Consider the following 115,343-nt stretch of genomic DNA (forward strand, 5'->3'; position numbering starts at 1 on the left):
TCTTGCCCGAACCGCTGACACCGGTCACCACGGTCATTACATTCAGCGGGAAGCGTGCCTCCACACCTTTCAGGTTGTTTTCGCGGGCCCCCTTTATTTCTATATAGTTGTTCCACGGGCGACGGTGTTCCGGCAGTGGGATTGTCTCTTCCCCCAGCAGATAGCGCACGGTATAACTGTCACTGTTTTTCTGAAGGTCTTTCATGTCTCCCTGATAGACCACCTCTCCTCCCAAGCGGCCTGCCCGGGGACCGATGTCGATGATATAGTCGGCAGCACGGATAATCTCTTCATCGTGTTCCACTACCACTACCGTATTGCCCAACTGTTGCAGCTGGCGGAGCACGTGTATCAGTTTGTCCGTATCGCGGCTATGCAGGCCGATACTCGGTTCGTCAAGAATATACAGGCTGCCCACCAGACTACTTCCCAGCGAGGTGGCTAGGTTGATTCGCTGGCTTTCACCGCCGGAGAGCGAGTTGCTGAGGCGGTTCAGCGTGAGGTATCCCAAACCGACATCCAATAGGAACTGGATGCGGCTGTTGATTTCTGTCAGGATGCGGCGGGCTATGTCGGCGTCATGTGGGTCTAGCTGCAGGTTGTCGAAGAAGAGCTTCAACTCAGTGATGGGCAAATCTACCAGTTCGGAGATGTTGCGTCCTCCCACGCGTACGTAGTTTGCTTCGGGTTTCAGGCGGGTGCCGTGACATTTGGGGCAGAGCGTCTTTCCGCGGTAGCGTGCCAGCATCACACGGTATTGTATCTTGTACTGGTTTTCCTGCACCATCTTGAAGAAGGCGTTGATGCCCTCAAAGTAGGGTGTCCCTTCCCACAGCATCCGGCGTTGCTCGTCGGTCAGTTCATAATAGGGAGTGAAGATGGGGAAGTCGGCTTTCTCGGCTCCGTGTATCACCATATCCCTCCATTCGCCCATCTTTTCGCCCCGCCAGCATACTACAGCGCCGTCATAGACGGACAAGGAGCGGTCGGGTATCACGAGATGCTCGTCGATGCCGATGACTTTCCCGAATCCCTCGCATACGGGGCATGCGCCGATGGGAGAGTTGAAGGAGAACATCTGGTCGTTCGGTTCTTCGAAGGTGATGCCGTCTGCTTCGAACTTGGTGCTGAAACGATAGAGGCAGGTACTCCCGTCAGGCTGGTAGAAACGCAGTAGGCAGGCACCGTCTCCTTCGTACATGGCTGTTTCGGCCGAGTCGGTGAGGCGGCTGACGGAATCCTTTTCTGAAAAGGCTGTCATACGGTCAATCAACAGAAAAACTGTGTCTCCGGCTTTCGGCTTGTATTCGTCGATGCGCATCATTTCACCATTCACTTCCAGACGGGTGAAACCTTGCTTCATGTCTATCTCCAGTTGTTGTTGCAGCGTGCGGTCTTCGCGCAGCAATATCGGGGCGAGTACGGTATATCTGGTTCCTTCCGGATATTCCAGCATGCACTTCACGATGTCTTCCGCCGAGTGCTTCTTCACTTCCAGTCCGCTGACCGGGCTGAAGGTTTTCCCTACGCGTGCGTAGAGCAACCGCAGATATTCGTATATTTCGGTGGAGGTGCCAACGGTGGACCGCGGATTGCGGCTGCTTACTTTCTGCTCAATGGCAATGGCAGGTGGAATCCCTTTGATGAAATCGCATTCAGGCTTGCTCATACGTCCCAGAAACTGGCGGGCATAACTGCTCAAGCTCTCCACGTAGCGGCGTTGCCCTTCGGCATATAATGTATCGAAAGCAAGTGAGGATTTTCCGGAACCGGACAGTCCGGTGATGACTACGAGTTTGTTACGGGGAATCTCTACGTCAATGTTCTTGAGGTTATTGACACGGGCCCCTTTTATGATAATCGATGTATTTTCTGCCATATCTGTAGGTTGGTTCGGTGGTTTACAGAATGCAAAGATAATGTTTGCTATCCGAATTGTAACAATCAGGCAAGGCAAAAGTGGATTTATTGGGGAGGAAAGATACCCTTGGTTAAGATTTGTTATACTTTCCGCTTTTTACCGGTATACTTAGGACAAAAGAATTAATTTCGCTTTTTTAATAAAAGCTATTGACCGGAATATGAGAATAAAATCCATTTTATGCCTATGTCTTTTGTCACTGATGGTGGCAGGAGGGGCATTTGCGCAAGTGCAGACCGGGTCTGCCTATCCTAAACGTGAATTTCGTGCAGCATGGATACAGTCAGTAAACGGACAGTTCCGTGGAATGCCGACCGAAAAGCTAAAGCAGAATCTGATCGGGCAGTTGAATTCCTTGCAGAAGGCAGGAATCAACGCCATAATTTTCCAGGTACGTCCCGAAGCGGATGCTCTGTATGCTTCCAGACTGGAACCGTGGAGTCGTTTCCTTACCGGAGTGCAGGGTAAAGCGCCCGAACCTTATTGGGACCCTATGCAGTTTATGATTGATGAATGCCATAAACGTGGCATGGAGTTTCATGCATGGATTAATCCGTATCGCACGAAGACGACCTTGAAGAGTGAGTTGGCTCCCAATCATGTGTACAATATCCATCCGGAATGGTTTGTCACTTATGGCGACCAGTTGTATTTTGACCCGGCACTGCCTGAGAGCCGCCGACACATCTGCATGGTGGTGAGCGACATTGTTTCCCGTTATGATGTGGATGCTATCCATATGGACGATTACTTTTATCCTTATCCCATTAAGGGAAAGGATTTCCCCGACGATGCAAGTTTTGCACGTTTTGGTGGAGGATTCAGCAATAAAGGAGACTGGCGCCGGAGCAACGTGAATGTGCTGATTAAAAAACTGCATGAAACTATCCGTGAAATCAAGCCGTGGGTGAAGTTCGGGATTTCTCCGTTTGGTATTTACCGGAACGAAAGCAGTGACCCGCTTGGCAGTAAGACCAAAGGCCTGCAAAACTACGATGACCTTTATGCAGATGTACTGCTATGGGCCCGTGAAGGTTGGATAGACTATAATATTCCGCAGATTTATTGGCATATAGGACATCCGGTTGCCGACTATGAGACACTGGTGAAGTGGTGGGCTAGGAATACGGAAAACCGTCCCTTGTTTATCGGTCAGTCCGTAATGAATACAGTGCAGAATGCTGACCCCAAGAACCCCTCAATAAATCAGCTTCCCCGCAAGATGGCCTTGCAGCGAGCTTATCAAACCATCGGTGGCAGTTGCCAGTGGCCCGCCAGTGCAGTGATTGAGAATGCGGGCAAGTATCGCGATGCTTTGATTGCCGAATATCATAAATATCCGGCATTGCCTCCCGTTTTCGATTTTATGGATAACGAAGCTCCAGGAAAGGTGCGTAAGATGAAACCGATATGGACGGAAGACGGATATATTCTTTTTTGGACAGCACCCAAGTATAAAGAGGAGATGAATCGTGCTGTCCAGTATGTAGTTTATCGTTTTGATGCCAAAGAGAAAGTGAATATAGACGATCCTTCCCATATTGTAGCCATCACGCGTGATAATTTCTATAAACTTCCTTATGAAGACGGAAAGACAAAGTACCGCTATGTGGTGACAGCCTTGGACCGTCTGCATAATGAATCGAAATCCGTTGGAAAGAAGATTAAACTTTAAAAAGAAAATTAAGGATTAGGGATTAACGTCTAATCCTTAATCCCTAATCCCTAATCCTTAATTTCCCTCCTTAATAAAGTATCAACCCTGCTATTCCACAGGCTACAATCATTCCTATCGGGTTCAGTTTATATTTTTTGGTGCCTACAAATGCCACGAGGAAAATGAGGCAGCTGATGACGAAGGAATATGTGTCTTCTTTGGGAGAACTGAAGTTTTCCGAATTCATCAATACCAGCGCGGCTGAGGCCAGCAGACCGACCACTGCCGGGCGGAGCCCGCTGAATACCGCTTCCACGGAAGGATGTTTCTGGTATTTCAGAAAGAATTTGCTGATGGTCAGCATCAGTAGGAAAGAGGGGAGCACTACGGCAAAAGTGGCGGTAATAGATCCCCATACACTACCGGTGACAGTAAAACCTACATAGGTTGCCGAATTGATACCTATCGGACCGGGTGTCATTTGGCTGATTGCCACGATATCAGTAAACTCTTGAGGGGAAAGCCAGCCATAACGGGTGACTACTTCGCCTTGTATCATAGACAGCATGGCATATCCGCCGCCAAAGCCGAAAAGGCCGATTTTAAAGAATGTATAGAATAGCTGTAAGAAAATCATGGTTAGTGATTAATGGTTAGTGATTAATGATTAGTGTTATTGCACCTTTCATTTTTTAATTCTTTCATTTTTAATTCTTCGATGTTTCCGACGTCCGAAGGCATATCCCCCTGCACCTGCTGCAATGATAATCCAGATGGGGGAGAAGTCCAGCAGCCAGATGAGCAGTGCTGAAACCACCGGTATCCATATATTGTATCGGTTTATCCGGGCCGATTTGGCCATGCTGAATGTAGGGGCGGCAATCAATGCAACCACTGCCGGGCGGATGCCTTTGAATATACGTTCCACAATGGTGTTGTTCTTGAAGTTGTGAAAGAACAACGCTATGGCGAGGATGATGAGAAACGAAGGAAGTATGGTTCCCAATGCAGTGATTATGCTCCCTCGTATTCCCCGTAGCCGGTACCCTATAAAAATGGATATATTGACGGCAAGAATGCCCGGAGCGGACTGTGATATAGCAAGCAGGTCAATGAAATCTTCTTTGGCTATCCAGTTTCGTTTGGTTACGATTTCGTTTTCTATCAGTGGTACCATGGCATAACCGCCGCCGATGGTAAAGGCTCCTATCTTAAAGAATATGGAGAATGCTTCAAGATATATATTCATATTCAAAATGTTGTAATTTACTTTATTTCTTTATCATCTTTCCCTTCTTTCCCTCTCTTGGCATATTGGCTTGGGCTCATATCGAAATGTTTCTTGAATACTTCACGGAAATATTTCGCATCACTGAAACCGGTCAGCTCTGAAATCTCGGTGATGGTATGCTTTTGTTCTTTCAGAAGTTGGGCGGCATGTTTCAGTCGAATCAGCCGGATGTAGTCAGCCGGAGCTTGGTCGGTCAGTGCCTTTATCTTGTTGTAGAAGCTGGTTCTACTCATATTCAGCAGGTTGCAGAGCACGTCGACGTTGAAGCTTGGGTTGTCCATATTGTCTTCGACACTCTTTTTGACGGTTGCAATGAATTTCCAGTCCAAGTCGTTGGAGCAGTTGATGCAATCCGTATTGTTTTTCTCGTCGTTCAGGTCCAGGCTGGCATATTTGTGGCGCAACAGTGTCCGGTTAGTCAGTAAGTTGGCAATGTTTGCCCGCAATATACCGATATTGAAGGGTTTCACAATATATTCATCTGCTCCGCTTTGCAGTCCCTCGATGATATTCTTGTCGGTATTCAGTGCTGTGAGCAGGATGATGGGGATATGTGATGTCTCGATGTCGTTCTTCAGGATATGGCACAACTCGTCTCCTCTCATTTCCGGCATCATGATGTCTGAAATGACTAGGTTAGGCATATACTCCTTGACAATGATCAGTGCCTCTTTTCCATTGGAGCATACTTGTATGTTGTACTGTTCAGACAATGTTCTGCGCAGATATTCCCTTAATTCGTCATTGTCCTCTACAATAAGAATTTTCTGGTGGCTACTGTTGTTTTGCGACTGTTGCTGCGTCTTGTCGTAGATGCCGCTGGAAGCAGGGGACGGTGTGGCGGAGGCATTGATGGGCACTCCGGAAGCCGAATAAACAATCCGTTCGTTTTGGGGTTGAGGGCGTTGGATTGCCTTGCGGAAATGCTTGTTCCCTTTGGGGAACGTGATTTTGATGCAAGAGCCTTTTCCTTCCATACTGCTGAAGTTGAGCTTTCCTTTATGTAAGCGTACAAGTTTCCCAACCAAGAGTAGTCCGATGCCGCTGCCGGTAACTTTGGAATTGATAGCATTGCTGCCGCGGAAATGCATCTTGAACAGCTTTTTTTGTTCCGAGGCCGGAATTCCGATACCGGTATCTTTCACCTCAATACTCCAGGTATCTTCCGTCTCGGAAGTAAAGACATGTACATTGCCGCCGTCCGGTGTATATTTCAATGCGTTGGATATGATATTCTTCAAAATGGAATCCATCTTGTCCTTGTCCAACCATACGTTCAGATAACGGAAACTGCTTTCGTAGGTCAGGTTGATGTGTTTTATGTTTGCGTATGGACGGAATGCATCGATTGTCTCCTCCATATATGTGCTCAGTTCGTATTCGGATACGTATAGACTTCCGGAATAGGTGTCTGCTCGTTCGAAATTAATAAGATTGGTGGTCAGGCGCAACAAGGCATTTACGTTTCGCAGAGCTGTGTTGATGTTGCTCTGTCCGCTGGAAGTCAGTTGTTCGCGTTCGGTGATTTCTTCCAAGGGTGCTTTGATGAGCGTCAGTGGAGTACGTATATCATGTGCCGTGTTGACGAAAAAGCGTATTTTCTCGTCGGATTCTTTCCGCTGTTTTCTCAAGGCTATGATTCGCAGGGCGATGCTTGCAATGGATATGATAATCACTGCATAGAGTATTAATGCCCAAAAACTGAGCCAGATGGGTTGTTCGATAATGATGTTCATACTACGTTCCTCCAGGACAATACGGCGGTCTTCGTTGGAGATGGCACGTACGCGGAGGGTATAGTTACCCGGACTCAGATTGGTAAAACGAATGACATTTTCCTGTCCCGGGCGGCTCCAGCCCTCATAGAATCCTTCCAGCTTCCAAGAGTACAGAATCAGGGAAGGGTAGTCATAGTTTATATCGGAAACTTGCAATGAGAAGATGTTCTGGTTGTACTTCAAACGCAAGGTTTCTGTCTCGTCTATATCCTGAATAAGTGGGGAACCTTCATCTTTGGGATAAACGGTCTGATAGAAAACCCGCAGGTCGCTGAATACCATTTTGAATTTATAGTCACGTGGCAGGACCATGTCCTTATCGAACTCTATGGCTCCGTCCGTACTGCCGAAAATGAAATTGCCGTTTCCTCTTAAGGTGCCTGAAGCTGCATTGAAATGATCTGACTTCAGTCCTTGTTCTTTGGTCCAGTTATGGAATGTCTCTTCGGCAGGATAGAAGGTGGACAGACCGTGTTCTGTACTCAGAAAGATATTTCCTTTTCCATCAGACAATAGTGTATAGATATTATTGGAAATCAAGGCACAGTTGTCTCTATGATAGTGTCTGAATGTATTTTTGGCCGTATCATATACCAGTAAACCGGCATTGTTGGTACCGATGTACAACATTCCGTCAGAGGTCTGGCATAGAGAGTAGATATAGTATGATTCTACTGGCATTCGGATATAGGTGTACTTGCCGGTTGCTTTTTCTAATAAGTATAGGCCGGTTGCAGTGCCTATCCACATATGTGTGGAGTCTTTTTCTATAATGGCGGTAATGCCGTTCAGACCGGGGAAATGCCGTATGCTTTTGCTGGAATAGTCTATTTCCTTCAAGTTATAATACCCTCCGGACCAGATGTTTCCTGAAGAGTCTTTCATGATAGAACGGATATACTTGTCCGGCCGGATATTGAGGTTGCTGAATAAGGATGGAGTGAAGAAATCTACGGACTGTTGCTTCTTGTTTATCTGATAGATGCCTGAACTGTAACCTCCGGCCCAGATGATACCAGGCTCAACCTCGCATAGTGAGATAAAGGTGTGGTTTTTACTGTGGCTTGCAGGATCGAAGGTACTGAGAAAAGAATGCCATTGGTTTGTTTTACTATTATAAAGGCTGATGCCGTTGTTGGTGGCAAACCATAAATCTCCGTCATGATCTTCGATGATGGCATTTACTTGGTCATTGATGAGTGACTGTTTATTACCGATAGAGTGTTTTATCCATTGGTAATCGGCATATCGGTTGTCGCGTACGGTGATACCGATGGGATAATTGGCTATCCAGATGCGTTGTTCGCTGTCAATGTAGATGTCGTTGATGGTATTCCCGTTCATAGAGTTGTGCCGGTTGTAGTCGGCAACAATGTATGGTACGGACTCATAAGTAGCAGCGTTCATTTTGTAGATGCCGGCTCCGTCTGTTGCAATGAGAATTTCATTGTCAGTGTAGGAACGGATGCAGTTGATGCTGACATCCATCAGGCCGGACGGTATATGCATGACTTTATGTTTGTTCAAGTCATAGACAAATATTCCTCGTTGAAAAGTACCGATAAAAACCTTACGGGACGGTTTGTGATAGTATAATTCGTTGATTTGTACCTTTAAGGTATCCAATTGGTCGCAGGGACTCAAGGTGAGTACATTGTTTTCCAATTCGGCATAATGTATGCCGATGTCGGTTCCGATAAAGAAATGAGTTGAGTCAATCTGTACGATGTCCGTGATTCGTTCTTTTATTTCATTTTGAATGAAGGTCACTTTTTGAGTATTACTGTCGTACAGATATAGGGCATCTTCATTGCAAAGCCATATTACGCTGTTGGCATCCACAAAACCATAGCTGATGGGAGTAGGACGTCCTTTTACTTCATTTTCGGGTAGCTTGTATACTAAGACAAAACGGTCGTGTCTTGTGTCGTAGCGGAACACACGTCCTTTTTTGCCTATTTCCCATATGGTTCCTTTAGGATCCACATAGAGCCAGTTCAGATTCATCATGGAATTTACTTCTTCATCTCCGTCCATCAGTTTGTAAGACTTGAAATCTTTTCCGCTATATCGGTCGATGCCGTCGTGGGTGAGAAACCACATGTAACCTTTGGGGCCCTTTTGAATGGCATATACCCGTCTGTTGCTCAAACCGTCTTCCACATCGATGTACTTGTATGTTTGCGCAATGCCTATAATTGGCAATAATAGTAGTATGTAGAAAAAGAAGTACTTTTTCATAATTGTCGAACGGTTTTTGAATGTTGTACTGAGGGAGAGTTGAAAATAAACACAAAAGTAGTGCTTTTGTTCGAGAAAAGCAAAAGGAAGGCAAAGAATGGAAAAAATGAACAAGCGCGGATTTATTTGTCAACCCGCGCTTGTCACATTTCTATTAAGAAGGAAGTTCTGTTTATTTTTTATTGGCTTCCACCCACTTGCGTGCATTGACAAACGCTTCTATCCAAGGAGTGATTTGGTCGCTGTTTACGCGGTCTGCGGGGTAGCAACCATTTTGCCAGGGGAAGATAGCACGTTCCAAGTGGGGCATCATGGCCAGATGGCGTCCGTCGGCACTTGCCAATCCGGCTATGGAATAATCCGAACCGTTGGGGTTGGCAGGGTATTCGTCGTATGAGTATTTCAGCACAACGTTGTATTTGTCCTCATCGTACGGCAAAGAGAATTTGCCTTCGCCGTGGGCCACCCAGATACCCAGTTTACTGCCGCTCAAAGACCCGAGCATTACACTGCGGTTAGTGGGAACGGTAACACCGAGGTATCTGGATTCGAATTTGTGGGAATCGTTGTGCAACATCTTGCCTTTCTTTTCAAGCTCGGGATTGATAAGGTTGAGTTCCATCATAAGCTGGCAACCGTTGCAGACGCCTAGCGAAAGCGTATCCTTGCGTGCATAGTACTTATCGAGCGCTTCTTTGGCTTTCGGATTGAAAAGGAAGGCACCGGCCCAACCCTTAGCAGAACCAAGCACGTCGGAATTGGAGAAACCACCGCAGTAAACAATCATGTTTACATCTTCCAGCGTCTCGCGGCCGCTGATAAGGTCGGTCATTGTAACATCTTTCACATCGAAGCCTGCCAAATAGAGCGAGTAGGCCATTTCGCGTTCGCCGTTAGTCCCTTTTTCACGGATGATGGCAGCGCGTATACCGGAAGGTGTGCGGCGGTCCGGGGTAATGCCGTATTGTGAGAACTTGCCTTTGAAGTCCGGCATGAAGGCGAATTCCACCGGTTGCATCTTGTAGTTCTCGAAACGCTTCTTGGCACAGCCGTTCATGGACTGTTTACGATCAAGGAGATAAGAAGTGGAGTACCATACATCACGCATATAGTCGATGCCGAACTGATAAGTAGCATCGCCTTTTGATACAAGAATATGGCGTTCGTCTGTCGGTTTACCGAGTTTCACATAACCTACGCCTGCATCTTCCAGGATTTGCTTTACTGTTTCCTTATGCTTGTCACTCACCTGAATAACGATACCCGGATTCTCTGCAAACAGAATCTTGATAAGGTCTTGCTCCTTGATTTTATCCAGGTTGATTTCCATACCGCCCTCCACATTGGCAAAGCACATTTCAAGCAGTGTAGTGATAAGGCCACCGGCAGAAATATCATGTCCGGCAAGAATCAGTCCCTTGTTGACCAGCTCCTGCACGGCAAGGAAAGCATCGCGGAAGTATTCGGCATCCTGCACGCAGGGAACTTCGTCACCCACTTTGCCCAGGGTTTGGGCGAAGGCGGAACCACCGAGTTTCAGGTTGTCGAAACTGAAGTCTATATGATAAATGGTAGTTTTTTCATTGTTGACCAGCACTGGAGAAACGACCTTCTTGACATCGGAAACTTCTCCACCGGCAGAAACAATTACCGTGCCCGGAGAAATGACTTTGCTGCCGTCGGGGTATTTCTGTGTCATGGAAAGAGAGTCTTTACCAGTCGGTACATTGATTTGCAGGGAACAGCAGAAGTCGCTCAATGCCTTTACTGCCGTGTACAGACGGGCATCTTCACCTTCTTGCGAACGGCAAGGCCACATCCAGTTGGCAGAAAGGGAAACGCTGTCCAGGCCTTCGGCAAGCGGTGCCCAAACCAAGTTGGTCAAGGCTTCGCTGACGGAAAGAACGGAGCCGGCTGCCGGGTCGGCAAGTGCCGCCTGGGGAGCATGGCCCAGAGAGGTTGCGATACCCTTTTCGCCGCGATAGTCCAAAGCTACCACACCACAATCGCTCAGAGGCAACTGCAATTCACCCTGGCACTGCTGGCGAGCAATCTTGCCTGTTACAGAACGGTCTACCTTGTTTGTCAACCAGTCTTTACAAGCCACAGCTTCCAGTTGGAGCACATTGGTGAGGTATTCATGTAGTTGGGAAAGTTCGTATTGGGGCATTTTGTAATGACGTTCCACGGTCTTGTCCACCATATAGGTCTTGGGGGAAGAGCCGAACATCTGTTCTACGGCGAGGTCGAACGGACGTACACCGTCAGCTTGCTGGAAGGCAAAGCGATGGTCACCGGTGGTTTCACCTACTACGTACATCGGAGCGCGTTCGCGTTCGGCTACCTTGCGTACATGTTCGATGGCCTCTTCCTGAATCAGCAAGCCCATGCGTTCCTGGCTTTCGTTGGCTATGATTTCCTTGGCAGACAGCGTGGTGTCACCGATGGGTAACTTGCTCATGTCAATCAGGCCGCCGCATTCCTCTACCAATTCAGACAGACAGTTAACATGTCCGGCAGAGCCGTGGTCGTGGATGGAGACAACCGGATTGGTCTCTTCCTCACAAAGTGCGCGTACCACGTTGTAGGCACGTTTTTGCATTTCGGCGTTGGCGCGTTGCACGGCATTCAGCTCGATGCCACTGCTGTAGCGTCCGGTATCTACGGAAGATACGGAGCCGCCGCCCAGACCGATGCGGTAATTGTCTCCACCGATAACAACCACTTTGTTTCCGGCTTCCGGTGTACCTTTCAAACAGTCGCGTTGGGTACCGTAGCCTACGCCTCCAGCAAGCATAATCACTTTGTCGTAACCATAGACTTCATCATTTTCCTTATGTTCGAAAGTGAGCACGGAACCGCAGATTAGCGGTTGACCGAATTTGTTTCCGAAATCACTGGCACCATTGGAGGCCTTGATCAGTATTTGTTCGGGAGTCTGATACAGCCATTTGCGTACCGGCAGAATCTCTTCCCAAGGACGTCCTTCTTCCGTACGGGGGTAGGAGGTCATATAGACGGCTGTTCCGGCAATCGGCCAAGAGCCCTTACCGCCGCCCATACGGTCGCGGATTTCACCGCCCGTACCGGTAGATGCACCGTTGAACGGTTCTACGGTAGTGGGAAAGTTATGTGTTTCCGCTTTCAGGGAGATGACACTCTTGATGTCTTTTACTTGGAAATAGTCGGGCTTGGAGTGGTCTGCCGGAGCAAACTGTTCGATAACCGGACCTTCGGCAAAGGCCACATTGTCTTTGTAGGCAGAGATAATCTTATTGGGATTCTCTTGTGTGGTCTTCTTTATCATTTGGAAGAGTGAAGATTCCTGTTCTACTCCATCGATGATGAATGTCCCGCCGAAGATTTTGTGACGGCAGTGCTCGGAGTTGATTTGCGCAAAACCGAATACTTCGGAGTCCGTCAGAGGGCGCCCAAGATCTTTTTCTACCTTCTTGAGGTAGTCCATTTCCTCTTTGGAAAGTGCCAGCCCTTCCTTCTCATTGTATTCCTCCAGGTCTTCGATGTGTACAATCGGTTCCGGTTGCCGGTTGGTTGTAAATACATTCTGGTCCAGCCCCTTGTACATACGTTGCAGCATCGGGTCATGGTCTGCATTCTCATCTTTTACGGGGAAATACTCCTCGATGCGGATAATGCCGTCCAGTCCCATGTTCTGGGTGATTTCTACGGCGTTTGTACTCCACGGAGTAATCATCTCGCGGCGCGGGCCGACGAAATGTCCTTTCAGGTTGTCTTCACTTTCGGGGGTGGCTTCTCCAAAAAGCCAGCAGAGTTTGTCGCTGTCTGCCTGGGGGAGTTCATGATTACATTCTACGGCAATCACACTCTTGGATGGTGTTCTGAAAAAAAGAATCATAGTTATATTTACGATTTTACGATTTACGATTTTACGATTGAAGTTACTTCTTTGAATATCTTCATCTTTTCTTCTTGGGGACAAAGATACGCAAAATCGGTGGGGAGGAGAAAAAAAGGAAAACAAAAAACGCATGCAATTTTACTTGTATGCGTTTTTTATTCTGTTTTATAAAGCCGGATGTATATTATTGTATGACGATTTCATCCGTAAATAAGAATTGTTTCTTCCCTTGTATGGCGTGGAAGCGTACATACCGTGCTTCAGTAGGGGTGCCGGTCCATCCGAAATCTCTGAAAATCACGTCTTTTCCGGCATCCTCCTCGCTGCAAGTATCACTGCCCAGCAGGGAGAATTCTTTGCCGTCCACTGATGCCCACACTTCTACTTTGGCTGGAAGAAAAACCTGCGGGGTACGGATTTGCATGAAGTTGGCCATGACCCGGTGTATAGCGGTCACTTCGCCCAAGTCGATGGTGGCATCCAAATCATTGGGGCAGAATCCCTGCCAACGCCCGTCCATGTAGCTTTTACCGCCGCGAAGTCCGTCGAGGAGACCGGTGTCACCGCCGCCTTTGTATACTTCTTTATGCTGATAGTATCCGCCGCCCGGTGCATAGGTTATCTTTTTGCCTATGCCTTTGTGATAGTCGGTGCGCAGGTGAAGGCTTTTTCCGATAGGCTTTTCTCCATCGAAAAGACGTGCGGTCAGCAATATGGAGTCTTTTACGGCAAACGGTTTCTTGTATAACTTGGAAGACGCAGTCGGTTCGGAACCGTCCGTTGTGTAGCGGATGTCAATCGGATGTTTTTCGGAGGTGAGGGACAGCATGATTCTTTTCTTGGCATAGTCAACGGTCTGGCTGGTCTGCACTAGTTCCGACAAGGTGAACGGGTTGTAGCCTATTGCTTTGATATGGCGTATTTCGTTGTTGATACGTCTCTTGAAACTTTCTGAATGCTTGTTCTTCATGGGAGTCCATCCTACTTCTGCCAGAGCGATGATGCGCGGGTATATCATATATTCGGCATGTTCGTAAGTGGGTAGATATTCGGCCCATACATTGCCTTGCACGCCTAATATGTATTTGCAGATATCACTTTCCAATGAGTCGGGAGCCGGGTCGTAGGAGTAGGTCTGTCCGATGGGGACGCAGGCGCCGAACGCCAGCGGCTGTGTCTCGGGGTCATCCTGGTAGTGGTCCAGATAACAGTGGCTCTCCGGTGTCATGATGGCGTAATGCCCCATGCGGGCGGCGGCAATGCCACCTTCCGTACCCCGCCACGACATGACGGTTGCGTTGGGGGCCAGGCCTCCGTCCAGTATCTCATCCCAGCCGATGATTTCACGCCCTTTGTCGTTGAGGTACTTCTCTATGCGGGCTATCATATAGCTTTGCAGCTCACTTTCATCTTTGAGCCCTTCTTCCTTCATGCGCTTCTGGCATTTGGGACATGCTTTCCAGTGGCGTCTGCTGGCTTCATCGCCTCCAATATGGATATAACGGGAAGGGAACAGCCGTATCACTTCATCCAGCACATCTTCGAAGAACTTGAAGGTCTCTTCGTTGCCGATACAGACTTCACCGGATGTATAAGGCTCGCCGGTACAGGACAGCTGTGGATAGGCTGCCAGTACTTCTCCTGAGTGTCCCGGCATTTCTATTTCGGGGATGACGGTAACATGCCTCAAGCGGGCGTATTCTAAAACTTCGCGTACATCTGCTTCTGTATAGTAGCCTCCATAGCCTCCTTCTTCATCCTTTTCGCAGAAGCGGTGGTTATATTTCCCCCAATCCTGCAGATTGGCGGCTTTTCTCCAGGCTGCGAATTCTGTCAGGCGGGGATAGCCCGGAATCTCCAGCCGCCATCCGGCACCGTCGGTCAGATGCCAATGCAGGCGGTTAATTTTGTAGGTGGCTACCAGGTCTATTTGTTTCTTGACATAGTCCGTGTTAAAGAAGTGCCTTGAAACATCCAGGTGCAGCCCACGGTAGGGGAATCTGGGTTCGTCCTTGATGGTCGTGACTGGCAGTTCCTTCCCGTTACGGGCAAGTTGTGCCAGGGTTTGCAGTCCATAGAAGGCACCTGCTGCGGAGGAGGCCTGAATATTTACACCTTGTTTGCTGACTGTCAGGTTGTAGCCTTCGGCGGCGATTGGATTGTCCGTCTCGTCCGTTATTTCTATCGTTACAAAAGGATTCTTGTCGACAAGCTTCATGGGGATGGCAAAGTCCGGCAGATAGGCCAGCAGGTCATTCATGTCGGATTTCGCCAAATTGGTCGAGAAGGTTACCGTAGATGGCAGTTCGACTGTTTTTGACGTAGTTTGGGCATACTGCGGATATGGAATCACACCGAGTTCCTTGGGAGCTTCGCATGCCGTCAGTAGTAAGACGGTCATGGAAACGAGTGCTAGAGTTTTTTTTATTCGTTTCATTAGGGGGTATTGTTAAGTTCGGAGGTAAATATACGGAATAATATGTAAAATGGATAATCTTTACTTCTTAAAATCCTTTTCCGTCGAAAAAACGTTAACACTATTCGTTCGTCTCATAAAAAAGTCCGATATTTGCAGCCATGATTCAGATAGAGACCATATTTGACATATTGTGGAAGGGGTTCATTATCGGCGTCATTGTGTCCGCGCCATTGGGTCCTGTAGGAGTATTGTGTATTCAGCGTACTTTGAATAAAGGACGGTGGTATGGTTTCGTAACGGGGATAGGAGCTTCGCTGAGCGATATTGCATATGCCTTGCTGACGGGCTACGGGATGAGTTTCGTTTTTGATTATGTCAACAAGAACATCTTTTACCTGCAGCTTTTCGGAAGCATTCTTCTGTTGGCATTTGGCATTTATACGTTCCGCAGCAATCCGGTACAGTCCATCCGGCCGGTATCCACCAATAAGGGTTCCTATTTCCATAACTTCATAACGGCGTTTGCCGTCACACTTTCCAATCCACTGATTATTTTCCTTTTTGTAGGCCTTTTCGCCCGCTTCGCTTTTGTAAGTGAGGGCGTGCTGGTGTTTGAGGCTGTCACCGGATACTTGGCCATCGCATTGGGTGCTTTGGCTTGGTGGTTTGGCATAACCTTTTTTGTCAATAAGGTCCGTACACAATTCAACCTGCGAGGTATCTGGATACTGAACCGTATTATCGGGAGCATTGTCATTGTGGTGTCTGTGATGGGACTGGTGTTTACGCTGATGGGTGAATCGCTGTATTAATGGATAATCGATAGTGGATAAATTGATAATGAAGTCATAAATCTAAGGTTATAAATCATACATTTTATCGTGAAGATTGCGCAACAACTGAAAGAGAAGAATATAGCCGAATACCTTATATATATGTGGCAGGTGGAGGACTTGCTCCGTGCCAACGGCTGTGACATAGACCGGATACGCCAGAACATCATCTTGCGCTATCCGGAGGAGGAACGGCCTGCGCTGGAAGAATGGTATGGAAACCTGGCAGATATGATGCGTGCGGAAGGCGTAACGGAAAAAGGGCATCTGCAAATCAACCGTAATGTCATTCTGAATCTGACGGAACTGCATGGCGAATTGCTGGCTTCTACGAAATATCCGTTCTATAATGCGGCTTATTTCAAGGCACTGCCTTTTATCGTGGAACTGCGTCAGAAGAACGGCCGGAAAGAGGAGTCTGAGGTAGACACTTGTTTCGAGGCGCTTTATGGAGTGTTGCTGTTACGCTTGCAGAAGAAGGAAATCAGTCAGGGCACGGCAAAGGCTATGGAGGCCATCAGTGGTTTCATCTCGTTGCTTGCCAACTATTATGACAAGGAGAAGCGGGGAGAACTGGAGTTGATGGATAATTGATAGTGGATGATTGATAATTATGAAGGAAAATATTGTTCATCGTAACATTCTATATATAAGTGTAACTTTATTAAATGAATATTCTGATAACCGGTGCCAACGGTCAACTTGGCAATGAAATGCGAGTGTTGTCGAAAGAAAACGGACAACATGCTTATTTTTTCACTGATGTGCAGGAATTGGACATTTGCGACGAACAAGCTGTGCACAGGTTTGTGAAGGGTAACCGGATAGATGTGATTGTGAATTGCGCTGCTTATACGGCGGTGGACAAGGCGGAGGACAATCAGGAACTTTGCGACAAGCTGAACCATGTCGCTCCTGGCTATCTGGCTGCCGCTGCCGAAGCTTGCGGTGCTGCCTTGATACAAGTGTCCACCGATTATGTTTTCGACGGAACCGGACACACTCCTTATACGGAAGAGGCGGCCACTTGCCCCAATTCGGTATATGGCTCTACTAAACTGGCAGGTGAGCAGGCGGTGATGAAGCATTGCAGCCGTGCCATGATTATCCGTACAGCATGGCTCTATTCCATTTACGGGAATAATTTTGTGAAGACGATGCTTCGTCTGGGGCGTGAGCGAGAGACGCTGGGGGTTGTCTTCGACCAGATAGGTACGCCGACATATGCCAATGATTTGGCACGTGTCATTTTTGCGGCTGTCAACCGGGGGATTGTTCCCGGTATCTATCATTTCAGCAACGAGGGTGTGTGCTCGTGGTATGATTTCACTTTGGCTATCCATCGCCTGGCCGGCATAAAGACCTGCAAAGTAAATCCACTACATACGGACGAATTCCCTGCCAAGGCGCCGCGTCCGCATTATTCCGTACTGGACAAGACAAAGATAAAGAAGACATTCGGCATCGATATACCCCATTGGGAGGAGAGCCTTGCCGTTTGCATGAAGAATTTGGAAGAGTGATTATTACTGACTAATTGATATATGGCCAATAACAACGAAATAGAAAGACGGAGAACGTTTGCGATTATCGCGCATCCGGATGCCGGTAAGACGTCATTGACCGAGAAGCTGTTGCTTTTTGGTGGACAAATCCAGGTGGCGGGTGCCGTAAAGAGCAATAAGATAAAGAAGACAGCAACGTCGGACTGGATGGATATTGAAAAACAGCGTGGTATTTCCGTCACCACTTCTGTAATGGAGTTTGACTACCATGACTACAAGGTCAACATCCTCGATACTCCGGGTCACCAGGATTTTGCCGAAGATACCTACCGCACGCTGACGGCTGTGGACAGCGTTATTATCGTGGTGGACGGTGCGAAAGGTGTGGAAACGCAGACACGCAAGCTGATGGAGGTCTGCCGTATGCGTAATACGCCGGTGATTATCTTCATCAACAAGATGGACCGTGAAGCCAAAGACCCGTTCGACCTGCTGGACGAGCTGGAGGAGGAACTGCACATCCACGTGCGCCCTTTGACGTGGCCTATCGAGAGCGGTGTCCGTTTCAAGGGTGTCTACAACATCTACGAGCATAATCTTAACCTCTACCAGCCCAGTAAGCAGGTGGTGACAGAGAAGGTGGAAGTGGATATCCATACCGAGGAGCTGGACAACCGGATTGGTGCCCAGCTGGCCGACAAGCTGCGCGGAGAATTGGAACTGATAGACGGTGTTTACCCCGAATTTGATAAGGAGGAATATTTGAAAGGGGAGCTTGCTCCCGTATTCTTCGGTTCGGCACTGAATAATTTCGGTGTGCAGGAACTGCTGGATTGCTTTGTGGAGATTGCTCCCAGTCCCCGTCCCGTGAAGGCGGAAGAACGTGAGGTGGAGCCGGAAGAGCCTAAATTTACCGGATTCATCTTCAAGATAACCGCCAACATCGACCCGAATCACCGTTCATGTATCGCTTTCTGCAAAATCTGCTCCGGGAAGTTTGTACGCAATGCCCCGTACTTGCACGTACGTCATGGCAAGACGATGCGTTTCTCGTCACCTACGCAGTTCATGGCGCAGCGCAAGACGACTGTCGATGAGGCTTGGGCGGGAGATATTATCGGTCTGCCGGATAATGGTACGTTCAAGATTGGCGATACGCTGACCGAAGGCGAGGTGCTCCACTTCAAGGGACTTCCAAGTTTCTCGCCGGAGATGTTCAAGTACATTGAGAATGCCGACCCGATGAAGCAGAAACAGCTTGCCAAGGGTATCGACCAGTTGATGGACGAAGGTGTGGCTCAGTTGTTCGTCAACCAGTTTAACGGGCGTAAGATTATCGGTACGGTGGGGCAGTTGCAGTTCGAGGTCATCCAGTATCGTCTGGAGAACGAATACAGTGCGAAGTGCCGTTGGGAGCCGCTCAGTCTGTATAAGGCCTGCTGGATTGAGAGCGATGATGCGGCGGAGCTGGAAGCCTTCAAGAAGCGCAAATACCAGTACATGGCCAAAGACCGCGAGGGTAGGGATGTGTTCCTGGCCGACAGCGGATATGTGTTGCAGATGGCGCAGATGGACTTCAAGCATATCAAGTTCCACTTTACGAGTGAGTTCTAAGCTATATGATTTTGCTGACTCACGGCTGTAAATGATGCAGGTTGAAGAAAAAGAGGAGGTACAAAGTAATAAAAAACTTTGTACCTCTTTATTTATTGTGGGAAGAAAGTGTTACCTTTGTTTCTATTAATATGCATTGATTATGAAGACACTTGAAGTAAGCTCGTTCCTTACCGACTTTACACCTTACTTATTATAAACACAAAATTTCAAGATGAAACATACCTTCCTTTTTCTCCTGCTGACCTTCCTTTTAGGGCTGACAGCCTGCTCGAAACCTGCCGGTAGAACTTTGATGAACTACGAACAGGCCCTTTCTCATGCTGACTCGTTGGTGCAATGCGGTGCTGTCGACAGTGCCCGGGCCGTCCGCCTGATTTCCGGTTTGCACCGTGAATACAGTCAGATAAAGGAGCTTTCCGATGGCAGGCATGTGCGGCTGAAGCCGGTCAGTGGTTACGAACGTTTTTTCTGGGGAGTGTTTTCTGTGATTATGTTCAGCATTTCCGGTGCTATGCTGTTCAGCCTTGTCCGGTTCAAGAAAGAGCGCCACCACCGCAACTACCTTATCACCTTGAGCGAAAACGAACAGCGCTTGCGCAACAATGAACGCGAGCGCGAGGAACTGGAAGAATGCCTGAAGGAGATGTTGCTGACCGACGAAGAGCGCGAAGAAGTGCATAGCTCGCTGACGAACCTCATGGAACATGGCAGCCGTCTGGATAAGGAAAACGAGTCACTCCGCGCCCGTCTCAAGGAGTATGAAGACAACCCCGTGCCCCGCGAACTGGAACTGTTGAGGAAAGAGGGCGAGCGTGTCCGGATGCTCGACGGGCAGGTGCAGGCGCTTGCTTCTGCCGTGATAGACGCAGACGAAGTGGTGAAGCAGTTGCGCATCCAGCCCAAATTCCTTGCGGACAGCCAGTGGAACTACTTGCAGAAGCTTACTGACAGAGTATACAAGGGCGCTTCCAAACGCCTTGTCATGCGCTTTCCCCAGCTTACGCCTGCCGACAGCCAGCTTTGCATGCTTATCCGCCTGCACTTCAGCAATGCACAGATTGCCACGCTCATTGCCGTGTCTCCCGCTTCCGTGTCCCAGCAGAAGTTTCGCCTGAAGAAACGGATGATGCAGGCAGATGGTGGACTGTTTGCTGATGGAGAGACGCTGGATACAGTAGTGTGCCATGTCTGAAATTTCGGATTGCAAGACAACAGTGACAAGGGTATGAAACTATTAGGTGGCATTAAGATAAATTAGGCCCGTAATTTCTTTACGGAAATCCTTTTCCGTATCTTCAAGTGGAATTTGTCAAGTCCGGCTAATTATGAGTTCATAAAAACGCTATCAAAGACGGTATCATAAAAAATGGTATTGTATATGGACCGAACGGATCGGGTAAAACAAACTTCAGTTTGGCCTTATTCGATATTGAGAACCATTTGTCGCCCAAATGGAAGAAGATAGATTATTATGTGAATTTTATTTATGCTGGAAAGAAAGAGGGAGTAGTCGGGTTCGAATATACATTTAGGTTTGAGAACGGGACAGTTGTCTATGCCTATTCTAAAAATGCCGGTGGTATATTAGTGTCCGAATCGCTTCGGGTGGACGATAATTTGGTTTTTGAACGGAAGAATGGTTCTTTTTGCATAAACAAGCAACAGTTTCCTATGGAAGAAACCATAGAGAATAACCTCGGAAGTAATGCAAATAACGGGTCGATAGTCAATTTCTTATAGACTTCCTACCCGTTGGGCAAAGAACACTGCTTGATTCCGATATTTTTATATGATTATTTTAGGAATATAGCCAATTTGTGTTGATTTATTAGGACAAAAAGTCGGTGATTTCCCTTGTTCTCAATCTGTTTTGCTACTAATATAACCTCGGTCTTATACTGAACCCTATTCAGTCGTATACTGAATGCCATTCAGTCTTATATTGAATCCTATTTAATCGTATACTGAATTACCCCCACTTCAGAAGGTGTTCTGGGAGGGGATGGACTGTGACGGTTTGATGGCTTGAAACGGATGCTTTTGGGATTTGAAATGTTGTTACAAAATGAAATAAGAAACTGATTGGTGACTTAAAAAATATTGTTATTCCTTGTTATTTCAATAGTTCGCTTTCTATTGGACTGCTAAAGTGTTGAATTGATTACGGATGAGAGCATAGAATCAAATTGCTCCATAATTAAAAATATCCCTCCAAAAGAAGTGAGTTTACCGGATTTTATGCTTATTTTTGTCATGCTTGTTGAGGATTTCTTGTGCTTTTTTTGCAGCACTAATTTAAGTGAATCTTCTGACATGGCAAAGTACTGGGCAATATTTTATTGCTCAGTATTTTAAATAATTGTTTTGTAAAGTGCCGCGGAACTAAGGTCTGATAGAACGAGGATGAAACATTCCAAATTAATAAACAATATAAACGAACGTGTAGTGGATGACATCAAAGGACGGTTATCCAAAGGTACTTTTGTGTCTATTGCTGCGGCTTCATTCTCCATCTATGCCTACGAAGCATTGAAAGAAGAATTGGAGCAAGTGGAACAATTGCGTTTCATTTTCACGTCTCCTACTTTCATCAAGGACAAATCAAAGAAAGAGAAACTTAAAACATTAGAAAACAATTAAGAAACAAGATATATGACTGACATATTAAAACATTTGGATTTGAACTCCGCAGACGGAACGCAACTCAATCTTGATGCGCTCTATCAGATAGCACCTTCGGCATTTACCGAAGTACGTGATGACAAGACTGGTGAAATCTCCCGAAAGGTAAACTTCGAGGTGCTTCGCCGGTTGCTTGGCGACTATGTCACAGACGGCGATGGCGAGATGTATCAGTTTACATGGGTAGGTAAGAATGCCGCTCGTGCGGAGGCTGCCAAACCAACCGATAAGACATTACGCCCGGTGGTGGAAGATTCCGTGGATTGGGACAATACGAAGAATATCTATATCGAAGGTGATAACCTGGAAGTGCTCAAACTCTTGCAACGCTCATATATGGGTAAGGTGAAGATGATTTATATCGACCCACCCTATAATACTGGCAATGACTTTGTGTATCATGACGACTTTGCTCTCACTGCTGCCGAAGAGGATTTCAAAGCCGGCAATGTGGACGAGTTGGGCTATCGCTTCAGGAAGAATTCCGATACGAATGGTAAGTTTCATTCGGATTGGTGCAGTATGATTTATAGTCGTCTGCTGGTGGCTCGTTCTCTGCTCACGGAGGATGGAGTTATCTTTATTTCGATAGGTGATGATGAGAATGCAAATCTCATCAAAATATGTGATGAAGTCTTTGGCGAGCATAATTTCATTGCTGATATTTGCCATAAGCATAGAGCCTCTGTTTCTAATGATAGAATAATATCTGAAAATCACAATCACATTGCGTTTTATGCCAAAGAAATAAATGAGGTGTTTGCTCAACAAAAGAATATAGGAGAAGACCCAGTATTAGACGGATTTGATCGAGAAGACGATAAGGGAAAATATAAATTGGCACCTGTAGATGGTCCTGGTGGAGCAAAGAAAGGTAATCCTTTTTACGAATTTATGGGTGTTGAAGGATATTGGAGATATTCAAAAGAGACCATGCAGAAACTGTATGATAATGGACTGCTTATTGTCACAGAGAACAATCTCCAGAAGAAGTATTACGAAGAACAGGCTCGACAATCAAGAAAAAAAGTTACGACTTGGTGGGATACAGATTTCTTAACTTCTTCCGCAACTTCATATCTTCAGAAATTAATGGGCTGCAAAGCATTCGACAATCCCAAAAGTATAAATCTCTTGATAAGGATGCTCAAGATGATGACTCATTTTGATAAAGATGCACTTATTCTCGATTTCTTCTCAGGCTCTGCCACCACTGCCCATGCTGTAATGCAACTCAACGCCGAAGACGGAGGTAACAGAAAATATATCTGCGTTCAGCTTCCCGAAAAAACACCAGAAGATAGCGAAGCACGTAAGGCAGGCTACGCCACTATCCCTGAGATAGCCAAAGAACGCATCCGTCGTTCCGGTGCAAAAATAAAAGCAGATTCCTCGCTTACTACCCAAAACCTCGACACTGGTTTCCGTGTCTACCGCCTTGACGAAAGCAACTACGAGAAAGTATCACTTTCACCCAAGGAATACAAGCAAGACCAGCTTGACCTCTTTGCCTATAATATCAAGCGCGATCGTACTGACCTTGACCTACTCTATGGTTCGATGTTGGCATGGGGTGTTCGCTTGGATTTGCCCTTGCAGACAGAAACCATGGACGGTTGTACCATCTACACTGTCAACGAAGGTGAACTTGTGGCTTGCTTTTCCGAGGGCATTACCGATAAGGTAGTAACTGCGATGGCCGACAAGAGTCCCTTGCGTGTACTTTTCCGTGATGCCTGCTTCAAGGAAGATGCTCAGAAAATCAATATTTATGAGCAGTTCAAGCAATCCTTGGATTGGTCGGATAATGATGCGTTTAATAATATCAGAGTAATTTGACGTGTCCATGGAAGAGAACAACAAAATACTAATCTATACAGACAATGGCGGTCTGACAAAGATAGATGTGAAACTTGAGGAAGATCCTTTATGGCTTACTCAAACGCAGATGTGCGAGCTGTATCATACGAGTAAATCAAATGTAAGTGAGCATATTAAGCACATTTTCGAAGAAGGCGAACTACAAGAGGACTCAGTTGTTCGGAAATGCCGAACAACTGCCACAGATGGTAAGTCATACATGACAACCTTCTATAATCTTGATATGATTATCGCTTTACTTGATTTCGCAGAAAGCCAAGCCGAGAAAGAGCAACCCATGACCATGAACGATTGGGCAAACTATCTGGATCGCATACTCACCTCAACTGGAGAACAACTCCTACTGGATGGAGGCCTAGTATCCCATCAAGAAGCGATGGATCATGCCGCTACTGAGTATCGTAAATATAAACAGCGCACACTCAGCGATGTGGAGCAAGATTATTTGAACGCTATCAAGGCGATTAGTGACAAAAGTAAGAAAGGAGGCAAAAAGTGAAAATAAGATATAAACATCAACGCTTTCAAGCGGAAGCCGCCAAATGCGTGAGCGATGTGTTTCAGGGGCAACCCAAACACGATGGCAGCCGCACCTTCTTGAACAAGTTTGGTGCGCTCAACTTCGACGGTTTCGGCAATTTTCCCCTTGTACTTGACAATGAAAGCATTTGCGAGAATGTGCGTGGCATACAGATGGCAGAAGGATTGAATCCCGTGGAGCATCTGGAGGGAGACGGACGTACCTTTACCATCGAGATGGAAACAGGTACGGGTAAGACCTATACCTACATCAAGACCATGTATGAGCTGAACGCCCGCTATGGCTGGTCGAAATTTGTGATTGTAGTGCCAAGTATTGCCATCCGCGAAGGCGTGTTCAAGAGTTTTGAGAGTATGGCAGAGCACTTTGCTGGAGAATATGGTAAGCGCATGCAATACTTCATCTACAACTCGAAGCAGCTCGCTAAGATTGATGCCTTTGCTTCGGATAACGGCATTCATGCAATGATTATCAATACGCAGGCTTTCAATGCTTCGCTTAACGAGGATAAAAACAAGGAAGGTCGCGCAGGTGATTCCGCAGCCCGTATCATCTTCTCACGTCGTGATGAGTTCGGTTCGCGAAAGCCTATTGACATCTTGGCAAAAACGAATCCCATCCTAATTATTGACGAGCCGCAAAGCGTGTTGGGTACGGACAAAGGCAATGCCACACGAAAAGGTATCAAACTGTTTAACCCGCTCTTTACCTTACTTTATAGTGCCACGCACCGTGAAATATTCAACCAAGTATATCGCCTCGATGCCATCGACGCTTACAACAAGAAGCTGGTGAAAAAAATAGAGGTACGCAGTGTGCATCAAGTGGGTTCTACAGCTACCAATAGCTATGTCTATCTGGATGAAATCGTCATTAGCAAAGGCAATCCACAAGCTCGATTGGGCTTCGATGTCAAGACTGCCAATGGCACACGCCAGACCATTCGCTTGGTCGGCGAAGGGTTCGATCTTAAAGAGCAAAGCGGTGGTTTGCAGGAGTATGCCAATAACTTTAAAGTGGAATGTATAGACGGATTGACCAATACCGTGCATTTCCTCAACGGACTGACGCTTCATCCCGGTGAGGTGGTGGGCAGCGTGAATGAGGATATTCTCCGTCGCCACCAGATACGTGAAACCATCAAGACTCATTTGGAACGTGAACGCCAACTTTTTGCTCGCGGCATCAAGGTGCTTTCGCTCTTCTTTATCGATCATGTGGATAGTTACCGCATCTACGGTAAGGACACGGCAGAGAAGGGGAAATTTGCACGGATGTTTGAAGAGGAATACCAACGTGCCTTGCAAGAGCTTATGTCTACCTTTAAGGATACCGCCTACACTCGCTTCCTTTCCAATCCGAAGAATGCGCCCGAAAACATTCACGATGGTTACTTTTCTATTGATAAAAAAGGGAAGAACGTGGAATCGAAGAATAAGGAAGGCGAAAACGAAGAACGTGGTTTCGACCTTATCATGAAGGATAAGGAACGCTTACTTAGCCAAAGTTGCCCCATTCGCTTCATCTTCTCTCACTCGGCCTTGAAGGAAGGTTGGGACAATCCTAATGTGTTCCAGATTTGTACGTTGAAAGATACCTCCAACGAAATCAAGAAACGTCAGGAGGTGGGTCGTGGTATGCGCCTATGCGTCAACGATAAGGGCGAACGTCAAGATGCCGACGTATTGGGTGACCATGTGTTCGACACCAATATCCTGACCGTTATTGCCAGCGAGAGCTATGACGACTTTGCCAAGAAGCTGCAAACCGATATGGCAGAAGCCTGTGCCAGCCGTCCGGTAGTGGTGACAGCCACACTGTTTGCCGACCAACTGGCACAGACACAAGATGGACACAGCATAAAGATTACGACCGAACAGGCCGTGGAAATCCACGAAGAACTGATAGTCCAAGGTTACATCAAGAAGGGCAAGCTCACGCAAAAGTACTTTGACGAAAAGAAAGCCGATTCGCTCCAGTTTGGTGAGGTGGAAAATCTACATTCGTTTATCATCAAACAGTTGGATAAAGTGTTCAATCCCGATGCCTTCAAACCAGCCAATGGACGTAATAAAACGGAGGCTCACTTAGTGAAAGACAACTTCAACAAAAAAGAGTGGCAAGAGTTGTGGCGGCGCATCAATACACGTACTTACTATAACGTGAGTTTTGAAACGTCAAAACTCATCAAGAGTGCCATTGATGCACTCGACAAGCACCTGAATGTGACAGAAATCCGTATTGTAGTGGAGAGTGGCGGTATGGAAAGCATCCGTGACCGCGAAGAATTGGAAGCCGGAGCAGCCATGAGTGCCGCTACAGTGAAAACCATTCGGGTAACGGAAGTTATTGGAGCAGAAGTAACTTACGACTTGGTAGGTGAACTCGTGCAATCCACCGGTCTAACTCGCCGCACCATTGTAGAAATGCTGAAAGGCGTTAATCATGCGACTTTCCATCAGTTCAAGCTGAATCCAGAAGAGTTCATCATCAAAGCCGGTCGCATCATCAACGATTGTAAGGCTATCTCGCTCATCCAACACATCCAGTATGAGAAATGTGCTGGAACTTTTGGTACTGGCATCTTTGAGGAAGCTACGCTGCGTGGTACACTTGGCAAGAATGCTATCGAAAGTACCAAGTCGCTTTACGATCTTGTAGTGGTAGATAGTGAAGGTATCGAAAAGAGTTTTGCCGAGTCGCTGGAAGCTGAGGATGATGTGGTGGTATATAGCAAACTGCCCGGTGGATTCTACATCAACACTCCGATGGGCAAATATAATTCCGACTGGGCTGTAGCTTTTCGAGAAGATTCCGTGAAGCACGTCTATTTCGTGGCAGAAACCAAAGGCAACGACATCGAAGTATCACAACTTCGCCGTGCCGAGGATGCCAAGATAGAGTGCGCCCGTCGCCACTTTGCAGCTATCAGCACTGGCGATGTGGCGTATAGTGTGGTGAAAACCTACCAGGATTTGTATAATGCAGTAACAAAGTAAAATCAGCCAAACACGTAGAGAGGCACATTCTCTCTATGTGTGCATTCTTTCTTTTCACTGGCATAAACTCTAAATGATGTCATATTGCAAAGAATAGCTTATAGTAACTATCTTGTAGAGACCGGAAGATATAGGTGCCTTCATTATCAGAAGTTTGCGTGTATAGCTTGTAGAGATTATCACCTTATTCTTCTTATTTCAGCTTTATTTCCCCCTTCTTCTTGTAGAGATGTTATTTTTGTAATTGTTTGTATTTGAGTGATTTATGAAAATTGGTTGTAGATGCCATTTTCTTGTTTTCCCTTGTTTCCCGCCCTAACTTTGCAACATCGAATTTGAGAAAAGCAGACGGCTGAATCGTTGAGGCCTCACGATGAAAACTTCTGCTTCTCGGGTGAGACAAGAGAAACCGGATATACATTATTAATTAATCATTTAAAACATTACGATTATGGCATTTTTTAAAAGAGTTCAGAAAAAAGTAAACGATTTGTGGTATCCTCAATCAGTAACCTGGGGCAAGGCGGTTACTACCCGTGAAGTGGCAGACGAGCTGTCTGTTCTTTCTACCGTGACCCGTGGTGACACGTATGCGGTGATGGAGAACTTGGGGCGTGTATTGAGCAATTTCATGGGGCAGGGACGTACTGTGAAGATAAACGGTGTCGGCACCTTCTACTATACTGCCACCTCTACTAAAAGAGGAGTGTCGACGGCTGCGGAGGTAAGCGCTTCGCTGATTAACGGAGTACGTGTCCGTTTTTTGCCCGAAGTGGAGCGTAATAGTGGCCGTCAGGTGATTACCCGCAGCATGGTGAATACGAAGATTGTTTGGGAAGAGTGGGGCAAGCTTCCTTCTTCTGACAGTGGCAATCAAGGTGGCAGCAACCAGGGCGGCAACGACGGCGATCAGGGAGAGAACCCGCTGGGCTGATTTTTCCCATCCCGCCAATTGCCTCTTTTCTTGACATAAATGGGGTATTATACACTTCCCGTACCACCTCTCCGGTAGTGCGGGAAGTGACGTTTTAGCATCTTTTATTATTTTTTACCACCTTTCTTTAACGGATAATCGCTAATTTCGAACGATTTTTTTTAAATCCTACGGAATAACTAATAATTTATAATATGGAAAACTTGAACATAGCACTTCTGCTAATGGTGGTAGGTATGGCAACAGTCTTTGCTATCCTGCTGATTGTTATCTACTTAGGAAAATGTCTCATTGCACTTGTGAACAAATATGCACCCGAAGAAGTGGTACCGGCCAAAGCTGCAGCAAATGGTCCTGCACCTGTCCCCGGTAATATTCTGGCAGCTATCAGTGCAGCCGTAACAGTAGTGACACAAGGTAAGGGTAAAGTTGCTAAGGTAGAAAAAATCTGAAATAATAATCTTATATAAAAACACACCGAATAATTTAGTATGAAAAAGGAAATTAAGTTCAGCTTGGTATTCAGGGACATGTGGCAGAGTGCCGGAAAATATGTACCCCGTGTTGACCAGCTGGTGAAAGTAGCTCCCGCTATCATTGAGATGGGTTGTTTTGCGCGCGTGGAAACCAATGGCGGAGGTTTTGAACAAGTAAATCTGCTGTTTGGGGAGAATCCGAATAAAGCCGTGCGCGAATGGACGAAGCCGTTCCACGAAGCCGGTATCCAGACTCACATGTTGGACCGTGCCTTGAATGGCCTCCGCATGAGTCCCGTGCCCGCCGATGTACGCAAGCTGTTCTATAAGGTGAAGAAAGCGCAAGGTACGGACATCACGCGTACTTTTTGCGGTCTGAACGATACTCGCAATATCATTCCTTCCATTGGTTATGCACACGATGCCGGAATGATTTCCCAATGTTCGCTCTGCATCACCCATTCACCTATCCATACCGTAGAATACTACACGAACATGGCTTTGAAGCTTATCAAGGCTGGTGCCGATGAAATTTGCATCAAGGATATGGCAGGCATCGGACGTCCGGTTTCCCTGGGTAAGATTGTGGCCAATATCAAGGCGGCACATCCCGATATTCCTATCCAGTACCATAGTCATGCGGGGCCCGGCTTCAATATGGCAAGCATTCTTGAAGTGTGCGAGGCAGGTTGCGACTATATTGATGTAGGTATGGAACCGCTTTCATGGGGTACAGGACATGCAGACCTGCTCAGCGTGCAGGCTATGCTGAAAGATGCAGGCTTCCAGGTGCCCGAAATCAACATGGAGGCATATATGAAGATACGTGCCCTCATCCAGGAATTTATGGATGATTTCCTTGGCTTGTACATCAGCCCGCGTAACCGTTTGATGAACTCCCTGCTGATTGGTCCTGGACTTCCGGGCGGCATGATGGGCAGTTTGATGGCAGACCTGGAGTCCAATTTGGAATCCATTAACAAATATAAGGCAAAACGCAACCTGCCCTTCATGAAGCAGGATGAATTGCTCATCAAGTTGTTCAACGAAGTGGCATACGTCTGGCCGCGTGTAGGTTATCCGCCATTGGTGACTCCGTTTAGCCAGTATGTCAAGAATCTCTCCATGATGAACGTCATTGCTATGGAGAAGGGCAAGGAACGTTGGGGCATGATTGCCGATGATATTTGGGATATGCTGCTGGGCAAAGCCGGTAAGTTGCCGGGTGAATTGGCTCCTGAGCTTATTGAGAAAGCAGAGCGCGAAGGACGTAAATTCTTCACCGGCAATCCGCAAGACAACTATCCCGATGCTTTGGACAAGTACCGCAAGCTGATGAAGGAAAACAAATGGGAATTGGGCGAGGACGACGAAGAGCTTTTCGAATACGCCATGCACCCGGCTCAATACGAGGCTTACAAGAGTGGCAAGGCCAAGCAGGACTTCCTGGAGGATGTGGAGAAACGCCGTGCTGAACGTGACAAATCTCCGCTGGACGATGCCAAACCCAAGACGCTCACCGTGCAGGTGGACGGTCAGGCCTACCGCGTAACGGTGGCTTATGGTGACATTGACCTGCCCGCTTCGGCTACCGAGAAGGTGACTGCTCCTCCCGTAGGCGAAGGTCAGGATATTCCGGCTCCGCTCGAAGGCAAGTTCTTCTTGACGAAGAATGCACAAGAAACCCCGTTGAAAGTGGGTGACAAGGTGAAGAGTGGCGATCTTCTCTGCTATATCGAAGCTATGAAGACATACAATGCCATCCGTGCAGACTTTGATGGAACGGTTGTTGCCATCTGTGTCAATCCGGGTGACTCTGTTTCTGAAGATGATGTATTAATGAAGATAGGATAATGGAAGATATATTTGCAAAACTCTATGATATGACGGCCTTCAGCAATATCATTGCTGATCCGTCGTTCCTCGTGATGTATGCCATCGCTTTTATCCTGCTTTATTTGGGCATCAAGAAGCACTATGAACCATTGTTGCTGGTACCCATCGCTTTCGGTGTACTCATCGCCAACTTTCCTGGCGGCGAGATGGGTGTGATTCAGGCGGATGAAAACGGAATGGTCATGGTAGGCGGGGTGATGAAGAATATCTGGGAGATGCCGTTGCACGAAATAGCGCACGACCTTGGACTGATGAACTTCATCTATTATATGCTGATTAAGACCGGATTCCTGCCACCTGTCATCTTTATGGGGGTGGGTGCGCTGACGGACTTCGGTCCGATGCTCCGTAACTTGCGTCTCTCCATATTCGGTGCGGCTGCGCAGTTAGGTATTTTCACCGTACTGCTTTGTGCTGTGATGATAGGGTTCACTCCGCAGGAAGCGGGTGCGTTGGGCATTATCGGTGGTGCCGATGGCCCTACGGCTATCTTTACTACCATCAAGCTGGCTCCCCATCTGTTGGGACCGATTGCTATTGCTGCTTATTCTTATATGGCGCTGGTACCGGTCATCATTCCGATGGTGGTGAAGTTGTTCTGTACCAAGAAGGAATTGATGATTAACATGAAGGAGCAGGAGAAGCTGTATCCTTCGAAAATCGAGATTAAGAATCTGCGTGTATTGAAGATTATCTTCCCGATTGCAGTGACTACGATTGTTGCTTTATTTGTGCCTACGGCAGTACCTTTGATTGGTATGTTGATGTTCGGTAATTTGATTAAGGAAATCGGTTCTGATACAAGCCGCTTGTTCGACGCTGCTGCTAATAGTATCATGAATGCAGCTACCATCTTTTTAGGATTGAGCGTTGGCGCCACGATGACTAGTGAGGCATTCCTGAATTGGACAACCATCGGTATTGTGATTGGCGGTTTCCTGGCATTTGCATTGTCCATTACGGGAGGTATTTTCTTTGTGAAGCTGTTCAACCTATTCAGCAAGAAGAAGATCAATCCACTGATTGGTGCTACCGGCCTGAGTGCCGTGCCCATGGCAAGCCGCGTCTGCAATGAGATTGCAACGAAATATGACCCGAAAAACCATGTGCTGAATTACTGTATGTCCAGTAATATCTCCGGTGTAATCGGGTCGGCTGTTGCGGCTGGTGTATTGATTTCATTCTTGGGATAAACCTGGTCAGTAGGGGAAAGATAAAGAAACTCCGGCATGGCTTTACAAAGCCATGCCGGAGTTTCTTTATCTTTTTCGTTGAGGGGCATTTCATTCGCTGACCACTTTCCAATATTCAGCTACCGCCATCTTTTCCGCGAGATACGCATCAATCAGGTTGGTGTGTGCTTGTGTCCATGAGAGTTGTGCGGACAGTACATCTACCATGCTGGCTTTTCCTTCATTATAAGAGAAGGTGACAAGGTCTAGATTCTCTTCGGCAAGTGTCATATTCTCCCGGGCCGTCTTGACTTGCTGTTCAGTTTCCGTTAGCTTTGTGGTGGCTGCGGAGAGCTCTTCCAGAATATTGTCCGTTACATAGCTTTGTTGCAGCTTCTGTATGCCGATATAGGCTTTCTGTTGGCGGTTTGTCTTGAAGCGGGCTCCCCAACGGAAGATGGGGATGCTGACGTTGACCCCTGCGACGGGAGTATGAGGTACATTCTGCCCCATATAGGCGATTCCCGTATCCCAACCGGTAGCGAGAAACATGCTGGCTTGTGGATTGTAGCGGCTGAGGGCGGCATGCCGTTGCGCTTCACTGCGGGCGATGTTCACGGAGGTACTGGCATATTCTGCCCGGCGGGGCAGCACATCATCCAGGCCCAAAGGGATGATGGGGGCAGTCGGTATATCTATTTCGGCTATGCTGTCTATGGGAGCGTCCGGTTCCGAGCCCATAAGGATATTCAGTTTTTGCAGGGCAAGGGTATGGTTTTGGCGTGCCTTGATGTACTGTAATTCGGCCTCCTTACGCCGGGTGGAAATCATCAGCAAGTCTGTGCGGCTGATGGCGCCGTCATCGAAGCGGTCTTGGATGATGTCGTACTGCTGTTGTACAATATCCTGAAAGGTAGCCGCGGCTTTCAGACCGGCACGGGCGGCAGAGGCATTCCAATAGACGGCGTCACTTTGATAGTGTATCTGGTCGAGGGTCAGTTCTGTGGTTAGTTGCTCCAGTGCCTCTTCGGTTTGCGCCACTTTCTTTTGGGCTATTAGGGAACCTCCGGTATAAAGCGGCTGCGTCAAGGTGGCAAGTGCCTGATAGGTATAAGGGCGGTAGTCTCCTTTCGGACTGTTCCATTGGTCCAGATGATTGAGATTGGCGGTACCCTCGGCGATGATGTCAATCTGGGGCAGGAAACCGGTGGAGGCAATCTTGCGTGCCTCGGTACTGGCGAATGTTTTCAGATGCTGTTGTTTCAGAATCTGGCTGTATGCTTCTACCTTGTCGCGGTATTCTTCGCGGCTCAGATATGCTTGTTGTGCCCCGGCATTCAGTCCGGAGCACAGTAATGATAGAATAAGTATCTTTGTTTTCATCATTCAATTGGTAAACTGTAAATTGTTGAATGTTCTCTCACTTGATTTTATGAATGGCGCAATAAGCCACCGGCAGCACGAATAATGTCAATGCCGAGGCTACCAGCAAACCACCCATAATGGTTGCCGCCATGCCGCCGAACATGGCGTCGAACAATAACGGCAACATTCCCAGGATAGTGGTACCCGATGCCATAGCCACCGGGACAATACGGGTGGTCGTTGCACTGATAACGGCTTCACGCGGTGCTTTCCCGGCAGCGGTTTCCGTATCAATCTGGTCCACCAGCACGATGGCATTCTTGATATTCATTCCAATCAGCCCCAGCAAGCCGAGGATGGAGAAAAAGTCGAATGATTTTCCCAATACCACCAGTCCCAGTACAATACCTATAAAGATAAGCGGCAGCATCAGCAGGATAACAATCGGTTTCCGGTAGCTGCGGAACAGAAACAGCAAGGTGACGAACATAAGGAAGAATGTCAGCGGCAGGTTAGCTGCCAGTGCGGCATTGCTTTCTGCCTGGCTTTCCTGCTCTCCGAAGTATTTCATGGTGTAACCTTCGGGCACTTCAATCTCCTTCTGCACTTGCTTCCATATACGGTTGAAGGCGGCAATGGCATTCACACCGCGGCGTGGGTCGGCCTGCGCCATCATCACCATCTGCCGGTTGTAGTCTTTCACATTGGAGAACTTGTACTGGAAGTCGAACCGGCTGACGACTTGTTCCAGAGTGGTTGTTTCGCGTGCAGTGCCGAATACGGGGAGTGTACGCAAGTCGTTAATACGGAAAGAGTCGATGGTTTTATCCTTCAACAGAATGGGGAGTACTTGGTCTCCTTCCCTGTATTCTCCAAGTGTCATGCCGTTCGTACCGATCTGGATACTCTGTGCCATGCTTTGACGGGAGATACCCAACGGTTGTGCACGTTCCTGACTGTAAATGGGATGCCATACCGGTATCTTATTGCCCCAGGAGTTGCGCACGTTGATAAGTTCGTCGTTACGGTGCATGATGTCCAGAATCTTGTTGGTCAGCATGACCAGCGTATCCGTGTTATTGCCGATGAACCCGATTTCAATGGCGGCATCTACGGCAGGGGAGAGCTTGAACAACATGGTACGGGTGATGGCATTGGGATAGTTGGCCTTCATGTAGGCATCAAGGTTCTTTTCCTGTTCCTTGGTATATTTGCTGTCCGTTACTTCCACCAGGATATTGGCGAAGTTAGGTTTGGGGCCGACGGAAGTGGAGGCCAGATAGTAACGCAACGGTGTGCTGCCGAATGTGACGGATACCCGTTTCACTTCCGGCTGCTGCATCAGATGGGCTTCCACCTTTTTCATTTCGGTTTCTACTTCGCGGATGCTGTACCCGTCCGGATAGAATACATCTGCCCGAAAGTAGGGTTTGTCCAGAGAAGGGAAGAAGTTCTGGGGCATCAGTCCCATGACGAAAAGGGAGAGGATGAACAGTGCTGTAATGCTGCCAAGGGTCAACGCCTTCTTGCGTATCAGTGTGCCGAGGATGGAGGCGAATTTATGGTAGAAAGGCTTGTCGTATGGGTCTTTACCACCATCTTTTGCCTTTGCTTTCAGTATGAAGTTGCCGAATGTAGTGGTTTGTGTCAACGCCAGCACCCAACTTAATCCCAGGGAAATGGCCAGCACTACGAATAGCGGTTTCACGATTTCGGCTACGGAAGAGGGAGCCAGATACAGTGGCAGGAACGAACAGATGGCAATGAACGTTGCTCCCAGTAATCCCCATTGGGGACTGGTGGCACCGTCTATCAGCGCTTTCCGGCGGTCGATGCCGCGGGCAATGGCAATCTGGGCATTATCTGTCACCACGATGGCATTGTCCACCAGCATTCCCATGGCTATGATAAATCCGGCGAGGGAGGTCCGGTTCAGACCTACGCCAAGAAACGACATAATGAGCAGTGTGCCTCCGATAGAGAATATAAGGGAAGAGCCAATCAGTACTCCTGCACGCATGCCCATCACCAGCATGATGATTACAATCACAATCAGGATGGATTCTATCAGATTGATGATGAACCCGTTGTTGGCTTCTTGGGCAATCACGTTTTCGGGATACAGACTTTCCAGTTCCAGCCCCACGGGGATGAGGGGCATGAGTTCGGCAAGCCTCCGGTCTACCAGTTCACCGGTTTTTACCACATCCTTTGTAGGGTCTGTGGAGATGCCGATACCGATGGCGCGCTTTCCGTTGACGTGCATGATATTGCCGGGAGGTTCCATGTATCCCTTTTCAATGATGGCGATGTCGCCTAGCTTGACTTGTCCGCCGGAGGTAGTGATAACCTGGTTGCGGATATCATCGACAGTCGTGTAGGTACCGTTGGCCACGATGCGTAACTGTTGTTCTCCAGCACTGATTTCACCCGTATTGATAATCTGGTTCTGCGATTGCAGCAGGCTGGCCAGCTGCTTGGGGGCGATACCCATTCCTGCCAGCTTGTTTACGGAGATGAATATATGGATGACCTCTGTCTGTGTACCGAAAAGGGCTACCTTCATCACACCGTCTGCCGTGATGACTTGTGTCTTGATTCGTTCCGCCCAGTTTCTCATTTCTTCATAAGAGAAACCGTCGTCACCCACCAGGCTGTAATAGATGCCGAAAACGTCTCCAAAATCATCCGAGACGGTCGGCACAGAAGAGCCTGCGGGCAGTTGGGGCTGTATGTTGAGCACTTTGCGCCGCAGTTCGTCCCACTTCTGCGGAATGGATGCGGCAGAGAGTGACGGTTGCAGTTCGAAGGTTATCTTGGAGAGTCCGTACATAGACTCTGACTTTATCTTGTAGACGCCGCTCATCGACTGTATTTCTCGGGAGATGGGTTCGGTGACGAGCCGTTCCACTTCTGCCGGCTCCGCTCCCGGGTAGCGTGTCATGATGACTGCCGACTTGATGACGAAAGGTGCGTCTTCCTTCTTTCCCAACCTGCCGAATGACAGTATGCCGCCGATAAGCAGCACAGCCAGAAAGAAGTAGACTATCTTCGTGTTGTCTAATGAATATTTGGCTAGATTCATGTTGTTTAATTATCAATTATCAATTTTTACCTTTTCTCCTTCTGTCAGCTGGTATACTCCGGCCGTCACAACGGTTTCTCCCGGTTCCAGCCCTTTAGAGATAAGCAGGTTTGCCTCTCCCGTTGGAGAATAAACGCTCACTTCGCGACGGCTGACTTTATTACCTTCCACCACCCATACATACGTTTTCTGGTTTTCACTGTTACCGAATACGGCACTTAACGGTACATTCATCAGCTTTTCTTCCAGGAAGGGAGTGACATCCGATGCCAGCTTTATTTTGCATGTGAATCCCGGTTTTACGTCATAACGTGCACGGTCAAAGTGCGGGTCGTCAATTGTTATTGTCACCGGAATACCCGTTCCTGCTGTGGAGATGTCAAGATACTCTTCCATTCTGGCATCGAAAGCCTCTGCGGGGTAGCTATCGAACACCACCTTGAACTTTACGTCCTTGGCACGGAGCAGATAGAGATAATCATCCGGTACGGTGAACTTGACTCGTAGTTTCTGTGTATTTACCAGTAGTACAACCCCTTCTCCCGCATTGACACGCTGATAGTTCTCTACCAGCCGTTTTTCGATGGAACCGTCGAAAGGGGCTGTCAGCCGCGTATCCCGTATATTGTTGCCGGACAACTCGTAGGCGGATTTTGCTTTCTGATAGTTGGCTACGCTGATTTCGTATTCCTGCACGGAGATAGCCTGGCGGCTAAGTAGCCGTTTGTTACGTTCCACTTGTGCGGCAGCTGTTTCGTAGGCAGCTTTGTCGGCTGCATATTGCAGGGAGATGTCGCGTGGGTCGATGGCGGCAATCAGTTGCCCCTTCTTTACCCGCTGTCCCTCTACAACCGGGAGGTTGATGATTTGTCCGCTGACGCGGAAGGCAAGTCTCACATATTCCACGGCTTCCACCATTCCGGAGAAGTCTTTGTGGATAACCGACTGTGAACTGACTTGTGCAGTCTTCACCGGTCGGATAAGGGTATTGCTACCCTTTTGTTTTTGCCCGCACGACGTGATGAGCAACGTCGTGACCAGGGCGAAAAGAAACATTTTTTTCATTGGTAAACAAGTATATAGTTATTCGTTCAGGTATATATAAAAACATAAGAGGTTGTGTCAAAACGTTGGCACAACCTCTTTTATATTTTAAGTTCTGCTATATTTTCTTTTGGCTATGCTACTTTTTCCTCATGCATTTGGCAGCAAGTTGCTATATTCCAATTATATCGGGTTATAAATAGTCCCATAAACAAATATTTGGCAACTGTAATGAGCCCCTTTCCTTCTTTTATCAGTTTAGCACACATTTTTTTGATATTAAAGGCTATAGCAAAGAAAGCAAAGTCCATTGTAACCTTGTCTTCTCCCACATGCCGGAATCTTCTGTATGCCATGTTGTATTTCATTTGTCCAAACACAGCTTCTGGTTCTATACACCTCCTGCCTCTATGCTTGATACCTTCTTCTGAGAGCAACCTTTCCCGTGCCTGCCGTTTGTATTGATTTAATCGGTGGTTGACTTCTATAATACGGTTCCCCCGAGCTTTAAAACAACTGCCACGCAAAGGGCAACCTTCGCATCTTTTTGCTTTATACCGGGCACTTTCGGTGATGTATCCGCTCGCTGTCTTGTCACGTTTGGTTCCTATACGGTTCATGTGCTGTCCCATAGGACAAACGTAATAATCCTCTTGGGCATTGTAATGGAGACTTTCGGCATGGAACGGGTTGGGAGTATAACGGGGACGCTGTTCTTTATGGAAGTAATTGTACTTGATGAAGGCTTCTATCCCATTCTCCTGCATGAACCGGTAATTTTCTTCCGAACCGTAACCGGAGTCTGCCACGCAGATATTCGGTAAACGGTTATAGCGGTACTGGAAAGAGTGGAAAAAAGGTATGAGGGTCAGTGTATCGGTAGGGTTGGGAAACAGACGGAAGTCTGTGATAAATTGGTTTTCAGTACCTATTTGCAGATTATATCCGGGTTTGGTCTGCCCGTTCTTCATGGCATCTTCTTTCATGCGCATGAATGTGGCACCAGGATCGGTCTTGGAATAGGAGTTACGTTCTCCAAGGGTATCAAGGTGATTGTCATATTCTATCAGCTTGTCACGATACCCTTCAAGTTCCCTGACCTGCTTCTTCTTTTTGCGCAGGGCTTTCTTTTCTTCCTTATCCTTTGTTGCAGGCTGGCGTTCCAGGGCTTCTTTAAGTTCATCCACTATGTCAGAGAGCCTGCAGGAAGTAAACTCCACGGATGTGTCTTTTATAGAGTTCTCCTGTGCAATGGTTTCATCCACCTGCTCCAAGAGAATACGGATTTTATCCATTAGTCTCGTACGGTTCCGTTCGACTGTCTTGCGCCAGACAAAAGTATATTTGTTGGCTTTGGATTCAATCTTGGTGCCGTCAATATACTCCACATCAAGGCTGATGAAACCTTTATCGGCAAGGACAAAAATCAACTGGGTAAATACATTATTTATTTCCTCCTTTACACGGTTACGAAAACGGTTGATCGTGATAAAATCCGGATGCTCATTACCGGCAAGCCAAATATAATGAATGTCACGAAGGAGGTGCTTCTCTATTTTACGGCAAGAATAGATATTATTCATGTAGGCGTAGATTATCACCTTAAGCATCATTTTAGGATGATAAGGACAACGGCCCGTTTCCTTATAAAGCTTCTTGAAACTCTCAAGATTGAGGTTGTCAATAACAGCATTCACGATGCGGACCGGGTCGTTCGCAGCTATGTTTTCATCAATTCTTTGTGGAAAAAGAACGGTTTGGTTGGGAATGTAAGGACGAAAATGTAACTTTGCCATAACGAAAAACTTTATGCCTAAAGATACGAAAACTTTGGGTAATAACAAAGCCCGGGCTTGAGAAAGTCTGGGCTTTGCGCATAAAAAAAGGCTGTGTCAGCATTTTGACACAACCTCATAGGATAAATGATGATTTAATGTGCCAATATGGTTAATTACATGAGCACATTAATTTTTAATTCCGTCCCCCGTTCCAGCGTATATGGGTGTCCGTAGACTTGTATGTCCACTTTGCTGCCTGCTGTAAGCGAGATTTCGATTTCTTTTCCTACCCGTATGTGAAGTGTGTTTTTCAGATAATTCACCTTGAATGAATAGCTGTCCCATTTTTGCGGTATGACGGGGGAGAAACACAATGTCTCCTTCAGCACCTGCATACCTGCAAATCCGCGTACAATGGCCAGCCAGCTGCCGGGCATACTGGTTATGTGCAGACCTTGGTCCGCTTCGTTGTTGTAGTCGTCCAGGTCAAGCCGCGTGGCATGCAGGAAAAGCTGGTAAGCTTTTTCCACTTTGCCGATGCGTGCAGCCAGGATGGAATGGATGTGGGGAGAAAGGGAGGATTCGTGTACGGTCATCGGCTCATAGAACTCGAAATTGCGGCGGACGGTTTCCGTGTCGAAATAGAAATAATAAAGGTAAAGTCCGAGCAACACGTCGCTTTGCTTGATGTAGCAAGAGCGCAGAATGCGATCCCATGACCAATGTTGGTTGATGGGGCGTTCTTCGGCAGGAATGTTATCTGTACTTTCCAGTACTTTATCCATATAGCCGTCATTCTGGATAAAAATTCCCCGTTCCTTGTCTTCCGGCAGATACATGTGTTCGATGATGTCTCTCCACCGGGCGCTTTCCTTTACTTGGTCGAGATTGGTGATGCGGCGTATGCGGGCATATTCGTCCGGATATTGCTGTGCTATCATTTCCAGAAAACGGAGGGTCATCTTGAGGCATTGTATGCAGGAATAGTTGGTGTACCAGTTGTTGTCCACATTGTTTTCGTATTCATCCGGGCCGGTAACTCCCAGTATGACATATTTCTGTTTGGGTTGGGAGAAGGATACCCGTTGGCTCCAGAAGCGGCTGACGGCAATCATAACTTCCAGGCCATATTGGGCGATATAGTCCATATTACCCGTCAGTACTGCATGCTGAACGATGGCATAAACAATGATATTGTTGCGATGGATTTCCTCGAAGGTTATTTCCCATTCGCTGTGGCATTCCTCTCCGTTGTTGGTTACCTGCGGAAACAACGCTGCACCGTCCTTGAAACCCAGTTTGCGGGCGTTTTCTATGGCCTTGGGAAGCTGGTTGTGCCGGTATGCCAGCAAGTTCTTTGCAATCTCTTTGGGAGTGGAGAGCAGAAAAAACGGTACACAACACAATTCCGTGTTCCAATAGGTATTGCCGCCATATTTTTCTCCGGTGAATCCTTTGGGGCCGATGTTCAGGCGCGGGTCATCTCCCCGGTAAGTCTGATACAGCTGGAATATGTTGTACCGGATACCTTGCTGTGCTTCCGGGTCCCCTTCGATGACGACATCCGTTTCGTCCCAGATTTCCTGCCAGGCCCTTCGATGCTCTTCTACCAGCGTATTCCAGCCTATGTTCTTGGCTTCGCGTGCCTCGGTCATGGAGTGCTCCACCAATTCACCCCGTTCGTGGTAAAGAGAAGAAGCGATGGCGGTGTATTTGATGAGTGTCACGTTGTCTCCGGGTTTTACGTCGGCACCTACGCTGAAACCGGTCTGCTTTTCCTTTTCTATCCGTATGGGATTGGCAGTGGTTTCCTTGTTGTTTTTGAAGAATTGGTAAGTCATGGCGTAGCACACTTGTGCATCTTCCCGGCGGGTCTGTGTCCAGAGGTAGGCACAGTCGCTGGTAGAACCGGAACGCAGGATGTTCCATATTTTCAGGTTCGGCAGGTCGGCATCGTCCACGATATTCCCGTCAAGGATGGGCACGAGTGAGATTCTACCGGTATAGTTGATGGAGGACACACTGTACTTGATGAGACAGAGGTTGGGTCTTGCCATATCCGTGATGTGCTCTATATGGATGCGGAGCTGGTTTCCCCGGGGAGAGGTCACCTCCATGTCCCGGTAGGAGATACCCTCTTTCATGTCGAGGCGGCGGTTGAAGCTGTCGACATCCCAGCCTGCCAAATCGAGTTCCTCATCGATGAGGCGCAGGTTGATACGGCTCCAGTCGGCAGCCTTGGGTATGCGGGTGTAATATGGGGGAAATCCGTTCTTCCACCATCCTACGCGGGTTTTGTCCAGGAAAGTGATGCCGGCCACAAATGAACCACGGTAACTGTCACTGCTGTAAGGCTCCTCAAAATACCCCCGTTGCCCGAAACGTCCGTTTCCGAGACTGAATATACTTTCCGACATCCGTTGACGGTCGGGGTGGAATTGGTCTTCGATGATATTCCATTCATCGGTCTTGAGGTATTTCTTCATGACGACGTGTTTTCTGTAGTTATCGCCGTAAAGTTAAGCAATATGCGGAAATAAAGAAGAAAAGTAAGGACAAAAATAAAGAAAGGCAAGGAAAGACATCAAAAAGACACCGGGAAAGTATCGTTCCTTGGTACCGAACGATGCTTTCCCCGGTGTCAGGTGGAATGTTGCCCGGTGTCGGTCAATATTTCCGTCTCAGAGTACTTCGGGGGTGATTCTTAGTTTGCTTTCTCTCCTTTGGTCTCTTTGATTAAATATACACAGAAAGCACCGATTATCAGCATGACTCCTGCTAACACAAGCATATTGATTTCAGGAGGCAGTCCTCCTTTGGGAGTAAACAAGGCAAGGATGATGCCGCCCAAGGCTGCCGCTATAATCTGCGGGATACAGATAGTTCCGTTGAAAAGTCCCAGATAAGTACCCATGTGTCCTCCGCTCAGTGCGTTGGTTAGGATGGTGAACGGCAGTGCCAGCATGGCAGCCCATGCGCACCCTATCAGCAAGAAGGAAATGAAGAGCATATAAGGGTCGTGTATGAAGTAGGTGGAAATGAAACCTATACCTCCCAGAACAAGGCTGAGTGAGTAGACGCAGCGGCGGTCCTTGAACATCGGTATGCAGATGGCCCAAAGCACAGAGCCGATGGCTTGCACGGCAAACAGTACGCCTACCCAGTCGGCGGCATTCTGATATTGCAGGCTCTTGGTGTCGAGTACTATTTTGGTCACACCATCTACCAGGTGCTCTACTGTAGGAGCGTCGAAAGCATTGGCAGCGATGCTGCCGTTGGTATAAGTCCACATGAACATAAAGGCAAACCAGCAGAAGAACTGTACCAGTCCGATAGTCCAGAATGCTTTCGGAGCGTTGATAAGCAGCTTCAGCATGTTGGTCTTTTCATGTTCCTCTTCTTCGGTGATGCCGTGATACTCTGCATATTCGGCAGGCGGCATCTCTTTTACTTTGATCGAAGTGTAGATGACGCAGAAGATAAGGATGGCCGCTCCGATGTAGAATGAGTAAATAACCGAGGCGGGGATTACTCCTTGGGGAGCTGTATTGCTGATGCCAATCCATGCAAAGATGAACGGGAAGAGATAACCCACCAGGCTACCTGCATTGCATAGAAAACTCTGGATGGAGTAGGCGAGTCCTTTTTGTTTCTCATTCACCATGTCGCCCACCATCATTTTGAAGGGCTGCATGGCCATATTGATGGAGGTATCAAGGAACATCAGCGATACCAGACCGAAAATCATGGCTGTACTTACTGCCATGCCGAAGCTTCCGGCATTGGGTAGCAGGCACATGACGAGTACGGCCACCAACGAACCTATAAACAGATAAGGAATGCGCCGTCCGAAGCGTGTCCAGGTCTTGTCACTGGCGGCTCCCACAATGGGTTGTACAATGATACCTGCCAACGGCGGCAGGATCCAGAAATAACTCAAATTATGCGGGTCTGCACCCAAAGTGGAAAAGATACGGCTGATGTTTGCACTCTGCAAAGCATATGCAATCTGCACGCCGAAAAAACCAAAGCTGATGTTCCACAGCTTCCAGAAACTTAAATCGGGTTTTACTTTCATGATGGTTCAATATGTTTTATTATTTCGTTGTTCCTCTTATCACCAGATTGGTACGTACTATCTTGTTGTTGCTTTTCTCTTCTCCCTCCAGCTTTCCGATTAGAATGCTGAAAGCGCTTTTACCTACTTCCTCGCCATGTTGCTCCACAGTAGTCAGCTTTGGGTCGGTGCTTTGGGCAATGGCTCCGTCGGTGAATCCGCAGATGGATACTTCATCGGGAACTTTTATGCCGACCAGTTTGCAGGCATACAGTATGCCTGAAGCTGTCTCGTCGTTGATGGCGAAGAAACCGTCAGGGCGGTTTTCGCTTTCCAATAGGTCGGGAGTGATGGAGATGGCGCGTTCACGGGTGTCGCACAACAGAATCATGCTGTCGTCCACTGGAATTTTATACTTCTTCATGGCATCCAGGTAGCCGTTCCGGCGATTCTTGGTAATCTCCAGGTGGGGAGCCGCACTATAGAAAAGGATACGCTTGCATCCGGTCTGTATCATGTATTCCACGGCTGCAAAGGAGCCGGCATAGTCGTCCACCACCACTCGCTCGGTTTTCAACCCCGTACATATACGGTCGTAAAAGACGATGGGAATGTCGTTGTTCAGCAGCTCCTGATAATGGTCGTATTTGGAAGTATCCTTGGCAAGTGAAGCGATGACTCCGCAGACACGGGCGGCAAGGAAAGAATGCACAATCTTCACTTCCTGCTCGTACGATTCGCTGCTCTGCGCCACTATGATATTATATCCGGCATCCGCCGCTGCTTTCTCAATTCCACTCAATACGCAGGAAAAGAAGTGGTGTACCAGTTGGGGAACAATGACGCCGATGGTATTGCTGCGGCTTGCTCGGAGGTTTACAGCCAGTACATTGGGCTTATAACTATGTTCGCGCGCATAGGCATGGACAAGATCACGAGTTTCCTTGCTGATGTCCGGATTGTCTTTCAGCGCTCTTGACACGGTAGAAGGGGAGACATTCAGCGCCCGGGCAATATCCTTGATGGTAATCTGCGGTTTATTCATGGTATAGTTTTGAGGACAAAGATAAGGTAAACTTCCCTAATCCGATTGCAAAAATAACGTAATATGGTAAATTGGGCTTATTCGTTGAGGTTTATCGGGTTGTAAGTTTGTGCAAACGATTGCAGACACCCGTATTTTGACAAATAGAGGTGATATATAGTTCTATATTCCCTAAATGCTTATATTTGCAGTATGCAATTAATGATGATAACGCCATGAAACACATGAAGTTCTTGACTTTCTTTTTTTGTATTGCCTTTGCCGTATTTGCATGCAGCAGCAATAATGAGACAGACCCCAACGCCGGTGGATTTCCCGATAAGGAGGAACCTCTGGTTACGGACTTTGCTAAAGGTGCCGACATCAGTTGGGTGACGGAGATGGAACATAAGGGTATGAAATTTTACAATACCTCCGGTGTGGAGACCGATTGTTTCCAGTTGATGAAGGATTTGGGCCTGAATGCGGTTCGACTCAGAGTATGGTTCGACCCCAAAGAACACGATAACTGGTGCAATATGGCCGATTTGGTGACGAAAGCCAAACGTGCCGCAGAGCTGGGCATGGACGTAATGGTAGACTTCCATTACAGTGACTGGTGGGCCGACCCTGGACAGCAGCATAAGCCTGCTGCATGGAAAGGACTGAACTTGGTCGACTTGAAGAAAGCCATCGCCGACCATACTGCCGATGTACTTAATGCGCTGAAAGCGGCAGGAGTTACTCCCAAGTGGGTTCAGGTAGGTAATGAAATCCGTCCGGGGATGCTTTGGGATGAAGATGCTGCATTGAGTGGTGCGTCCTATGATGTGAGGGAATGTGATGTAAAGGGTTCCAACAGCACTTCCGAGAAAGTGAAATACCGTGAGAACTTTGCCAACCTGGCTGCTTTTATCAATGTAGGATACGATGCGGTAAAGTCCGTCTTCGACGATGCCATTGTCATCGTTCATCTGGACAATGGATATGACAACGAATTGTATACCTGGTTCTTTAATGAACTGAAAGCCAATGGCGGTAAGTGGGATATGATAGGCATGTCGCTCTATCCTTACTGGACGATGCTCGAGCACAAGGAATACACAGCTGATAGAACTATCACCGAGTGTATTGCCAATATTAATAGTGTAGCCCGGAAATACAACTGTGACGTGATGGTGGTGGAAACCGGCATGGAGTGTGCTGACGACAAAGGGAATCTGGCAAGTGCTTCCGTGCTGGCAGAAGGGAAACGCCAACTGGCACGTATCCTGAAAGAGTGCAAGGAGAATACCGGTGGACGCTGCAAGGGCGTGTTCTACTGGGAACCGGAATGCAGGCCGAACCAATATCGGCTGGGGGCATTCACTGAAGACGGCCGCCCCACTGTGATAATGGATGCTTTTAAATAATTATATTAACAAAATCTTTTAAAGAAGAATGAGAAAGACAATACTTATCTTTTCCTGCTGCGCTTTTTTTGCCTTGGCGGCAATGGCGCAGCGTACAGAAGCATTGTTGGAAAAGAACTGGAAGTTCACCAAGGGAGATGTTCCCGAAGCAACACAAACAAATTTCGACGACAGTAAGTGGGAAACAGTGACCATTCCTCATGATTGGGCCATCTTTGGTCCGTTCGACCGCAACAACGATTTGCAGGAGGTAGCGGTTACGCAAGACCTTGAAAAACAAGCTTCCGTAAAGACCGGGCGTACCGGAGGGTTGCCTTATGTGGGTGTCGGTTGGTATCGTACGGCTTTTGATGCTTCTGCAGACAAGCAGGTCACTCTGGTTTTCGATGGTGCTATGAGTGAGGCGCGGGTCTATGTCAATGGGAAAGAAGCTTGTTTCTGGCCTTTCGGATATAACTCTTTTCATTGCGATGTTACCGGTTTGCTGAATGCCGACGGTAAAAACAATGTGCTGGCTGTCCGTCTGGAAAACAGATCCCAGTCCTCCCGTTGGTATCCGGGGGCGGGATTGTATCGCAATGTCCGCCTAGTTACTACGGAACGTGTCCATGTTCCGGTTTGGGGTACACAGCTCACCACACCGCATGTTTCTGCTGAATACGCTTCCGTGCGTCTGCGTACTACAATACGGAATGCCGGTGATGCGGATGTTCGTATTTCTACTGATATTATTGCGCCGGACGGTAAGATAGTATCCCGTAAGGATAATAGCCGGAAAATTAATCACGGACAGCCATTTGAGCAGAATTTTCTGATAAATGCTCCGTCTCTGTGGTCCCCTGAGACACCTTATTTATATAAGGCAGTATCTAAGATTTATGTAGATGGCAAACAGACTGACGAATATACCACGCGTTTTGGTATCCGCAGCATTGAGATTATAGCTGATAAGGGATTCTTCCTGAATGGTAAGCACCGTAAATTCCAGGGGGTATGCAATCACCACGATTTGGGCCCGTTGGGTGCGGCTGTCAATGTGGCTGCTCTTCGCCGTCAGTTGACATTATTGAAGGATATGGGATGTGATGCAATCCGTACCTCCCACAATATGCCTGCCCCCGAATTGGTGGAACTCTGTGACGAGATGGGCTTCATGATGATGTTGGAACCTTTCGATGAATGGGATATTGCCAAATGTGAGAATGGATATCACCGCTATTTCAACGAATGGGCAGAAAAGGATATGATAAATATGCTGCATCAGTATCGGAACAATCCTTGTGTGGTAATGTGGAGTATAGGAAATGAGGTTCCTACCCAATGTAGTCCCGAGGGCTACAAAGTGGCTTCTTTCCTGCAGGATATTTGCCATCGCGAAGACCCTACACGCCCCGTTACTTGCGGTATGGACCAAGTGACGTGTGTGCTTGCCAACGGGTTTGCGGCAATGATTGATGTACCCGGCCTTAATTATCGGGCTCACCGCTATGTGGAGTCTTATGAGACTCTTCCACAGAATATTGTGCTCGGTTCGGAGACGGCTTCCACTGTAAGTTCCCGTGGTGTCTATAAATTTCCCGTACAGAAGGGAGCTAGTGTGATGTACGATGACCATCAGTGCTCCGGTTATGATGTGGAGTGTTGTTCCTGGTCGAATCTTCCCGATGAGGATTTTGCTTTGGCTGATGATTATGACTGGACAATCGGACAGTTCGTCTGGACAGGTTTTGATTATTTGGGTGAACCTTCTCCTTATAGTACGGATTCCTGGCCCAGCCACAGCTCCGTTTTCGGTATCATAGACTTGGCAAGTCTCCCCAAAGACCGTTTCTATCTGTACCGCAGCCTATGGAACAAGCAGGCAAATACCTTGCATGTCCTTCCGCACTGGACGTGGCCGGGCAGGGAAGGGGAGAATACTCCGGTTTTTGTTTACACCAGCTATCCCAGTGCCGAACTGTTCGTCAACGGAAAGAGTTATGGCAAACAGCGGAAACTTACTGCTGATGAAAGCCGTGCTTTGGAAGGTCAGGACTCCCTTGCTTTGCAGCGTCGCTATCGCTTGATGTGGATGGATGTTCCTTATGAACCGGGCGAAGTGAAAGTGGTAGCTTATGATGCTTCCGGTAAGCCTGCAGAAGAAAAGGTGATTCGTACCGCTGGCAAGCCCCATCATCTGGAGCTGGTTGCCGACCGCACCCGCTTGTCTGCCGATGGTAAGGACCTGGCATATATCACAGTCCGTGTCGTGGATAAGGACGGTAACCTTTGTCCGGCAGACAGCCGCATGGTAAACTTCTCGGTGAAGGGTGCCGGAAAATATCGCGCTGCTGCCAATGGAGATGCTACCAGCCTCGATTTGTTCCATTTGCCCAAGATGCCGGCTTTCAGCGGTCAGCTGACGGCTATTGTGCAGAGTGGCGAGCAAGCCGGTGAGATTGTGTTTGAGGCAAGGGCTAAAGGATTGAAGTCCGGAAAGCTGGTACTTTATACTTCAGAGAAATAAATAGCACTATTTGCTTCCACTCTACCACACCTGCTCTGTAACCCTTTGTTCATCGGTGTTTGAGGTGCGGTGGAAGCAACAGAAAAAGGTGGAAGCAAATTTTGCTTCCACCTCTGTTTTTAGGGCCGACATGATGTTAACTTATTGTAATGTAACAAGTTAATATCATGTCGGCCATTTTGTTAATATCGTGTTAATGGCATATTAATATTGTGCAGACACGTTATTCATATCCTGAAAGTATGTTGCTTGGTTCATACATGCATGGCATTTCTTCAGTAAAAGCTTTGTGTTTCTTTTGTTTTGTCTTGATGTTGTGTAGTGCTTAACGGTCGTAAAGCGATTTGTTGACGGCCGTAAAGCGATCTGCCAACGGCCATCAACAAATCGCCTAACGGTCGTTAGGCGGTGAAAATCTCTGTACTTCAGCAGAATAAACATATATGTTATGTGCAAGAATGCCACATGTAGAGTGGAGAGAAGCGCTGTATTATGATATATCAAGTGATTTTTCTATCTTGTGCAACCGCATGCAATCGTTTGCACTGTTCGTTTCCCACATTTTACACTCTCTTTATACTTTACTAAAGTAATAAAGCATATTTTTGTTGCGTCATGCTTTGGGTACTTGAAAGACGTTGGAAAGCGAAAGTACGAAAATTATTTTTCGAATAATATATATAGGTAATTAATATTGTTAACTTTAATTTATTAAATGCATGAAGCAAGTTAATCTTAGAATCTGTCAAACGATTCTTACCCTAATGTTGGGGTTGTTCTTGTCAGTTGGCGCTTATGCACAGAACATTACCGTGAAAGGGCATGTGAAAGATGCCACGGGATTGGAAGTGATTGGTGCAAATGTCGTAGAAAAGGGTAATACCACAAACGGTACGATAACCGATCTTGATGGTAATTTTACGCTGACAGTTCCTCAGGGAGCTACACTAACAGTTTCCTTTATTGGTTATAAAGCACAAGAGGTAGCTGCGGCTCCTTCGGTGGTTGTGACATTGCAGGATGATTCACAGTTATTGGATGCAGTTGTTGTTATTGGTTACGGTACAGTTAAGAAAAATGACTTGACTGGTTCTGTATCTACTGTTGAAGCTGACCAAATAAACAAAGGTGTAGTTACATCTCCTGCTGACTTGTTAAGAGGTAAATCTGCAGGTGTTGTCATTACTTCAGGTAGTGGTCAACCTGGTTCAGCTTCTACTATTCGTATTCGTGGTGGTTCTTCTCTGAAAGCTACGAATGATCCGTTGATTGTTATTGATGGATTACCAATCAGTAATGAAAGTATTAGTGGTATGGGAGATCCATTGGCTAGTATCAATCCTAATGACATTGAAAGTTTCACGGTTTTGAAAGATGCATCAGCCACTGCCATCTATGGTTCCCGCGCTTCCAATGGTGTTATTGTAATTACTACTAAAAAGGGTTCTAAGGGAGGAAGTGCCATACCTAAGATAAATTTAGATTTTTCCGCATCTTTGAGCCAAGTTCCTCAATATGTAGATGTAATGAATGCAGATCAATTACGTTCTGCTGTTGAATCCTATCTCGGTAAGGAGTCTGATGCTTACAAAGCATTAGGTAAATCTGACACAGATTGGCAGAAAGAGATTTATAGACTGGCACAAACTTATGAGGCAAATTTGAGTTTTAATGGTCAATTGGGCTTAGGAAAGGTTGGAAGCATACCTTATCGTTTATCTGGTGGATACTTGAGTCAAGAAGGTGTCTTGAAACGTTCTAAAATGGATCGTGGAACAATGTCACTAAATCTTGCACCTTCTTTACTTGATAATCACTTGACAATTAACATGAATGCTAAAGGTATGATTACCAACAGCGACTTTGCCAACCAGGATGCTATAGGTGCTGCTATCCATATGGATCCTACTCAGGCGATTTATGATAATTCTGATAGAGGTAATCATGGTTATTATATGTGGCGTGGTTTAGATGGTAATTGTAATACTATGGCTACACAGAATCCTGTTGCTTTACTAAATGAGAAGAATGATATTGCTGACGCAAAACGTTTTATAGGTAATGCTCAACTTGATTATCGTTTCCATGGTTTTGAGGACTTACGTTTTAACTTGAATGTTGGTTTGGACTTTTCTAAGAGTAATGGAACAAAAGACACTCCTGAAGGTTCTGAACAATCTTTGCATAATACAACAGAATCCGGTTCTGGACGGCATGCAAATTATGATTATATGAGACGTGACCAGACTTTGGAAAGCTACTTTAATTATAATCATGCTTTTGGTGACCATCATGTGGATGCTATGGTGGGTTATTCTTGGCAACATTTTTATAAGGCAGAGAACTCTTTAGATGTTAAACAAAATGACAGAACGGCTGTGTTGGCTCAAAAGAATTCAAGAACAGAATATTATTTGGTATCTTTCTTTGGACGTGCCAATTATACCTATTCAGACAAGTATATGTTCACCTTTACATTGCGTCGTGATGGTACTTCCCGTTTCCAGAATAATAAATGGGGTACTTTCCCATCTGTAGCTTTAGGATGGAACATTGCCAATGAGGACTTTTTGAAAGAGAATAAAATTCTTTCTAATTTGAAATTACGTTTAAGTTGGGGACAAACAGGTCAGCAAGACTTGAATGAAGGTAACTATCCTTCACTTGCGACATATTATACTAACCAATTGGGTAGCTATTACTATTTCGGTAATGAGCTTATTAATCCAGTTACAGCCTTAGGATATAATGCTGACTTGAAATGGGAAACAACTACTACATGGAATGTCGGTTTGGATTATGGATTCTTGAATGGTAGAATTTCCGGAGGCATTGATTTCTACTATCGTAAAACAGATGATTTGATAAATAAAATACCGGTTTCAGCCTTATCTAACCTAACCAATTATCTGACTTCCAATATTGGTAATCTGGAGAACACGGGTGTTGAATTTGAAATCAATACAGTTCCGGTAGAGACCAAGGATTGGCACTGGGAATTAGGAGCCAATGTAGCTTGGAATAAAAATAAGATTACTAAGTTGACTGCCAGTGAAAGTGATAAATCTATGGTAGAAAGTAATGGTATCAGTGGTGGTGTTGGAAATATCCTTCAATATCAGCAGGTTGGATATCCTACAAATTCTTTCTATGTATATGAACAGATTTATGATAAGAATGGAAAACCTATTGAGGGGGCTTATGTAGATCGTAATAAAGATGGTAAAATTGATGCAGAAGATAAATATTTCTTCCATAAGCCGGCTCCTGATGTAACGTTGGGTTTCAATACTTCTTTGCGCTATAAGAATTGGAATTTGGCAGCTTCAGCTCATGCTAATATTGGTAACTGGGTGTATGACAATGTCTCTTCAGATAATGAAATGTTGGCTGATTTGTGGACAAACAATTTTGTATCCAATCGTATGTCTTCAGCAATGAACACTAATTTCAATCAAGCTCAATATTTGTCTGATTATTATTTGCATAATGCCTCATTCTTTAAGCTGGATAATATAACATTAGGTTATACATTCAAGGATTTATTGAAGGCTAAAGATCGTAATATGAATCTGAATTTGTATTTTACAGTTCAGAATGTATGTACCTTCTCTAAGTATGACGGCATTGATCCCGAAATATCTAATGGTATAGACAATAATCTTTATCCTCGCCCAAGAACTTTCATATTGGGAGCTAAGTTTAATTTCTAAGAATAACCTAAAAGAATTGAAATTTGGTATGAAACTATATAAGAATTTGATATATGTATTGTTGCTTTCTGCTGGTTTGACTGCAACATCTTGTGTGGGTGACTTGGATGTTACTCCAATTGATCCTAGTACAAATACGTCAGATAAAGCATTGAATTCAGCTGCTGACTTTAAAGCCTTTTTGGCACAGTGTTATACTGGATTTGCTACAAGTGGATCTTATGGTCCTGATGGGGATTCTAACATTTCCGGTATGGATGGTGGGCAAAGCCAATATTTTCGTGGTTTGTTCCATTTGAATGAATATACTACGGATGAATGTGTTGTAGGCTGGAATGACCAGACTATTCAAGATTTGCATGGCTTAGCTTGGACTACTTCTGATACGTTTATCTTTGCACTTTACTCTCGTATTTTTTATCAGGTATCCATGTGCAATGAATTTATCCGTCAGGCAAATGCTTCTTCTCTTGATTTTCCGGAGAAAGCAGCATATATAGCAGAAGCTCGTGCTTTGCGTGCATTGGCTTATTACCATGCTATAGATATGTTTGGTAATGTTCCATTTGCTGATGAAACATCTTCTGTTAGTTCTGTTGCTCCACAACGTATTACACGTAGTGAATTGTTCACTTGGCTTGAAACTGAGTTGAAAGATTTGATTGGTGCTAATAGTGCATTGGCTGAAGCTCGCCAGAATGAATATGGCCGTATTGATAAGGGAGGCGCCAGCATGATTTTAGCTAAATTGTATTTGAATGCTGAAGTTTATATCGGTACTGCCAAATACAATGAATGTGCTCAGATTTGTAAAGAAATTCAAGGAAAGGGTTATTCTTTGCATCCTAAATACGAAGAACTGTTTATGGCCGATAATAATGAAACAAGTACAGATGAAATTATATTTGCAGTAGAGCAAGACGGCATTAATACTCAAAGTTATGGTGTAACTAATTTCATTATATTTGCTTCTGTTGGTGGTAAGATGGATGCTGCTGCTATGGGTATTTCTTCTGGTTGGGGAGGTATTCGTGTAACCCCGGAGTTCTATGATTCGTTTGTTACGGGAGATCAAAGAGCAATGTTCTTTACGACGGAACAGCAAAAAGAAATTGATGATATTGCTAATTTTCAGCATGGCTATGCATTTACTAAATTTAAAAATGTGCGCAGTGACGGAAAGGCTACTTCCAATGTGGGATTTGTAGATACAGATTTTCCTGTATTCCGTTATGCGGATGTTTTGTTGATGTTGTCTGAATGTGCTGTGAGAGGTGCATCTACCGTTACAGTAAGTGAAGGCGCTGCTGCTTTATCATTGGTTCGTGAGAGAGCCGGGCTTTCTGCTGTATCTGCCTATACCTTGGATGATATATTGAGAGAACGTGGATGTGAGTTATATCTTGAATGTTGGCGTCGTTCTGATTTAGTCCGTTTTGGAAAATTTACTTCTGACTCTTATGTTTGGTCTTGGAAAGGTGGCATTAAAGCAGGAAAAGGTGTAGATAGTCGTTATAATCTGTTTCCTATTCCAGAACGTGATTTGAATGCTAATCCTAATTTGATTCAGAATGAAGGTTACTAAATAAAATAGTATTGTTGATTATGAAAAAAATATATTATACACTTTTTGTTTGTTTGATGGGATTGTTGACATTCTCTTGCAGTGAAGATACTGATCCTATCTATAATAGTGAGGATACTACACCTAGTACCCTGAATGCCATCAATGATTCATATACGTTGGAAGCGACGAATTCACAATTTGCTACTTTTAAGTTTACAGCAACAAATTTTGGTATTTCAACTTCCATTCTATATGCACTGGAAGCCTCTTTGGATAATAATTTTGGTTCTGTTTCCGAGTTGGGAAGTGCTACAGATGTGGATAGTGGTATTGAAATTGCTGCAGAAAAAATGAATTCAGCAATGCTGGGATGGGATGCGGTTCCTGAAACTCCAGTGACAGTATATTTCCGTATAAAGGCTTATGTACAGAATCTTTCTTCAAAGCCTACTGCGATGGTAGCTTATTCTAATGTAATATCTTCAACCATTTCACCTTATAGTGGTGAAAGAGAGTATCCTAAGGTTTGGGTTATCGGTGATTATTGCGGTTGGAGCCATGATGCAACTCAATTCTTGTTCTGCTTTGAAGAAGATGATAAGAATTATCAAGGAATGGTTGACTTTGGAGAAAAGGCTGCAAGTGGATTTAAAATTACAGGTATTGCAGGCTGGCAAGATGATTGTAACTGGGGTACTGATAGTAGCGCTGCGGCTCCGGAGGCAGAAGCATCAACTGTCCAATTGATTAGCTCAGGTGGTTCTGGCAATATTAGTTGTTACTCTAAGCGTTTCTATCATTTTAGTTTTGACAAAACTTCTTTGGTCCTGAAAAAAGGTAATTCATTTACAACATTGAGTATTATTGGTGATGCAGGCGCTCAAGTAAGCGGTTGGGGAACAGCTGAAGTTGATATGAATTTTGATACTACAAAACAACGTTTCTGGGCAGATGTAGAATTTGCAGAAGGTGAAGTTAAGTTCCGTGTTGATCATGATTGGGGAACAAGCTTTGGTTCTGCAACGGAAGGTAAGTTGGATAGTGGTGATAATATTAAAGTACCGGCCGGTAAATACCGTGTGTATGTAAATATGAATAATGCTAATGATATGACTTATGAACTGAATGAAAAAGATTTTGGTAAGTAAATTGTAGCGCGATACGATGAGGGCTGTTTCATAGCGAGGCAGCCCTCATTTTTTCTTAATAGATAATATAACAATAGTGAGCTGTGAAAATAAGAACTTTATTTGTATTGTTTATTTTGTTGGGGCATCAATGGAGTGTTGCACAACAAACTGTTTCATCTGGAAAACTCGTGGAGTATCCTCTGTTCAAATCGGCCATTGTAGCTCCTCGTGATGTTTTTGTTTGGCTTCCTTCAGATTATTCTCCAGAAAACAGATACGATGTCGTTTATATGCATGACGGACAAATGCTTTTTGATGCTGCTTCCACTTGGAATAAAGTAGAATGGGGAGTGGATGAAGTTTTGGGGGAGCTGTTGGAAGAGGAAAAGATAAGGCCATGTATTGTGGTTGGTATTGCTAATATTGCTCAAAGCAGGTATGAAGATTATTTCCCACAAAAAGCTTTGAAATATCTGCCTAATGGAAACATACCTGAGAACATTCACTTTAATGCGGACAATTATCTCCGTTTTTTAGTAGAGGAAGTCAAACCCTTTATTGATAAGGAGTATTCAACTAATAAGGGAGTAGAGCATACGTTTGTAATGGGTTCCAGTATGGGCGGGCTGATTTCTCTGTATGCAATATGTGAATATCCTGAGATTTTTGGTGGAGCAGCTTGCTTGTCTACCCATCTCACCATGATTATCAGTAGTACACAGCCTACTAAGGAGCAGACTGATTTGTGGTTTTCTGCTTTTGAAAGTTATCTTGCCGATCATTTGCCGAAAGCTAATAGCAGACTGATTTATATGGATAGGGGAGACGCGACATTGGATGCTTTTTATCCTCCTTATCAAGACAAATTGGATAAGCTGATGAAAGAAAAAGGATGGGCCAAGCCTATGTGGATATCTAAGGTCTTTCCGGGAGCTGCCCATATAGAAACGGATTGGATGAAGCGTTTGGAATATCCGGTGAAATTTTTGATAGGAACTGAGAGATGATAATGAAAGGAATGTATTGTTTTTGATTTATAAGTATGATTCGTAAAGTTTTTAATTGTATTTTGTTTTGCCTATTGTTTTTTTTGTTACCATTGAGTGCGCAGGACAAAATTCAGGAGGTTGCCCTCGCCTATTTGCATGATGAGGCGATGTCGCCTGATGACTATCTAGTAGCCAAATTCCGGAAGGCAGATATTGTGTTATTAGCAGAAGACCATGGGGTGAAAGAAAATCTGGACTTTGTTTGTAATTTGATACCTAAGTTATACGAGAATAATATTTTACTGGGTATGGAGTTTGGGGCATACGAAGATCAGCGACGGTTGGATTCTCTAATCAATGCTCCGAAGTATGATGAGCAAGTGGCTCGCGAACTGATGTTCAATTATAATACCCGATGGGCGATTACTGAATATATGGAAATTTATAGGGCTGCATGGGAATGGAACCGTTCACTGCCCAAAGATGTAAGGAAGTTCCGGATATTGAATATCAGTTATCATTATAACTGGCAAAAATTCTCCGGAGTTAGAACTCCGGAAAATATGCATGAGGTATTTCCATTGGGAAATACTGAGGACTTTCGGTGTGGATTGCTGGAACGGGAAGTTCTGGCATCAGGACAGAAGATATTAGTATTGACCGGAACTCCCCATGCTTTTACTTTTTATCATTTTCCCTACTATGATTATACGTCTCCGGGTTATGTACGTTACGAACAGAATTTTCTTGGAAATTTGTTGTACTCTAAATATGGATCAAAAGTAGTTGCAATAGCTTTGCATCAACCTTTCCCGAACCGTTTAAACCGTCAGCCGGCATTACTTTCTCCTGCTTTAGGAAGATTGGAGACCATAATGGGAAGGAGGGGCAATAAACCTATAGGTTTTGATTTGAAAGGTACACCTTTAGGTAAGTTGGATGATGATAGCTATTACTCAATGGGATATAATGATTTTACGTTGGCAGACTTATTTGACGGATATATATTCCTTAAGCCGATTAGTGGATTGTCTTCTTGTAGTATAGACTATAAGTTTATGGATGATACAAATTGGAATGAGGCTGTCAGCAATAATCCGGATCCGGATTGGCATCCGCGTCCCCAAACTAGGGAACAATATTGGAAGATGATAAAAGATTTCGTGGATATCAGAAGACGGTATACAGATGTTCAATAGATGTGTTTGGGAACTATGCAAACGTTTTCGTTCTTTAACTCCACTTTTTCATTATAGTCTGTCTATCAGCTATTTTATCTTCCTTATCTTTGAATCATAATAATTTGAAAATCTAATGATATGAAGACAATAAAGCTTCTTTCTTTTTTTTTATTTTGTGTGTTATCATTCTGCTTGGTAGCTTGCAGTGATGATAATGGTACTACACCAACGCCGGAACCGGAGCCGGAGCCAACGCCGTCAGAATGGACTGTGATAACTGCAACTCCTACAGATTGGGATGGGGAGAAACGTGCGGACATCTCTTATCAGTTACTGGTCTACTCCTTTTCCGATGGCGATGGTGACGGTTATGGCGATATTAATGGCTTAATTTCTAAACTGGATTATATAGATGCTTTGGGTGTGAAGGCTATTTGGCTTTCTCCTATTCATCCATCTCCTTCGTATCATGGCTATGATGTGACAGATTATACGAGGGTGAATCAGAAGTTCGGCACGGAAAGTGATTTTGACCGATTGGTTGCCGAGGCTCATAATCGGGGCATTAAGATTTATCTGGATTATGTCTTGAACCATACGAGTGTGGAGCATCCGTGGTTTTTGGCTGCAAAATCTTCTACTGACAGTGAATATCGCAATTACTACATATTCTCTCAAGACCCGGAAGCTGACATCAAGGCGGGAAAAATTGATATGATTTCCAGTGAAGGGGGAAACGGATATAATTCGGGAGAATGGTATTCTACGACAGCTTCAACAGATGTCGTAAGTGGATGTTATAAATTTGTACTCGATTGGTCGAATGCTTCAAAACCTACGGTGACGGTGAGCGTTGCAGAAAAGGCGGATACGGATAATACAGACCAGACAACTACTGGTGCCAAGTATCTTTATTATGGTGACCCTGCTGTTTGCAAGAAATTTTATGATAAGGGAAATGGTATTTATGAATTGACAGTGGACTTCTCTTCACCTTGGGGATTCTTGATTCGTACCAGCAATACAGATTGGGGCAACCATAAATATGGTGCTGCCTCTACCAGCACTCGTCTGAAATATGGCGAACCTTTTGCTTTAAAACAAGGTGAGGATGCTGAAGATATTATGTTTGAGTCTATGAACCTATGGTATTATCACTCTCATTTCTATACAGCCTCCTTTGCCGACCTTAATTATGGTAAATTGTCTGATTTGAAGAATTCTCCGGCATTCAAGGCTGTGGTCGCAGCAGCTAAGGGATGGATAGACCGTGGAGTAGATGGATTCCGTCTTGATGCAGTGAAACATATCTATCATAATGCTGGAGGTTCAGAAAATCCGACTTTCTTGAGAACTTTCTATGATGAACTGAATGCTTATTATAAACAGAAGGGTAAGACGGAAGACCTTTACATCGTGGGTGAAGTTCTTTCGGGTGCTAGTGAAGTAGCCCCTTATTATCGAGGGCTTCCCGCACTGTTTGAGTTTGACTTTTGGTATCGTTTGGAGTGGGCTATTAATAACAGTACGGGTTGTTACTTTGTAAAAGATATCATGAGCTATCAACAGCTTTATGCTGCTAACCGCCCGGATTACATAGAAGCTACCAAACTTTCAAACCATGATGAGGATCGTACTGCTTCCAAACTGGGTAAATCCATTGATAAGGAGAAACTGGCGGCAGCTGTCTTGCTGACCGGTCCGGGCGAACCTTATATCTATTATGGTGAAGAACTGGGACTCTATGGAATGAAGAACAATGGTGACGAGTATGTGCGCGGTCCGATGTTGTGGGGAGATAATACGGTGACTGCTTATACGGATAAGATAGACAAGGGGGTAGCTTCCAGCATAAAGTCTGTAGTGGAACAGCAGAATGATGAAAGTTCTCTGTTGAATGTTTATATTCGGTTTGCCAAATTACGTAATACTTATCCTTCATTGGCTGAAGGAAAGATGTCAAAACATGGCATTTACAATGAAAATAATACCACTGCCGGTAAGACTATTGCTGCTTGGTATATGACGAAGGATACAGAGAAAATGTTGGTAATACATAACTTTGGTGTCTCTGCCACTGAAATTACACTGACGGATAAGATAGAGAAAGCCGTCGGAGTAAATGGGGATATTCAGCAGAAGAAGGACGGTGATGACATTGTGGTAAAAATGGGCGCATATAGCACTGTCGTATTTAAAATATCCCAATAAAGCCGTTTTTATTCATACATCTTTATCAGCACCCGATTCAGCCAGTTCCAACGGAAACGGAACCAGCGTCGGGTGCTGCTTTGTTTTCCTCCAAAGCGGAGAACGAACTCACGGTAGCCATGTTTACGGAAGGGAAGTCCCACGTCCATGAACTCTAAGTGACGGTATCCGCGTTGTTTGGCATCATCCAGTGCTTTCCATACGGCAAGAATCCCCGGATATTGCAGGGCATAAGTCTTGCGCATGCCACCAGAGAACCATAGATAGGCGCTATCATCTGAATAAATGCATGCGCTGCCACCGATAATCTTCTCCTTATAAGTGACGATGAAGATTTTGCTTTGCTGCCCTTTTGTCAACTGGTTTTCGAGATGCTGAAAGAACTTGATGCTGGGGAAGTGGCGCCGTATCTTGGAAGAATATACGTGGCGCAACATCTGGGCAAAACAGAGAATCTCCTCTTTGGTACGTGCTTCCCGCACTTGGGCGCCGTTTTTGAGCCCTTGCTTTATTTGCCGGATACGTGACGGGCTGAAACGCTCTTCCACCTTTTCGACGCTGTGCAGCGAGTTGCGCACCCGCAGCCAATTGATGGCGATGTATTGGTTGTTCCGGAAAGATTTGTATCCGAACATGGCATTTTCCAGGTTGCGGAACTCGATGAGAAAAGAATCGCGCAATGCTTCATTGGTAAGCCTTTGTAGCATGTCACTGAAGATAGTCTCTTTGTCTGCCTCGTTATTGAAATATTCTCCCGTACCGTACACCTCACATCTTTTGATGATGCCGGGTGGAAACATGCGGACACTTTTACGTATGGCGGCAAGCAGTTTCGCAACGGGCTTGTCATCTTCAGATGCCACAATGAGTATGGGGGTATACCCCGGAGTTTCCTCGTAGATTCGGAACAACTCCGTGGAATGGAAGGTGTTGGTCCCCGGTAGGTCAGGAACCTTGCTCCCACGGTAATATGTAGTGAGTTTGAGGGGCATTGCTTGCAAACTTAACAAAAAAACTGAAATTTCGGTTGGCATGGGTAGGCTTTTTTATTAAATTTGTCACTATAGCTGAAGTCTTACATAAAAAGAATGGATATGATTTTTAAGAAAAAGAAAACGGTTCTCGAAGAACAGCCGCTGTGCTACTGGGAAGAGTCCTCTTATATGATGGCAGTGCCTAAGGAGGGTGGAATGGATTTGTCGGTACGGCTTTTTGAGCGCGTGGCTGCTATCTCTGGAGTGGAATTGTTGAAAAAACGTTTGCCTGATGAAGACGAACCGGGATATATGGAAGTAGGATATGATGGCGAAGTGTATGAAATAGGCTTCTATGAAGGTGATTTTTCAATGCCTGATATGTTTAATCGTCGGGATTATTATTTCACTGACGAAGAACTATATGCTATTGGCAGAGCCGATAGGGCACTTACGGTGTTCATGAAGTTCGGCGTTGACGGGCAGAAGTCCTACCATCTGCAACTGAAGATTGCTGTAGCTATGGTGCCCGACCTGCTTGCCATTGTGGACGAAAGTGCCGAGAAACTGGTTTGTGCTCGGTGGGCCACTCTAGCTGCCGACTCGGCGGTAGTTCCCGGAACGAGTGTTTTGTTTACGGTACATGCTGTGACTGATGAAGGAGGCGAGGTGTGGTTGCATACGCACGGATTGAACCGTTGCGGTTTGTATGAACTTGAGATTCTGAAATCAGACAAGGAGAATTACAACAACCATTATTACTTGATTTCCACCCTTGCCAGTCATCTGCTCGATAAAGACGATAGGACTCCCGAACCAGGTGCTGGCGTATATATCGGAATGTTGAATGACCGTTTGCCGATAGTGGCCACCTACGTTTCGTGGACAAAGGCGCTGGATGAGTACCGAAGCCTCGCTCTTGGCAGTGCGGACGACCGTGAGGAAGGACACAACGGCCGCACGGCACCCGTGTTCATCTATACGAGTGAGGACGACGAGAAAAAGGGCAGACTGCGGAAGGTGTCCGAATACGATAGCATGTGGGGTGAGAATCCACTATTCTTTATTAGTACCCGTGAGACCAATCGCATGAGTGCGTTGGCTCGCGAGCGTTTCGGTCTTGTGAAATACATGGCAAAGAAGGACGAAAGCTCTATCTTGCTTAAAATTGGCTTGAAGACAGACAGTGCCGAGCAGGCTGACGACCGCGAACATATTTGGTTTAAGCTGTTGGAGTTTGATGGAGAGCGCTTCAAGGGACAGCTTATACAAGAACCTTACGACGTCAGCCACATGCACGAGGGTGATGAAGCGTGGTTTACGGTAGAGGATGTGACCGACTGGATAATCTATTTAGAGGAATTTTCGGTTGCTCCGGATACCGCCTATCTGCTTGTCTGATACAAAAGGAAGCGGGGAGAAGATTGTAAGGGCTTTTATTCGCCATTCCCGGATATTTTATCTAAATTTGCCTTCGCTAAACACGAATATGTTATGGAAAGTTTCAGTGAATTGATAAAAGCCCGCCGCAGCATGCGGAAGTTTACAGAAGAAGAATTGACACAAGAACAAGTCGTTACTTTGATGAAAGCTGCTTTGATGGCACCCACGTCGAAGCGTAGCAATGCATGGCAGTTTATAGTGGTAGACGAGAAGGATAAATTGAAGGAATTGTCCTATTGCAAGGAGCAGGCATCGCAGTTTATTGCCGATGCGGCATTGGCAGTAGTGGTTGTTGCCGACCCGTTGGCAAGCGATGTGTGGATAGAGGATGCCTCCATTGCCTCCATTTACCTGCAACTTCAGGCCGAAGATATGGGACTGGGAAGCTGCTGGGTGCAGGTGCGAGAACGTTTTACGGCTTCCGGTATGCCTTCAGGCGAGTATGTGCACGAGGTGCTGGATATTCCTTTGCAGCTGCAGGTGCTCAGTGTTATTGCTATCGGTCATAAGGGGATGGAGCGTAAGCCTTTCAATGAAGACAATCTGCAGTGGGAAAAGATACATATCAATAAATACGGAGGAAAGTAACAGTGAGTGCAGCAAAAGCAAACAATAACCGTGATACGTATAAGGCCACTGCCATCACACTGATTGTATTCGGTATTCTTTATTTGGTAGACAAATTGGTGCATTTCTCTGCAATCGGCTTGCCGTGGGTGATGAATAAGGATAATTTTCTGCTGTATACCGCAGTGATTTTTTTGCTGTTCAAGCATGACAAGTCGGTGGGATTGGTATTGATAGGCTTATGGCTGATATTGAACTTCGGATTGATAACGGCTTTGCTCGGTACGATGTCGGCTTATCTGTTGCCACTGGCATTGCTGGTATTAGGGGCTATTCTGTATTGGTTGGCAACAAGATAAGTGTATGGCGGGAAGAAGTATAGAAGATACGTCTATTGCCTTTATCGGTGCCGGAAATCTGGCTACTAATCTGGCAAAGGCTCTTTATCGGAAAGGGTTCCGTATTGTGCAGGTCTACAGCCGTACAAAAGAATCGGCGCAGGACTTGGCACAGATGGTGGAGGCGGTATATACCACGGATCTGCAGGCGGTTACGAAGGAGGCGCAGCTTTATATCGTTTCGCTGAAGGACGCGGCTTTTGTGGAATTATTACCCCAGATTGTTTCTGGAAAGGAGAATGCTTTATGGGTGCATACAGCCGGCAGTATTCCTATGAATATTTGGCAGGGGCATGTTGCGCGTCATGGAGTGCTTTATCCGATGCAGACTTTCAGTAAGCAGCGTGAAGTGGATTTTGGACAGATACCGTTTTTTGTGGAAGGCAACTCGGAAGAGGATGTGCGGCTTCTGAAGGATATTGCCTCAGCCCTATCGGAAAAAGTGTATGAAGCAAGTTCTGAGCAGCGCAAAAGTTTGCATCTGGCGGCTGTGTTTACGTGCAATTTTACCAATCACATGTATGTGTTGGCTGCTGAACTGCTGAAAAAGTACGGGTTGCCGTTCGAGGCAATGCTTCCCTTGATAGACGAGACGGCCCGTAAGGTGCATGAGCTGGAACCGCTTGCCGCACAGACAGGACCGGCTGTGCGCTATGATGAGAATGTCATTGACGAGCATCTGCGGATGCTTGCCGATGAGCCGCAAATGCTGGAACTATATCGGGAGATTAGCGAGAATATACATCGGTTGGCAATAAGATAACCGGACGCCGATGCTTGCCTCTTTTGAACGAATGTTTTGCTGTATATAGGTATATTATAATGAACAAGAAAAAAGTGCAATGAGTACCATAAACTATGATTTGAAAAAGATAAAAGCCCTTGTTTTTGATGTGGACGGTGTGCTGAGTGCCAATGTTATCCCTATGAGTTCAGAGGGTGAACCTCTGCGTACGGTCAACATAAAGGATGGTTATTCCCTGCATTTAGCTGCTAAGCAAGGGGTGTTGCTGGGTATAATTACGGGTGGACGTACAGAAGCGGTCCGCAAGCGTTTTACTTCTTTAGGTTTTGAGGATGGAAATATCTATATGGGTTCTTCTGTTAAAATCCATGATTACCATGACTTCCGTGACCGTCATGGCTTGAAGGACGAGGAAATATTGTATGTAGGTGATGATATTCCCGACTTGGAGGTGATGCGTGAGTGTGGTTTGCCGTGTTGTCCTAAGGATGCTGTGCCTGAGGTAAAGGCTGTGGCTCGCTATATTTCGTATGCAGAAGGCGGTTATGGCTGTGGTCGCGACATTGTGGAACAGGTATTGAAAGTGCAAGGGCTTTGGATGGCAGATGAAAAAGCTTTCGGTTGGTAGTTGTTTCAATCGTTAAATTGTAAATCGTCAAATCGTAAATGATATGATGTTAGATAATCTGAAGAAATATAAGGTGATTCTCGCCTCCAATTCTCCGCGAAGGAAAGAATTGCTGGCTGGTTTGGGAGTGGAATATGAAGTAAGAACTTTGCCCGATGTGGATGAATCTTATCCCGAGACATTGCGGGGAGCGGATATTCCTCTCTACATATCCAGGGAAAAGGCGGATGCCTACCGTGATATGATGCATCCGGACGAATTGATGATTACGGCAGATACCATTGTCTGGCTGGATGGACAAGTTCTCGGAAAGCCCAAGAATAGGGAAGAAGCCATGCAGATGTTGCGCGACATGTCCGGACGTACCCATGAAGTGTTTACCGGTGTGTGCATCACTACTACTGAGTGGCAACGCAGTTTTGCAGCGGCAACAGAAGTGCGTTTTGCTAAACTGAGCGAAGAGGAAATTGCCTATTATGTGGACAAATACCAACCCATGGATAAAGCCGGAGCTTATGGTGTACAAGAGTGGATTGGATTCATTGGGGTGGAAAACATATCCGGGAGTTACTATAATATAATGGGGCTCCCCGTACAGAGACTGTACAGGGAGTTGTTGGAGATCTAAACCAGATCCATCATTAGAGGGATATCTTTTTCACTGATTCCTTGTCTGACAAGTGTTTCTTTGTCTTTACCGAACATTTCTCTAAAAATCTCCTGCCCGCCATATTCCAAAGCTGCTTTACTGTAAAGTTCTGCAGCTTTTTCTATTTTGCCCGTTCTCCAAGCAACATGTCCGGCATTGAGATAGTCTGCCGCGAGTGGTTTGGAGGTGAGTATCTTTTCGTAATACTTCATTGCTTGCTCATACTTGCCGTTGACAAACGAACACCAGCCTATAGCACGCCATGCTTTGATACAATTGCTTTCGATGAAATCAAGCTTGAAGAAATATTGCAGAGCCTCTTCATATCTTTCCAGTTCGGCAAGGCAGCTTCCGGCGTAGAAAAGGACATTATGGCTTTCCGGCTGGATTGCCTCCACTTTCTTATAGTATTCCAGTGCAGAGGCAAAGTCCCTTATCTGCCGGTAGCACGTAGCGAGATGGCGGATTGTCCAGACATGGTCGGGCTTTAGTACATCGGCTTTCAGGTAGGCGTCTATCGCTTCCTTATACCTCTTTTCCTTTTGCAGGCAATAGCCAGCCTTTTGGAAAATGTCTGCATTTGCATGGTTCAAGGCTATCAATTCCTTATAAAGCTCCAATGCTTCTGCCGGGTGTTCTTTGCGGAAGTGGAAGTCGGCGATGGTAATCAGCAGCTCGGGTTTGCACAGAATCTCTTTGAGTGCCGGGATACGGTGCAGGGCAATCTCTTCCTTGAAGATGTCACGGAACTCGTGTCTGCGCTGGCTTAATTTGAAGAAACGGTATAAGTCGTGGACATACTGGTTGCTGATGACATCCGGTCGTTCGGCATACTGCCGCAAAGCGGAGGATTTGCTTTCGTCCATGAGTGCATCCAGATCCTGAGAAGTCATCTGGCTGAGCATCATCGTACGCTGTGACTGTGGTATATGTGCCATTGTAAAGCAAAGGGAATATTTGTCACTATTGCAGAAGAAACCGGATTGGAGGATAAGGGAGAGGATGGCATTGTCTCCGGTAGGCTTGAATCCGAATTCCTTGATGATGCTGGAGTGATGCATGTCGAACGGATAGAACCAGTTGTACGGTTCCTTAAAGAACGGATAAGTCTTGAGTTGTGCAAACGTACTCATATAGACGTCAGCGCCTTCCAGCTGTAATTCGTTCATCTCTCGTATCTTGTCTCCCAGTCCGGAACTTTCAAAAGCTTTCTCCCAATCTGGATTAAGATCGTTTTCCTCAGGGTTCTCTTCAAAACCGAATTTCATGTTGCGCATGATGTTCACATTCCTCATCATTTCCGGAATGATTTCTTCACGCATCTTCTTGTCTATCTTTTCCGTTTCCTGGCTACGGAGCAGCTCGATATAAATACGGTTCAGTTGCTTGCCGAAACTGCTGTCTTCATTGAGCAGGGAAAGGCGGGCTGTCAATTCGGGATAAAGCGACAGACGGGTGGGATGAAAAAGAAGTGCGAAAGCGATACCTACCAAAGCCCGTTGGTTTACTTGCGTATTTGCATGCGTTACGGCGTCCAGCAACCATGAGAATTTACGGGTATCAAAGCACTCCATCAGACTGAGCATGACGGCACTGGTGAACAGGCACAAATCATTGACGGGAAGCATTTCTGATTCCAGTAATCCTTTAGCTTGCTGTTCGTCTTCTGTAGACCAGTCGCTGTTGCTCCATGTGGAAAGAAAAAGGACCTGGGCGGTTTGTTCGTGCCGTTGAAGTAGGGCGTCCAGACCTTGGTTGTCCGGCATCAGCTGACAAACGGCCAAGTCATCAGGGAAAGATTCCAATACCTTCTGTAGTGCGGCAATATTGTATTCTTTGGGGAGGCGTTCCCGGTTATTGCGCAGGGAATGGTAATAGTGCGTGGAAACTCCGTCAAGGAGAGACAGACGTGCCTGGTCAGCGACTTCCCAAGTTTCGGTCAGAATCTGACGATATAGTTTCTGACGTTCAGGATCGTCGATTCCTTGGCACATGTATTGCAGCATATACTGATAGGATGTTTGTGCTTGTTCCAAACGGTTACGGAGTGGCCAGTCACCGCTGTTCCAAAGAAAGGCTTCCAGTTGGGATTGCGCTTCCTTCAGCCGTTGCTGCTTGAGTAGAGCGACAATATGCTGATATTGCTCTTGTATGGCTTGTTCGTTCATAAATCAGTATCTTTTGAGGTATGTATTCTACAAAACTACAAAAAGAATGCCAAAAAGTTCGGAATTTCTCATTTTTCATTTTTAGAAACGAACTTGCAACTGGGCTTGAAGCAGGTTTGAATTCTCTCCTTTATGGCGGTTACAGTATGTGTATTGGGCTTGCAGACGGCATTTGGGATAGAACCAATACTGTACACCTGCTACATAATTGGTCTGTTTATCGGAAATAGTTTTATTTTTGTTGAAATAGTCATAAGAGGCTATTACGTCAAATTTGGGAAGCACATGGGCAGATACGGTTGCATAGTAACCATCACTTTTAACGTGTCCGTCTTTTCCAGCCAAGTATTCTGTACGTACATCTACGGATTTTGTTTTGATGGTAGCACCTGCCGACCAGCGGTTTCGGGCGTAATTCTCTCCTATGGCTATATCCGGATTAATGGAAGAAACGGCTACGGCGCATCCTTTTCCTTTAACAAAAGAACCGCCGACGGACAACCATTTCAATGGATGTACCATAAAGCTGCCTACAATGTCTTTTTGATTGTTTTTGTCTTTTAGGTTGATGCCTTGTCCGTTCATGATGGCAAGGTTATAAGTCATCAAAGAGTTAAACAAGTCTCCATAAATTAGTAATCCCATATCACGACCGCTTGCAGAGCCATACAAGGGATCACTGCCATTGATACCGGCCAGGTAATTGACAGCTTGAGAATAACAGTTTATTAATTCGACAAAGCAGGGAGACATTGGGTTCTCAATGGTATACATGGTTTTGAACTGTCCGATACGTGCTGTGAGTTGAGGGAGAAAACGGTATTCCGTGTAGGCTTCCAAGATTTTCCCGGTATTGGCAAAGCTGTACATGAAGTAAGCCGACCATTTATCGGTGATTTTACCGCGTGCCATAAAGATAACTCTCTTTATATCAAAAGTATTGCTGGTACCTTCGCCCGCATCATCGTATGTATATCCCACTTGGGCATAGCCGGAGAGGGAAATGCGGTCTTTTAAAGTGTTGACTACATCATTCAGACAAGCATTTTGTGCTTTCAGGATGCATGTGGCTGATAAAAGGATGCAGGATAGTAGAATTCGTCTCATTATTAGGGATAAGGATAGTATAAAAAAGGCAACCCTTTTTTCAAAGAGCTGCCTTTGGATGTTATTTTACTTGTTTTTATTCGTTGATAGCAGCGATACCCGGAAGAATCTTTCCTTCGATTGCCTCAAGCAATGCACCACCACCGGTAGATACGTAAGACACGCCGCTTGCCAAGCCGAACTTGTTGACACAAGCTACAGAGTCACCGCCACCTACGAGTGAGAAAGCACCGTTCTTGGTAGCTTCTACGATAGCTTCGCCTACAGCACGTGAACCGTGAGTGAAGTTCTCGAATTCGAATACACCCGTCGGACCGTTCCAAAGGATAGTCTTGGAGTTCTTGATGACATCTGCAAAGATCTTTTCAGTCTCAGGACCGATATCAAGACCTTCCCAACCGTCAGGAATTTCGTCAACCGGGCAGAACTTGGTGTTGGCATCGTTGGAGAAAGAATCTGCAATCTTGGCATCAACAGCTAAAACAAGGTTTACGCCTTTTTCTTTTGCTTTCTTCATCAGGTCAAGAGCCAAATCCAGTTTGTCATCTTCGCAGATAGAAATACCGATTTTGCCGCCCATAGCTTTAGTGAAAGTATAAGTCATACCGCCGGCAATAATCAGGTTGTCTACCTTGTTCAGCAGGTTTTCAATGATCTCAATCTTAGAAGAAACCTTGGAACCACCCATGATGGCGGTAAACGGACGTTGGATATCGTTCAAAACTTTATCAACAGCCTTTACTTCTTTTTCCATCAGGTAACCGAACATCTTGTTGTCCTTGTCGAAATATTTAGCGATCAATGCAGTAGAAGCGTGTGCACGGTGAGCGGTACCGAAAGCGTCGTTTACATAGCAATCTGCATAAGAAGCCAATTTCTTGGTGAATTCTTTCTGGCTTTCCTTAACAGCAGCTTTGGCAGCCTTCTTTTCTTCGTCTGTAGCATCTTCAGCCAAACCGCGGGGTTTGCCTTCCTCTTCAGCGTAGAAACGGAGGTTCTCGAGCAACAACACTTCACCCGGTTGCAGAGCGGCAGCCTTTACGGCAGCTTCTTCGCCCATGCAGTCGTTAGCAAATTGCACCTCAACACCCAACAACTCTTCGAGATGCTTCAGAATGTGCTTCAAAGAGAACTTGTCAGCCGGGCCTTTCGGACGACCGAGGTGAGAACCGATAATTACACTGCCGCCATCGGCCAAAATCTTCTTCAGTGTAGGAAGAGCGGCACGCATACGGGTATCATCTGTAATGTTGAAGTTTTCGTCCAAGGGTACGTTGAAGTCCACACGAACGAATGCCTTTTTTCCGGCAAAGTTAAATTGATCAATTGTCATAATACTCTATTTTATTTAAAAGTGTTATTAAATTCTTTTTAGTGAGCGCAAAGTTAGCATTTATTTCTTTTTTTTGCTATGAAACCGTTGTTTATTCTTTGTCTTTGCCGTTCTCTTTGCTAACTTTATATTTCTGGCAGTAATATTTGCACATTAATTGCAAACCGCAGGTATCACATTGTGGAGTACGTGCCTGGCATACATAGCGACCGTGCAGGATAAGCCAGTGGTGAGCTATGGGGATATCTGCTTCCGGTATATGTTTTACCAATTCTTTTTCGACACTGAACGGAGTTGTACATTTATCTGATACCAGGCCCAGGCGATGGCTGACGCGGAACACGTGTGTGTCTACCGCCATAGCCGCTTTATTGAAAACGACGGATTGGATGACATTGGCTGTTTTGCGGCCTACGCCGGGCAGTTTTACCAGTTCTTCAAGGCTATCGGGGACCTCACTTTTAAAGTCTTTCACCAGCATTTGGGCCATGCCTACAAGGTGCTTGGCCTTGTTGTTGGGATAGGACACGCTGCGGATATACTCGTATACCACGTCGGGAGTAGTAGCGGCGAGTGCTTCGGGAGTAGGGAAGTCCCGGTAAAGGGCAGGGGTAATCATATTGACGCGTTTGTCCGTACATTGTGCAGAGAGAATAACTGCTATCAACAGCTCGAACGGATTGTCATAATGCAACTCTGTTTCGGCTACGGGAACGTTCTCCCTAAACCAAGCAAGGATTTTTTCATAACGCTCTTTCTTTCTCATCTTAATTTGTTTTTATGATAGTGAGGAGATACTTTCAGATTGAAATAAAAGATGGAGATAACCGTGAGGCAGGCTCCGAAAAAATATGCCATATCGAAAGAGGTAATCTGTGCGATATAACCTCCTGCTGTCAGGCCTATGCCAATGCCTACATCCCATGAAGTCAGGTAGGTAGAGGTGGCTGTTCCGCGCTGGTTGTTGGGGGCCAGATTTACGAACAGCGTATTGAAGGCGGGGAACATCGTCCCGAAGCCTACTCCCAATAGGAGGGCAACCATAAAAAACAATATGTTTGTCAGTTCCGGGACGGTCTTCATCAGTAGTCCGCAAGCGGATAATATGAAGAAACAGCTACATACCAGATATAGTCCTAAAGTTATGACTTGGGTGATACGTCCTTTATCCACTTGTTTGCCGGAGAACATACGGGACACTGCCATGCCGACGGCCATAAAAGTAAAAAACAATCCGGAATTCAAGGTAATTCCTATTTCTTTGGCATACATGGCTACATAAGTGCTTGTCATGCCATATGGTATGGAGAGCAGTAGCAGTGCGATTCCTGCCGGGATACCTTTCAGCAGCACAAAGCGGTCCAATGAGATAGGTTCTCGTTTGACAGGTTGTTTGGGTGGGGTCTTGACGAGGCATGCGGCAACAAAACCGATAGTTCCTGATATGAGCGAGCAGGCAAAAATCGTTTCAAAGGAATATATGTCATGCATGAAAAGACCAATCATCGGGCCGAAGCTCATGGCTGTATTGTTCATCAGTCCATAATATCCTACGGCTTCGCCGCGACGGGACGAAGGGGTAATGTCAATCACAATTGTATTTCCCGCTACGGTCACCATTCCAAATGCAAGGCCGTGGACAACCCGCAACATGATGAATAAAGATAGGACTCCCGCTAACATGTAACCTGCGAAAATGGTGATAAAGATGAAGTATGCCACCAGATAAAGAGGCTTGCGGGCTAGCGTGTCGAGCAGGTATCCCGAGAACGGGCGTATGCAGAGCGAGGCAATGGTGTAGCATGACAAGATGACACCCACTGCTGCATTTCCGGTATGGAATACCTCAGTCAGGTAGAATGGAAGAACCGGTAGTATCAGATAAAAGGCAAAATACAAAAGGAAATTGGCAGCCAGGATAAGGCAATAGCCGGAAGTTACAAGTTTGTCTTTTGCCATAGCGAAAAATAGTGGTTAGCGATGAGTGGTTAGTGATGAGTGATTAATGATATGCTGAAAATGCGCAACTTATTAATCACTAATCACTAGCCGTTATTCACTATATTTAGTAAGCGCTCTCGAATTCTTTCAGAAAGCGTGTGTCATTTTCAGAGAACATACGAAGGTCTTTCACCTGGTATTTCAAGTTGGTGATGCGTTCTATACCCATACCCAGGGCATATCCGCTATACACTTTGCTGTCTATTCCGTTCAGCTCCAATACATTCGGATCTACCATACCGCATCCCAGAATTTCTACCCAACCCGTATGCTTGCAGAAAGGACAGCCCTTGCCGCCGCAGATATTACAGCTGATGTCCATTTCGGCACTCGGCTCGGTGAAGGGGAAGTAGGAAGGACGCAGACGAATCTTGGTGTTACTGCCGAACATCTCTTGAGCAAAGAGCAGTAAGGCCTGCTTCAAGTCAGTGAAAGACACATTGCGGTCTACATATAAGGCTTCTACCTGATGGAAGAATGCGTGTGCACGGTAGCTGATGGCCTCATTACGGTATACACGTCCCGGACAAAGTACGCGGATAGGAGGCTGCGTGGTCTCCATAACACGGCTTTGCACGCTGGATGTGTGTGTGCGAAGAATGATGCTGTGCGATACGTTTTCTGTATCATTTTCGATGAAGAATGTATCCTGCATGTCGCGTGCCGGATGGTCTTCGGCAAAATTCATGGAGGAGAATACGTGCCAGTCGTCTTCCATTTCCGGTCCATCGGCGATATTGAATCCCATACGGGCAAATATATCGATGATTTCGTTTCTCACGATGGAAAGCGGATGGCGGGTTCCTAATTCTATCGGGTAGGCTGAACGAGTCAAGTCAATATCGTCACAACCAGTATCCTGGCTTTCGAACTGTTCCTTCAAGGCGGCAATCTTTTCTTGTGCTTTGTTTTTCAGTTCGTTCAAGCGCATACCCACCTCTTTTTTCTGTTCGGCGGCTACATTGCGGAAATCTGCCATCAAGTCATTGATGGCTCCTTTTTTGCTGAGGTATTTGATGCGGAGTGCCTCTAATTCCTCGGGGTTAGCGGCTTTCAGTGCCTCTACTTCCTGCAGAAGCTGATTGATTTTAGCTATCATATCGTTGTTATCTTATTTATTTTCTAAGTTAAAAACGGTGCAAAGATACAATATTATCATTGTTTTGCCGCCAATTGGGGAAGATTATTTGGTGTCAGTGGTACAAAATTTCATGTGAAGAAGCAATGATAAAGGATTGGAGAAAAAATAATAATATATAAAAGTCTTCATATTGTTTATGGAAAAAACATAAATGAGCGTTGTTTAGTGACTTTTAAAATATACTTTTTGTATCTTTGTGCCCCGTTTACCGTTCTATGGAGGTAGAACAAACTGGCGGTTGGTATTTATTAACATACGTCAAAGAGAGAGAGTTAACGGAGTAATTGTTGCATTAAAGTTAGAGTTTGAATTGATGAAATTGAAGACAATCCTGCCAGTCGTGGCAGTTGCGGGAGTACTCATGTGTGAGCCTGCCGTATTGTTGCATGCCGGTACATCTGATTTTGCTTCTTCCGAAGCTATGGGATGGTTCCGTAAGAAAAAGAAGAGTGAAGCCAAGGACAGCGTTCAATCCAAGAGCGACTACGAGAAATTGACGGGTTCAGGTGCTATTGCCTGCAAGGGAATGTTCAATGTTTACCAGAAGAAGAGCGATTATTACTTTGAAGTGCCGGCAAGGCTGCTGGGACGTGATATGCTGGTAGTAAATAAATTACAGCGTGTTCCTTCCGAACTGAATGAGGCGGGTGTGAACCGTGGTACGAATTACGAAAATCAGATGGTGCGTTTTGAATTGGACAAGGCTGCCAACAAGCTGTTGGTACGTCAGAGCCGTCCTCTTCCATTGGCGCCGGATGAGGATGCCATACGGCAGTCCGTACTGGATAATTATATTTCTCCGCTGATAGCCGGTTTCAAGATAGAAGCATTCAATAATGACTCTACCATGATAGTGGTCAAGGTCAACGATATTTATGATGGTACGGAGACGAGCATCAATAATGTCTTTACAAATATCAACCTGGGAACTTCGGCCATCAAAAATCTCTCCCGCATTTTATCTATCAAAGCTTTTGAGAACAATGTGGTAGCTACTTCCGAGTTGACAACTAAGGTGACTGAGGGAACAACGACTGTGTTTGTTACGGTCGAAGTCAGTTCCTCTCTGTTGCTGTTGCCGGAGAAACCGATGATGGGACGTCTGGATAGTCCGCGTGTAGGTTACTTTACCAATCCGTTATTGAATTACAGTGACGGTCAGCAGCGTGTAGACAAGAAACCCTTCATCACCCGCTGGCGTCTGGAACCGAAACCGGAAGACCGGGAGCGTTATCTTCGTGGTGAATTGGTGGAACCGGTCAAACCAATCGTGTTCTATATCGAGAACTCCACTCCCCGTCGTTGGCGGAAATATATCAAGCAGGGAATTGAGGATTGGCAGGCTGCTTTTGAACGTGCCGGATTCAAGAATGCCATCGTCGCAAGGGAGTTAACGGACAGTATGAATGTGGATAAGGATGACGTGAACTACTCTGTGCTGACCTATGCGGCCTCCACCAAAGCCAATGCCATGGGACCTTCTATCCTTGACCCACGTTCTGGCGAGATATTGGAAGCGGACATCATGTGGTGGCATAATGTGCTGGGTATGCTCCAGGAATGGATTACAGTGCAAACCGGTGTCGTACGTCCTGAAGCAAGAGGAGTAAAGCTGCCGGATGAACTGATGGGTGATGCCATGCGTTTTGTGGCATGCCATGAGGTGGGGCACTCGTTGGGTTTGCGTCACAATATGATTGCTTCCTGGACTTTTCCGACAGATTCCCTGCGTTCCAAAACATTTACGGATTGTATGAATACCACTTCTTCCTCTATCATGGACTATGCACGTTTCAACTATGTGGCACAGCCGGGTGACGGTGTTACGGCGCTTTCTCCCCATATCGGTCCGTATGATATGTTTGCCATAGAATACGGCTATCGTTGGTATGGTAAAGAAACCCCAGAGGCGGAGAAGGATTTGCTTGCCGACTTCCTGAGCCGTCATGCAGACCGTTTATATAAATATAGTGAGGCGCAGGATGTGCGTGATGCCGTAGACCCGCGTGCACAGAATGAAGATTTGGGCGATGATGCTGTCCGCTCATCTCTGCTGGGTATTGAGAACTTGAAGCGTATTGTTCCTCAAATCATCCAATGGACTACCACTGGCGAGAAAGGACAGACTTATGAAGAAGCTTCCCGCCTATACTATGCGGTTATCAACCAATGGAACAATTACCTCTATCATGTATTGGCAAACATCGGTGGTATCTATATAGAAAACACCGTTGTGGGCGACGGACAGAAAACCTATACCTTCGTAGAAAAAGAAAAGCAGCAAGCAGCCTTGAAGTTCCTGCTGGACGAAGTGCTGACCTATCCCAAATGGCTGTTCGACACGGAAGTGGGAGAGTACACCTACTTGCTGCGCAACACTCCGCTGGGCGTAGTGGAGAATGCACCGACACAGGTGTTGAAGAATGCCCAATCCTATATCCTTTGGGATTTGCTGGGCAACAACCGCCTGATGCGTATGTTGGAGAACGAATCGGTGAACGGCAAAAAGGCTTTCACGGTGGTAGAGCTGATGGATGGCCTGCATCGCAACATCTTTGCCACTACGGAACGCGGTGCTTTGCCGGACGTCATGACACGCGCCTTGCAGAAGAATTTCGTAGATGCGCTGATTACGGCAGCTGCCGAAAGCGAAGGAGTGAAAATAAACAAAAAACTGATGGACAACCACTTCTTGCTGGACCACCAGACTGCCCTTTGCAGTTGTGACGAGCATGTTGGTAAGACTTTGGATGCCGACCGTATGGGGGCCCACCGCGAACTGAACTTCTACGGTTCGCAGATAAACCGCGTATCTGATGTCATTTCAGTGAAGCGTGGTGAGTTGCTCCGCATCAAGGAACTGCTTCAGAGCCGTTTAGGTACATCGGATATAGCCACTAGATATCATTATAAGGATTTGATTTTGCGTATCAATACAGCATTAGGAATGAAGAATTAGGGATTAGCGATTAAGGGTTAGGGATAAGTCGTTAGTAACTAACCGCTAATCCTTAATCCCTAATTTGAGTATTAATTTAATTTTATATGTAACGCATGGAAAAACGTGTATTAATCGTTTTGCTATGCCTTGTGGGAGTTTTGTCATCTGCTTTTGCTGCAGAGAAAAAAGTCCAGGGCGTAGTAATATCTTCAGAGGATAACCTACCGCTTATCGGTGCTTCCATCTATGTGACTCCGGAAGACTTGAAAAAGGCGGGAAGTGCTCAGACTACAATGGGGGTTATTACTGATGTGGATGGTCAGTTCTCTATAGCTATACCTGCCGGGATAACCCGTTTCTTTTGTAGCTACGTGGGGTATGACGTATTGGAAGTAAAGCTTGTTCCGGGGAAGGAATTTTATGAAATAACACTTCATGTATCTTCCCAAATGCTCGATGCCGTTGTTGTGACGGGTTATCAGACGGTGGAGCGTCGCAAGCTGACGGCAGCGGTGTCCAAATTGGATATATCGGATGAGACTATTGGTGCAGTAAAAAGTATTGATCAGGCACTTGCCGGACAAATTGCCGGACTTTCTGTCAGCCCGACTTCAGGTGCTCCGGGTGCTCCGGCAAAGATACGCATTCGCGGTACCGCTTCGTTGAATGGTACACAAGACCCTTTATGGGTGCTGGACGGCATTCCTTTGGAGGGAACGGATGTTCCTGAACCGGATGAACTGAATGACATCACCAACATGAAACAATCTTCCATTGCGGGCTTGAATCCGGCGGATATTGAGAATATCACCATTCTGAAGGATGCGGCAGCCACAGCCATCTATGGTGCGCGTGCAGCCAATGGCGTCATTGTGATTACGACAAAGAAAGGGAAGGTCGGTAAACCGGTTATCAGTTTCTCATCCCGATTTACCTATACTCCTACATTGAGCCTTGACCGGTTGAACTTGCTGAACTCAGCGGAGAAAGTAGGATTGGAAATGGATATGATCCGTAACAACTATTCTCCGGACAATCATAAAGGAGGTGTATATAATATTCTTTCCAATTACAATGAGTTGTCTGCCTTTCAGAATGGAGGATGGGATGCTCTGAGCAGTGAGACGCAAGCTGCTATCAACCGTTTGAAGAATATAAATACAGACTGGGGAGATGTTCTTTTCCGTGATGCTTTCAGCCAGGAATATAATCTGAGTCTTTCCGGCGGTACGGAAAGAGTTACTTATTATACCTCTTTCGGCTATTACAAAGAAGATGGAAATGTGGACGGTGTGAGTATGGACCGTTTTAACCTGGTAGGAAAGACGTCTTACAAAGTAAACAATATATTAAAGGTGGGTGCCTCCATGTTTGCCAATCGTCGTAAAAATACCAATTATCTGACAGATGCATATGGCATGTCCAATCCCGTGTTCTATTCGCGCAAGGCTAATCCGTATTTCGAGCTTTACGATGAAAATGGAAACTATAATTACGATTATGATATTCAGAATAATACCGATAAGGATTTAGGGTTTAATATCTTTGAGGAACGTCGGAACACGTCCAATGAAAGCGTAGTGAATTCTTTTTCGTCCATATTTGATGCGGAACTTCGTTTTAATGACAAATGGAAGCTGACTTCCCAGTTCGGTTATCAGTTGGAAAAGACTTCCAGAGAAGAGATAGCAGACTGGGAAAGTTATGCCATGCGTTATTATTACAAGTTGAGCGAATACTCTCAGGATGGGGAAACGAAGCATTTTCTACCCGAAGGGGGGATGCAGAAGTCATACGAGAATTCCAATTCACAAATTACCTGGAAGGCGATGGGAGAATATCGTGACAGTTTCAATGATATTCACGAGTTGGAAGTGATGGCGGGTACCGAACTACGCAAGACTTGGTATGAAACCTTGTTCTCGGCAGGGTATGGCTTCGACCGCAAGACGTTGACGACCAAACCGGTGATTTTCCCCAACGAAAGTTACGCCACGTCTTTCCCGCTCCATCAGACAACGTATAAGGAGAATGCTTATGTATCTTTCTACTCTACGGCCTCTTACTCTTTGTTGAACCGCTACACGGTGGGAGGAAGTATCCGTTTTGACGGTTCCGACCTTTTCGGTGTGGATAAGAAGTACCGTTATCTTCCTCTTTATTCTGTCAGTGCATTGTGGCGTCTGTCACAAGAACCGTTTATGCAGCAGGCCAAGTGGGTGGACAACCTGGTGTTCCGTGCATCCTACGGTCTGCAGGGAAATATTGATAAGAATACCTCTCCGTTCCTGCTGGGTACTTACCGATCGGAAAGTATTCTGCCCGGTGTGTCGGAAGATATGATTGTTATTAATTCCGCTCCCAATAAGAAGTTGCGTTGGGAAAAGACGCAATCAGTCAATGCAGGCTTTGATTTTTCTGTATTGAACCAGGCTATCAATCTGAGTGTGGACTATTATTACCGTAAGGGTACCGATTTAATAGCTTTGCGCATGCTTCCTTTGGAGACAGGTTTTACTTCTATGAACGTCAACTGGGCAAGTATGGAGAACAAAGGTGTGGAAATCAGCTTGTCTACCCGTAACATAACGACGAAGAATTTCTCTTGGTATACAAATTTCAATTTTGCTTATAACGGTAATAAGGTGCTGCAAGAAAATATTCCCGAACAGCAGACCACTCCGGGGCGTGAAGGCTATCCAGTAGGAGCAATTTTTGCACTGAAGACTGCGGGTGTAGATAAGGAAACAGGTAACATGATGTTCTATAATCCGGAGGGAGAGAAAGTGACCTTGAAGGAACTCTACCGCCTGAAAGATGAGTGGGGGATAGGTATTGCCTCTTCCGATGTAACTGCAGCCGAAGAGAGGACCTTCTATTCGTATATCGGGAGTAGCGATGCTCCTTATACGGGAGGTTTGATTAATACCTTCAGCTATAAAAACTGGGAGTTGAATGTCAATTTCTCTTTGACGTTTGGTGGGTACGTACGTACGCAGCCCTCTTATGACATCATCAATCCGGATTATGGCAAGAACTATAATGCTGATGTGCTGAACCGCTGGACTCCGGAAAACCCGAATGCGGAGCTTCCGGCATTTATGCTGAGTGCTTCCAACCCGGAAGAGTACTCTTGGTATGATTCTAAAACCATCTGGAGAGATTTGGATATCTGGGTGAAGAAGCTGAACTACGTACGTTTGCAGAATCTGCGTCTGGGTTACCGTATCCCTGAACTCCTGACAAAGCGTTTGGGAATGAACTCGGCAACGGTATCTGTTGAAGGACGCAATCTCTTCGTGTTTGGTTCGGGATATAATAACTACATGGATCCGGAGTCGATGTACAATCCTTATGCAACTCCCGTACCCAAGTCGGTTACATTCAGTTTGAACTTGAATTTCTAACTTCAAAAGCAGAAAGAAAATGAAGAAAACAATAAGTCTGATGATAATGGCCTGCATGCTTCTGCTTGCGGCATGCGACAACTATCTGGATATACAGCCTACCGGTAGTGTCATTCCCAATTCTTTGGCTGAGTATAGGGCGTTGCTTGCCCGTTCTTATAAGGACGTGAGTAAATTCAGTGACCGGGGAATGGCTTGTTTCCGTTCCGACGAGATGCAGGTTCGGGATGATGAATATGATCAAAATTATTATATGGATATAGAGCGCTGGAACGATCTTGCCCCCAATGCCTATACCTCATCGTTTGAATGGGCCAAGTATTATAATGTGCTTTTTATTGCCAATCATGTTATAGAGAGCAAGAGTGATATCAAAGAAGGTACTGAAGAAGAGATAAATCAGCTTGTAGGAGAAGCGTATATGCTCCGTGCTTATGTACATTTCTTATTGGTAAATCTTTATGGGCAGCCCTATACTAAGGAGGGAGCTTTGGATACCAAATCGATGCCACTGAAACTGGATACTGATTTGGAGAAAGTCCTGAAACGCAATACAGTGAAAGAAGTTTATGTTTCCATCCAAGAAGATATTGATGAGGCGCGCAAACTGGTTACGGAGGCAGAATGGGAGCAGAGATATTCATATCGTTTCAATACAGCTTCGGTAGAGGCGTTTCAGTCGCGTGTATCCCTTTACAAGGGTGAGTGGCAAGCAGCTTGGAATGCTGCTGAAGCAGTGCTTGCCGTGAAGTCTGTATTGGTAGATTTGAATGATGACGCTGCAACTCTTCCTAACAATTATAATTCCGTAGAGAATATCACTCCGTTGGAGACACCTTTGAGTAGTACAGTCAATGGGGCTGCTCTGGCTACTCCGGTTTTTCTCTCCCTTTATGCTGAGAACGACCTTCGGCTGGATAAATATTTTGCTGAAGCGGATGAAAAAGGTTTCAGGAAGAACAAGAAGGCGGGAAGTAACAACTATTTGTGTACTTTCCGTGTAGGTGAAATATATCTGACGGCTGCTGAGGCTGCTGCTCAACTAGGACAACTGCCTCAGGCACGTACCCGCCTGCTGGAATTGATGCGGAAACGTTATGCACCGGAGGCTTACGAAGCAAAATCTATTGCTGTCAACGCTATGGATAAGGAAGCGTTGGTACAGGAAATATTGGATGAGCGTGCCCGTGAACTTGCTTTTGAAGGACATCGTTGGTTTGACCTTCGTCGTTCCACTCGTCCACGTTTGGAGAAAGTGCTTGGTGGTACGCGTTATGTACTCGAAGAAGATGATGCCCGTTATACATTGTCCATTCCGAAAGAAGCCATAGAAGCCAATCCGGGATTGCTGAACTGATAAAGATGACCGGTAAAGATTAAACTCCCCGATTCTCGGCTGAACAGCGCAGGGAATCGGGGAGTTTTGTCTTAATGTGGATTGGATATATGTTTTTTACGTACCTTTGCACCGTTTTTGTAATAGACAATATAAGATGATACAGAATCAGAGACCTCCTATCCGTAGAATTGCTTTTCCAATTCTTATAGCATTGAGTATTTCGCATTGCTTGAACGATATGCTGCAATCGGTCATTTCGGCGATATACCCTTTGTTCAAGGAGGATTTATCCTTGAGTTTTGCCCAGATTGGTCTGATTACGTTGGTGTATCAGATGTCGGCGTCCGTGTTTCAGCCTCTAATGGGATTGTTCTTTGATAAGCGCCCCATTGCCTGGTCATTGCCAATAGGTATGTGCTTTACTTTGGTCGGCATTATGAATCTGGCTTTTGCAACTAATCTGTATTGGCTGCTGGCTTCGGTATTCATTGTGGGTATCGGTTCATCTGTACTCCATCCAGAGGCGTCGCGCATTGCCTTTCTGGCTTCTGGCGGAAAACGCGGACTGGCGCAGTCTCTGTTTCAAGTGGGTGGGAATTTGGGAGGCTCGCTTGGACCATTGCTGGTGGCTTTACTGGTAGCTCCTTATGGGAGGCGACATATTGCTTTTTTCACGGCTTTTGCCTTGATTGCCATCGTGGTGATGATTCCTATATGCCGTTGGTTCCGTTCCTACTTGAACCACATCAAGAAAAGCCCGATGCTCGTGGCAGGAAAGATAGAACGTCCCCTTTCTTCAAGGATGACGGTGTTTGCCATAAGTATTCTGCTGATACTTATCTTCTCCAAATATATCTATATGGCAAGTCTGACGAGTTACTATACATTCTATCTGATCCATAAATTTGGTGTCACTGTTCAGGACTCACAGCTCTTTTTGTTTGTCTTCCTGGTAGCCACTGCCATCGGAACATTGGTGGGAGGCCCTGTAGGTGATAGAGCTGGGCGTAAGTATGTTATCTGGGCTTCCATTCTTGGAACGGCTCCATTCAGTATGATGATGCCTCATGTAGGGCTTGCATGGACGGTAGTGCTGAGTTTCTGTGTCGGTCTGATGCTTTCTTCCGCTTTTCCTGCCATATTGCTGTATGCACAGGAATTGCTGCCTAATAAGTTGGGTTTGATTTCCGGGTTGTTCTTTGGTTTCGCTTTTGGAATTGCCGGTATCGCTTCGGCTATATTGGGAGGTATGGCAGATAAGTATGGTATAGAGGCTGTTTATAATGTATGTGCCTTTATGCCTTTGTTGGGGTTGGTGGCTTGCTTTCTGCCTAATTTGAAAAAGAGATAGAGGTTTTGTATTCCCATTGTCAGCCATGCAGAGAGAACGAAAGGTGCAGTCAATGTAGTGAGTCCTCAGTTAATTCCTACAATTTACAAGGCTACAGAGAGTAAAACGAAATACACTGCCCATATTCAGCTCATCCAATTTTGGTCTTCTAGAGCAATGGTACACAAGATAGGAGAGGAATAACTCCCCCAATATATGGTATATATTGCTGCATTCCGGGAATTTACGAGGGTGCCTGCAAGGAAAAATAGTCTGGTCATAATGTTTCCTTGAAACATCACCTGGTTTATATCCATACTGAAACATTGTAAGTAATCGATGTAGGAAGTAGAAATGAATAGCATGTTAGGCATCAGCTAACTGCACAATCCTAGCAGTAGCTATACAGAAAGGATAAAAGGAACAGTGAACCCGGGTAACACGCGTTGCATGTTGAAAAAAACGTGTATGTAGATAGATATAGATGCGTACGAGGCAATAGTTATCAGCATCAAGGATCCATTTGCATGAATGGCAGAATGTGCTTTGCTCCCCCTCCTTTTTGTGTGGCAACTCAAACGTAACTAAAGGGCTGATATCTCAAAAGAGATACCAGTTCTATTTTTGTATTAGCAAAAAGTTTTAGCGGACAGTCATGTTTAATAAATTATCTTTATTGATATTGGTTACAGTGCAGTTTGTCATTTTTCTGTTAAGCGGTAAATTGGTTTCCTCAACAAAAGACAAGACGGTATCTTTACCTTCAGTTGATTTTGCTCCCGATATCGAACTTGGCACTAAACGTACAGTCTAGTGATAGTCACCGAAGGATATTCAGATTATCGGTCTATTCTTTCAACCGGCACGAATATGCAATCCAAATTCTTAATTGCCATTGATCTTTGTCCTTGCAATTTTTATATGAAGAATCTTTTGGAAAAATGTTTTGAAGCTTGTTTTTTCGTTATCTTTGAGCACAGAAAGCTTTTGATTTGCACGAATATACACTTTATAATTACGCCATTAAAGCGACGTTTTTTTAGATAAAGCATCTTTTATCAGTCAAGAATAGTTTAGCAGGAAGTATACATAACAGTTTGAAGTATTTTGAATTGCTTCTTGTTTTTATAATTCTGTATTAAACTAATAATTGATTGTTTATGACTAGTGTAAAAGTAAAATTCAGCCCTTCATCCATTATCCTCAAAGAGGGAACGCTTCATTATCAAATAATCCATCATCGTAAGGTACGACATATCCGTACCGGTTACAAACTGTTTTCAAGTGAGTGGATTTCTGCTTCCGGTGAAATCGATGTCTCGGCAGGAAGTGGAGAAGATCGAAAAAACTATCTTATTGCGTTAAAAAAGCAAATTGATAAAGACCTTGTTAAAATAGAGAAATGCATCAACCGTTTGGTTCAGGAAGATGCTCCTTTCACTGTGGAACGCATCATAGAGCTTTACACTGTTCCTGAAGGAAATTACACTTTCCTTTTATACGGAAAAGAACTGCTGGTTGAATTGAGGAAAATAGGCAAGGTACGTACAGCGGGTACCTATCAGAGTGCCTTGAATAGCTTTGAACGTTACTTGAATAACCGTGGTGATGTCTCGTTGGATGCACTGGACTCCAATCAGATGATAGCTTATGAAAGCTGGCTCAAAGGGAATGGCATTTGTCCGAACACCAGTTCCTATTATATGCGTAATCTCAGAGCTATCTATAATCGTGCGGTAGAACAAGGTTTTGTTGCCCAACAAAATCCTTTTAAGCATGTATATACTGGCATTGATAAAACAAGGAAACGTGCTGTATCCTTAGATGTGGTTAGGGAAATACGAGACTTAAATTTGACGAAAAAATCACTGGTCTTTGCCAGGGATATCTTTTTATTCAGCTTTTATACACGTGGAATGTCCTTTGTGGATATGGCATTCTTGAAAAAGAAAGACCTGCAAAATGGGATCCTTACTTACCGGAGACATAAAACCGGTCAGCAATTGTTTATCAAATGGGAAAAACCCATGCAGGAACTCATTGATAAATACGACACCTCTGATATTCCCTACCTACTACCGATTATTCGAAATAATGGTATGGACGAATGGCATCAATACCAAAATGAAGCGCACCGTATCAACAGAAATTTGAAACACATTGGCAAACAGATGGGTTTGGGTATTCCACTTACTACTTATGTTGCCCGCCATGCATGGGCCAGTATTGCTCAAAGTAAAAATGTCTCTTTATCTGTTATCAGTGAAGCATTGGGACATGATTCGGAGCAAACCACCCGAATTTATCTTGCCTCTTTAGATGCATCTATTGTAGACACGGCAAATAGTCTCATTTTGATGTCTATATGAATAAAGTGATTTATATAATAATCATTAACGAATATGACAAAAGAATATCAAAGCCATTCAAAAAGATACATATCTTCATAAGAGATGTACATCTTTAGTTATAAAACTTGAAATAGAGTAACCATCGTAACTTTATCTTCATAAGAGATGTATATTTCGTTTGCAAAGTTACTACAAAAAAGTGAAATGCGGAAAGATATAGTGATAGAATTGAGTTACAAGGGTTTTGGTTGAAGTGGCGATAATCCGTGAAGCCATTACAATCCCTGCCGAAGCCAAATCCTGACGCCGCTACGTTACTTGTTCGTAACCATGCCCGAAAATGCGACAAACGGGTACGAATAGCGAAACAAGGCTCTAAGGAATAGTGAGTTATCCATAACTCATGCGAAAAATCAGGTTACGGAAAAAGATTGCGCCGTTCCTCCCCGTTTTGCGTACCAACACCGGACTCTTCACCAACTAATTTTGAAACCCAAAAATTAAGGACAATGAAGAGTACATTTTCAGTAATCTACTACCTCAAGCGTCAGGTAGTGAAAAAGGACGGGACAGTTCCCGTCATGGGACGCATCACGGTGGACGGCAGCCAGACACAGTTCAGCTGCAAACTGACTGTCGATCCGAAACTGTGGGACACCAAAGGTGGACGTGTCACGGGCAGAAGCACGGCGGCACTCGAAACGAACCGTATGCTTGACAAGATGCGGGTACGCATCAACAGGCATTATCAGGAAATCATGGAGCGTGACAACTTCGTCACGGCGGAGAAGGTGAAGAACGCCTTTCTCGGACTGGAACACCGCTACCACACGCTGATGCAGGTGTTCCGCCAGCACAACGAGGACTACGAGAAGCAGGTGGAGGCAGGCATGAAAGCCAAAGGCACGCTGCTGAAGTACCGCACCGTTTACAAGCACATGCAAGAGTTCCTCGACATCCGCTACCATGTGAAGGACATCGCCCTAAAAGAGCTTACCCCGGCTTTCATCTCCGACTTCGAGATGTTCCTGCGCACGGACAAGCACTGCTGCACCAATACCGTGTGGCTGTACGTCTGCCCGTTACGGACGATGGTATTCATCGCCATCAACAACGAGTGGCTGACGCGCGACCCGTTCCGCGAGTATGAAATCAAGAAGGAGGAAACAACACGCAGTTTCCTGACCAAAGATGAGATCCGCCTGCTGATGGAGGGGAAACTGAAAAACGCCAAACAGGAATTGTACCGCGACCTCTACCTGTTCTGCGCCTTCACGGGGCTGTCGTTCGCGGATATGCGCAACCTTACGGAAGAGAATATCCGCACCTACTTCGACGAACACGAGTGGATAAACATCAACCGCCAGAAAACGGGCGTGGTGTCCAACATCCGCCTGCTCGACATCGCCAACCGCATAATCGGCAAATACCGGGGACTGTGCGGGGACGGCAGGATATTTCCCGTTCCGCATTATAACACGTGCCTTGCCGGTATCCGTGCCGTCGCCAAGCGTTGCGGCATCACCAAGCATATCACGTGGCATCAGAGCCGCCACACGGCAGCCACGACGATATTCCTCTCCAACGGTGTTCCCATCGAAACGGTCAGCTCCATGCTCGGACACAAGAGCATAAAGACGACGCAGATTTACGCAAAGATAACCAAAGAGAAGCTCAATCAGGACATGGAGAACCTTGCCGCAAGATTGAACGGCGTCGAGGAATTTGCAGGTTGCACCATCTAAAAAGAAAAGCCATGAAACGTGACACAATCATCATCGAGGACAAGGCAGTCAGCGTAACCGGTAACGACGTGTGGATGACCGCCACCGAAATAGCCGGATTGTTCCATACGACCGTCCCGGCAGTGAACGCCGCCATCAGAGCCGTCCGCAAGTCGGACGTGCTGAACGACTACGAGGTGTGCCGCTACATGCAGCTTGAAAACGGGCTGCACGCGGACGTGTACGCCCTTGAAATCATCATCCCGGTCGCTTTCAGGGTGAATACCTACAACACCCACCTGTTCCGCACATGGCTGGTGGGAAAGGCACTCTCACAAGAGAAACGGCAGACATACGTGATGTTCATACAGAACGGAAAAGCCGGGTATTGCTGATTGCACATACCCCATAAGACAAGTAAACGGGTAGCACCACAAAAGGTGTCACCCGTTTACTTTTTCATGAAACCGCCTCACTCCAGCGGCTTGCGGTAGTTCGCTTCCAGTACCCCGCGCAGCCCCGTTTCCGGGTAAAGCACCTTCCCTCCCAAAAGTATGAAGGGCAACACGCGGTTGTTGCGGTATTCCTGCAAGGTGCGCCGGCTCACACGGAGCAGTTCCGACACCTCGCCGTCCGTCAGGTAACGTTCCCCGTCCAGCGGAGGACGGTAGCTTTCCAGAAATGCGGACAGCCATTTCGAGCCTTTGCGCATATCCTGCACCACAGAGGCTATCGGCTCGTCTTCCATCGTAAAAACATCGTTGTTCTCGTTCATCATAACTTCGGATTCAGTGGGTGAATAAATCAAATCATCTGCCGTGCGGATAGAGCGTGCCGACAAGCGGTATCAGCCGCTTCACCTCCTCTGGCTTGTAATAGAACCTGCGGTTTATCTGCGAGTAGCCGATAAGCCGCCTGTCACGCAGCGTCTGCAACGTGCGCGGGCTTATTCTCAACTGCCCGCAGACCTCCTCGCCCGTGAGCCATCTTTCCATGCGCCCCGTGTCGCTTTTGCGCCTCAGGGCGGCGACCTTCTCCGAGAGTGCGCCGAATGCCGCCACCATCATCTCGAAAGTCTTTTTCTCGATAGATACTATTTCCATATTCATGTCATTTAGAGTTTGCCGCAAAGGTAACGAAACGGCATACAAGACGTATCGTTTTCCGCTGAAAGGCTGCCTGTTGCGCCGTTTGACCGGGTTACGGAGCCATCTTCCGCAAAAATCTTACGTGAGTCACGTAGTGAGTTGTTAAAGCCCCTTTTGTTTATTGCCGAATTTTGTCGCAGAAACAAAAAGAAAGGACTGAACATGAAAGTGATAACAATGGAAAGTTCCGCCTACAAGGAGATGATGGCGCAGATTGCGAACATCGCAGGGTACATCCGCGAGGCAAGGGACGAGAAGAAACGGAAGCGGGAAACCGAAGACAAGCTGCTTGACACGGCACAGGCGGCGAAGATGCTCAACGTGAGCAAGCGCACCATGCAGCGTATGCGCACCGACCACCGTATCGAGTATGTGGTGGTACGCGGAAGCTGCCGCTACCGCCTTTCCGAGATACTGCGGCTATTGGAGGACAACACAGTAAGGAACGAGGAAGGGACAATAGACACCCTGTTCCACAACCACACGCTGCGCACGGGCGGCAAACCAAAAGGAAGGAGGACATAGGTCATGGAACTGCTCACACGAAACAACTTCGAGGGCTGGATGCAGAAGCTGATGGAACGGCTCGACCGTCAGGACGAACTGCTGCTGGCGATGAAGGCTGAGGGGAAACAGCCCACTATCACGGAAAGCATCCGCCTTTTCGACAATCAGGATTTGTGCATGTTGCTCCAGATAAGCAAACGCACCCTCCAACGCTACCGCAGCGTAGGCGCATTGCCCTACAAGACGCTGGGCAAGAAGACCTATTACAGCGAGGAGGACGTGCTGACATTCCTTTCCAACCATATCAAGGACTTCAAAAAGGAAGATATAGCCTTCTACAAGGCTCGTATCCATAATTTCTTTCATAAATAACCCATTAAAACATTTTTCAGATGGCAAAGAAAAAAGACGAAAAGGACGTGCTGGTAGTCCGTGACGAGAAGACAGGCGAGATCAGCGTGGTAGCCGGGCTGAACGCGGACGGCACACCCAAGCGCACCCCCGCAAAAGCGGAGAACGCGCAGAGTTTCCTGCAATTCGACCGACATGGCGACGTGCTGGACAACTTCTTCAAGAACTTCTTCCGGCAGTGCAAGGAACCCAGCCGCTTCGGTTTCTACCGCATTGCGGCAGACCAAGCTGAAAATCTCTTAGAGGTGATGAAGCAACTGCTGAAAGACCCCGAAGCGAACAAGGAGCTGCTCGCCCCTCACAAGGTGGACACCTCCGACTATGAGAAGAAGGTGCAGGAAGAGATGGCAGCACAACAGACAGAGAAACAAGAACCTCAAAAACAGGAGAACATGGAACAACGGAAAGAACAGCAACAGGACAAATCCGAACAGATGCAGGGCAAACGTGGCTACCAGCCCATCGACGAGAGTAAAATCAACTGGCAGGAGCTGGAGGACAGATGGGGCGTAAAGCGGGACAACCTTGAAAAGTCCGGCGACCTTACGAAGATGCTCAACTATGGCAAGTCCGACTTGGTAAAGGTCAAACCGACCTTCGGCGGCGAATCATTCGAGCTGGACGCCCGCCTCTCCTTCAAGAAGGACGGTGAGGGAAACATCAGCCTCGTGCCGCACTTCATCCGCAAGGAGCAGAAGCTGGATGAGTACAAGGAACACAAATTCTCCGACAATGACCGGAAGAACCTCCGCGAAACGGGCAATCTCGGTAGGGTCGTGGACATTGTGGACAGGGAAACGGGCGAGATCATCCCCTCCTACATCAGCATCGACCGCAAGACGAATGAAATCACGGACATTCCGGCAAGCAGGGTGCGCATCCCGGAGCGCATCGGCAAGACGGAAATCACCACGCAGGAGCGGGACATGCTCCGCGCCGGACTGCCCGTACGCGACAAGCTCATCGAGCGCAACGACGGCAGAAAGTTCGTCACCACCCTGCAAGTGAACGTGGAGCAGCGCGGCGTGGAGTTCGTGCCGGGAACCGGCAAGTCGCCCCGTACCGCACAGACACAGGAAACCAAAGGCGACACATCGAAAAGTCAGGCGCAGGGCGGGGAAAATGCCGCACAGACCAAGAAGGAGCAACGCCGCAACACGTGGACGAACGAGGACGGCAGCATCCGCCCCATCAGCAAATGGAGCGGCGTGAGCTTCACCGACCAGCAGAAAGCCGACTATGTGGCGGGTAAAGCCGTGAAGCTGGAGAACGTGACCGACAAGCAGGGCTTCCATGCCACGATGTATATCAAGTTCAACCCGGAGAAGGGACGCCCGTACCGCTACGACACGAACCCTGACAATGCACAGCAGGTTGCTCCGTCCAACGAGAGCCGCACGCAGGTGGCGGTGAACAACGATGGCAAGACCAACGAGGCTACAAAGAATCTGAGAGAGCCGTTGCAGAAAGGTCAGACCAACCCGAAGGACGCCCGCCAGCAACAGCAGCAGGAGAAGCCGCAGAAGAAAACGGGCAAGGGCATGAAAATGTAATCCCGTGTCCGCCACTGAATCCAAAATAAAATCCAAAGTATCAACAAAAAAGAAGAAGACATGAAGACAATCATTGCAGAAAAGCCCTCCGTGGCACGTGAAATCGCCCGCATCGTGGGCGCGACAAAGAGAGAGGAAGGATATTTCGAGGGAGGCGGTTATGCCGTGACATGGGCATTCGGACACCTCGTTCAGCTTGCCATGCCCGACGGCTACGGCGTGCGCGGATTTGTCCGTGACAACCTCCCGATTATTCCCGACACATTCACGCTCGTCCCCCGTCAGGTCAGGACGGAGAAAGGTTACAAGCCCGACAGCGGCGTGGTGTCGCAGATAAAAGTCATCAAAAGACTGTTCGACACAAGCGAACATATCATCGTGGCGACCGATGCCGGACGCGAGGGAGAGCTTATCTTCCGCTACCTCTACCACTATACGGGTTGCACCACTCCTTTCGTGCGCCTGTGGATCAGCTCTCTCACCGACAAAGCTATCCGCGAGGGACTGCGGAAACTCGAAGACGGCAGCAAATACGACAACCTCTACCTCGCCGCCAAAGCGCGGAGCGAATCCGACTGGCTCGTGGGCATCAACGGCACACAGGCGTTATCCATCGCCGCCGGACACGGCACGTATTCCGTGGGGCGGGTGCAGACACCAACGTTGGCTATGGTATGTGAACGCTACTGGGAGAACCGCCGCTTTACGTCCGAAGCATTCTGGCAGCTCCATATCGCAACGGACGGTTGCGACGGCGAAGTCGTGAAATTCTCATCCTCCGAGAAATGGAAAGAGAAAGAACCGGCGATGGAACTATATAATAAGGTAAAGGCGGCAGGTTGCGCCACTGTCACGAAAGCCGAGCGCAAGGAGAAGACGGAGGAAACTCCCTTGCTCTACGACCTGACCACGCTCCAGAAAGAAGCCAACGCCAAGCACGGCTTCACGGCGGAACAGACGCTTGAAATCGCGCAGAAACTCTACGAAAAGAAGTTGATAACCTATCCGAGAACGGGAAGCCGCTACATCCCCGAAGACGTGTTTGCCGAAATTCCCAAACTGCTCGCTTTCATCGGCACACAGCCCGAATGGAAAGACAAGGTGCGGGCAAAAGCCGCCCCGACACGCCGCAGCGTGGACGACGGCAAGGTGACAGACCACCATGCCCTGCTCGTCACGGGTGAGAAACCGCTCTTCCTCTCCAAAGAGGACAATACCATCTATCAGATGATTGCCGGGCGCATGGTCGAGGCATTCTCTGAGAAATGCGTCAAGGATGTGACCACTGTCACGGCGGAATGTGCCGGAGTGGAGTTTACCGTAAAAGGCAGCGTCGTGAAGCAAACCGGATGGCGTGCCGTCTATGGCGAGGAAAAAGAGGAAATTACCATCCCCGGCTGGCAGGAAGGCGACACGCTGACACCGAAAGGCTCGTCCATTACCGAAGGAAAGACCAAACCCAAGCCGCTGCATACCGAAGCCACCCTGCTCTCGGCAATGGAAACGGCGGGCAAGGAAATTGAGGACGACGCACTGCGGCAGGCGATGAAGGACTGTGGCATCGGTACTCCCGCCACACGCGCCTCCATCATCGAAACGCTTTTCAAGCGCGGTTACATGGAACGCTGCAAGAAGTCGCTTGTTCCCACCGAAAAAGGACTTGCCCTCAATTCCGTCGTCAAGACGATGCGCATCGCCGATGTTGCCATGACGGGCGAATGGGAAAAGGAGCTGGCGCGTATCGAGCGCGGGGAACTGTCCGACGACACCTTCCGCAAGGAGATAGAGGCGTACACACGTGAGATAACCTCCGAACTGATCTCGTGCGACAAGCTCTTCGGCAGCCGTGACTCCGGCTGCGCGTGTCCCAAGTGTGGCACGGGCAGGATGCGGTTCTACGGCAAGGTGGTACGCTGCGACAACACGGAGTGCGGACTGCCCGTGTTCCGGCTGAAAGCGGGACGCACCCTGTCCGACGATGAAATCAAAGACCTGCTCACCGAAGGGCATACCAAGCTGCTCAAAGGGTTCAAGAGCAAACAGGGCAAGAGTTTCGATGCTGTTGTCGCCTTTGACGGGGAATATAACACGACTTTTGTGTTCCCGGAGGCTAAAAAGGACAAGAAATTTTCAGGACGGAAGAAATAGTATTAACTTTGCCACTTGTTCAGAGTAATGAATTGTTCTTCGATACCGGATTACACTCATACTTTGGATTTAGTGGTGGCACTCGGAGGGATACCGAGTGCCTTTTTCTTCCTTTTTCCAACCGATTATCCCGTTAATTATCAATCCGCTAAATCCAAAGTAATGAACAACAAGAAGAAAAACGAGGGTCAGACCGACTTTTCCTATTACGGTCTGTACCTGCTGGACTATCTCCGCACGAACAAGTTTGAACAGGCTGACGACACCGCTTTCATACGGGAACGGGCCGACCGTGCCGCCGAAACGTATGAGAGGGCACGGCTTGAAGGCTATCCCGCCGATGGTGCGCAGGAACTGGCGATGGACACGCTGCTGCGCGGGCTGCATTATTCCCGTTACGCCATCCTCCGCGAAGTCGTGGAAAACGAGTTTGCCGATGAAGTGCCGGAAGAGAAGCGTGAAGCCTTTGTCCTGAAACTGCTGCCGCTTGTCGGCAACGTGTTCTCCGTCTATGACCTCTCGGATGACAATTTCGCCCTGTCTTCCGATTACGACCTGCTCTACACGGAGCTGACGGGAGCAACCGTCCTTTACTTAGACGAATATGGCGTTTAACCGCAAACAGAAACTGCGGGACAACATCGAGGCGATACGGACGGCATTCATCCTTGACAGGGAAAATAGGACAGCGACAACCGAAGAGCGTGCCATACTTCAAAGGTACTGCGGTTTCGGCGGTCTGAAATGTATCCTCAACCCTGCAAAGGAACTGACGGATGCCGTCCGGTGGGCGAAATCCGACCTCGAACTGTTCGCCCCGACGGTGGAGCTGCACAGGCTTATCCGTGAGAACAGCAAGGACGAAACAGAGTACAAGCGGTTTGTGGATTCGCTGAAAGCGTCCGTGCTGACCGCTTTCTACACCCCCAAAGAGATAACCGACACCATCGCGGACGTGCTGGCAGATTACAGCGTCCGCCCCGCCCGTATGCTCGAACCGTCGGCAGGTGTCGGCGTGTTCGTGGATTCCATGCTGCGGCACAGCCCCAATGCGGATGTGATGGCTTTCGAGAAGGATCTGCTCACGGGTACAATCTTGAGGCATCTCTATCCCGACCAGAAAATGCGCACCTGCGGTTTTGAGAAAATCGAAAGACCGTTCAACAATTATTTCGACTTGGCGGTGTCCAACATTCCGTTCGGTGACATTGCCGTGTTCGACGCGGAGTTTCAGCGGAGCGACTCTTTCGGCAGACGCTCCGCCCAGAAAACCATCCACAACTATTTCTTTCTCAAAGGACTGGATGCCGTGCGTGACGGCGGTATCGTGGCGTTCATCACCTCGCAAGGGGTATTGAATAGCACCAAGACCTCCGTGCGTAACGAGCTGTTCAGTCAGGCCAATCTGGTATCCGCGATACGCCTGCCCAACAACCTGTTCACGGACAACGCGGGCACGGAGGTGGGCAGTGACCTGATTGTCCTGCAAAAGAACCTCAGCAAGAAGGAAATGTCGCAGGACGAGCGGCTGATGACCGTGATACAGACGGACACGAAAACCGCCCTGACCGACAACGCCTATTTCATCCACCACCCGGAACGCATCGTGCATACGATGGCGAAACTTGACACAGACCCCTACGGGAAGCCCGCTATGGTTTATCTGCACGAGGGCAAGGCAGCAGGCATCGCCGGGGATTTGCGCCGTATGCTCGACGAGGATTTCCATTACAGGCTTGCCATGCGCTTGTATTCGGGTTCAATCCGGCAGGCAGGAACGGAAGAAAAAGTTGCCGTTCAAAATAAAGTAGAGCGTCCTGCCATAAAATTGGAAACAGTATCCTCGGCGCAGACGGTGGAAACTCCGACAGAAAAGCCGCAACCCGCAGATGAAAAGCCGGAGATAGAACCGCGCCCGCAATATTCCGCAGGCGTGCAGCTCACCCTGCTTGACCTCTGGGGGATGACGGAAGAGGTCAGCCAACCGAAAACCTCCAAAAAGAAAAAGACGGTGAAAAAGGCAGTTACGGCAAAGTCCACTCCGCCCAAACCGAAAGTCACGGTTACACCGACAGCTCCAACTGCAAAACCCGCAATGGAGAATAAGGAGGTGAAAGCGGAGAACACCGCCAAGCCTGCCGACCCGGACGACATCTATGCCACACTGGACTGGGATACCAATCCTCCCATCAACGGTTTCTATGAAATGATGATGGGTTTGACGCCGGAGCGTAGGAAAGAACTTCGGGAACTGGCAAGGCAGCATAACGAGAAACAAGTGGCGGAAAAGACGGAAGTGAAAGCCGTGCCGGAAACTTCCCGTGAGCAGCCACGACAGGAGGAAACACAGCCGGAGGCAGTCGCCGCACCTGCCGTTACAGATACCCCATCGGAAGCGGTGGGGACTTTCCTTTTCCCCGACATCGAAGCGGAAAAGCCGAAGGAGGAAGTCGTGGACCTTTCTCCGCGTGCCTACCACCGCACGCCGGAGATGCACCTGCGCGAAGGGTCGCTGGTGGCTGACCGGGGGCGTCATAACATCGGCTACCTGAAAGACATCACGCCATACGGGGCGACATTCCAGCCGCTCGACCTGAAAGGATACCAGAAGGAAAAGGCGTTGTTGTATGTGTCGCTGCGTGACGCCTACGAGCGTCTGTACCGTTATGAATCGCTCCGGCGCGAGGCAAATGTTCCGTGGCGAGAGCATCTGAATACCTGTTACGATGAGTTTGTCATGCGCTACGGCAACCTCAACGCCAAGCAGAACGTGAAGTTAGTGATGATGGATGCGGGCGGGCGCGACATCCTTTCGCTGGAACGGATGGAAAACGGAAAGTTCGTCAAGGCGGACATCTTCGAGCATCCTGTTTCCTTCGCGGTGGAGAGCCATGCCAACGTAGGCTCTCCCGAAGAAGCCCTGTCTGCGTCGCTCAACAAATATGGTACGGTCAATCTCGACTATATGCGGGAGATAACCGACAGCACGGCGGAGGATTTGCTCACTGCCCTGCAAGGGCGCATCTACTACAATCCGCTCGTGACCGGTTACGAAATCAAAGACCGTTTCATCGCCGGAAATGTCATAGAGAAAGCGGAACGCATAGAGGCATGGATGGGTGACAATCCCGAAAATGAGCGTATGCCGGAGGTGAAGCAGGCGTTGGAGGCTCTGAAAGATGCCGAGCCGCAGCGCATCGCCTTCGAGGATCTGGACTTCAATTTCGGGGAACGCTGGATTCCGACGGGTGTCTATGCCGCCTACATGAGCCGGCTGTTCGACACGGAGGTGAAAATCGCCTATTCCGCAAGCATGGACGAGTTTTCGGTGGTGTGCGGCTACCGCACCATGAAAATCACGGACGAGTTTCTGGTGAAGGGGTATTACCGGAACTATGACGGTATGCACCTCCTAAAACACGCCCTGCACAACACCTGCCCTGACATGATGAAGTCCATCGGCAAGGACGAGCATGGCAACGACATCAAGATGCGCGACAGCGAGGGAATACAACTCGCCAACGCCAAGATTGACGAGATACGAAACGGCTTCTCCGAATGGCTCGAAGAGCAGTCGCCGCAGTTCAAGGAGCGGCTTGTGACGATGTATAACCGCAAGTTCAACTGTTTCGTGCGCCCGCGCTACGACGGCTCCCATCAGACCTTTCCCGACCTCAACCTGAAAGGGCTGGCAAGCCGGGGTATCAAGAGCGTCTATCCCTCACAGATGGATTGCGTCTGGATGTTGAAACAGAACGGCGGCGGAATTTGCGACCACGAGGTGGGAACCGGTAAGACGCTGATAATGTGCATCGCCGCGCATGAGATGAAGCGTCTGAATTTGGCACACAAGCCGATGATTATCGGGCTGAAAGCCAACGTTGCGGAGATTGCAGCCACCTATCAGGCGGCATATCCCAACGCACGTATTCTGTACGCTTCGGAGAAGGACTTTTCGACCGCCAACCGTGTGCGCTTCTTCAATAATATAAAGAACAACGACTACGATTGCGTCATCATGTCGCACGACCAGTTCGGCAAGATACCGCAGTCGCCGGAATTGCAGCAGCGCATCCTGCAAGCAGAGCTTGACACGGTGGAGGAAAACCTCGAAGTGCTACGGCAGCAGGGAAAGAACGTGTCGCGGGCGATGCTGAAAGGATTGGAGAAGCGCAAGCACAACCTTGAAGCGAAGCTGGAGAAGGTGGAACACGCCATAAAGTCACGCACGGACGACGTGGTGGATTTCAAGCAGATGGGCATCGACCACATCTTCATAGATGAGAGCCACCAGTTCAAGAATCTGACTTTCAACACGCGCCACGACCGTGTGGCGGGATTGGGAAACAGCGAGGGAAGCCAGAAGGCACTTAACATGCTCTTTGCCATACGCACCATACAGGAGCGCACAGGAAAAGACTTGGGTGCGACCTTCCTCTCCGGCACGACTATCAGCAACTCACTGACTGAATTGTACCTGCTGTTCAAGTACCTGCGCCCGAAGGAGCTGGAACGGCAGGACATAAGGTGTTTCGACGCTTGGGCGGCGATATTTGCCAAGAAGACGACGGATTTTGAATTTAACGTGACGAACAATGTGGTCCAGAAGGAGCGTTTCCGCTACTTCATCAAAGTGCCGGAGCTTGCCGCCTTCTATAATGAAATCACGGACTACCGCACGGCGGAGGATGTGGGCGTTGACCGTCCTGCCAAGAACGAGATACTGCACCATATACCGCCCACGCCGGAACAGGAGGACTTCATACAGAAACTGATGCAGTTCGCCAAGACGGGCGATGCCACCTTGTTGGGCAGGCTGCCGCTTTCGGAAACGGAAGAAAAGGCGAAGATGCTCATCGCCACGGACTATGCCCGGAAAATGGCACTCGACATGCGCATGATAGACCCGAATTACGAAGATCATCCCGACAACAAAGCGAGTCACTGTGCCAAGATGATCGCGGAGTATTATCAAAAATACGACGCCCAGAAAGGCACGCAGTTCGTTTTCTCTGATTTGGGGACATACCAGCCGGGCGACGGGTGGAACGTCTATTCGGAAATCAAGCGCAAACTGACGGAGGACTACGGTATACCGCCAAGCGAGGTGCGCTTCATTCAGGAGTGCAAGACCGACAAGGCGCGGAAGGCGGTGATAGACGCCATGAACGCCGGGACGGTGCGTGTGCTGTTCGGCTCTACCTCTATGCTCGGAACGGGTGTGAACGCCCAGAAACGGTGTGTGGCTATCCATCATCTCGATACGCCGTGGCGACCGTCCGACTTGCAACAGCGTGACGGACGCGGAGTTAGGGCAGGTAATGAGATTGCCAAACATTTCGCCGGGAACAACGTGGATGTAATCATCTACGCGGTGGAGAAGTCACTGGACAGCTACAAGTTCAACCTCCTGCACTGCAAGCAGACTTTCATAAGCCAGCTCAAAAGCGGTGCGATGGGTGCGCGTACCATCGACGAGGGGGCAATGGACGAAAAATCGGGCATGAATTTCTCGGAATACATGGCGTTGCTCTCCGGCAATACCGACCTGTTGGACAAGGCGAAACTGGAAAAGCGGATCGCATCGCTCGAAGGGGAACGCAAGTCGTTCAACAAGGGCAAGCGTGATTCGGAGTTCAAGCTGGAGTCAAAGACCGGCGAGTTGCGCAACAACACGGCTTTCATAGATGCCATGACGGAGGACTGGAACCGCTTCCTGTCGGTGGTGCAGACCGACAAGGAGGGCAACCGCCTTAATATAATAAAGGTGGACGGAGTGGATTCCGCCGATGAGAAGGTCATCGGAAAGCGTTTGCAGGAGATAGCCAAGAATGCCACGACCGGAGGGTTGTACACGCAGGTCGGTGAACTTTACGGTTTTCCGATAAAGGTGGTGAGCGAAAGGATACTCAAAGAGGGATTGGAGTTCACCGACAACCGCTTCGTGGTCGAGGGGAACTACAAGTACACCTACAACAACGGGCATCTGGCGATGGCTGACCCGTTGGCCGCCGCCCGCAACTTCCTCAACGCGATGGAGAGGATACCCTCCATCATCGACCAGTACAAGGCGAAGAACGAGGTGCTGGAGATGGAGATACCGCAGTTACAGGAGATAGCGGGTAAGGTGTGGAAGAAGGAGGACGAGCTGAAGCAGTTGAAGTCCGAACTTGCCGCCCTTGACCGAAAAATTCAGCTGGAGCTTGCGCCACCCACGCCCGAAGTCGCAGAAAAGGAGAATGAAGGGCAACAGCTCAAGCCGGAAGCGGAAGATGTGAGGAACAGGCAGGCGCAATATCCCGAAAATGCACCGCCGCAGATACGCAGTCCGGCGGATAGTATCGTTGCCAACCATGTCATAATCGGGCGTCCGGGACTGTATGCCAAGGAGGAAACCCGGTCCAAAGGATTGAAAATATAACCTAAGGAATTTTATCTGAAGTATTAATAAGGGCTATCCCAAAAGGTCTAAAAGTAAATTTTATCCTTTCTGCAAGTATCTATAGGATGGCAACTGCATTTTTTTCTTTTTGGGCAGCCCTTATTAAAATTTATTCTTATTTTAGGTTATATACATTCATGTCCATTTATGTAAAAAATTCCTGCTGACCTTGTTTATGTCTTGTCAGTCACCATTTGCAAAACCATATTTGACCCTCAAAGAGGCTGAATTTGATAAGTAACTTGCTACATACTCATAATAAGGAGCTAAATAGAACACGAATGGGAAATACACAAATGCTAAACTAAAGAAGATATTGGCCAAAATAAACGCTATACCGAGAGAGAAACTTGATTTTTCAACTTCCTAAAACGGTGTTGTTCAAACATTTCTACTTATTTGTACTTGCCAGTTGAACCTACGCTTCCCTAATAAAATGTCTATGGTAAAAAGTTAAAAAATCCTCCCACTTTTGTTAGATATATTTTTTTGTGTAATTTTGTAATCGTTATGCGGCAGTAATAATATACATATTAATACGAGTTAGTAATCCTGTAGTTCTCATATGCTACGAGGAGGTATTAAAAGGTGCGTTTCGACAATGCATCTACTGTAGTATATTATTGCTTAATCCAAATGAATATTATAAATTTAGGAATTCTTGCTCACATTGATGCAGGAAAAACTTCCGTAACCGAGAATCTGCTGTTTGCCAGTGGAGCAACGGAAAAGTGCGGCCGTGTGGATAATGGTGACACCATAACGGACTCTATGGATATAGAGAAACGTAGAGGAATTACTGTCCGGGCTTCTACGACATCTATTATCTGGAATGGAGTGAAATGCAATATCATTGACACTCCGGGACACATGGATTTTATTGCGGAAGTGGAGCGGACATTCAAAATGCTTGATGGAGCAGTCCTCATCTTATCCGCAAAGGAAGGCATACAAGCGCAGACAAAGTTGCTGTTCAGTACTTTACAAAAGCTGCAAATCCCGACAATTATATTTATCAATAAGATTGACCGTGCCGGTGTGAATTTGGAGCGTTTGTATATGGATATAAAAACAAATCTGTCGCAAGATGTCCTGTTTATGCAAACTGTTGTCGATGGATCGGTTTATCCGGTTTGCTCCCAAACATATATAAAGGAAGAATACAAAGAATTTGTATGCAACCATGACGACGATATATTAGAACGATATTTGGCGGATAGCGAAATTTCACCGGCTGATTATTGGAATACGATAATCGCTCTTGTGGCAAAAGCCAAAGTCTATCCGGTGCTACATGGATCAGCAATGTTCAATATCGGTATCAATGAGTTGTTGGACGCCATTTCTTCTTTTATACTTCCTCCGGCATCAGTCTCAAACAGACTTTCAGCTTATCTCTATAAGATAGAGCATGACCCCAAAGGGCATAAAAGAAGTTTTCTTAAAATAATTGACGGAAGTCTGAGACTTCGAGACGTTGTAAGAATCAACGATTCGGAAAAATTCATCAAGATTAAAAATCTAAAGACTATTTATCAGGGCAGAGAGATAAATGTTGATGAAGTGGGTGCCAATGATATCGCGATTGTAGAAGATATAGAAGATTTTCGAATCGGAGATTATTTAGGTGCTAAACCTTGTTTGATTCAAGGATTATCTCATCAGCATCCCGCTCTCAAATCCTCCGTCCGGCCAAATAAGCCCGAAGAGAGAAGCAAGGTGATATCCGCTCTGAATACATTGTGGATTGAAGACCCGTCTTTGTCCTTTTCCATAAACTCATATAGTGATGAATTGGAAATCTCGTTATATGGTTTGACCCAAAAGGAAATCATACAGACATTGCTGGAAGAACGATTTTCCGTAAAGGTCCATTTTGATGAGATCAAGACTATCTACAAAGAACGACCTATAAAAAAGGTCAATAAGATTATTCAGATCGAAGTACCACCCAACCCTTACTGGGCCACAATAGGGCTGACTCTTGAACCCTTACCGTTAGGGGCAGGGTTGCAAATCGAAAGTGACATCTCCTATGGTTATCTGAACCATTCTTTTCAAAATGCCGTTTTTGAAGGGATTCGTATGTCTTGCCAATCTGGTTTACATGGATGGGAAGTGACAGATCTGAAAGTAACTTTTACTCAAGCCGAGTATTATAGCCCGGTAAGTACACCTGCTGATTTCAGACAGCTGACCCCTTATGTCTTCAGGCTGGCTTTGCAACAGTCAGGTGTGGACATTCTCGAACCGATGCTCTGTTTTGAGTTGCAGATACCCCAAGTAGCGAGTTCCAAAGCTATTACAGATTTGCAAAAACTGATGTCTGAGATTGAAGACATCAGTTGTAATAATGAGTGGTGTCATATTAAAGGGAAAGTTCCATTAAATACAAGTAAAGACTATGCCTCAGAAGTAAGTTCGTACACTAAGGGCTTAGGCATTTTTATGGTTAAGCCATGTGGGTATCAAATAACAAAAGACGGTTATTCTGATAATATCCGCATGAACGAAAAAGATAAACTTTTATTCATGTTCCAAAAATCAATGTCATTAAAATAATGGAGCGGTCAGGAAATTTCTATAAGGCAATACGGTTGGGATATATACTTATCTCCATTCTTATCGGATGTATGGCATATAATAGCCTCTATGAATGGCAGGAGATAGAAGCATTAGAACTTGGCAATAAAAAAATAGACGAGCTCCGAAAAGAAATAAACAATATCAATATTCAAATGATAAAATTTTCTCTATTGGGTGAAACAATACTGGAATGGAACGATAAAGATATCGAGCATTACCATGCACGGCGTATGGCAATGGACAGTATGCTCTGCCGTTTCAAGGCCACCTATCCAGCAGAGCGCATCGATAGTGTGCGCAGTCTTTTAGAGGATAAGGAACGACAGATGTTCCAGATAGTCCGGTTAATGGATGAACAACAATCTATTAACAAGAAGATAGCCAATCAAATTCCGGTTATTGTACAGAAAAGTGTGCAGGAACAGTCCAAAAAGCCAAAACGAAAAGGTTTCTTAGGCATATTCGGCAAAAAAAAGGAAGTAACTCCAGCAGTATCAACCACTATCCTTCATTCGGTCAATAGAAACGTAATCAGCGAACAGAAAGTGCAGGATCGCCAATTGTCGGAACAAGCCGACAGCCTTGCAGCTCGTAATGCAGAACTTAACAGACAACTGCAAGAATTGATTTGCCAAATAGAAGAAAAGGTACAAACCGAACTGCAAAGCCGGGAAAACGAAATAGTTGCCATGCGTGAAAAGTCATTTATGCAAGTAGGCGGTTTAATGGGATTCGTTCTTCTATTGTTGTTAATTTCCTACATCATCATACATCGTGATGCAAAAAGCATTAAACAATACAAGCACAAGACAACTGATTTGATAAGGCAACTGGAACAATCCGTACAACGGAACGAGGCACTGATAACGTCAAGGAAGAAGGCGGTACATACTATCACCCATGAACTGCGCACACCGCTGACAGCAATAACAGGCTATGCCGGACTGATACGGAAAGAACAGTGTGAGGATAAGTCCGGGCAGTATATCCAAAACATACTGCAATCCTCCGACCGTATGCGGGATATGCTTAACACTTTGCTTGACTTCTTCCGCCTGGACAACGGCAAGGAACAGCCCCGTCTGTCACCCTGCCGGATTTCAGCAATCACGCACACACTTGAAACGGAGTTCATGCCTGTTGCCGTGAACAAAGGGCTGTCCTTGTCCGTGAAGACTGGACACGATGCCATTGTATTGACCGACAAAGAGCGAATAATACAAATCGGGAATAACCTGCTGTCAAACGCTGTCAAGTTCACAGAAGAAGGCGGTGTTTCTTTGATTACTGAATATGATAATGGAGTTCTGACACTGGTCGTTGAAGATACAGGTACAGGCATGACAGAAGAGGAACAGAAACAAGCGTTCGGTGCGTTTGAACGTCTATCAAATGCCGCCGCAAAGGAGGGTTTCGGGCTTGGGCTTGCCATAATGCGTAATATTGTGTCGATGCTTGGCGGAACAATCCGTTTAGACAGCAAGAAAGGGAAAGGCAGTCGTTTCACAGTTGAAATTTCTATGCAGGAAGCTGAAGAACAGCTTGGATATACAAGCAATACACCTGTTTATCATAACAATAAATTCCATGATGTTGTCGCCATTGACAATGATGAGGTATTACTTCTGATGCTGAAAGAGATGTATTCCCAAGAAGGAATACACTGCGACACTTGCACCGATGCTGCGGCACTGATGGAAATGATACGCCAGAAAGAATACAGCCTGTTGCTGACAGACTTGAATATGCCCGATATAAACGGTTTCGAATTGCTGGAACTGTTGCGTTCGTCCAACGTGGGCAATTCACCAACAATCCCGGTGGTTGTGGCAACCGCTTCGGGCAGTTGTAACAAAGGGGAACTATTGGCAAAAGGCTTTGCCGGATGCCTGTTCAAACCGTTCTCCATATCGGAACTGATGGAGGTTTCCGACAGGTGTGCCATAAAAGCGACACCGGACGGGAAACCGGACTTTTCCGCCTTATTGTCCTATGGCAATGAAGCCGTCATGCTGGAAAAGTTGATAACTGAAACAGAAAAGGAAATGCAGGCGGTACGGGATGCAGCAAAAGAAAAAGACCTGCAAAAGCTGGATTCCCTGATCCACCACCTGCGCAGTTCGTGGGAGGTGCTCCGTGCCGACCAACCGCTGAATGTACTTTACGGATTGCTTCGTGGCGATGCTCTCCCGGATGGTGAAGCGTTAAGCCATGCCGTGACTGCCGTGCTGGATAAGGGAGTGGAAATAATACGGTTGGCAGAAGAGGAAAGGAGAAAATACGAAGATGAATAAGACAAAAATAATTGTGGTGGAAGACAACATCGTGTATTGCGAATATGTCTGCAATATGCTGTCACGGGAGGGCTACCGCAATATGAAGGCTTACCACCTCTCAACCGCGAAGAAACATCTGCAACAGGCAACAGATAATGATATCGTGGTTGCCGACCTGCGTCTGCCTGACGGCAGTGGCATAGACCTTTTGTGCTGGATGCGAAAGGAGGGAAAGATGCAGCCCTTCATCATTATGACCGACTACGCCGAAGTTAATACCGCCGTGGAAAGCATGAAACTCGGCTCGATAGACTATATTCCCAAACAGCTTGTGGAGGATAAACTTGTCCCCCTGATCCGTTCCATACTGAAAGAACGTCAGGCAGGACAACGCCGTATGCCTATATTCGCCCGTGAAGGTTCCGCCTTTCAGAAAATCATGCACCGCATAAGGCTGGTAGCCGCCACCGATATGAGCGTGATGATATTTGGTGAGAACGGCACGGGCAAGGAGCATATTGCCCACCTGTTGCATGACAAGAGCAAACGTGCAGGCAAGCCATTTGTGGCGGTGGACTGCGGTTCACTCTCCAAAGAGCTTGCACCGTCGGCTTTCTTCGGACACGTCAAAGGTGCATTTACAGGTGCGGACAATGCCAAGAAAGGATATTTCCATGAGGCGGAAGGCGGCACGTTGTTTCTGGACGAGGTAGGAAACCTCGCGTTGGAAACCCAACAGATGTTGCTCCGTGCCATACAGGAGAGGCGGTATCGCCCGGTCGGAGACAAGGCAGACCGGAATTTCAATGTCCGCATCATCGCTGCTACCAATGAAGATTTGGAGGTATCGGTGAATGAAAAGCGTTTTCGGCAGGATCTTCTGTACCGCCTGCACGACTTCGGGATAACCGTTCCTCCGTTGCGTGACTGTCAAGAAGACATTATGCCGCTGGCAGAGTTCTTCCGTGATATGGCAAACAGAGAGCTGGAGTGTAGCGTGAGCGGGTTCAGTTCCGAAGCACGTAAAGCGTTGCTGACACACGCATGGCCGGGCAACGTGCGGGAACTTCGGCAGAAAGTTATGGGTGCTGTATTGCAGGCGCAGGAAGGTGTTGTCATGAAAGAGCATCTGGAACTTGCCGTGACGAAACCGACCTCTACTGTCAGCTTCGCCTTGCGCAATGACGCGGAGGATAAGGAGCGGATATTGCGTGCGTTGAAACAGGCAAACGGCAACCGGAGTGTCGCCGCAGAACTGCTCGGCATAGGCAGGACAACACTATACAGCAAACTTGAAGAGTATGGACTTAAATATAAATTCAAGCAATCATAGCCCGTAATTCACTGAATTTGGCTATCTTTGCATAACATTTGAGAAAAACGGCGATTGGCAGGAGCTTTTCGCCGCCAACATATAGGATAAGACCGCAAGGCGTTTCAAGCGAAAATCTGGTAAATTGGAACTACGGAGACGATTGCGTGATGCTTATGCTATGCTTACGCATAGCGTGCATTCACGTACTCTCCGTAAAGGCTTTACCAGAGCCATCGCTTGAAGGTAGTGTGAATTGCACGCTACTTTTTTACCCTTGCCTAACGAAAGGAAACGATTATGGGTAAAGTTCAGATTCTCGCCGTACTGACGATGGACGGATGTCTTTCTTCAGAGTTATATGATAAAGCACATCAGGATTTGTGCCTTGACCGTTGCGGTCTTGATGAAATCAGGAAGAAAGCCTTTTACCGTGTGACACCGGACTATTCCATTTCAATGCTGCACGAATGGAGAAAAGACTGCACAAACATCCGTTACCTCGCGGAAGCCACACCGGACACGGCAGACTATATAAACGGACTGCTGCGGATGCACGCTGTGGATGAAATCATACTATACACCGTTCCTTTCATATCCGGAAGCGGACGACATTTTTTTAAGTCGGCTCTGCCAGAGCAACACTGGACGCTTTCCTCTTTGAAAAGCTATCCCAACGGTGTATGTCGCATTATCTATATCCTTGATAAAAAAGCAAGATAGCCAAAATGTGCGGCAAGCATACATTTCTATTTTCAGGAATAGAATAAATGTTCCGATTACAAACAATTTAAGTCGGAGATAATTTGTCCTTGTGAAAAAATACTGAATTTTATACCTCTGAAATCCAGCACTTTGTAAAATTGAGTGTTGGATTTTTTATTTTCTGCCGCGTTTTTTGCCAATTATATTCATGTGCGCACGCAGAAAACAAAGTGTAATTTTCAAAATTGACAGAACCATGAATTATTTCTTGCTGGCGGAAACCGACTTTTTCCGCCTGATAAACGAAGCCGGCGACTGCAATATGGAAACGGCATACACGGCTTTCGCCACCCAAGTGATCGAACTGTGCAACGGCGGCATGGACATGAACCTTACCGTCATCGCGCTTGCCTACATCGAAATCGAGTTGCAGCACCATCCCGTACGTAATCTGTCAGAAGAAAAAAGAGAGATTGCCGCCTACGTCAGCAAGGCTCTGTCTTTCGTAAGAAAGATGCAGAAATTCCTTGCCACGCCCCAAGTGCCACCACTAATATCCGCCAACAACGCAACAGAAACCACCGCCAGCCTTCTTCAATGGACGGGCAATGCCATCGACCTCGTGGAACTTATCTACGGCATAGACGTGATGGGCTGCATCAACAACGGCAATATGCCGCTCAAACAGCTCGCCCCACTTCTCTATAAGATATTCGGGGTTGATTCTAAAGACTGCTACCGCTTCTACACTGATATCAAACGCCGGAAGAACGAAAGCCGCACCTATTTCATTGACAGGATGCAGGAAAAACTGAACGAGAGAATGTTGCGTGATGAGGAGTTGGAGCGGATGAGAAAATAAAAAAATATCCATTACATATGAGAAGACAGGAATACTCGTATCCTGTCTTTTTATTTTCATTTAATTATATATTAATTAGCACAATATATGTGAGTTTTTCATTCCTATAAGGACAAATTTCAGAAACGTATGTCTGGTAAATTATTGAGTCATCATAGTATGAACATATATCATTACTAAAAACAATGAAACAACTTCCATAAGATTGTGGTTGTAAAAATCGCCATTTAATAGCCCGTTTTTTTTGTAAAATTCGCCAATTAAAAAAATATGATTATCTTTGCATTATATTTTATAAGGTATGGAAACAGTAAATAGAATACTTCAAGAGAAGATTACAGCACGAATCGCGCCCAATAAAGCAGTACTGATTTTTGGTGCTCGCCGTGTTGGTAAAACGGTAATGATGCGTAAAATTGTGGACAACTATTCAGGTAGGACGATGATGCTCAACGGCGAAGACTACGACACATTAGCACTATTGGAGAATCGCTCAATAGCCAATTATCGGCATTTATTGGATGGTATTGATTTGCTGGCTATTGATGAGGCACAGAACATACCACAAATCGGTAGTATTCTGAAGTTGATAGTTGATGAAATACCGGGAATAAGTGTCTTGGCAAGTGGTTCTTCGTCATTCGATTTGCTGAATAAGACTGGTGAACCGTTGGTCGGCCGCAGTACGCAATTTCTCCTTACACCATTCTCGCAACGGGAAATCGCACAGACGGAAACGGCACTTGAAACCCGCCAGAACCTCGAAGCGCGCTTGATTTACGGTTCCTATCCCGAAGTAGTAATGATGGAGAACTATGAACGTAAAACAGACTACCTACGTGATATTGTCGGTGCATACCTGCTTAAAGATATCTTAGCAATTGACGGCTTAAAAAATTCGAGCAAGATGCGCGATCTACTGCGATTGATAGCTTTTCAGTTGGGCAGCGAAGTTTCTTACGAAGAGTTAGGTAAACAACTCGGCATGAGCAAGACGACCGTTGAAAAATACCTCGACCTATTGGAAAAGGTCTTCGTTATCTATCGTCTGGGGGCTTATTCGCGTAACCTACGCAAGGAGGTTACAAAAGCTGGCAAGTGGTACTTCTACGACAACGGCATTCGCAATGCCATTATCGGGGCTTTCTCACCGCTGGCCATTCGGCAGGATGTCGGTGCGCTGTGGGAGAACTACATCATCGGAGAGCGGCGCAAAGCGAACTTCAATGAGGGACTGCACAGGGAGTTCTATTTCTGGCGCACCTACGACAAACAGGAAATCGACCTGATTGAGGAGAGTGCCGACAGTCTTACCGCCTTGGAGTTCAAGTGGGGAAATAAAATGCCGGCCGCACCGAAAGCCTTCCAAGAAGCCTATCCCTATGCCGAGTTTCATGTGGTAAATCGGGAGAATTATTTGGAGTTCGTATAATCAATAAATTACGTATATGGAAACAAAACTACAATCCAAACAGCAATATCCGCGGTTTATCCAAAATAAACCGTGTGGTATTGACAAATTCGATGGAGGTTCGCAAGAAAGGTTGGCAAAAACTATTGCTCGCCATTTTTGTCAGAATGATTCATTGGATGAGGAATGTACTTTACCTCGAATTATCGGCATCGAAGGTATTTGGGGATCTGGAAAATCCAACGTGGTTAAAATGTTGGAACGTGAATTATCAGACGACTATTACTTTTTTGAGTATGACGCATGGGGACATCAAGAGGACTTGCAACGCCGCTCTATATTGGAATTGCTTACAAGCAAACTTATTGATGATGGTATCCTATCTGGAAATGCAACAATAAAAGTCAAAGGTGGAGGTACGAAAACCGTATCATGGTCTGAAAAGCTGAAATATTTATTAGCCCGTAAAACGGAGACCGTAACCGAAAAATATCCCCTTATCAGTAATGGTATGGTTGCGGCATTTTTGGTTGCAGTTTTAACTCCGATATTTACATTTATTGCGTATGCAGTAAAACCTACACCCACAACATGGTGGTTTTCTTTATTGTCTATTATCATAGCTGCACTGCCAGTTCTTATTGCATTGTGCGTTTGGAAATGGGCATATAGCAAAGATCATAAATATGGATGGAGTTATATGTTAGCTATTTATCAAGATAAAGTCGAAAAGGACGTTTGCTATGAGACTTTGAGCGAAGACGAACCAACGGTTTACGAGTTCAAAACATGGATGCAAGACATTTCTGATTTTATCAAGGAAAAAGGACAACGTAAATTAGTCCTTGTTTTTGACAACATGGATCGTCTCCCCGCTGAAAAAGTAAAAGAATTATGGTCTTCTATCCATACGTTCTTCGCCGATAGCGGTTTTGAAAATGTTTGGGCTGTTATTCCTTTCGATGAAACACATTTAGCTTGTGCATTCGGAGATGAGACCGACGAACAAACGAAACAACTGACCAAGTATTTTATCAATAAAACTTTCCCTATTGTTTATCGTGTTGCTCCTCCTGTTATTACCGACTATCGAAGTATATTCAACAAACTGTTTGTTGAAGCATTTGGAGAAACAGAAAATGAAGCGAAAGAAACTATAAATCGGATATTCAGATTGGTAAATCCTAATGCCAATGTTAGGGAAATTATATCATATATCAATGAGATGGTCGCTCTTAAACAAGAGTGGTGTAACGAAATTTTGATGATAAACATAGCATTGTTCTGTTTGAAGAAGACGGATATTCTGGCAAATCCAGTAGAACAAATATTGTCCGGCGACTATCTGAATGGCATTCAAACAATAATTAACAATGATCTGCAAACACAACGCGAAATTGCAGCTTTGGTATATGGTGTCGATGTTGAAGATGCTCGACAAATTCCATTGAAAAAATATATTGAAGGCTGCATCAACGGAGAAGAAGACCACGACATAAATCAATATGCAGAGACTAATAAACAATTTGACACTGTATTAGAAGAAGTTATACAATGTATGGACAATGCGCTTATCGATAAGATTATACATTGTTTGCATAAATTAACTCGAAAGAGCGATGTTATTCTGCGTGTATGGCAAAGAATAGCACAATTGAAATTAAAAGAATCCATAGAGAAGCAGGTGTTCCCTGTCGAATACCAAGAACTGCTGTTGCATTTAGACACGGAAAGCCAAAACCATGTGATTGCTCAATTATATAAGAAGATAGTTCGGTTCAATGACTTCAATGGCGGCGACTATTTCAAAACGTTAGATGCAATAGACAGGTTTATTGCGCAAAATAAGTTGGCGTGCGATTTTACGTCATTGATTGAAGCAAAAACAGTCAAGCCAAATACATTTATCGATTATATTCAAGCTGCAAATGCAACAGATGCTGCCTATCGGGATAACGCGACAACTAAAGCATATAAATATTATCAAGTAGCAACAAATTCGGAGGCGCTCGATAATTATTTGGCAAACTTACTACCCGATAATTTCGACCATGCAGATATTGTAAAAACGTTAAAAGATAATTCTACCTATACGTTTCCAACGCTTTTGCAAGCGATCACGAATTGCATTGATGAACAGAATGTAAATAAAGATAATATAGGGGCTATATTTACAACCTATCGTTTATTGGCATCTGACGAAGAAAGACCTTTACCTGTAACGTTAGATTCAACCTACATAAATCAGTTGCATTCTGAATTAGAAACTGATGGCCGAAACATTAAAGAGTCTGGATATTACGATTTAGTCGCCATGCAATTGGCACATGGTCATTCCGTTTCCTTAATAGAGGGTGGAGATATAAAATATGTTGCAGAACTCATGGACTATTATGTGGATCATGGAGACTTATTAGTAAATAGTGTGGGATGGAATATACCGCTATTAAATGAAACACTACAATACATGGTAAATCATAAACTTGGCTATAAATTATTGCTCTCAGACATATTGCCCCAATTTGAAGATATTAAGAACAGAATAGGTGTAACGGATGAGGTATTTATCGAGCATTTAGCAGAGTGGAATACCGATTTGGATAAGTATATCACTAAGAACAATATTAAAGATGTAATTCCTGACGCATCTTTTTACGATTTGACCACTAAAATAAGCAATGTCCTGACCGATCATATCAATAAAATAGCGTTCGAAGCGTTGTCTGAAATAAGTGTTGATACATTATACGCCCAAAGAACAGCACATACATCATATTATTGGTTTGTCGCAATAAAACATTTACTGGCTAAAATCAAATCCTTGCCAGATAACTTGACTGAATTTGGCAAAAAGATTCTGATGGATATTGCTTCTGGAACTCAAAGTTTGAATCCTTTCCCTAATTGTTTCAAGAATATAGTTGAAAGATTGGATAAACGAAAAATTAAATCGACAGTTACCGATATAAGAAATGATTTCTGCATCGGTAAAAAGACTATCAATGCAATAAAGTTTCAATTTTTCGAAACATGGCTTAGATCGCATGGTAATTTGAAAAGTCAAGCTGGAGACGTTATTGATAAAATAGTGAAACCTGTAATTTCCGATGGGGCATGCCGTTCATTGATTCTGCAAAACAAAGATTTTTATATGGATTTAATAAATACAGCAGGGGATGATGCTTATGAATTGAAAAAGAGTCTCCGAAACCTCATACAAAAAGATTCAGATCCGCAATTGGTTAAATTTGTCAATTCGATAGATTCAGTACCTGAGGTTGAAACCGCGTAAGTATTTGTCTAACAAGTCCGAATTTTACGATTTTACCCGTCAGAACTGAAGTGCCCCCCAAAAAAATTGTATCCAACTTTTGGGGGTCACTTCAAACTTCGATAGGGATAATTTTCAATTTTGGGGACTTGTTAGACAGTCTCATTATCTGGTAGCAGTTTACACAGCACCGGATCGTTTTTGATACGCTCCAGTTCCTCCTGCACAATCTGCTTCACCTCTTCCTTGATGCGCCGGTAGTTCGCCTGCACCGTTTCCTTCATGCGGTCGTTGCCGTCCTCGTCCGTGAAGTTTGTAATGACGGGAATTTTCTTGTAGGCACTTTCTTCCCGTTTCACCTTTTCGGCATCCACCACAATCTCGCAATGAAAAATCTTCTGCTCGATACGCTCGTTGAAGTTGTCGGATACAGAACCGACAAACATTCCCTGCGTAAGCCCGGAAATCTTACTCGGTGGAATGAGCGCGTCCATCTGCGTGTTGATGGAGGTGGAAACATCCTGCCGGTTGATGGAGATGGACTGCCGTTTCTGCAACACCTTACCGAACCGCTCGGAGAGCGTCTTGGCTGTTTCCCCCACCACCTGACCGGAGAAAATATTGCCGACAGTGTTCATCACCACTTTCGCCTCTTTGTCCCCGTAGTCACGCACTAACTGGCTGAAATCCTGAAAGCCCAGACACACGGCAACCTTGTTGCTTCGGGCGGTAGCTATAAGATTGTCCAACCCTTTGAAGTATATTGTGGGCAACTCGTCGATGATGACCGATGACTTCAGCATCCCCTTCTTGTTGATGAGCTTCACGATACGGGAATTATACAGACCGAGTGCCGCACCGTAGATATTCTGACGGTCGGGATTGTTACCCACGCAGAGGATTTTCGGCTCTTCGGGATTGTTGATGTCCAGCGTAAACTCGCTGTCTGACATCACCCAGTAGAGCTGCGGTGAAATCATCCTCGAAAGCGGGATTTTTGCCGACGCTATCTGACCCATGAGCTGCTCCGCAGCCCCTCCAAGCCACGCATCCATGAACGGCGAAAGGTAGTTCTCCAGCTCCGGATAAGAGGTCAGTATCGGAAATATATCCTCGTAACGGCGGTTCAGAAACTCGATAGCATGGGGAAACGTGCAAAACTTCCCGTTCTGATAGATTTTGAGATACCAGATAATACTGGCAAACAGAATGATAGGTGACTCCACGAAGAAGTCGCCCTGCTTTTGCACCCACGTTTTATTGAGGTTGAGCATTATTGTGTAGGCACTCTCATAGGCATCCGTAATATCTTCCATAAAATCCGGGTGAATGGGATTGCACCGATGAGAGCGTCGCGGGTCGTCGAAGTTGATCACATAGAACTTCGGCTTTACCTTGTAGCCGTCCGGGTGGTTCAGCAAATGGTTGTAGGCAATAGTAGATAGGTCGGGATACTTGAAATCGTAGATGTATTGACTAAAGCCCTTTTCAATCTGTTGCTTGATAAAATTGTTTACCACGGCATAGGACTTGCCGCTGCCCGGCGTACCCAACACGATGGACGCACGGAAGGGATTAACTACATTGATCCAACCGTTGTTCCAGCGTTTCCTGTAATAGAAACGTGTCGGCAGATTGACCGAATACTCGCTTTCGATAAGCCTCGTTTCCTGCATGAAACTCTCGTTCTCGTTGTTGAAAACATCCTCCATCAAATTGTGTTTCAACAGGCGGCTCATCCACAGACCACCCATCAACAGGCAGACATAGCCCGTTCCAATGGTAAGGACATACAGTCCCGTCACCGCTTCAAGCGGCAGCGGCAGGGGCAGCAACCACCAGTTCAGGAAAAACAGCACGAACCCGACGGCAAATGCTGTCCAGATTCTCCCCCAAGTGATTTTCTCACCCTTGACACCCTTCGTACCCAGACAGGACAAGGCAAGCAAAAGGACGGAAAACAGCTTCGTGTAGAGAATGGAATGGAACAGCCCCGCCGTGCGGTCGAAGTTCAGAAGGATTTTGTCCACCACGCCGATGTTCACGCCCCACAGCCGGATGGCTTCGTAGCAGAACCAGTACACGTTCATGACCACTAAAATGATACTCACGGCACGCAGAAAATCCATGATTTTCGCCAATGCCCTCAAATCGTCTTCTTGTTGTGACATACATTGATTTTTTAATTGTTGATACTCTGATTACATACCCAAGCCCTTGCGTTTTTTCTTCTTTTTGCGCTTCATCGCCCGGATGAAAGCCTCTTCCTCGGCATCTACCGCCGGACCTTCGGGAGTGAGCAAGCCCATACCGCCCGATATATCTTCACTGTCGTAGGCGGTCTGCCCGTGTGCCTTGTCCGCAGCATCCACAGGGATGGATAGCGGTATCGGCGGTTGTCCGGCGTATGGCAGGGTGAAGTGTTCCTGCAAGGCATTCGCCGAAAGCTCCTTACCCATGCGCGAACCGTTCAGCACGCATCCCGTGCGGTGGTCGATGAAGGTAGCCCCATAGATGCGCCCTTCCTCTGTGTAGCGCAGTACGGTGTCGATGCCCTTCTCTTTGAGTTGGGATACAAATTTGTCCTTGTCATAAGTGCCTTGCAGCACGGAAAGGACGGTGCGTTTCGTCATGTCTGCCAGTTTCCTATCCTTGATTTCCGATTTGGAACGGACAAACTTCTTCTGTACGGCTTCATAGCCTGCGGACTTCCCGAAAAGCGAGGATTTGAACGGGTTGCCCACCTTGTTACCCTTGTCGTCCGTGACGGAATAGACCAGCCCGTGATACTCCCGTCCGCGCACGTTGCCCCTCGCTTCCTCCACCGTCATATTATATAAGGAAAGGAGCGCACGGTATTCGCCCATCGTCTGGAAACGGTACTGCCCATTCAGAGCCTTCACGGTGTTGCCTACCTGCTTCTTCACATCACCTGCCGATGCGGCCACCTTGCGCAACGGATTATCCAATCTCTGATTTTTACGTTCTGCCGGATGCAATCCGTACTTCTGTTCCAGTTCCCTGCGGATACGGTCGCTGCGGCGGTAGAGAAAATCCCGGTTGAGCCTTTTCCCGTTCTCGTCCACGTTGACCGTCACGATGTGCAGGTGGTGGCGGTCGATGTCCTCGTGCTTGAATACAAGATAAGGCTGGTTTCCGAAACCGAGTTTTTCCAGATACTCGCGGGCGATATTCTGCAACTCAATATCGGTCAGCACATCCTCCGGGTGCGGGTTGAGAGAGATATGCACCACCGGCTTCTCGATCTTCATCTGCGGTGGCAGGAAGGTGAGAAAACCCTCCATCGCCTTGCCTATGTCCACCGTTCCCGAACCGTCATTGTAGATGCGGTTGGTGGTGAGAAGCCGCCCCTGCGCCTCGTTAATCTTCTCCCCGTTGTAGGCAATCGCGCCGTACAACGAACTTCCTACACTGATTTTTGCGACCATTTTGCCTCCATTTCCCTTGAAAGTTCCACAATCCGGCGGCTCAGTTTCACGAGTTCGACGGTGTGTTGCTCTAATTTGTAGAGCAACGCCATCGCCTTTTTCTCTGAAAAATGCAGCCTCAGTTCCTTCACGACTTGGTTGTAATTCGTACCCACGGCACGGAATTGTGCATGAAAATCCGACAGTTTGGTGTAATAGTCCACCAACGTCTTGTCCACCTTCAGCACCTTGAACGGTTGCCCGAAGAAGTGCGCTTTGAGGAAAACAGACCGTGCATAGACACCCGATTTTCCGAACATGGCGAGGAAACGGTTGTGTTCCTCCTCGTTGAAACGGACGGTGTACCGGTACACCGCCGGATCAAGTTTGGGATTTCTCCCTGATTTGCTTTTCCTTTTCTCTTTCATATTACTTTGGATTTAGCGGATTGACGGCATAAGCCGCCGCTTCGGATTACAGCACCGCAGTTCTGAAAGGCTTCCCGACTTCGGAGGGAAAGCCCGCCCCCTGCAAGGGCAAGTGCTTTTCGTGGCTGCTCAAAATATTTTGAGCGGCTGAAAAGACATCTTGCTATGTTCAGGTGAACATAAAAATCCGTCAGGGGACGGATTGGGAAAATACCTTTCAGGACTCCGGGCCGCGCGTCATCGGCGAACCCTGCTGTCCGGGTGCAAAGTTACGCCCTTAAAGCGGTATCGGACAGATGCTTGACCCGGTCAATGACTGCCAACCGGCGCAACGTGCCGCCACTTGCCGGAGAAGTGATACAGGTTCCAAAATATACTTGTTTATTTGCAGCATGATTCAAGAAACGAACGATTTGAAGATATGATAAACGGAACATTCAAATACCCGGAAATCCGCTTCTTCGGATACTTGCCGAAACGGATACCCGAACCGTCGGAAACCCGGTTCTCCGACAATTCGGTGACGTATGGATTCAATGACTTCATGACGCAATGTCGTCAATCACCATTTGTCCGACGCACCGCTTCACCACAGAACCGGATACGCGACGACCCGCCTGCGTGTGTAGTCACGGAAGCGGATGGTGCGACAGCCAAATCCGTATGGAAACAGAAAAACAAATCATCAACAATTAAAATAAATGGAACTATGAGTAAGGAAATCTTCGTTGCATTCGCAACACAGAAAGGTGGCATCGGCAAATCCACTGTCACGGCACTTGCCGCCAGCTACCTGCACAACGTGAAAGGCTACAATGTCGCCGTCGTGGACTGCGACGACCCGCAGCACAGCATCCACGGGCTGCGCGAACACGAAATGGGGCTTATCGACAGCAGCACCTACTTCAAGGCTCTCGCTTGCGACCATTTCCGCCGGATCAAAAAGAACGCCTACACCATCGTCAAAAGCAATGCGGTGAACGCCCTCGACGATGCCGAGAGGATGATTGCCACTGAGGACGTGAAACCCGACGTGGTGTTCTTCGACATGCCCGGCACACTCCGAAGCAACGGCGTGATAAAGACGCTCTCGCAGATGGACTACATTTTCACTCCGCTGAGTGCCGACCGCTTTGTCGTGGAGAGTACCCTGAAATTCGTCACGATGTTCCGCGACAGGCTGATGACTACCGGACAGGCGAAAACAAAGGGGCTGCATCTGTTCTGGACGATGGTGGACGGCAGGGAGAGGAACGACTTGTACGGCATCTACGAGGAAGTGATAGCCGAAATGGGCTTTCCGGTACTTTCCACCCGCTTGCCCGACAGCAAGAAGTTCCGCCGTGACCTTTCGGAAGAGCGCAAGAGCGTTTTCCGCTCCACCATCTTCCCGATGGACACGGCACTGCTGAAAGGGAGTGGCATCCGGGAGTTTTCCGAAGAGATAAGCGACATCATCAGACCGCAGTGAGCATGGGCAGCAGGAAAGTGAACACGGAAGGCATCGACGAGGAACTGCTGTTAGCCTCCATCGGGCGGCGCACACAGGACGGGACACTGCGCCCCGCACAGGAAGTACCCGCAGCTGCACCGACCGAAGAGGACACCGCCGCACCGGAACCATCTCCTGTGCAACCCGTAACACGGGAAAAAGCGCAGAGGGAAAGTGGACGCCGGAAAAGGCAGGACGAGGACTACAACGAGCTATTCCTGCGCCGCAACGAGATAAAGACCCGCCAATGTGTCTATATCAGCCGTGACGTCCACGGCAAGATCCTCAGAATCGTGAACGACATCGCCGGAGGGGAAATCTCAGTAGGCGGA

At 46.6% G+C, this 115,343-nt stretch carries 75 protein-coding genes and 1 pseudogene (2 of these 76 cut by a window edge); 51 read left to right on the top strand and 25 right to left on the bottom strand.

Features of this window, described 5'->3' with window-relative positions; genetic code table 11:
* Positions 1–1,879, bottom strand: the 5' portion of a protein-coding gene (uvrA, locus tag H1A11_RS02025) for an excinuclease ABC subunit UvrA (protein WP_181757648.1). Its footprint begins 905 nt before the window's first position; 1,879 of the gene's 2,784 nt are visible here — the first part of the coding sequence; it begins with the start codon at positions 1,877–1,879; the stop codon falls past the left edge of the window.
* 202 nt (positions 1,880–2,081) lie between these two features.
* On the opposite strand from uvrA, the gene H1A11_RS02030 reads away from it, so the two are divergent.
* On the top strand, positions 2,082–3,596 hold the full coding sequence (locus H1A11_RS02030; protein ID WP_117965100.1) for a glycoside hydrolase family 10 protein: 1,515 nt from the start codon (positions 2,082–2,084) through the stop codon (positions 3,594–3,596).
* Positions 3,597–3,666: 70 nt separating this feature from the next.
* On the opposite strand, the gene H1A11_RS02035 is transcribed toward H1A11_RS02030, so the two are convergent.
* From H1A11_RS02035 to H1A11_RS02055, 5 genes are all read right to left on the bottom strand, one after another.
* On the bottom strand, positions 3,667–4,215 hold the full coding sequence (locus H1A11_RS02035) for a chromate transporter (protein WP_117601452.1): 549 nt from the start codon (positions 4,213–4,215) through the stop codon (positions 3,667–3,669).
* A 48-nt stretch (positions 4,216–4,263) separates the two neighbouring features.
* Complete coding sequence (locus H1A11_RS02040) at positions 4,264–4,827, bottom strand: chromate transporter (protein WP_117601453.1); 564 nt, start codon at positions 4,825–4,827, stop codon at positions 4,264–4,266.
* 17 nt (positions 4,828–4,844) lie between these two features.
* Complete coding sequence (locus tag H1A11_RS02045; protein WP_119961624.1) at positions 4,845–8,888, bottom strand: two-component regulator propeller domain-containing protein; 4,044 nt, start codon at positions 8,886–8,888, stop codon at positions 4,845–4,847.
* A 172-nt stretch (positions 8,889–9,060) separates the two neighbouring features.
* Entirely contained in the window at positions 9,061–12,765 is a 3,705-nt protein-coding gene (gene purL, locus H1A11_RS02050) for a phosphoribosylformylglycinamidine synthase (RefSeq protein ID WP_117601156.1), read from the bottom strand.
* A gap of 187 nt (positions 12,766–12,952) precedes the next feature.
* Positions 12,953–15,205 carry a family 20 glycosylhydrolase gene (locus H1A11_RS02055; RefSeq protein WP_181757649.1) on the bottom strand — a complete coding sequence of 751 codons (2,253 nt, stop codon included), beginning with the start codon at positions 15,203–15,205 and terminating at the stop codon, positions 12,953–12,955.
* Between the two features lie 140 nt (positions 15,206–15,345).
* On the opposite strand from H1A11_RS02055, the gene H1A11_RS02060 reads away from it, so the two are divergent.
* The 14 genes and pseudogenes from H1A11_RS02060 (at position 15,346) to H1A11_RS02125 (ending at position 31,744) form a co-directional block, all read left to right on the top strand.
* Positions 15,346–15,999 carry a LysE family translocator gene (locus H1A11_RS02060; protein WP_035449560.1) on the top strand — a complete coding sequence of 218 codons (654 nt, stop codon included), beginning with the start codon at positions 15,346–15,348 and terminating at the stop codon, positions 15,997–15,999.
* 69 nt (positions 16,000–16,068) lie between these two features.
* Positions 16,069–16,614, top strand: coding sequence for a DUF4924 family protein (locus H1A11_RS02065; protein WP_035449558.1), 546 nt, complete (start codon positions 16,069–16,071; stop codon positions 16,612–16,614).
* A 74-nt stretch (positions 16,615–16,688) separates the two neighbouring features.
* Positions 16,689–17,543 (top strand): dTDP-4-dehydrorhamnose reductase, encoded by an 855-nt coding sequence (rfbD, locus tag H1A11_RS02070; RefSeq protein WP_117601159.1) that lies wholly within the window; start codon positions 16,689–16,691, stop codon positions 17,541–17,543.
* Between the two features lie 21 nt (positions 17,544–17,564).
* Complete coding sequence (locus H1A11_RS02075) at positions 17,565–19,139, top strand: peptide chain release factor 3 (protein ID WP_035449555.1); 1,575 nt, start codon at positions 17,565–17,567, stop codon at positions 19,137–19,139.
* 214 nt (positions 19,140–19,353) lie between these two features.
* Positions 19,354–20,334 (top strand): hypothetical protein, encoded by a 981-nt coding sequence (locus tag H1A11_RS02080; protein WP_181757650.1) that lies wholly within the window; start codon positions 19,354–19,356, stop codon positions 20,332–20,334.
* Between the two features lie 221 nt (positions 20,335–20,555).
* Entirely contained in the window at positions 20,556–20,882 is a 327-nt protein-coding gene (locus tag H1A11_RS02085) for a hypothetical protein (protein ID WP_051642936.1), read from the top strand.
* A gap of 663 nt (positions 20,883–21,545) precedes the next feature.
* Positions 21,546–21,758: pseudogene (locus H1A11_RS02090) on the top strand (type III restriction endonuclease subunit R); the annotation flags it as partial.
* A gap of 36 nt (positions 21,759–21,794) precedes the next feature.
* On the top strand, positions 21,795–23,663 hold the full coding sequence (locus tag H1A11_RS02095) for a site-specific DNA-methyltransferase (RefSeq protein WP_117601162.1): 1,869 nt from the start codon (positions 21,795–21,797) through the stop codon (positions 23,661–23,663).
* A gap of 7 nt (positions 23,664–23,670) precedes the next feature.
* The gene (rhuM, locus tag H1A11_RS02100; protein ID WP_117601163.1) at positions 23,671–24,204 is read left to right on the top strand and encodes a RhuM family protein; all 534 of its coding nucleotides are present in this window, start codon (positions 23,671–23,673) and stop codon (positions 24,202–24,204) included.
* Complete coding sequence (locus H1A11_RS02105; protein WP_181757651.1) at positions 24,201–27,245, top strand: DEAD/DEAH box helicase family protein; 3,045 nt, start codon at positions 24,201–24,203, stop codon at positions 27,243–27,245. Before rhuM ends, H1A11_RS02105 begins: the two co-directional genes overlap by 4 nt.
* Before the next feature lie 451 nt (positions 27,246–27,696).
* A complete protein-coding gene (locus H1A11_RS02110) occupies positions 27,697–28,179 on the top strand; it encodes an HU family DNA-binding protein (protein ID WP_035449543.1) in 483 nt (160 codons plus the stop codon).
* A 194-nt stretch (positions 28,180–28,373) separates the two neighbouring features.
* Positions 28,374–28,631 (top strand): OadG family protein, encoded by a 258-nt coding sequence (locus H1A11_RS02115; protein ID WP_035449540.1) that lies wholly within the window; start codon positions 28,374–28,376, stop codon positions 28,629–28,631.
* Between the two features lie 39 nt (positions 28,632–28,670).
* Complete coding sequence (locus H1A11_RS02120) at positions 28,671–30,509, top strand: biotin/lipoyl-containing protein (RefSeq protein WP_181757652.1); 1,839 nt, start codon at positions 28,671–28,673, stop codon at positions 30,507–30,509.
* The gene (locus H1A11_RS02125; RefSeq protein WP_117601166.1) at positions 30,509–31,744 is read left to right on the top strand and encodes a sodium ion-translocating decarboxylase subunit beta; all 1,236 of its coding nucleotides are present in this window, start codon (positions 30,509–30,511) and stop codon (positions 31,742–31,744) included. The genes H1A11_RS02120 and H1A11_RS02125 overlap by 1 nt, the downstream gene beginning before the upstream one ends.
* Positions 31,745–31,834: 90 nt before the next feature.
* On the opposite strand, the gene H1A11_RS02130 is transcribed toward H1A11_RS02125, so the two are convergent.
* The 7 genes from H1A11_RS02130 to H1A11_RS02160 all read right to left on the bottom strand — a co-directional run bounded on the left by H1A11_RS02130 (position 31,835) and on the right by H1A11_RS02160 (position 44,097).
* Positions 31,835–33,109, bottom strand: coding sequence for a TolC family protein (locus H1A11_RS02130; protein WP_138344740.1), 1,275 nt, complete (start codon positions 33,107–33,109; stop codon positions 31,835–31,837).
* 34 nt (positions 33,110–33,143) lie between these two features.
* Complete coding sequence (locus H1A11_RS02135; protein WP_181757653.1) at positions 33,144–36,173, bottom strand: efflux RND transporter permease subunit; 3,030 nt, start codon at positions 36,171–36,173, stop codon at positions 33,144–33,146.
* 12 nt (positions 36,174–36,185) lie between these two features.
* Entirely contained in the window at positions 36,186–37,238 is a 1,053-nt protein-coding gene (locus H1A11_RS02140; RefSeq protein ID WP_117966259.1) for an efflux RND transporter periplasmic adaptor subunit, read from the bottom strand.
* Between the two features lie 113 nt (positions 37,239–37,351).
* On the bottom strand, positions 37,352–39,013 hold the full coding sequence (locus H1A11_RS02145; RefSeq protein WP_061411457.1) for an IS1182 family transposase: 1,662 nt from the start codon (positions 39,011–39,013) through the stop codon (positions 37,352–37,354).
* A 155-nt stretch (positions 39,014–39,168) separates the two neighbouring features.
* Positions 39,169–41,481 (bottom strand): family 65 glycosyl hydrolase domain-containing protein, encoded by a 2,313-nt coding sequence (locus H1A11_RS02150; protein WP_181757654.1) that lies wholly within the window; start codon positions 41,479–41,481, stop codon positions 39,169–39,171.
* 218 nt (positions 41,482–41,699) lie between these two features.
* On the bottom strand, positions 41,700–43,073 hold the full coding sequence (locus H1A11_RS02155) for an MFS transporter (RefSeq protein ID WP_117966256.1): 1,374 nt from the start codon (positions 43,071–43,073) through the stop codon (positions 41,700–41,702).
* A gap of 19 nt (positions 43,074–43,092) precedes the next feature.
* Positions 43,093–44,097 (bottom strand): LacI family DNA-binding transcriptional regulator, encoded by a 1,005-nt coding sequence (locus H1A11_RS02160; protein ID WP_117601172.1) that lies wholly within the window; start codon positions 44,095–44,097, stop codon positions 43,093–43,095.
* A 215-nt stretch (positions 44,098–44,312) separates the two neighbouring features.
* On the opposite strand from H1A11_RS02160, the gene H1A11_RS02165 reads away from it, so the two are divergent.
* The 8 genes from H1A11_RS02165 (at position 44,313) to H1A11_RS02200 (ending at position 58,785) form a co-directional block, all read left to right on the top strand.
* Positions 44,313–45,488: a glycosyl hydrolase 53 family protein gene (locus tag H1A11_RS02165; protein WP_181757655.1), complete on the top strand. Its 1,176-nt coding sequence runs from the start codon at positions 44,313–44,315 to the stop codon at positions 45,486–45,488.
* A 28-nt stretch (positions 45,489–45,516) separates the two neighbouring features.
* Positions 45,517–47,994 carry a glycoside hydrolase family 2 TIM barrel-domain containing protein gene (locus H1A11_RS02170; protein WP_181757656.1) on the top strand — a complete coding sequence of 826 codons (2,478 nt, stop codon included), beginning with the start codon at positions 45,517–45,519 and terminating at the stop codon, positions 47,992–47,994.
* Between the two features lie 719 nt (positions 47,995–48,713).
* Positions 48,714–51,707 (top strand): TonB-dependent receptor, encoded by a 2,994-nt coding sequence (locus tag H1A11_RS02175; protein WP_181757657.1) that lies wholly within the window; start codon positions 48,714–48,716, stop codon positions 51,705–51,707.
* A gap of 16 nt (positions 51,708–51,723) precedes the next feature.
* The gene (locus H1A11_RS02180; RefSeq protein WP_220186790.1) at positions 51,724–53,292 is read left to right on the top strand and encodes a RagB/SusD family nutrient uptake outer membrane protein; all 1,569 of its coding nucleotides are present in this window, start codon (positions 51,724–51,726) and stop codon (positions 53,290–53,292) included.
* 20 nt (positions 53,293–53,312) lie between these two features.
* A complete protein-coding gene (locus H1A11_RS02185; RefSeq protein ID WP_181757658.1) occupies positions 53,313–54,422 on the top strand; it encodes a SusE domain-containing protein in 1,110 nt (369 codons plus the stop codon).
* A gap of 83 nt (positions 54,423–54,505) precedes the next feature.
* Positions 54,506–55,411, top strand: a complete 906-nt coding sequence (locus H1A11_RS02190) for an alpha/beta hydrolase (protein WP_181757659.1) — start codon at positions 54,506–54,508, stop codon at positions 55,409–55,411.
* 83 nt (positions 55,412–55,494) lie between these two features.
* Entirely contained in the window at positions 55,495–56,592 is a 1,098-nt protein-coding gene (locus H1A11_RS02195) for a ChaN family lipoprotein (protein WP_255461505.1), read from the top strand.
* A gap of 120 nt (positions 56,593–56,712) precedes the next feature.
* Complete coding sequence (locus tag H1A11_RS02200) at positions 56,713–58,785, top strand: alpha-amylase family glycosyl hydrolase (protein WP_181757660.1); 2,073 nt, start codon at positions 56,713–56,715, stop codon at positions 58,783–58,785.
* A gap of 8 nt (positions 58,786–58,793) precedes the next feature.
* On the opposite strand, the gene H1A11_RS02205 is transcribed toward H1A11_RS02200, so the two are convergent.
* Positions 58,794–59,777, bottom strand: a complete 984-nt coding sequence (locus H1A11_RS02205) for a GNAT family N-acetyltransferase (RefSeq protein WP_181757661.1) — start codon at positions 59,775–59,777, stop codon at positions 58,794–58,796.
* A 102-nt stretch (positions 59,778–59,879) separates the two neighbouring features.
* On the opposite strand from H1A11_RS02205, the gene H1A11_RS02210 reads away from it, so the two are divergent.
* From H1A11_RS02210 to H1A11_RS02235, 6 genes are all read left to right on the top strand, one after another.
* Positions 59,880–61,160, top strand: coding sequence for a DUF4026 domain-containing protein (locus H1A11_RS02210; RefSeq protein ID WP_165853592.1), 1,281 nt, complete (start codon positions 59,880–59,882; stop codon positions 61,158–61,160).
* A gap of 93 nt (positions 61,161–61,253) precedes the next feature.
* Positions 61,254–61,790: a nitroreductase family protein gene (locus tag H1A11_RS02215; protein WP_005826354.1), complete on the top strand. Its 537-nt coding sequence runs from the start codon at positions 61,254–61,256 to the stop codon at positions 61,788–61,790.
* A 2-nt stretch (positions 61,791–61,792) separates the two neighbouring features.
* Positions 61,793–62,128 (top strand): hypothetical protein, encoded by a 336-nt coding sequence (locus tag H1A11_RS02220; protein ID WP_022401668.1) that lies wholly within the window; start codon positions 61,793–61,795, stop codon positions 62,126–62,128.
* 4 nt (positions 62,129–62,132) lie between these two features.
* Positions 62,133–62,930: a Rossmann-like and DUF2520 domain-containing protein gene (locus tag H1A11_RS02225; RefSeq protein WP_174646219.1), complete on the top strand. Its 798-nt coding sequence runs from the start codon at positions 62,133–62,135 to the stop codon at positions 62,928–62,930.
* Between the two features lie 79 nt (positions 62,931–63,009).
* Positions 63,010–63,540, top strand: a complete 531-nt coding sequence (locus tag H1A11_RS02230; RefSeq protein ID WP_005826358.1) for an HAD family hydrolase — start codon at positions 63,010–63,012, stop codon at positions 63,538–63,540.
* Positions 63,541–63,586: 46 nt separating this feature from the next.
* Complete coding sequence (locus tag H1A11_RS02235; RefSeq protein WP_005835770.1) at positions 63,587–64,168, top strand: Maf-like protein; 582 nt, start codon at positions 63,587–63,589, stop codon at positions 64,166–64,168.
* On the opposite strand, the gene H1A11_RS02240 is transcribed toward H1A11_RS02235, so the two are convergent.
* The 6 genes from H1A11_RS02240 to pheS form a co-directional block, all read right to left on the bottom strand.
* Complete coding sequence (locus H1A11_RS02240; RefSeq protein ID WP_181757662.1) at positions 64,165–66,357, bottom strand: tetratricopeptide repeat protein; 2,193 nt, start codon at positions 66,355–66,357, stop codon at positions 64,165–64,167. The two genes, H1A11_RS02235 and H1A11_RS02240, sit on opposite strands and share 4 nt — an antisense overlap.
* An 81-nt stretch (positions 66,358–66,438) precedes the next feature.
* Positions 66,439–67,464, bottom strand: coding sequence for a porin (locus H1A11_RS02245; RefSeq protein WP_181757663.1), 1,026 nt, complete (start codon positions 67,462–67,464; stop codon positions 66,439–66,441).
* Positions 67,465–67,540: 76 nt separating this feature from the next.
* Positions 67,541–68,800, bottom strand: coding sequence for a phosphoglycerate kinase (gene pgk / locus H1A11_RS02250; RefSeq protein ID WP_117601185.1), 1,260 nt, complete (start codon positions 68,798–68,800; stop codon positions 67,541–67,543).
* Positions 68,801–68,888: 88 nt separating this feature from the next.
* Positions 68,889–69,563: an endonuclease III gene (gene nth, locus H1A11_RS02255; protein WP_181757664.1), complete on the bottom strand. Its 675-nt coding sequence runs from the start codon at positions 69,561–69,563 to the stop codon at positions 68,889–68,891.
* On the bottom strand, positions 69,560–70,756 hold the full coding sequence (locus H1A11_RS02260) for an MFS transporter (RefSeq protein WP_005826370.1): 1,197 nt from the start codon (positions 70,754–70,756) through the stop codon (positions 69,560–69,562). Before H1A11_RS02260 ends, nth begins: the two co-directional genes overlap by 4 nt.
* Positions 70,757–70,862: 106 nt before the next feature.
* Positions 70,863–71,897, bottom strand: coding sequence for a phenylalanine--tRNA ligase subunit alpha (gene pheS / locus H1A11_RS02265; RefSeq protein ID WP_022401660.1), 1,035 nt, complete (start codon positions 71,895–71,897; stop codon positions 70,863–70,865).
* Between the two features lie 355 nt (positions 71,898–72,252).
* On the opposite strand from pheS, the gene H1A11_RS02270 reads away from it, so the two are divergent.
* The 7 genes from H1A11_RS02270 (at position 72,253) to H1A11_RS02300 (ending at position 85,426) form a co-directional block, all read left to right on the top strand.
* A complete protein-coding gene (locus tag H1A11_RS02270; protein ID WP_117601199.1) occupies positions 72,253–74,898 on the top strand; it encodes a zinc-dependent metalloprotease in 2,646 nt (881 codons plus the stop codon).
* 95 nt (positions 74,899–74,993) lie between these two features.
* On the top strand, positions 74,994–78,287 hold the full coding sequence (locus H1A11_RS02275; protein ID WP_117601186.1) for a SusC/RagA family TonB-linked outer membrane protein: 3,294 nt from the start codon (positions 74,994–74,996) through the stop codon (positions 78,285–78,287).
* Between the two features lie 19 nt (positions 78,288–78,306).
* The gene (locus H1A11_RS02280; RefSeq protein ID WP_181757665.1) at positions 78,307–79,644 is read left to right on the top strand and encodes a RagB/SusD family nutrient uptake outer membrane protein; all 1,338 of its coding nucleotides are present in this window, start codon (positions 78,307–78,309) and stop codon (positions 79,642–79,644) included.
* A gap of 136 nt (positions 79,645–79,780) precedes the next feature.
* A complete protein-coding gene (locus H1A11_RS02285) occupies positions 79,781–80,977 on the top strand; it encodes an MFS transporter (protein ID WP_117601188.1) in 1,197 nt (398 codons plus the stop codon).
* 1,139 nt (positions 80,978–82,116) lie between these two features.
* Positions 82,117–83,325, top strand: coding sequence for a site-specific integrase (locus tag H1A11_RS02290; RefSeq protein ID WP_117966224.1), 1,209 nt, complete (start codon positions 82,117–82,119; stop codon positions 83,323–83,325).
* Between the two features lie 491 nt (positions 83,326–83,816).
* Positions 83,817–85,052 (top strand): site-specific integrase, encoded by a 1,236-nt coding sequence (locus H1A11_RS02295; protein WP_004291422.1) that lies wholly within the window; start codon positions 83,817–83,819, stop codon positions 85,050–85,052.
* An 11-nt stretch (positions 85,053–85,063) separates the two neighbouring features.
* Complete coding sequence (locus tag H1A11_RS02300) at positions 85,064–85,426, top strand: hypothetical protein (RefSeq protein ID WP_004291423.1); 363 nt, start codon at positions 85,064–85,066, stop codon at positions 85,424–85,426.
* Positions 85,427–85,503: 77 nt separating this feature from the next.
* On the opposite strand, the gene H1A11_RS02305 is transcribed toward H1A11_RS02300, so the two are convergent.
* Both H1A11_RS02305 and H1A11_RS02310 read right to left on the bottom strand, forming a co-directional pair.
* Complete coding sequence (locus H1A11_RS02305) at positions 85,504–85,809, bottom strand: helix-turn-helix domain-containing protein (protein ID WP_004291424.1); 306 nt, start codon at positions 85,807–85,809, stop codon at positions 85,504–85,506.
* A 31-nt stretch (positions 85,810–85,840) separates the two neighbouring features.
* The gene (locus H1A11_RS02310; protein WP_004291426.1) at positions 85,841–86,140 is read right to left on the bottom strand and encodes a helix-turn-helix domain-containing protein; all 300 of its coding nucleotides are present in this window, start codon (positions 86,138–86,140) and stop codon (positions 85,841–85,843) included.
* Positions 86,141–86,341: 201 nt separating this feature from the next.
* Between H1A11_RS02310 and H1A11_RS02315 the strand changes: the two genes are divergently transcribed.
* The 13 genes from H1A11_RS02315 to H1A11_RS02375 all read left to right on the top strand — a co-directional run bounded on the left by H1A11_RS02315 (position 86,342) and on the right by H1A11_RS02375 (position 109,684).
* Entirely contained in the window at positions 86,342–86,704 is a 363-nt protein-coding gene (locus H1A11_RS02315) for a helix-turn-helix domain-containing protein (RefSeq protein ID WP_004304264.1), read from the top strand.
* A gap of 3 nt (positions 86,705–86,707) precedes the next feature.
* Positions 86,708–87,058, top strand: coding sequence for a helix-turn-helix domain-containing protein (locus tag H1A11_RS02320; RefSeq protein WP_004291454.1), 351 nt, complete (start codon positions 86,708–86,710; stop codon positions 87,056–87,058).
* Positions 87,059–87,078: 20 nt separating this feature from the next.
* Positions 87,079–88,650, top strand: a complete 1,572-nt coding sequence (locus tag H1A11_RS02325) for a DUF3945 domain-containing protein (RefSeq protein ID WP_004291455.1) — start codon at positions 87,079–87,081, stop codon at positions 88,648–88,650.
* Between the two features lie 60 nt (positions 88,651–88,710).
* Positions 88,711–90,798 (top strand): type IA DNA topoisomerase, encoded by a 2,088-nt coding sequence (gene topB / locus H1A11_RS02330; RefSeq protein WP_004291456.1) that lies wholly within the window; start codon positions 88,711–88,713, stop codon positions 90,796–90,798.
* A 27-nt stretch (positions 90,799–90,825) separates the two neighbouring features.
* Complete coding sequence (locus H1A11_RS02335) at positions 90,826–91,413, top strand: DUF1896 domain-containing protein (protein ID WP_004291461.1); 588 nt, start codon at positions 90,826–90,828, stop codon at positions 91,411–91,413.
* Positions 91,403–97,219, top strand: a complete 5,817-nt coding sequence (locus H1A11_RS02340; RefSeq protein WP_004291462.1) for an N-6 DNA methylase — start codon at positions 91,403–91,405, stop codon at positions 97,217–97,219. The genes H1A11_RS02335 and H1A11_RS02340 overlap by 11 nt, the downstream gene beginning before the upstream one ends.
* Before the next feature lie 657 nt (positions 97,220–97,876).
* A complete protein-coding gene (gene tet(Q), locus H1A11_RS02345) occupies positions 97,877–99,802 on the top strand; it encodes a tetracycline resistance ribosomal protection protein Tet(Q) (protein WP_004291466.1) in 1,926 nt (641 codons plus the stop codon).
* Positions 99,802–102,120, top strand: a complete 2,319-nt coding sequence (locus H1A11_RS02350) for an ATP-binding protein (RefSeq protein WP_004291467.1) — start codon at positions 99,802–99,804, stop codon at positions 102,118–102,120. The genes tet(Q) and H1A11_RS02350 overlap by 1 nt, the downstream gene beginning before the upstream one ends.
* The gene (locus H1A11_RS02355; protein WP_004291471.1) at positions 102,113–103,435 is read left to right on the top strand and encodes a sigma-54 dependent transcriptional regulator; all 1,323 of its coding nucleotides are present in this window, start codon (positions 102,113–102,115) and stop codon (positions 103,433–103,435) included. The genes H1A11_RS02350 and H1A11_RS02355 overlap by 8 nt, the downstream gene beginning before the upstream one ends.
* A gap of 279 nt (positions 103,436–103,714) precedes the next feature.
* The gene (locus tag H1A11_RS02360; protein ID WP_004291474.1) at positions 103,715–104,137 is read left to right on the top strand and encodes a dihydrofolate reductase family protein; all 423 of its coding nucleotides are present in this window, start codon (positions 103,715–103,717) and stop codon (positions 104,135–104,137) included.
* A gap of 238 nt (positions 104,138–104,375) precedes the next feature.
* A complete protein-coding gene (locus tag H1A11_RS02365) occupies positions 104,376–104,981 on the top strand; it encodes an RteC domain-containing protein (RefSeq protein ID WP_004304269.1) in 606 nt (201 codons plus the stop codon).
* Between the two features lie 301 nt (positions 104,982–105,282).
* Complete coding sequence (locus H1A11_RS02370) at positions 105,283–106,413, top strand: ATP-binding protein (RefSeq protein ID WP_004291480.1); 1,131 nt, start codon at positions 105,283–105,285, stop codon at positions 106,411–106,413.
* Between the two features lie 16 nt (positions 106,414–106,429).
* The gene (locus H1A11_RS02375; RefSeq protein WP_004291481.1) at positions 106,430–109,684 is read left to right on the top strand and encodes a P-loop NTPase fold protein; all 3,255 of its coding nucleotides are present in this window, start codon (positions 106,430–106,432) and stop codon (positions 109,682–109,684) included.
* 131 nt (positions 109,685–109,815) lie between these two features.
* Here H1A11_RS02375 and mobC read toward each other — a convergent pair whose 3' ends face one another.
* From mobC to mobA, 3 genes are read right to left on the bottom strand one after another with little or no spacing between them, the layout of a single operon-like run.
* Complete coding sequence (mobC, locus tag H1A11_RS02380; protein ID WP_004291482.1) at positions 109,816–111,834, bottom strand: conjugal transfer protein MobC; 2,019 nt, start codon at positions 111,832–111,834, stop codon at positions 109,816–109,818.
* Between the two features lie 30 nt (positions 111,835–111,864).
* Positions 111,865–113,112, bottom strand: coding sequence for a conjugal transfer protein MobB (mobB, locus tag H1A11_RS02385; RefSeq protein ID WP_004291483.1), 1,248 nt, complete (start codon positions 113,110–113,112; stop codon positions 111,865–111,867).
* Positions 113,091–113,519: a conjugal transfer protein MobA gene (gene mobA, locus H1A11_RS02390; protein WP_004291488.1), complete on the bottom strand. Its 429-nt coding sequence runs from the start codon at positions 113,517–113,519 to the stop codon at positions 113,091–113,093. Before mobA ends, mobB begins: the two co-directional genes overlap by 22 nt.
* A 421-nt stretch (positions 113,520–113,940) precedes the next feature.
* Here mobA and H1A11_RS02395 point away from each other — a divergent pair, with 421 nt between their 5' ends.
* Together H1A11_RS02395 and H1A11_RS02400 are read left to right on the top strand one after the other, a co-directional pair.
* Positions 113,941–114,990: a ParA family protein gene (locus H1A11_RS02395; RefSeq protein ID WP_004291492.1), complete on the top strand. Its 1,050-nt coding sequence runs from the start codon at positions 113,941–113,943 to the stop codon at positions 114,988–114,990.
* A 2-nt stretch (positions 114,991–114,992) separates the two neighbouring features.
* Positions 114,993–115,343, top strand: the 5' portion of a protein-coding gene (locus tag H1A11_RS02400; RefSeq protein ID WP_004291503.1) for a DUF3408 domain-containing protein. 90 nt of this gene lie beyond the right edge of the window; only the first 351 of its 441 coding nucleotides appear in the window; the start codon lies at positions 114,993–114,995; the stop codon falls past the right edge of the window.

The organism is Bacteroides sp. CACC 737, assembly GCF_013874375.1.
Taxonomy (GTDB): Bacteria; Bacteroidota; Bacteroidia; order Bacteroidales; family Bacteroidaceae; genus Bacteroides; species Bacteroides uniformis.

Bases quoted from the DNA above. Each gene is read 5' to 3' on its own strand.
- H1A11_RS02290 (WP_117966224.1), top strand. From the start codon at position 82,117: ATGACTAGTGTAAAAGTAAAATTCAGCCCTTCATCCATTATCCTCAAA.
- H1A11_RS02235 (WP_005835770.1), top strand. From the start codon at position 63,587: ATGTTAGATAATCTGAAGAAATATAAGGTGATTCTCGCCTCCAATTCT.
- H1A11_RS02340 (WP_004291462.1), top strand. From the start codon at position 91,403: ATGGCGTTTAACCGCAAACAGAAACTGCGGGACAACATCGAGGCGATA.
- H1A11_RS02360 (WP_004291474.1), top strand. From the start codon at position 103,715: ATGGGTAAAGTTCAGATTCTCGCCGTACTGACGATGGACGGATGTCTT.
- mobA (WP_004291488.1), bottom strand. From the start codon at position 113,519: ATGAAAGAGAAAAGGAAAAGCAAATCAGGGAGAAATCCCAAACTTGAT.
- H1A11_RS02185 (WP_181757658.1), top strand. From the start codon at position 53,313: ATGAAAAAAATATATTATACACTTTTTGTTTGTTTGATGGGATTGTTG.
- H1A11_RS02240 (WP_181757662.1), bottom strand. From the start codon at position 66,357: ATGAACGAACAAGCCATACAAGAGCAATATCAGCATATTGTCGCTCTA.
- H1A11_RS02280 (WP_181757665.1), top strand. From the start codon at position 78,307: ATGAAGAAAACAATAAGTCTGATGATAATGGCCTGCATGCTTCTGCTT.
- H1A11_RS02365 (WP_004304269.1), top strand. From the start codon at position 104,376: ATGAATTATTTCTTGCTGGCGGAAACCGACTTTTTCCGCCTGATAAAC.
- H1A11_RS02145 (WP_061411457.1), bottom strand. From the start codon at position 39,013: ATGGCAAAGTTACATTTTCGTCCTTACATTCCCAACCAAACCGTTCTT.
- H1A11_RS02270 (WP_117601199.1), top strand. From the start codon at position 72,253: ATGAAATTGAAGACAATCCTGCCAGTCGTGGCAGTTGCGGGAGTACTC.
- H1A11_RS02115 (WP_035449540.1), top strand. From the start codon at position 28,374: ATGGAAAACTTGAACATAGCACTTCTGCTAATGGTGGTAGGTATGGCA.
- H1A11_RS02120 (WP_181757652.1), top strand. From the start codon at position 28,671: ATGAAAAAGGAAATTAAGTTCAGCTTGGTATTCAGGGACATGTGGCAG.
- H1A11_RS02210 (WP_165853592.1), top strand. From the start codon at position 59,880: ATGATTTTTAAGAAAAAGAAAACGGTTCTCGAAGAACAGCCGCTGTGC.
- H1A11_RS02140 (WP_117966259.1), bottom strand. From the start codon at position 37,238: ATGAAAAAAATGTTTCTTTTCGCCCTGGTCACGACGTTGCTCATCACG.
- H1A11_RS02310 (WP_004291426.1), bottom strand. From the start codon at position 86,140: ATGAATATGGAAATAGTATCTATCGAGAAAAAGACTTTCGAGATGATG.
- H1A11_RS02160 (WP_117601172.1), bottom strand. From the start codon at position 44,097: ATGAATAAACCGCAGATTACCATCAAGGATATTGCCCGGGCGCTGAAT.
- topB (WP_004291456.1), top strand. From the start codon at position 88,711: ATGAAGACAATCATTGCAGAAAAGCCCTCCGTGGCACGTGAAATCGCC.
- H1A11_RS02350 (WP_004291467.1), top strand. From the start codon at position 99,802: ATGGAGCGGTCAGGAAATTTCTATAAGGCAATACGGTTGGGATATATA.
- H1A11_RS02095 (WP_117601162.1), top strand. From the start codon at position 21,795: ATGACTGACATATTAAAACATTTGGATTTGAACTCCGCAGACGGAACG.
- H1A11_RS02040 (WP_117601453.1), bottom strand. From the start codon at position 4,827: ATGAATATATATCTTGAAGCATTCTCCATATTCTTTAAGATAGGAGCC.
- H1A11_RS02045 (WP_119961624.1), bottom strand. From the start codon at position 8,888: ATGAAAAAGTACTTCTTTTTCTACATACTACTATTATTGCCAATTATA.
- mobB (WP_004291483.1), bottom strand. From the start codon at position 113,112: ATGGTCGCAAAAATCAGTGTAGGAAGTTCGTTGTACGGCGCGATTGCC.
- H1A11_RS02135 (WP_181757653.1), bottom strand. From the start codon at position 36,173: ATGAATCTAGCCAAATATTCATTAGACAACACGAAGATAGTCTACTTC.
- H1A11_RS02275 (WP_117601186.1), top strand. From the start codon at position 74,994: ATGGAAAAACGTGTATTAATCGTTTTGCTATGCCTTGTGGGAGTTTTG.
- H1A11_RS02375 (WP_004291481.1), top strand. From the start codon at position 106,430: ATGGAAACAAAACTACAATCCAAACAGCAATATCCGCGGTTTATCCAA.
- H1A11_RS02200 (WP_181757660.1), top strand. From the start codon at position 56,713: ATGAAGACAATAAAGCTTCTTTCTTTTTTTTTATTTTGTGTGTTATCA.
- H1A11_RS02165 (WP_181757655.1), top strand. From the start codon at position 44,313: ATGAAACACATGAAGTTCTTGACTTTCTTTTTTTGTATTGCCTTTGCC.
- H1A11_RS02155 (WP_117966256.1), bottom strand. From the start codon at position 43,073: ATGAAAGTAAAACCCGATTTAAGTTTCTGGAAGCTGTGGAACATCAGC.
- H1A11_RS02060 (WP_035449560.1), top strand. From the start codon at position 15,346: ATGATTCAGATAGAGACCATATTTGACATATTGTGGAAGGGGTTCATT.
- H1A11_RS02125 (WP_117601166.1), top strand. From the start codon at position 30,509: ATGGAAGATATATTTGCAAAACTCTATGATATGACGGCCTTCAGCAAT.
- mobC (WP_004291482.1), bottom strand. From the start codon at position 111,834: ATGTCACAACAAGAAGACGATTTGAGGGCATTGGCGAAAATCATGGAT.
- pheS (WP_022401660.1), bottom strand. From the start codon at position 71,897: ATGATAGCTAAAATCAATCAGCTTCTGCAGGAAGTAGAGGCACTGAAA.
- H1A11_RS02335 (WP_004291461.1), top strand. From the start codon at position 90,826: ATGAATTGTTCTTCGATACCGGATTACACTCATACTTTGGATTTAGTG.
- H1A11_RS02030 (WP_117965100.1), top strand. From the start codon at position 2,082: ATGAGAATAAAATCCATTTTATGCCTATGTCTTTTGTCACTGATGGTG.
- purL (WP_117601156.1), bottom strand. From the start codon at position 12,765: ATGATTCTTTTTTTCAGAACACCATCCAAGAGTGTGATTGCCGTAGAA.
- H1A11_RS02320 (WP_004291454.1), top strand. From the start codon at position 86,708: ATGGAACTGCTCACACGAAACAACTTCGAGGGCTGGATGCAGAAGCTG.
- H1A11_RS02175 (WP_181757657.1), top strand. From the start codon at position 48,714: ATGAAGCAAGTTAATCTTAGAATCTGTCAAACGATTCTTACCCTAATG.
- H1A11_RS02245 (WP_181757663.1), bottom strand. From the start codon at position 67,464: ATGAGACGAATTCTACTATCCTGCATCCTTTTATCAGCCACATGCATC.
- H1A11_RS02130 (WP_138344740.1), bottom strand. From the start codon at position 33,109: ATGATGAAAACAAAGATACTTATTCTATCATTACTGTGCTCCGGACTG.
- H1A11_RS02230 (WP_005826358.1), top strand. From the start codon at position 63,010: ATGAGTACCATAAACTATGATTTGAAAAAGATAAAAGCCCTTGTTTTT.
- H1A11_RS02035 (WP_117601452.1), bottom strand. From the start codon at position 4,215: ATGATTTTCTTACAGCTATTCTATACATTCTTTAAAATCGGCCTTTTC.
- H1A11_RS02305 (WP_004291424.1), bottom strand. From the start codon at position 85,809: ATGATGAACGAGAACAACGATGTTTTTACGATGGAAGACGAGCCGATA.
- H1A11_RS02260 (WP_005826370.1), bottom strand. From the start codon at position 70,756: ATGGCAAAAGACAAACTTGTAACTTCCGGCTATTGCCTTATCCTGGCT.
- H1A11_RS02080 (WP_181757650.1), top strand. From the start codon at position 19,354: ATGAAACATACCTTCCTTTTTCTCCTGCTGACCTTCCTTTTAGGGCTG.
- H1A11_RS02215 (WP_005826354.1), top strand. From the start codon at position 61,254: ATGGAAAGTTTCAGTGAATTGATAAAAGCCCGCCGCAGCATGCGGAAG.
- H1A11_RS02315 (WP_004304264.1), top strand. From the start codon at position 86,342: ATGAAAGTGATAACAATGGAAAGTTCCGCCTACAAGGAGATGATGGCG.
- H1A11_RS02110 (WP_035449543.1), top strand. From the start codon at position 27,697: ATGGCATTTTTTAAAAGAGTTCAGAAAAAAGTAAACGATTTGTGGTAT.
- rhuM (WP_117601163.1), top strand. From the start codon at position 23,671: ATGGAAGAGAACAACAAAATACTAATCTATACAGACAATGGCGGTCTG.
- H1A11_RS02395 (WP_004291492.1), top strand. From the start codon at position 113,941: ATGATAAACGGAACATTCAAATACCCGGAAATCCGCTTCTTCGGATAC.
- H1A11_RS02295 (WP_004291422.1), top strand. From the start codon at position 83,817: ATGAAGAGTACATTTTCAGTAATCTACTACCTCAAGCGTCAGGTAGTG.
- H1A11_RS02225 (WP_174646219.1), top strand. From the start codon at position 62,133: ATGGCGGGAAGAAGTATAGAAGATACGTCTATTGCCTTTATCGGTGCC.
- H1A11_RS02370 (WP_004291480.1), top strand. From the start codon at position 105,283: ATGGAAACAGTAAATAGAATACTTCAAGAGAAGATTACAGCACGAATC.
- H1A11_RS02055 (WP_181757649.1), bottom strand. From the start codon at position 15,205: ATGAAACGAATAAAAAAAACTCTAGCACTCGTTTCCATGACCGTCTTA.
- H1A11_RS02325 (WP_004291455.1), top strand. From the start codon at position 87,079: ATGGCAAAGAAAAAAGACGAAAAGGACGTGCTGGTAGTCCGTGACGAG.
- H1A11_RS02205 (WP_181757661.1), bottom strand. From the start codon at position 59,777: ATGCCCCTCAAACTCACTACATATTACCGTGGGAGCAAGGTTCCTGAC.
- nth (WP_181757664.1), bottom strand. From the start codon at position 69,563: ATGAGAAAGAAAGAGCGTTATGAAAAAATCCTTGCTTGGTTTAGGGAG.
- H1A11_RS02150 (WP_181757654.1), bottom strand. From the start codon at position 41,481: ATGAAGAAATACCTCAAGACCGATGAATGGAATATCATCGAAGACCAA.
- H1A11_RS02355 (WP_004291471.1), top strand. From the start codon at position 102,113: ATGAATAAGACAAAAATAATTGTGGTGGAAGACAACATCGTGTATTGC.
- H1A11_RS02170 (WP_181757656.1), top strand. From the start codon at position 45,517: ATGAGAAAGACAATACTTATCTTTTCCTGCTGCGCTTTTTTTGCCTTG.
- rfbD (WP_117601159.1), top strand. From the start codon at position 16,689: ATGAATATTCTGATAACCGGTGCCAACGGTCAACTTGGCAATGAAATG.
- H1A11_RS02300 (WP_004291423.1), top strand. From the start codon at position 85,064: ATGAAACGTGACACAATCATCATCGAGGACAAGGCAGTCAGCGTAACC.
- H1A11_RS02285 (WP_117601188.1), top strand. From the start codon at position 79,781: ATGATACAGAATCAGAGACCTCCTATCCGTAGAATTGCTTTTCCAATT.
- H1A11_RS02075 (WP_035449555.1), top strand. From the start codon at position 17,565: ATGGCCAATAACAACGAAATAGAAAGACGGAGAACGTTTGCGATTATC.